Source organism: Bacteroides caecimuris (genome assembly GCF_001688725.2).
Taxonomy (GTDB): Bacteria; Bacteroidota; Bacteroidia; order Bacteroidales; family Bacteroidaceae; genus Bacteroides; species Bacteroides caecimuris.
In genome coordinates, this window is record NZ_CP015401.2 from 1,614,799 (window position 1) to 1,730,141 (window position 115,343).

At 43.4% G+C, this 115,343-nt stretch carries 85 protein-coding genes, 3 tRNA genes and 3 pseudogenes (1 of these 91 running past the window's edge); 45 read left to right on the forward strand and 46 right to left on the reverse strand.

Going from position 1 to position 115,343, the window contains the following annotated elements:
- The first annotated feature begins 385 nt into the window (after nt 1–385).
- The 17 genes from A4V03_RS06780 to A4V03_RS06860 all read left to right on the forward strand — a co-directional run bounded on the left by A4V03_RS06780 (nt 386) and on the right by A4V03_RS06860 (nt 17,817).
- The gene (locus A4V03_RS06780) at nt 386–880 is read left to right on the forward strand and encodes an SPOR domain-containing protein (RefSeq protein ID WP_065538369.1); all 495 of its coding nucleotides are present in this window, start codon (nt 386–388) and stop codon (nt 878–880) included.
- Nucleotides 881–1,130: 250 nt separating this feature from the next.
- Nucleotides 1,131–1,955: a 3'(2'),5'-bisphosphate nucleotidase CysQ gene (gene cysQ / locus A4V03_RS06785; RefSeq protein ID WP_065538370.1), complete on the forward strand. Its 825-nt coding sequence runs from the start codon at nt 1,131–1,133 to the stop codon at nt 1,953–1,955.
- An 11-nt stretch (nt 1,956–1,966) separates the two neighbouring features.
- A complete protein-coding gene (locus A4V03_RS06790) occupies nt 1,967–3,520 on the forward strand; it encodes an SLC13 family permease (protein ID WP_065538371.1) in 1,554 nt (517 codons plus the stop codon).
- 15 nt (nt 3,521–3,535) lie between these two features.
- Complete coding sequence (cysC, locus tag A4V03_RS06795; RefSeq protein WP_065538372.1) at nt 3,536–4,144, forward strand: adenylyl-sulfate kinase; 609 nt, start codon at nt 3,536–3,538, stop codon at nt 4,142–4,144.
- Between the two features lie 76 nt (nt 4,145–4,220).
- Nucleotides 4,221–5,132, forward strand: a complete 912-nt coding sequence (cysD, locus tag A4V03_RS06800; RefSeq protein ID WP_024988247.1) for a sulfate adenylyltransferase subunit CysD — start codon at nt 4,221–4,223, stop codon at nt 5,130–5,132.
- A 12-nt stretch (nt 5,133–5,144) separates the two neighbouring features.
- Complete coding sequence (gene cysN, locus A4V03_RS06805) at nt 5,145–6,605, forward strand: sulfate adenylyltransferase subunit CysN (RefSeq protein WP_024988248.1); 1,461 nt, start codon at nt 5,145–5,147, stop codon at nt 6,603–6,605.
- An 82-nt stretch (nt 6,606–6,687) separates the two neighbouring features.
- Nucleotides 6,688–7,794 carry a sulfotransferase family protein gene (locus tag A4V03_RS06810; RefSeq protein WP_024988249.1) on the forward strand — a complete coding sequence of 369 codons (1,107 nt, stop codon included), beginning with the start codon at nt 6,688–6,690 and terminating at the stop codon, nt 7,792–7,794.
- Nucleotides 7,795–7,819: 25 nt separating this feature from the next.
- The gene (locus A4V03_RS06815; RefSeq protein ID WP_065538374.1) at nt 7,820–8,788 is read left to right on the forward strand and encodes a PCMD domain-containing protein; all 969 of its coding nucleotides are present in this window, start codon (nt 7,820–7,822) and stop codon (nt 8,786–8,788) included.
- Between the two features lie 167 nt (nt 8,789–8,955).
- Entirely contained in the window at nt 8,956–10,080 is a 1,125-nt protein-coding gene (locus A4V03_RS06820; RefSeq protein ID WP_065538375.1) for an OmpA family protein, read from the forward strand.
- Nucleotides 10,081–10,154: 74 nt separating this feature from the next.
- The gene (gene ruvX, locus A4V03_RS06825) at nt 10,155–10,571 is read left to right on the forward strand and encodes a Holliday junction resolvase RuvX (RefSeq protein ID WP_065538376.1); all 417 of its coding nucleotides are present in this window, start codon (nt 10,155–10,157) and stop codon (nt 10,569–10,571) included.
- Between the two features lie 43 nt (nt 10,572–10,614).
- Nucleotides 10,615–11,169, forward strand: coding sequence for a peptide deformylase (def, locus tag A4V03_RS06830; protein WP_065538377.1), 555 nt, complete (start codon nt 10,615–10,617; stop codon nt 11,167–11,169).
- Between the two features lie 76 nt (nt 11,170–11,245).
- Nucleotides 11,246–13,276 (forward strand): tetratricopeptide repeat protein, encoded by a 2,031-nt coding sequence (locus A4V03_RS06835; RefSeq protein WP_065538378.1) that lies wholly within the window; start codon nt 11,246–11,248, stop codon nt 13,274–13,276.
- A gap of 82 nt (nt 13,277–13,358) precedes the next feature.
- Complete coding sequence (gene thrS, locus A4V03_RS06840) at nt 13,359–15,299, forward strand: threonine--tRNA ligase (RefSeq protein ID WP_065538379.1); 1,941 nt, start codon at nt 13,359–13,361, stop codon at nt 15,297–15,299.
- A 72-nt stretch (nt 15,300–15,371) separates the two neighbouring features.
- Nucleotides 15,372–15,983: a translation initiation factor IF-3 gene (gene infC / locus A4V03_RS06845; protein WP_065538380.1), complete on the forward strand. Its 612-nt coding sequence runs from the start codon at nt 15,372–15,374 to the stop codon at nt 15,981–15,983.
- A 68-nt stretch (nt 15,984–16,051) separates the two neighbouring features.
- Entirely contained in the window at nt 16,052–16,249 is a 198-nt protein-coding gene (rpmI, locus tag A4V03_RS06850) for a 50S ribosomal protein L35 (RefSeq protein ID WP_004326827.1), read from the forward strand.
- Nucleotides 16,250–16,347: 98 nt separating this feature from the next.
- On the forward strand, nt 16,348–16,698 hold the full coding sequence (rplT, locus tag A4V03_RS06855) for a 50S ribosomal protein L20 (protein ID WP_004297540.1): 351 nt from the start codon (nt 16,348–16,350) through the stop codon (nt 16,696–16,698).
- 357 nt (nt 16,699–17,055) lie between these two features.
- Complete coding sequence (locus tag A4V03_RS06860; protein WP_065540323.1) at nt 17,056–17,817, forward strand: EFR1 family ferrodoxin; 762 nt, start codon at nt 17,056–17,058, stop codon at nt 17,815–17,817.
- Between the two features lie 17 nt (nt 17,818–17,834).
- Here A4V03_RS06860 and xpt read toward each other — a convergent pair whose 3' ends face one another.
- The 7 genes from xpt to A4V03_RS06895 form a co-directional block, all read right to left on the reverse strand.
- Nucleotides 17,835–18,407, reverse strand: a complete 573-nt coding sequence (gene xpt / locus A4V03_RS06865) for a xanthine phosphoribosyltransferase (RefSeq protein ID WP_065538381.1) — start codon at nt 18,405–18,407, stop codon at nt 17,835–17,837.
- Nucleotides 18,408–18,497: 90 nt separating this feature from the next.
- The gene (locus A4V03_RS06870; RefSeq protein ID WP_065538382.1) at nt 18,498–19,805 is read right to left on the reverse strand and encodes a phenylacetate--CoA ligase; all 1,308 of its coding nucleotides are present in this window, start codon (nt 19,803–19,805) and stop codon (nt 18,498–18,500) included.
- An 11-nt stretch (nt 19,806–19,816) separates the two neighbouring features.
- Entirely contained in the window at nt 19,817–20,401 is a 585-nt protein-coding gene (locus tag A4V03_RS06875) for an indolepyruvate oxidoreductase subunit beta (protein WP_065538383.1), read from the reverse strand.
- A gap of 3 nt (nt 20,402–20,404) precedes the next feature.
- A complete protein-coding gene (locus tag A4V03_RS06880) occupies nt 20,405–21,997 on the reverse strand; it encodes a thiamine pyrophosphate-dependent enzyme (RefSeq protein ID WP_065538384.1) in 1,593 nt (530 codons plus the stop codon).
- Nucleotides 21,998–22,080: 83 nt separating this feature from the next.
- The gene (gene mltG / locus A4V03_RS06885) at nt 22,081–23,118 is read right to left on the reverse strand and encodes an endolytic transglycosylase MltG (RefSeq protein WP_065538385.1); all 1,038 of its coding nucleotides are present in this window, start codon (nt 23,116–23,118) and stop codon (nt 22,081–22,083) included.
- Nucleotides 23,119–23,657: 539 nt separating this feature from the next.
- The gene (locus A4V03_RS06890; RefSeq protein WP_065538386.1) at nt 23,658–24,536 is read right to left on the reverse strand and encodes a DNA/RNA non-specific endonuclease; all 879 of its coding nucleotides are present in this window, start codon (nt 24,534–24,536) and stop codon (nt 23,658–23,660) included.
- 27 nt (nt 24,537–24,563) lie between these two features.
- Nucleotides 24,564–25,145, reverse strand: coding sequence for an epoxyqueuosine reductase QueH (locus A4V03_RS06895; RefSeq protein WP_065538387.1), 582 nt, complete (start codon nt 25,143–25,145; stop codon nt 24,564–24,566).
- Nucleotides 25,146–25,249: 104 nt separating this feature from the next.
- Between A4V03_RS06895 and A4V03_RS06900 the strand changes: the two genes are divergently transcribed.
- Nucleotides 25,250–27,289, forward strand: coding sequence for a DUF3352 domain-containing protein (locus A4V03_RS06900; protein WP_065538388.1), 2,040 nt, complete (start codon nt 25,250–25,252; stop codon nt 27,287–27,289).
- A 108-nt stretch (nt 27,290–27,397) separates the two neighbouring features.
- Nucleotides 27,398–27,470 (forward strand) — tRNA-Thr (locus A4V03_RS06905).
- Nucleotides 27,471–27,691: 221 nt separating this feature from the next.
- Here the strand turns inward: A4V03_RS06905 and A4V03_RS06910 are convergent.
- Nucleotides 27,692–28,900 carry an ROK family transcriptional regulator gene (locus A4V03_RS06910; RefSeq protein WP_065538389.1) on the reverse strand — a complete coding sequence of 403 codons (1,209 nt, stop codon included), beginning with the start codon at nt 28,898–28,900 and terminating at the stop codon, nt 27,692–27,694.
- Between the two features lie 334 nt (nt 28,901–29,234).
- On the opposite strand from A4V03_RS06910, the gene A4V03_RS06915 reads away from it, so the two are divergent.
- The 8 genes from A4V03_RS06915 to A4V03_RS06955 all read left to right on the forward strand — a co-directional run bounded on the left by A4V03_RS06915 (nt 29,235) and on the right by A4V03_RS06955 (nt 42,154).
- Nucleotides 29,235–31,109, forward strand: coding sequence for an FAD-dependent oxidoreductase (locus A4V03_RS06915; protein ID WP_065540324.1), 1,875 nt, complete (start codon nt 29,235–29,237; stop codon nt 31,107–31,109).
- A gap of 44 nt (nt 31,110–31,153) precedes the next feature.
- Complete coding sequence (locus A4V03_RS06920; RefSeq protein ID WP_065538390.1) at nt 31,154–32,251, forward strand: DUF4434 domain-containing protein; 1,098 nt, start codon at nt 31,154–31,156, stop codon at nt 32,249–32,251.
- A gap of 5 nt (nt 32,252–32,256) precedes the next feature.
- The gene (locus tag A4V03_RS06925) at nt 32,257–33,663 is read left to right on the forward strand and encodes a sugar porter family MFS transporter (protein WP_065538391.1); all 1,407 of its coding nucleotides are present in this window, start codon (nt 32,257–32,259) and stop codon (nt 33,661–33,663) included.
- A gap of 132 nt (nt 33,664–33,795) precedes the next feature.
- Nucleotides 33,796–34,971, forward strand: a complete 1,176-nt coding sequence (locus A4V03_RS06930) for a n-acyl-d-glucosamine 2-epimerase (RefSeq protein ID WP_065540325.1) — start codon at nt 33,796–33,798, stop codon at nt 34,969–34,971.
- Between the two features lie 30 nt (nt 34,972–35,001).
- Nucleotides 35,002–38,124: a SusC/RagA family TonB-linked outer membrane protein gene (locus A4V03_RS06935; RefSeq protein ID WP_065538392.1), complete on the forward strand. Its 3,123-nt coding sequence runs from the start codon at nt 35,002–35,004 to the stop codon at nt 38,122–38,124.
- Nucleotides 38,125–38,138: 14 nt separating this feature from the next.
- On the forward strand, nt 38,139–39,779 hold the full coding sequence (locus tag A4V03_RS06940; protein ID WP_065538393.1) for a RagB/SusD family nutrient uptake outer membrane protein: 1,641 nt from the start codon (nt 38,139–38,141) through the stop codon (nt 39,777–39,779).
- A gap of 141 nt (nt 39,780–39,920) precedes the next feature.
- A complete protein-coding gene (locus A4V03_RS06945) occupies nt 39,921–40,178 on the forward strand; it encodes a hypothetical protein (RefSeq protein WP_227236087.1) in 258 nt (85 codons plus the stop codon).
- A gap of 284 nt (nt 40,179–40,462) precedes the next feature.
- Entirely contained in the window at nt 40,463–42,154 is a 1,692-nt protein-coding gene (locus A4V03_RS06955) for a transposase (RefSeq protein ID WP_065537976.1), read from the forward strand.
- Nucleotides 42,155–42,573: 419 nt separating this feature from the next.
- On the opposite strand, the gene A4V03_RS06965 is transcribed toward A4V03_RS06955, so the two are convergent.
- From A4V03_RS06965 to A4V03_RS07025, 13 genes and pseudogenes are all read right to left on the reverse strand, one after another.
- Nucleotides 42,574–43,623 (reverse strand): SGNH/GDSL hydrolase family protein, encoded by a 1,050-nt coding sequence (locus A4V03_RS06965; protein ID WP_089280741.1) that lies wholly within the window; start codon nt 43,621–43,623, stop codon nt 42,574–42,576.
- A 27-nt stretch (nt 43,624–43,650) separates the two neighbouring features.
- The gene (locus tag A4V03_RS06970) at nt 43,651–44,682 is read right to left on the reverse strand and encodes a phosphodiester glycosidase family protein (protein ID WP_065538397.1); all 1,032 of its coding nucleotides are present in this window, start codon (nt 44,680–44,682) and stop codon (nt 43,651–43,653) included.
- Nucleotides 44,683–44,685: 3 nt separating this feature from the next.
- Nucleotides 44,686–46,104 carry a DUF5009 domain-containing protein gene (locus A4V03_RS06975; RefSeq protein WP_065538398.1) on the reverse strand — a complete coding sequence of 473 codons (1,419 nt, stop codon included), beginning with the start codon at nt 46,102–46,104 and terminating at the stop codon, nt 44,686–44,688.
- A 14-nt stretch (nt 46,105–46,118) separates the two neighbouring features.
- The gene (locus A4V03_RS06980) at nt 46,119–47,540 is read right to left on the reverse strand and encodes a sialate O-acetylesterase (RefSeq protein WP_065538399.1); all 1,422 of its coding nucleotides are present in this window, start codon (nt 47,538–47,540) and stop codon (nt 46,119–46,121) included.
- Nucleotides 47,541–47,546: 6 nt separating this feature from the next.
- A complete protein-coding gene (locus A4V03_RS06985) occupies nt 47,547–50,222 on the reverse strand; it encodes a calcineurin-like phosphoesterase C-terminal domain-containing protein (protein ID WP_065538400.1) in 2,676 nt (891 codons plus the stop codon).
- A gap of 17 nt (nt 50,223–50,239) precedes the next feature.
- Entirely contained in the window at nt 50,240–51,562 is a 1,323-nt protein-coding gene (locus tag A4V03_RS06990) for an alpha amylase family protein (protein WP_065540326.1), read from the reverse strand.
- Nucleotides 51,563–51,595: 33 nt separating this feature from the next.
- Nucleotides 51,596–52,972, reverse strand: a complete 1,377-nt coding sequence (locus tag A4V03_RS06995) for an alpha amylase family protein (protein ID WP_235827537.1) — start codon at nt 52,970–52,972, stop codon at nt 51,596–51,598.
- 74 nt (nt 52,973–53,046) lie between these two features.
- A complete protein-coding gene (locus A4V03_RS07000; protein WP_065538401.1) occupies nt 53,047–54,714 on the reverse strand; it encodes a DUF5018 domain-containing protein in 1,668 nt (555 codons plus the stop codon).
- Nucleotides 54,715–54,730: 16 nt separating this feature from the next.
- On the reverse strand, nt 54,731–56,362 hold the full coding sequence (locus A4V03_RS07005) for a RagB/SusD family nutrient uptake outer membrane protein (RefSeq protein ID WP_065538402.1): 1,632 nt from the start codon (nt 56,360–56,362) through the stop codon (nt 54,731–54,733).
- A 13-nt stretch (nt 56,363–56,375) separates the two neighbouring features.
- Nucleotides 56,376–59,522: a SusC/RagA family TonB-linked outer membrane protein gene (locus tag A4V03_RS07010; protein ID WP_065538403.1), complete on the reverse strand. Its 3,147-nt coding sequence runs from the start codon at nt 59,520–59,522 to the stop codon at nt 56,376–56,378.
- A gap of 22 nt (nt 59,523–59,544) precedes the next feature.
- Nucleotides 59,545–60,618, reverse strand: a complete 1,074-nt coding sequence (locus A4V03_RS07015; protein WP_065538404.1) for a DUF4434 domain-containing protein — start codon at nt 60,616–60,618, stop codon at nt 59,545–59,547.
- A 22-nt stretch (nt 60,619–60,640) separates the two neighbouring features.
- Nucleotides 60,641–61,804: a n-acyl-d-glucosamine 2-epimerase gene (locus A4V03_RS07020; RefSeq protein WP_065540328.1), complete on the reverse strand. Its 1,164-nt coding sequence runs from the start codon at nt 61,802–61,804 to the stop codon at nt 60,641–60,643.
- A gap of 132 nt (nt 61,805–61,936) precedes the next feature.
- Nucleotides 61,937–62,443, reverse strand: a pseudogene (locus tag A4V03_RS07025) (MFS transporter); the annotation flags it as partial.
- A 139-nt stretch (nt 62,444–62,582) separates the two neighbouring features.
- Here A4V03_RS07025 and A4V03_RS07030 point away from each other — a divergent pair.
- The 4 genes and pseudogenes from A4V03_RS07030 (at nt 62,583) to A4V03_RS07045 (ending at nt 71,495) form a co-directional block, all read left to right on the forward strand.
- A pseudogene (locus tag A4V03_RS07030) lies at nt 62,583–64,104 on the forward strand (BNR-repeat neuraminidase N-terminal domain-containing protein).
- A gap of 302 nt (nt 64,105–64,406) precedes the next feature.
- Nucleotides 64,407–67,055: a beta-mannosidase gene (locus tag A4V03_RS07035; RefSeq protein WP_065538405.1), complete on the forward strand. Its 2,649-nt coding sequence runs from the start codon at nt 64,407–64,409 to the stop codon at nt 67,053–67,055.
- Nucleotides 67,056–67,095: 40 nt separating this feature from the next.
- Nucleotides 67,096–69,420, forward strand: coding sequence for a glycoside hydrolase family 20 protein (locus tag A4V03_RS07040; protein WP_065538406.1), 2,325 nt, complete (start codon nt 67,096–67,098; stop codon nt 69,418–69,420).
- Complete coding sequence (locus A4V03_RS07045) at nt 69,420–71,495, forward strand: glycoside hydrolase family 20 protein (protein WP_065538407.1); 2,076 nt, start codon at nt 69,420–69,422, stop codon at nt 71,493–71,495. The genes A4V03_RS07040 and A4V03_RS07045 overlap by 1 nt, the downstream gene beginning before the upstream one ends.
- Before the next feature lie 285 nt (nt 71,496–71,780).
- Here A4V03_RS07045 and dnaJ read toward each other — a convergent pair whose 3' ends face one another.
- Complete coding sequence (dnaJ, locus tag A4V03_RS07055) at nt 71,781–72,968, reverse strand: molecular chaperone DnaJ (protein WP_065538409.1); 1,188 nt, start codon at nt 72,966–72,968, stop codon at nt 71,781–71,783.
- Nucleotides 72,969–73,001: 33 nt separating this feature from the next.
- Entirely contained in the window at nt 73,002–73,583 is a 582-nt protein-coding gene (locus A4V03_RS07060; RefSeq protein WP_065538410.1) for a nucleotide exchange factor GrpE, read from the reverse strand.
- A gap of 303 nt (nt 73,584–73,886) precedes the next feature.
- Here A4V03_RS07060 and A4V03_RS07070 point away from each other — a divergent pair, with 303 nt between their 5' ends.
- Nucleotides 73,887–75,509 (forward strand): ABC-F family ATP-binding cassette domain-containing protein, encoded by a 1,623-nt coding sequence (locus A4V03_RS07070; protein WP_065538411.1) that lies wholly within the window; start codon nt 73,887–73,889, stop codon nt 75,507–75,509.
- Between the two features lie 85 nt (nt 75,510–75,594).
- Here the strand turns inward: A4V03_RS07070 and A4V03_RS07075 are convergent, their stop codons facing one another.
- From A4V03_RS07075 to A4V03_RS07090, 4 genes are all read right to left on the reverse strand, one after another.
- Nucleotides 75,595–77,343 carry an ATP-binding protein gene (locus tag A4V03_RS07075; RefSeq protein WP_065540329.1) on the reverse strand — a complete coding sequence of 583 codons (1,749 nt, stop codon included), beginning with the start codon at nt 77,341–77,343 and terminating at the stop codon, nt 75,595–75,597.
- 123 nt (nt 77,344–77,466) lie between these two features.
- On the reverse strand, nt 77,467–79,692 hold the full coding sequence (locus tag A4V03_RS07080; protein ID WP_283106145.1) for a VapE domain-containing protein: 2,226 nt from the start codon (nt 79,690–79,692) through the stop codon (nt 77,467–77,469).
- Nucleotides 79,693–79,786: 94 nt separating this feature from the next.
- Complete coding sequence (locus A4V03_RS20695; protein WP_157447991.1) at nt 79,787–80,005, reverse strand: hypothetical protein; 219 nt, start codon at nt 80,003–80,005, stop codon at nt 79,787–79,789.
- Between the two features lie 529 nt (nt 80,006–80,534).
- Complete coding sequence (locus A4V03_RS07090) at nt 80,535–80,780, reverse strand: DUF4248 domain-containing protein (protein WP_065540331.1); 246 nt, start codon at nt 80,778–80,780, stop codon at nt 80,535–80,537.
- A 414-nt stretch (nt 80,781–81,194) separates the two neighbouring features.
- Here A4V03_RS07090 and A4V03_RS07095 point away from each other — a divergent pair, with 414 nt between their 5' ends.
- From A4V03_RS07095 to A4V03_RS20700, 3 genes are all read left to right on the forward strand, one after another.
- A complete protein-coding gene (locus tag A4V03_RS07095; protein ID WP_065538413.1) occupies nt 81,195–81,710 on the forward strand; it encodes an HU family DNA-binding protein in 516 nt (171 codons plus the stop codon).
- A gap of 90 nt (nt 81,711–81,800) precedes the next feature.
- Complete coding sequence (locus tag A4V03_RS07100; RefSeq protein ID WP_065538414.1) at nt 81,801–82,244, forward strand: N-acetylmuramoyl-L-alanine amidase; 444 nt, start codon at nt 81,801–81,803, stop codon at nt 82,242–82,244.
- 58 nt (nt 82,245–82,302) lie between these two features.
- Entirely contained in the window at nt 82,303–82,404 is a 102-nt protein-coding gene (locus tag A4V03_RS20700; RefSeq protein ID WP_157447992.1) for a smalltalk protein, read from the forward strand.
- A gap of 90 nt (nt 82,405–82,494) precedes the next feature.
- On the opposite strand, the gene A4V03_RS07105 is transcribed toward A4V03_RS20700, so the two are convergent.
- Entirely contained in the window at nt 82,495–83,544 is a 1,050-nt protein-coding gene (locus A4V03_RS07105; RefSeq protein ID WP_065538415.1) for a leucine-rich repeat protein, read from the reverse strand.
- A 102-nt stretch (nt 83,545–83,646) separates the two neighbouring features.
- Between A4V03_RS07105 and A4V03_RS07110 the strand changes: the two genes are divergently transcribed.
- The gene (locus A4V03_RS07110) at nt 83,647–84,567 is read left to right on the forward strand and encodes a CPBP family intramembrane glutamic endopeptidase (protein WP_065538416.1); all 921 of its coding nucleotides are present in this window, start codon (nt 83,647–83,649) and stop codon (nt 84,565–84,567) included.
- Here A4V03_RS07110 and A4V03_RS07115 read toward each other — a convergent pair.
- On the reverse strand, nt 84,539–86,671 hold the full coding sequence (locus tag A4V03_RS07115) for a Tex family protein (protein ID WP_065538417.1): 2,133 nt from the start codon (nt 86,669–86,671) through the stop codon (nt 84,539–84,541). The genes A4V03_RS07110 and A4V03_RS07115 overlap by 29 nt on opposite strands.
- Before the next feature lie 287 nt (nt 86,672–86,958).
- On the opposite strand from A4V03_RS07115, the gene A4V03_RS07120 reads away from it, so the two are divergent.
- Nucleotides 86,959–87,861 carry a helix-turn-helix domain-containing protein gene (locus A4V03_RS07120; protein ID WP_065538418.1) on the forward strand — a complete coding sequence of 301 codons (903 nt, stop codon included), beginning with the start codon at nt 86,959–86,961 and terminating at the stop codon, nt 87,859–87,861.
- Nucleotides 87,862–87,863: 2 nt separating this feature from the next.
- On the opposite strand, the gene A4V03_RS07125 is transcribed toward A4V03_RS07120, so the two are convergent.
- The 5 genes from A4V03_RS07125 to A4V03_RS07150 all read right to left on the reverse strand — a co-directional run bounded on the left by A4V03_RS07125 (nt 87,864) and on the right by A4V03_RS07150 (nt 92,297).
- Nucleotides 87,864–88,448: a Crp/Fnr family transcriptional regulator gene (locus tag A4V03_RS07125; protein WP_065538419.1), complete on the reverse strand. Its 585-nt coding sequence runs from the start codon at nt 88,446–88,448 to the stop codon at nt 87,864–87,866.
- Between the two features lie 238 nt (nt 88,449–88,686).
- A tRNA-Glu gene (locus A4V03_RS07130) sits at nt 88,687–88,761 on the reverse strand.
- A 65-nt stretch (nt 88,762–88,826) separates the two neighbouring features.
- Nucleotides 88,827–88,913 (reverse strand) — tRNA-Ser (locus A4V03_RS07135).
- Between the two features lie 416 nt (nt 88,914–89,329).
- Nucleotides 89,330–90,748: a VWA domain-containing protein gene (locus tag A4V03_RS07145; RefSeq protein ID WP_180323258.1), complete on the reverse strand. Its 1,419-nt coding sequence runs from the start codon at nt 90,746–90,748 to the stop codon at nt 89,330–89,332.
- Nucleotides 90,723–92,297 carry an AAA family ATPase gene (locus A4V03_RS07150; protein ID WP_065538421.1) on the reverse strand — a complete coding sequence of 525 codons (1,575 nt, stop codon included), beginning with the start codon at nt 92,295–92,297 and terminating at the stop codon, nt 90,723–90,725. Before A4V03_RS07150 ends, A4V03_RS07145 begins: the two co-directional genes overlap by 26 nt.
- Nucleotides 92,298–92,511: 214 nt before the next feature.
- Between A4V03_RS07150 and A4V03_RS07155 the strand changes: the two genes are divergently transcribed.
- The 3 genes from A4V03_RS07155 to A4V03_RS07165 all read left to right on the forward strand — a co-directional run bounded on the left by A4V03_RS07155 (nt 92,512) and on the right by A4V03_RS07165 (nt 97,009).
- Complete coding sequence (locus tag A4V03_RS07155; protein WP_065538422.1) at nt 92,512–92,958, forward strand: hypothetical protein; 447 nt, start codon at nt 92,512–92,514, stop codon at nt 92,956–92,958.
- Nucleotides 92,959–93,249: 291 nt separating this feature from the next.
- Complete coding sequence (locus A4V03_RS07160) at nt 93,250–94,914, forward strand: putative transporter (RefSeq protein ID WP_065538423.1); 1,665 nt, start codon at nt 93,250–93,252, stop codon at nt 94,912–94,914.
- A 100-nt stretch (nt 94,915–95,014) separates the two neighbouring features.
- Nucleotides 95,015–97,009: a fructose-bisphosphatase class III gene (locus A4V03_RS07165; protein ID WP_065538424.1), complete on the forward strand. Its 1,995-nt coding sequence runs from the start codon at nt 95,015–95,017 to the stop codon at nt 97,007–97,009.
- Between the two features lie 195 nt (nt 97,010–97,204).
- Here the strand turns inward: A4V03_RS07165 and A4V03_RS07170 are convergent, their stop codons facing one another.
- The 5 genes and pseudogenes from A4V03_RS07170 to A4V03_RS07190 all read right to left on the reverse strand — a co-directional run.
- Nucleotides 97,205–98,353: an LA_2272 family surface repeat-containing protein gene (locus tag A4V03_RS07170; RefSeq protein WP_065538425.1), complete on the reverse strand. Its 1,149-nt coding sequence runs from the start codon at nt 98,351–98,353 to the stop codon at nt 97,205–97,207.
- Between the two features lie 54 nt (nt 98,354–98,407).
- Entirely contained in the window at nt 98,408–100,066 is a 1,659-nt protein-coding gene (locus A4V03_RS07175) for a long-chain fatty acid--CoA ligase (protein WP_065538426.1), read from the reverse strand.
- Between the two features lie 315 nt (nt 100,067–100,381).
- The gene (locus tag A4V03_RS07180) at nt 100,382–101,452 is read right to left on the reverse strand and encodes a GDP-L-fucose synthase family protein (RefSeq protein WP_065538427.1); all 1,071 of its coding nucleotides are present in this window, start codon (nt 101,450–101,452) and stop codon (nt 100,382–100,384) included.
- Nucleotides 101,453–101,552: 100 nt separating this feature from the next.
- Nucleotides 101,553–102,623: a GDP-mannose 4,6-dehydratase gene (gene gmd / locus A4V03_RS07185; RefSeq protein ID WP_065538428.1), complete on the reverse strand. Its 1,071-nt coding sequence runs from the start codon at nt 102,621–102,623 to the stop codon at nt 101,553–101,555.
- A 138-nt stretch (nt 102,624–102,761) separates the two neighbouring features.
- Nucleotides 102,762–103,307, reverse strand: a pseudogene (locus A4V03_RS07190) (cation:dicarboxylate symporter family transporter); the annotation flags it as partial.
- Nucleotides 103,308–103,436: 129 nt separating this feature from the next.
- Between A4V03_RS07190 and gnd the strand changes: the two are divergent.
- From gnd to pgl, 3 genes are all read left to right on the forward strand, one after another.
- A complete protein-coding gene (gene gnd, locus A4V03_RS07195; RefSeq protein WP_065538430.1) occupies nt 103,437–104,912 on the forward strand; it encodes a decarboxylating NADP(+)-dependent phosphogluconate dehydrogenase in 1,476 nt (491 codons plus the stop codon).
- A gap of 312 nt (nt 104,913–105,224) precedes the next feature.
- Nucleotides 105,225–106,721 (forward strand): glucose-6-phosphate dehydrogenase, encoded by a 1,497-nt coding sequence (zwf, locus tag A4V03_RS07200; RefSeq protein ID WP_065538431.1) that lies wholly within the window; start codon nt 105,225–105,227, stop codon nt 106,719–106,721.
- The gene (gene pgl / locus A4V03_RS07205; protein WP_065538432.1) at nt 106,718–107,452 is read left to right on the forward strand and encodes a 6-phosphogluconolactonase; all 735 of its coding nucleotides are present in this window, start codon (nt 106,718–106,720) and stop codon (nt 107,450–107,452) included. The genes zwf and pgl overlap by 4 nt, the downstream gene beginning before the upstream one ends.
- A gap of 59 nt (nt 107,453–107,511) precedes the next feature.
- Here the strand turns inward: pgl and A4V03_RS07210 are convergent, their stop codons facing one another.
- From A4V03_RS07210 to A4V03_RS07240, 7 genes are all read right to left on the reverse strand, one after another.
- Entirely contained in the window at nt 107,512–107,724 is a 213-nt protein-coding gene (locus A4V03_RS07210) for a hypothetical protein (protein WP_065538433.1), read from the reverse strand.
- Nucleotides 107,725–107,988: 264 nt separating this feature from the next.
- Nucleotides 107,989–108,687, reverse strand: a complete 699-nt coding sequence (locus A4V03_RS07215) for a LytR/AlgR family response regulator transcription factor (protein ID WP_065538434.1) — start codon at nt 108,685–108,687, stop codon at nt 107,989–107,991.
- A 68-nt stretch (nt 108,688–108,755) separates the two neighbouring features.
- Nucleotides 108,756–109,817, reverse strand: a complete 1,062-nt coding sequence (locus A4V03_RS07220; protein WP_065538435.1) for a sensor histidine kinase — start codon at nt 109,815–109,817, stop codon at nt 108,756–108,758.
- Nucleotides 109,818–109,855: 38 nt separating this feature from the next.
- Nucleotides 109,856–111,076 (reverse strand): ABC transporter permease, encoded by a 1,221-nt coding sequence (locus A4V03_RS07225; protein WP_065538436.1) that lies wholly within the window; start codon nt 111,074–111,076, stop codon nt 109,856–109,858.
- Between the two features lie 117 nt (nt 111,077–111,193).
- Complete coding sequence (locus tag A4V03_RS07230) at nt 111,194–111,937, reverse strand: ABC transporter ATP-binding protein (RefSeq protein ID WP_065538437.1); 744 nt, start codon at nt 111,935–111,937, stop codon at nt 111,194–111,196.
- Nucleotides 111,938–111,985: 48 nt separating this feature from the next.
- Entirely contained in the window at nt 111,986–113,206 is a 1,221-nt protein-coding gene (locus A4V03_RS07235) for an efflux RND transporter periplasmic adaptor subunit (protein WP_065538438.1), read from the reverse strand.
- A 42-nt stretch (nt 113,207–113,248) separates the two neighbouring features.
- Nucleotides 113,249–114,646 (reverse strand): TolC family protein, encoded by a 1,398-nt coding sequence (locus tag A4V03_RS07240; protein WP_084081125.1) that lies wholly within the window; start codon nt 114,644–114,646, stop codon nt 113,249–113,251.
- 218 nt (nt 114,647–114,864) lie between these two features.
- On the opposite strand from A4V03_RS07240, the gene A4V03_RS07245 reads away from it, so the two are divergent.
- Together A4V03_RS07245 and A4V03_RS07250 are read left to right on the forward strand one after the other, a co-directional pair.
- The gene (locus tag A4V03_RS07245; protein WP_065538439.1) at nt 114,865–115,101 is read left to right on the forward strand and encodes a DUF4492 domain-containing protein; all 237 of its coding nucleotides are present in this window, start codon (nt 114,865–114,867) and stop codon (nt 115,099–115,101) included.
- A gap of 20 nt (nt 115,102–115,121) precedes the next feature.
- Nucleotides 115,122–115,343 carry the beginning of a cytochrome ubiquinol oxidase subunit I gene (locus tag A4V03_RS07250; RefSeq protein WP_065538440.1) on the forward strand. It continues 1,326 nt past the right edge of the window, so only the first 222 of its 1,548 coding nucleotides appear in the window; it begins with the start codon at nt 115,122–115,124; its stop codon lies beyond the right edge, outside the window.

The window sequence follows — 115,343 nt, forward strand, 5'->3', positions numbered from 1 at the left end:
TATGGAAAGGTTGTTCATGCAAACAGGAAAAAAGTGCTTTGTTTTATAATTCTTTTTTTCTTTAGGGGTTTAATCTTATTTAACGGAGCTTTGTAGCTTACCATTGAAGGTTAAGACGTACTTTTGTTTTCAAATATTGTAAATCAAAACATAATGGAAGCTAAGATTGTTTTAATAACAGGTGCCGATAGCGGAATGGGTGAAGACAAACTTTGATGCCTACAAATCAGGTAAAGGGTACTATTTCGTATAAGAAAAAGCCGGAATAGACGTTTTTTTGATGGTTTTCTTTGCCGGATGATAAAATTTCTATTATTTTGTTGCCCGAAATTAAAATAGAATAGACGAAAATATTGAATTATTAATTAAAACAGAGTATAGGATTATGAAAAAATTAGTCGTATTAGGAATGGGGGTATGCTTGGTGCTGGCATTTGCATCTTGTAAATCCAGCGAAAGTGCCTATAAGAAAGCTTACGAAAAAGCTAAACAACAAGAATTGGCAGAACCGCAGGTGGAAGCTCCGGTAGAAGTAACTCCGGTAGTTGCAGCTCCTGTGACAACTACTAAAGTGGCAGATACATCCGGCGTTCGTCAGGAAAAGGTTACAGTGGTTTCTGGCAACGAAGGGTTGAAAGATTATAGCATCGTAGCAGGTAGCTTTGGTGTGAAAGCGAATGCTGAAGGCCTGAAAGATTGGTTGGATGGACAAGGATATCAGTCTACGATTGCATTTAATGCTGACAAGGCAATGTATCGCGTTATCGTAAATTCATTTGCTGATAAGGCCGCTGCTGCTGAAGCTCGCGACGCATTCAAGGCTAAATATCCGAACCGTTCGGATTTCCAAGGTGCTTGGTTGCTGTATCGTGTATATTGATTTCTTTTTGGTAATATATATTGGAAAGAACGAACGTTTTTTCCGAATAAGAAGGCGGTAACTGGGAAGTTACTGCTTTTTTATTGGAAATGAGTGATATCTCCGTTTAGATATTTTTATCTTTCTACTAAAAGAAGTTATAAATGATGGGAAGGAAACTTTTATAGCAAAGAAAGTTTTTACTTTTGTCAATTCTTAATTTAGAGAATGTATTGCCTGAATGTGAATAGGGCATTAATTTAGAGATTGAATGGAACAAAAATATGTAATGGCTGCTATCGAGGCGGCTTTAAAAGCAGGTGAAAAGATTCTTTCTGTTTATAATGATCCGGCATCGGATTTTGAAATAGAAAGGAAAGCTGATAACTCTCCGCTAACTATAGCAGACAGAAAAGCGCATGAAGCGATTGTGGCTATTCTGAATGATACTCCTTTTCCAGTTCTTAGTGAAGAAGGGAAGCATTTAGGGTATGAGACTCGACGTGAGTGGGATAATTTATGGATTGTAGATCCTCTGGATGGAACGAAGGAGTTTATCAAGCGTAATGGAGAATTTACGGTAAATATCGCTTTGGTGCAGGACTCTGTGCCTGTGTTCGGTGTTATTTATGTGCCTGTGAAAAATGAACTTTATTTTGGGGTTGAAGGCGTAGGGGCTTATAAATGTTCCGGTATTGCCAGTTGGGAAGGTGACGGCGTGGCATTGGAAGGACTGGTTGCGAAATCGGAACGGTTACCTTTGAAGGAAGTACACGATCATCTGATTGTGGTTGCTTCACGTTCGCACCTGTCGCCTGAAACAGAATCATATATTGCAGATTTAAGAAAGAAACACGGCAGTGTGGAGTTGATTTCGAGTGGAAGTTCTATTAAAATCTGTCTGGTTTCTGAAGGAAAGGCTGATGTATATCCGCGTTTCGCTCCGACAATGGAGTGGGATACGGCTGCAGGGCATGCGATAGCCCGTGCCGCAGGGATGGAAGTATATCAGGCTGGAAAGGAAGAACCTCTACGATATAACAAGGAGGATTTATTGAATCCTTGGTTTGTTGTTGAGCCAAAAAGAGAACATTAAATAATGTTTATATGACATTTGAAATTGTATTTGTACTATTATCCCTATTGGGAATGGTAGCGGCTTTGGTAGCAGACAAGATGCGTCCGGGCATGATACTTTTTTCGGTAGTGGTTTTGTTTCTGTGTGCCGGCATTCTGACTCCTAAGGAGATGTTGGAAGGGTTTAGTAATAAAGGGATGATTACCGTTGCTCTACTGTTTTTGGTGAGTGAGGGGATCCGCCAGTCGGGTACATTGGGGCAAGTGATTAAGAAGTTGCTCCCGCAAGGAAAGACGACGGTATTCAAAGCACAGCTGCGTATCTTGCCTTCAGTGGCTTTTATTTCTGCCTTTCTGAATAATACGCCTGTCGTGGTTATTTTTGCTCCGATTATCAAGCATTGGGCTAAATCGGTGAATCTTCCGGCTACGAAGTTCTTGATTCCTCTTTCTTATGTGACTATTTTGGGAGGTATCTGTACACTGATCGGTACTTCTACCAATCTGGTGGTGCACGGAATGATATTGGAGGCCGGATTTGAGGGCTTTTCTATGTTCGAACTCGGAAAGGTGGGTATTTTTATCGCTATTGCCGGAATCATTTATATATTTCTTTTCTCCAAACGTCTTTTGCCAGATGCACGTCCGGATACGGCTGTGCCGGATGAAGAAGTAGAGGAAGGAGAGAAGTTGCATCGGGTAGAGGCGGTTTTAGGTGCCCGTTTTCCTGGTATCAATAAAAAACTGAAGGATTTTAATTTCCAACGTCATTACGGTGCGGAGGTAAAAGAGATTAAAACACGTAACGGACAACGTTTTGTGTCGAATCTGGAGGATGTGGTACTTCACGAAGGAGATACGCTGGTGGTGATGGCTGATGATACATTTATCCCGACATGGGGTGAATCTTCTGTGTTTGTCTTGTTGACGAACGGAAATGAACCGGATACTACCGGAAAGAAAAAGCGCTGGTTTGCTTTGTTATTGTTGATTCTGATGATTGTCGGCGCAACGGTAGGTGAACTTCCGGTAACAAAGGAGATGTTTCCCGATATCAAGCTGGATATGTTTTTCTTTGTGTCTATCACTACTATTATTATGGCATGGACAAATCTGTTCCCTGCCCGTAAATACACTAAATATATTTCGTGGGACATATTGATAACGATTGCCTGTGCGTTTGCTATCAGTAAGGCAATGGTGAACTCCGGTGTGGCGGATAGCGTTGCGAAGTTTATTATTGGATTGAGTGATGATTATGGTCCGCACGTGCTGCTCGCAATGTTGTTTATCATTACGAATCTGTTTACGGAACTGATAACGAATAATGCTGCGGCTGCCTTGGCTTTCCCGTTGGCATTGTCGCTTGCTTCGCAATTGGGAGTAAGTCCGACGCCATTCTTTGTAGTGATTTGTATGGCTGCATCTGCCAGTTTCTCAACGCCTATCGGTTATCAGACGAATCTGATTGTACAAGGTATCGGTAACTATAAGTTTACGGATTTTGTACGTATCGGTTTGCCGCTTAATATTATAACTTTTTTAATATCTATTATCCTGATCCCGTTGATCTGGAACTTTTAATAAATAAATCTGTAAATGGAAGAAAAGAACCATATATATCCGATATTTGACCGCATGATGACGCGGCAGGATAAAGAAGAGCTTTTAAGACAACACAGTGTGATGATCTGGTTTACCGGATTGAGCGGTTCCGGAAAGAGCACGATTGCTATTGCGTTGGAACGTGAACTCCACGGGCGCGGATTGCTTTGCCGTATCTTGGATGGGGATAATATCCGTAGTGGAATTAATAATAACCTGGGATTCTCTGAAACGGACCGGGTGGAAAATATTCGTCGTATAGCTGAAGTGTCTAAGCTGTTCCTAGATAGCGGTATCATTACGATTGCCGCATTTATCAGCCCTAATAATGATATTCGCGAAATGGCTGCAAATATCATTGGTAAGGATGACTTTCTGGAAATTTTCGTGAACACTCCATTAGAAGAGTGTGAGAAACGTGATGTGAAAGGGTTATATGCGAAGGCACGGAAGGGAGAGATTCCGAATTTTACAGGAATTTCCGCACCATTTGAGGTGCCGGAACATCCGGCTTTGTCACTGGATACTTCTCAATTGACTTTGGAAGAATCGGTGAACCGTTTGTTGGAACTTGTTTTGCCAAAAGTGAAGAATATAAAATGAAGAATGAGGAATTAGGGATGAAGAATTAGTGTGCGGTTATCAGCAAATTCATAATTCGTAATTCATAATTTTAAAAATAATGGAAGAATATAAATTAAGCCACTTGAAGGAACTTGAAGCAGAGTCTATTCATATCATCCGCGAGGTGGCGGCGGAATTTGAGAATCCGGTGATGCTTTACAGTATCGGTAAGGATTCTTCGGTGATGGTACGTTTGGCTGAAAAAGCGTTTGCTCCGGGTAAGGTGCCATTCCCGTTGATGCACATCGATTCGAAATGGAAATTCAAGGAGATGATTCAGTTCCGTGATGAATATGCGAAGAAGTACGGATGGAATCTGATTGTGGAAAGTAATATGGAGGCTTTTCAGGCAGGGGTAGGACCTTTCACGCATGGAAGTAAGGTGCATACGGACCTGATGAAGACGCAGGCGTTGCTTCAAGCGCTGGATAAATATAAGTTTGACGCTGCATTCGGTGGAGCCCGCCGTGATGAGGAAAAGTCACGCGCGAAGGAACGTATTTTCTCTTTCCGAGATAAATTCCATCAATGGGATCCGAAAAATCAACGTCCTGAATTGTGGGATATTTATAATGCCCGTGTGCACAAGGGGGAGAGTATCCGTGTATTTCCGATTAGTAACTGGACAGAGTTGGACATCTGGCAGTATATTCGTTTAGAGAATATTCCGATTGTTCCGCTTTATTATGCTAAGGAACGTCCGGTGATTAATTTGGATGGTAATATCATTATGGCGGATGATGAGCGTCTGCCCGAAAAGTACCGGGATCAGATTGAAATGAAGATGGTTCGTTTCCGTACGTTGGGCTGCTGGCCGCTGACCGGTGCGGTGGAAAGTGGGGCGGCTACCATCGAAGAGATTGTGGAAGAAATGATGACTACCACCAAGAGTGAACGTACTACTCGTGTGATAGACTTTGACCAGGAAGGTAGTATGGAACAAAAGAAACGTGAAGGATACTTTTAATTGTAACTAGTAATGGCAGATAATAAATTAGATATAAAAGCTTTTCTGGATAAGGATGAACAGAAAGATTTATTGAGACTGTTGACGGCAGGTTCGGTAGATGACGGAAAATCAACATTGATCGGACGCTTGTTATTTGACAGCAAGAAATTGTATGAGGACCAGTTGGATGCACTGGAACGCGATAGTAAGCGTGTAGGAAATGCAGGTGAGCATATCGACTATGCGTTATTGCTGGATGGTTTGAAAGCAGAACGTGAACAAGGAATTACGATTGATGTGGCTTATCGCTATTTTTCTACGAATGGACGTAAGTTTATCATTGCGGATACTCCGGGACACGAACAGTACACCCGTAACATGATTACCGGCGGATCTACGGCGAACCTAGCTATCATTTTGGTGGATGCCCGCACGGGAGTGATTACCCAGACTCGTCGTCACACTTTCCTGGTGTCTTTGCTGGGGATTAAACATGTGGTGTTGGCTGTCAATAAAATGGACTTAGTGGATTTCTCGGAAGAGCGTTTTAATGAAATTGTAGCTGACTATAAGAAGTTTGTTACTCCATTGGGGATTCCGGACGTAAACTGCATTCCGCTTTCTGCATTGGATGGGGATAACGTGGTGGATAAGTCAGAACGTACTCCGTGGTATAAGGGAATCTCTTTACTTGATTTCCTTGAAACGGTTCATATTGACAATGACCATAACTTTGCAGATTTCCGTTTCCCGGTTCAGTATGTGCTTCGTCCGAATCTGGATTTCAGAGGATTTTGCGGTAAAGTGGCATCGGGGATTGTTCGCAAAGGCGATACAGTGATGGCACTTCCTTCCGGAAAAACATCTAAGGTGAAGAGCATTGTGACTTACGACGGGGAGTTGGATTATGCCTTCCCACCGCAGTCTGTGACTTTGACGCTGGAAGATGAAATCGATGTGTCACGTGGTGAAATGTTGGTGCATCCTGACAATCTGCCGACTGTGGATCGTAACTTCGAAGCTATGATGGTTTGGATGGATGAAGAACCGATGGATATTAATAAATCGTTCTTTATTAAGCAGACTACCAATTTGAGCCGTACGCGCATCGATACGATAAAGTATAAGGTGGATGTGAATACAATGGAACATCTGTCTTTGGAGAATGGTCAGTTGACCAAAGAGACTTTGCCTTTGCAATTGAATCAGATTGCCCGCGTGGTATTGACTACGGCTAAAGAGCTGTTCTTTGATCCTTATAAGAAAAATAAATCGTGCGGTTCTTTTATCTTGATTGATCCGATCACCAATAATACTTCAGCGGTAGGTATGATTATCGACCGGGTGGAAATGAAAGATATGAGTGATACGGAAGATGTTCCGGTATTGGATATGACGAAGCTGGGAATTGCTCCGGAGCATTATGAAGCGGTAGAAAAAGCTGTGAAGGAGTTGGAACGTCAGGGCTTTGCCGTACGACTAATAAAATAGATTGTTAAACAATAATTTGGAAGTTGGAAATGATGGTTTTACTGTCATTTCTAATTTTCAGTTTTAAATTTTAATTCATAAAGTGGGATTACTCGAATTTAATAAACTTCCGATTAATACATTGGTAGGTGCCGACTGGAAGACATTTAAGGCTATTACTGCCGGTCGTGAAATTGATGCAGCTTACAAGGGGAAATATCGATTGACCAAGGCTGTGTGCCGCTTGCTTTCTCCATTGGCGTCATTACAAGACAAACGTTACGAGAAACTGCTCGCTAATCAGCCGTTGGAGCATGATCCGGTATTCATTCTGGGACACTGGCGAAGCGGAACTACGTTTGTACATAATGTGTTCTCTTGTGACAAGCATTTTGGGTATAACACTACTTATCAGACTGTATTTCCTCATCTGATGATGTGGGGACAACCATTCTTCAAAAAGAATATGAGTTGGCTGATGCCGGATAAGCGTCCGACGGATAATATGGAACTGGCAGTGGATCTTCCTCAGGAAGAGGAGTTTGCTTTGTCGAACATGATGCCTTATACCTATTACAATTTCTGGTTTCTGCCGAAGTATCAGCAGGAGTACGCTGATAAATATCTTTTGTTTGATGATATAACGGATGCCGAATTGAAGGTGTTTGAAGAGGTGTTCACTAAATTGATTAAGATTTCTTTGTGGAATACTCACGGTACTCAATTTCTTAGTAAGAATCCTCCGCATACCGGAAGGGTGAAGGAATTGGTGAAAATGTTCCCGAATGCTAAGTTTATCTACCTGGTGCGTAACCCGTATACCGTATTCGAATCTACACGCAGTTTCTTTACAAATACGATTCAACCGTTGAAGTTGCAGGATGTCAGCAATGAACAATTGGAGGAAAATATCCTTTCTATCTATGCAAAGCTTTATCATAAGTATGAATCGGATAAGAAATTTATTCCGGAAGGTAACCTGATAGAAGTGAAATTTGAAGATTTCGAAGCGGATGCGATGGGCATGACGGAAGCTATTTATAAGTCTCTTTCTATCCCGGGATTTGCCGAAGCACGTAGTGATATAGAAAAATATGTGGGCGGAAAGAAAGGATATAAGAAGAATAAATATAAGTATGATGACCGTACGATTCAATTGGTAGAAAAGAACTGGGATTTTGCTTTGAAACAATGGGATTATAAATTATAAGAAGAAAAAGAAAGGAAAAGTATTGATGATTCAGAAAAGTATTCATCGCCTGTTGATGACAGGTTTCGTTGCATTTATTTCTTCCTTGTCTATGATGGCGCAACATAAAGTTGAAATGGTTCCTTTTGGGGACATGGATCAATGGATAGACCGTCAGATAAAGGAGTCGAGCATTATTGGCGGAAATACTAAGAATGTATATGAGATAGGACCGACATCGGTGATTAAGGGAGATCAGGTTTATAAGAATATGGGCGGATCGCCTTGGGCTACTTCAAATGTGATGGCGAAAGTGGCCGGTATCACGAAAACCAATACTTCGGTTTTTCCGGAAAAGCGGGGAGATGGCTACTGTGCACGTTTGGATACGCGCATGGAAAGTGTGAAAGTGCTGGGATTGGTTAATATTACAGTGCTGGCGGCAGGCTCTATCTTTACCGGTTCGGTACATGAACCGATTAAAGGTACTAAAAATCCGCAGAAAATGTTGCAGACGGGTATTCCGTTTACAAAAAAACCGGTTGCTCTTCAGTTTGATTACAAGGTGAAGATGTCTGACCGGAAGAATCGTATTCGTGCTACCGGTTTCAGTAAGATTACGGATGTACCCGGAAAAGATTATCCGGCAGCTATCTTGTTTCTGCAAAAACGTTGGGAAGACGCTAATGGAAATGTGTACGCGAAACGGATAGGGACAATGGTGACTTATTATTATCACTCTACGGACTGGAAAAATAATGCGACCTACGAGATTATGTATGGTGACATAACGAGTCGTCCGGAATATAAGTCGCACATGATGCGTCTGCAAGTGACGGAAAGTTATACGGTGAACAGCAAGGGTGAAAGTGTACCTATTCATGAAGTGGCTTGGGGAGATGAAAATGATGTTCCTACTCATATTTGTCTTCAGTTCACATCCAGTCATGGGGGAGCTTACATCGGCTCGCCGGGAAACACATTGTGGATTGACAACGTAAAATTAGTGTATTAATGAATGAAAATTTACGTGTTTTTTTGTTTGTATTATATTAAATATCTATATTTGCACTGATTTTTGAAAAAGGAGAATCAATGTTGTCCCCTTAAGCAGGTGAGAGACAGGTAGTTTCTTGAGTTTACGAAGACAATTGAAATTATTATTTACTAAAATAAATTGAGATGAAAAAAGGTTTATTAGTTGTTCTGTTGGCAGCAACTTCAGTTGGTCTGTCTGCACAAGAAAATGCAGCAAAGAATTTTAAGGTAGAAACTAATCGCTTTGGTGCTAATTGGTTTATTAGTGGTGGCGTTGGCGCACAAGTGTATGTTGGTGACCATGATGGGAAAGCTGACTTTGGAAAGCGTATTGCTCCGGCACTCGACATCGCTGTAGGTAAATGGTTTACTCCGGGTATCGGATTGCGCGTTGCTTACAATGGTCTTCAAGCTAAAGGTGCTACTCCTTTTGCTAATGGTCCGCTTGTAGACGGTGGTCAATTCTCTAACGGTTACTACAAAGAAAAATGGAATGTAATGAACTTCCACGGAGATGTAATGTTGAATCTTACTGACATGATCTGTGGTTATAAAGAAGATCGTTTGTATTCTTTCATCCCTTATGCCGGTGCTGGAGTTGTACGCGGTGCTGATTTTAACGAGCTGGGCTTGAATGCAGGTTTGATTAACCGTTTCCGTCTGTCTTCAGCTTTGGATTTGAACGTTGAATTGCGCGGACTGCTGATGAAGGGCGCATTTGGCAACTCAGGTCCTGAAGGAATGGCCGGTGTGACTGTAGGTGTTACTTACAAGTTCAAGAAACGTGGCTGGAATGCAGTTCCTACTGTACCGATGGTTCCGGAAAGCCAATTGAACGAAATGAGAGACAGAGTAAACGCTCTGAAGGGTGAAAACGAAGCTTTGAAACGTGATTTGGTTGAAGCACGTAACAAAAAACCGGAAGTGATCGTTAAGAAAGAAGCTGGTTTCATTCCACGTTATGTTGTTGTATTTAATATCGGAAAGAGCAACATCAGCAAGAGAGAGTACATGAATATCGAATCTATGGCTAAGGCTATCAAAGCAACTGATAAAACATTTACTGTAACAGGTTATGCTGATAAAGGTACTGGTTCTGCTGAATATAACATGAAATTGAGTAAGAAGAGAGCTGAAGCAGTTCGCGACCTGATGGTTAATGAATTCGGTGTTCCTGCTTCTCAGTTGAAAGTTGATTACAAGGGTGGCGTAGGCAACATGTTCTATGATGATGCTAAGTTAAGCCGTGTAGCTATTGTTGAAGAATAATATACATTTTAAATAATAGAATAAAAGAGACGTTTCCTTTCACGGGAAGCGTCTTTTTTGTATTTTTGTGCCCCATGAGCAGAATAGTAGCAATAGATTATGGAAGAAAGCGTACGGGGATAGCTGTGAGCGATACTATGCAGTTGATCGCAAACGGACTGACAACGGTGCCTACGCATGAACTTCTGAACTTTATCGGTGAATATATGACTAAAGAACCGGTTGAGAGGATTATTATTGGATTGCCAAAGCAAATGAATAATGAGGTTTCGGAGAATATGAAAAATATAGAACCTTTTGTTCGTTCGCTGAAGAAGCGTTATCCGGATCTTCCGGTCGAGTATGTGGACGAACGGTTCACTTCCGTTCTTGCGCATCGTACTATGTTGGAGGCCGGTCTGAAGAAAAAGGACCGCCAAAACAAAGCATTGGTGGATGAGATAAGTGCTACTATTATTTTGCAAACATATTTAGAGAGTAAACGTTTTTAATAGAAGATATTGAATCACTTAATTTTTAGTAGAGTATAAAAATATGATTTTACCTATTTATGTATATGGTCAGCCTGTATTGAGAAAGGTTGCAGAGGACATAACACCGGATTATCCGAACCTGAAAGAGTTGATTGAAAACATGTTTGAAACAATGGTACATGCCGATGGCGTAGGACTGGCTGCTCCGCAGATTGGTTTGCCTATTCGTGTGGTTACTATTACGTTGGATCCGCTTTCGGAGGAGTATCCTGAATTTAAAGATTTCAATAAGGCTTATATCAATCCCCACATTCTGGAAGTCGGAGGCGAAGAAGTGAATATGGAAGAGGGCTGTCTCAGTCTTCCCGGTATTCATGAAACAGTGAAAAGAGGTAATAAAATTCGCGTGAAATATGTGGACGAGAATTTCGTGGAGCATGAAGAAGAGGTAGAGGGTTATCTGGCTCGGGTGATGCAGCATGAGTTCGATCATTTGGATGGTAAGATGTTTATTGACCATCTCTCGCCGCTTCGTAAGCAGATGATTAAAGGAAAACTGAATACGATGTTGAAGGGAAAAGCACGCAGTTCTTATAAAATGAAACAGGTGAAATAAAGATAAAAAACGTTTATATCCCTGTTAAGTAAGCGAAAAACATTATTTTTGCTTCGTTTACAAGCATAAAATATCAATGGTAAAAAGAATCTTAACAGTTTTATTACTGTTTCCAACGCTGGTGTGTGCTCAGATAAATACAGATCGAGTGATGACTATTGCCCGAAACGCTCTTTATTTTGAGGACTATGTGCTTTCTATTCAGTACTTTAACCAGGTTATTAATGCTAAGCCTTATTTGTATGAGCCCTATTTCTTCAGGGCATTGGCAAAACTAAATCTGGAGGATTTTCAGGGTGCTGAAACAGACTGTGATGCAGCTATCCAACGCAATCCGTTTGTGGTGGGTGCTTATCAGATTCGTGGTTTGGCAAGGATCCGTCAGAGTAAATTTGATGGAGCGATTGAGGATTACAAGAAAGCATTGCATTATGATCCGGAGAATATTACCTTATGGCATAACTTGACATTATCCCATATCCAGAAGAAAGATTATGATGCTGCGAAAGAGGATTTGGAAAGTTTGCTGAAAGTATCTCCGCGTTATACCCGCGCTTATTTGATGAGGGGGGAAGTATCCTTGCAACAGAAAGATACGATTGCTGCTTTGAATGATTTCAATAAGGCTCTTGAGCTGGATAAATATGATCCGGACGCATGGTCAGCAAGAGCGATCGTTAAATTGCAACAGGCTAAGTATGCGGAAGCTGAAGCGGATTTCAACCGTGCTATTCCTTTGAGCGCTAAGAATGCCGGAAATTATATAAACCGTGCATTGGCGCGCTTTCACCAAAATAATTTGAGAGGCGCTATGAGCGATTATGATTTGGCGTTGGATATTGATCCGAATAATTTTATCGGTCATTATAACCGTGGTTTGTTGCGTGCTCGGGTAGGGGATGATAACCGGGCTATTGAAGATTTTGACTTTGTCATCAAGATGGAACCGGATAATATGATGGCTGTCTTTAACCGTGGATTGCTACGTGCTCAAACGGGGGATTATCGTGGGGCAATACAAGATTACACGACCGTTATCAATCAGTATCCGAACTTCCTTGCCGGATATTACCAGCGCTCGGAAGCTCGCAGAAAGATTGGCGACAAGAAAGGAGCGGAGCAGGACGAGTTTAAAGTCATGAAAGCTCAAATAGATAAGCAGAACGGCGTGACGAATAAAGATGTAGCACAGAATAAGGATGAGGAAGACGAAGGTGAAGGCGGAAAGAAGACCCGTAAGAAATCAGATAAGAATATGAATAACTATCGTAAGATAGTGATTGCAGATGATTCTGAGGCTGAACAGCGTTATACAAGTGATTATCGTGGTCGCGTGCAGGATAAGAACGTAAATATAAAACTGGAACCGATGTTCGCTTTGACTTATTATGAGAAGATGAGTGACGTGAAGCGTTCGGTGAACTTCCACAAATATATTGAGGATTTAAACCGTGCGGATGTACTTCCGAAACGTCTTCGCATCACGAATATGGAAGCCCCGTTGACGGAAGAACAGGTGAAAGTGCATTTTGCTTTGATCGATACACATACGTCGGCTATTGTGGAAGATGAGAAAAATGCCTCGAAACGTTTTGCCCGTGCAATTGATTTTTATTTGGTGCAGGACTTCTCGAGTGCGGTTTCTGATTTGACTCAGACTATCTTGTTGGATGGTGATTTCTTCCCGGCATATTTTATGCGTGCATTGATTCGTTGTAAACAGTTGGAATATCAGAAGGCTGAGCAAGCTGTCGAAACAGATGTCGTTTCTGGTGATAATAAGCGTAAAGAGATTACTGCGGTAGATTATGAGGTGGTGAGAAAAGATTTGGATAAGGTGATTGATTTAGCTCCGGATTTTGTATATGCATATTATAATCGTGCCAATGTTTCTGCCATGTTGAAAGATTATCGGGCTGCAATTGTCGACTATGATAAGGCAATTGAATTAAATCCTGATTTTGCAGACGCTTACTTCAACCGTGGATTGACTCATATTTTCTTAGGAAATAATAAACTGGGTATTTCAGATTTGAGTAAAGCCGGTGAGTTGGGGATTGTTTCTGCTTATAATGTTATCAAACGTTTTACGGATCAATCGGAATAACATTTTTTTGATAAAAAATAGAAAACTCAAAAGATTTAGTTACTTTTGCGTTCAAATTATGAAAATATAACATCATCATATTATGATAAAGATAACATTTCCCGATGGCTCCGTTCGTGAGTATAACGAAGGAGTGAACGGTTTACAGATTGCTGAAAGTATCAGTTCGCGTCTGGCACAGGAAGTGCTGGCATGTGGAGTGAACGGCGAGACTTATGATTTAGGACGTCCTATTAGTGAAGATGCTAATTTTGTTCTTTATAAATGGGATGATGAAGAAGGTAAACATGCGTTTTGGCATACAAGTGCACACTTGCTGGCGGAAGCTTTGCAGGAACTTTATCCGGGTATCCAGTTTGGTATCGGGCCGGCTATCGAGAACGGATTCTACTATGATGTGGATCCGGGTGACGCTGTGATTAAAGAAAGCGACCTTCCTGCCATTGAAGCTAAAATGTTGGAACTGGCTGCAAAGAAAGAAAACGTAGTCAGAAAAAGCATTGCAAAGACAGATGCTTTGAAGATGTTTGGCGATCGTGGCGAAACATATAAATGTGAGTTGATCTCTGAGTTGGAAGACGGACATATTACGACTTATACCCAGGGTGCATTTACAGACCTTTGTCGTGGACCTCACTTGATGACGACTGCTCCGATCAAGGCTATAAAGTTGACTTCAGTGGCTGGTGCTTACTGGCGTGGTCATGAAGATCGTAAGATGCTGACCCGTATTTATGGTATCACGTTCCCGAAGAAGAAAATGCTGGATGAATATCTGGTGTTGCTGGAAGAAGCGAAGAAGCGTGACCACCGTAAGATCGGTAAGGAGATGCAGTTGTTTATGTTCTCTGAAACTGTAGGCAAAGGACTGCCTATGTGGTTGCCGAAAGGTACTGCATTGCGTCTGCGTCTGCAAGAGTTCTTGCGTCGTATTCAGACACGTTACGATTATCAGGAAGTAATCACTCCGCCAATCGGTAATAAATTTCTGTATGTCACTTCAGGTCACTATGCAAAATACGGTAAGGATGCATTCCAGCCTATTCATACTCCGGAAGAGGGTGAAGAGTATTTCTTGAAACCGATGAACTGTCCTCACCACTGTGAGATTTACAAGAACTTCCCACGCTCGTATAAGGATCTTCCATTGCGTATTGCAGAATTTGGTACGGTTTGTCGTTATGAACAAAGTGGTGAGTTACACGGCTTAACTCGTGTTCGTAGCTTTACACAGGATGATGCGCATATCTTCTGCCGTCCGGAACAAGTGAAAGATGAATTCCTTCGTGTGATGGATATCATATCTATCGTGTTCAGTTCTATGGATTTCCAGAATTTTGAGGCACAGATATCCTTGCGTGATAAAGTGAACCGTGAAAAGTATATCGGTAGCGATGATAATTGGGAAAAGGCTGAACAGGCTATTATCGAGGCATGTGCGGAAAAAGGTTTGCCTGCTAAGATTGAGTATGGAGAAGCTGCTTTCTATGGTCCTAAACTTGACTTTATGGTGAAAGACGCTATCGGTCGTCGTTGGCAGCTGGGTACAATTCAGGTTGACTACAACTTGCCGGAACGTTTTGAACTTGAATATATGGGTTCTGATAATCAGAAGCATCGTCCGGTAATGATTCACCGTGCTCCGTTTGGATCAATGGAACGTTTTGTTGCCGTACTGATTGAACACACTGCCGGTAAGTTCCCGTTGTGGCTGACACCGGAACAGGTAGTTATTCTGCCAATCAGTGAGAAGTTCAATGAATATGCAGAGCAGGTGAAGACGTATCTGAAGATACACGAAATCCGTGCGATTGTAGATGATCGTAACGAGAAGATTGGCCGTAAGATTCGTGATAATGAGATGAAACGTATTCCTTATATGCTGATTGTCGGTGAAAAAGAAGCTGAAAATGGAGAAGTTTCTGTTCGTAGACAAGGCGAAGGGGATAAAGGAACCATGAAATTTGAAGAATTTGCTAAAATTTTGAACGAAGAAGTTCAGAATATGATAAATAAATGGTAACTTTGCAGCCGTTTCAGAATAAAATATTTAGTATAACAATAAAAAGATCAAACTAGGAAGTAAACGTTTTTAATGAAGAATGACACTCTAAAAGGGCAATACAGAATCAATGAACAGATTCGTGCCAAGGAAGTTCGCATAGTGAGCGATGATATTGAACCGAAAGTATATCCAATCTTTCAGGCTCTGAAAATGGCTGAAGAGAGAGATTTGGATTTAGTGGAAATTTCTCCTAATGCTCAACCCCCTGTTTGTCGTATTATTGATTATTCTAAATTTCTTTATCAATTAAAGAAACGCCAGAAGGAACAGAAAGCGAAGCAGGTGAAGGTTAATGTGAAGGAAATCCGTTTCGGACCCCAGACAGACGACCATGATTACAACTTTAAGTTGAAGCATGCTAAGGGATTTTTGGAAGACGGCGATAAAGTGAAGGCTTATGTATTCTTTAAAGGTCGCTCCATCCTTTTCAAGGAGCAAGGTGAGGTGCTTTTGCTTCGTTTTGCAAATGATCTGGAAGACTACGCTAAAGTAGATCAAATGCCGATACTGGAAGGAAAGCGCATGACTATTCAGCTTTCTCCGAAAAAGAAAGATGCTCCTAAAAAGTCGGCAACAGCTGGAGCACCGAAACCTGCTGCCCCTGCACCAAAAGCAGAGAAGCCGGAAAAGGGCGAAGAATAAGAAAAGATGCGTAACGCGCAGGTATAGTGCGTTGCCATTATATATTTAATAATTTAAAAACAAGTAAGATGCCAAAGATGAAGACTAACTCCGGTTCTAAAAAAAGGTTTACCCTTACCGGAACAGGTAAAATCAAAAGAAAGCACGCTTTTCACAGTCACATTTTGACTAAGAAAACTAAGAAGAGAAAAAGAAATCTGTGTTACTCTACAACTGTTGATACAACAAATGTAAGCCAGGTTAAGGAACTCTTAGCAATGAAGTAATCAAAAGCGTAAAAGTATTATTAAAGTATTAACCGAATGCATTAGCCTGAAGTTCGCTGCGTGAAGTAGCGGCGCTAACATTCAAAAAAAGTAAAACTATGCCAAGATCAGTAAATCATGTTGCTTCAAAAGCAAGAAGAAAGAAAATTTTGAAATTAACCAGAGGTTACTTTGGTGCAAGAAAGAATGTATGGACCGTAGCTAAAAACACTTGGGAAAAGGGTTTGACTTACGCGTTCCGTGACCGTAGAAATAAGAAAAGAAACTTCCGCGCTCTTTGGATACAACGTATCAACGCTGCTGCACGTCTTGAAGGAATGTCTTATTCTAAATTGATGGGCGGTCTGCACAAAGCCGGTATTGAAATAAACCGTAAGGTTCTGGCTGATTTAGCTATGAATCACCCGGAAGCTTTCAAAGCTGTAGTTGCAAAAGCAAAAGCTGCTTAAGCATCAATAGTTTACGAGTTACAAAGTGTCAGTTACTAAGCTAGTAACTGGCATTTTTCTTTTGTTAGGCAGATGAAAGGGAATAAAAAAATGTTAGTTGGCAAACAAATTCCTTTTTTTCTTGTTAGTTTCATGTATTCTTATTACATTTGTGGTACAAAAATATTAGCCGTATCGACTAGATCGGGAAACTCTTCAAATTAATCTGATGCACCGAGAAAGCTTCGTTCTTCAATGGCGGGCCACATCCTTCGGGACAGCTTTAAGCCGGTGGATTACAACGAGGGCGAGCGCTCAAATCTTGTTCTATCAGAGTTTCATCACATCGTCGATGCGGCTTTTTTTATATACTTTTCTATGATATTCTATTTCTCCGGTACAGGTAATTCTAAATGGATTGCAAATCAGCTTTCCAAAGAGCAAAAAGAAGAATTGGTTTTTATTCCCGATGCGTTAAAGGACAGAGCGTTCGAGTTTTGTTTGCGGGAAGATGAAAAGATCGGTTTTGTATTTCCAGTCTATTCATGGGCTCCTCCTGCAATTGTACTTCATTTTATTCGGCAACTCTCTTTAAAGGGGTATAAAAGACAATATTTGTTTTTTGTTAGTTCCTGTGGGGATGATACCGGGCTTACGCAGCAGGTGTTGGAGAAGGCTTTGAGTCATAAAGGCTGGAAGTGTCATGCCGGCTTTTCTGTGGCTATGCCCAATAATTATGTGCTGCTTCCCGGTTTTGACGTAGATAAGAAAGAGCTGGAGGAGAAAAAGCTGGCAGATGCTATTCCGGCTGTCAATCGAATAAATGCTTCGATAAGTAGGAGAGAGGAGTTGTTTCTTTGTCATGAAGGGAGTATTCCTTTTATTAAGACGAGGATTATCAATCCTTTATTTAATCGCTTTCAGATGTCTCCCGGGAATTTTTATACTACGGATGCTTGTATTGGATGTAAGCGTTGTGAGAAGAGTTGTCCGGTAGGGAATATTATGATGATGGACAGAAAGCCTGTTTGGGGGATGGATTGCACCTCATGCCTGGCATGTTATCATGTTTGTCCGCAGCATGCGGTGCAATATGGGAAAAGAACGAAAGATAAAGGGCAGTATTTCAATCCTAATTAATCTACTCGCCAATTAATCTACTCGTCTTTGATTTTAATACAGCAATTGGATAAATCTTCAATGATAGCCAGACTTTCTACTCTGACGCCTTGTGCCTCAAGTTTTTTGCGTCCATTTTGGAAGGCTTTTTCAATAATGAATCCCATTCCCACCAAGTTTGCTCCGGATTGTTTGATGAGGTCGATAATTCCTAATGCGGCATTGCCATACGCGAGGAAGTCATCCACGAAAAGGATGTTGTCGTTTGGAGTGAGGAAATCGGTACTGATAACTACTTCATAATCACGATCTTTGGTAAATGAATGCACAGTGGTGCTTAGTGCATTCTGAATGGTTTTAGGAGACTTCTTCTTTGCAAATACAACTGGTAAATCCATCAGGTAGCCTGTCATGATAGCCGGGGCGATGCCACAGGCTTCGATTGTCATGATCTTATTTACGTTTGTGGCTGCAAAACGACGGACAAACTCGACTCCGATTGATTTCATCAGGACAGGATCCATTTGATGATTAATAAAACTGTCTACTTTCAGGATACCTCCTTCGTAGCATTTTCCGTCTTGCAGAATTCTTTTTTTAAGTAATTGCATGCTGTATGATATTAATAAATAATGTGCTAATATTCCATTTCCGCATGGTGAAAACAGCGGTTGGTATATTAGCACATGGATATTTGAATCTTACTTGTTGTCTCTTAAGTCTTCCACCCGTACGGCTTTTCCTTCGCTTTGCGGGAGAGAGCCTTTCTTTACCAGTTTAACTTTAGGAGTTACTAATATTTCATCCTTCAATTGGCGGGTAATATCCTTTCGGATCTTCTCCAGTTCGATATAATTGTCGGTAGAAAGGTCGCTTAATTCTACTTCGACGATCATTTCGTCTTGGTTGTTGACAGCTTCTAGTGTAATCAGGTAGTTGCTGCCTAATTCGGAGAATTGTACCAGAATCTTTTCTACCTGCATCGGGAAGATGTTTACTCCCTTGATAATGAACATATCATCACTGCGGCCTTTGATACGGTCGATGCGGATATGAGTGCGGCCACATGGGCATTTCCCGGGAAGAATACGGGTTAAATCGCGGGTACGATAGCGAATTAACGGCATCATTTCACGATCAAGAGTCGTAAGTACTAGTTCTCCGATTTCTCCTTCCGGAACAGGTTCGCCTGTTTCCGGATCGATAATTTCTACCAGGTAACAGTCTTCCCAGAAGTGCATTCCATTCTGTTCCTTGCATTCGAAGGCAACACCGGGACCGTTCATTTCTGTCATGCCGAAGCTGTTGTAGGCTTTTACACCCAGCATCTTTTCTATTTTCCGGCGTTGTTCGTCGGTGTGGGGTTCGGCACCGATAACCAAGGTTTTCAGTGTGGTTCCTTTGGGATCGAGACCTTCTTCCTGAAAGACTTCTGCAAGGCGGATGGCATAGCTGGGGATAGCATGTAAAGCGGTGGTCTTAAAGTCGTTGATGAATTTAATCTGTCGTTTACTGTTTCCTGCAGCGGCAGGGACTGTGAGGCAGCCCAAGCGTTCTGCACCGTATTGGAAGCCTAAACCTCCTGTAAACATACCGTATCCGGAGCTGTTTTGGAAAACGTCAGTCTTGCGTATTCCTACTGCGTACAGACAGCGGGCTACCAAGTTGGCCCAAGAGTCGAGGTCGTGCTGTGAATGAACAATAACAGTAGGGTTTCCGGTAGTACCACTGGAAGAGTGAATACGTACACCATCATTGTTCATATCACCAGCCACCAGTCCGAACGGGTAGTGGGCGCGCATGTCAGATTTGGTAGTGAAAGGTATTTTGCGGATATCATCCAATGACTGTATGCTATCTGCTGTGATGCCATGTTTGCTGAAAACTTCTTTGTAATATGGAGCGTTCGCAGCTATATTGATTGTTTTTTTAAGCCGTTGAAGTTGCAATTCCTGCAACTTCTCCCGGCTCATGGTTTCTAATTCTTCTTCCCAGTATTGTGTACTCATGGTAATGCCTTTTATTGCATTAGCTTTTCCGCAATCTCTTTGCCGGCTGCCAATGCTTTAAGATTCATTTCTACAATTGCTTCTCCCTTACGCAGGAAGATTTCGCGGATGCTGTCTTGCACTTTCTCGTAATCAATGCCCAGGAATGGGATTGTTGCTCCCAGTAAGACAATGTTGGCAACGCGGGCGGAGCCTACTTCTTTTGCCACTTTGTCTACGTTCAATACTATCTTATGAGGCAGTTTGTTGATTTCTGCCATCACTTTGTCTGTTTCCGGATAATTGGGGATGTTGACAAACGGAGTTTCGTTAGTTACTAACCAGCCGTTAGGGCTAAGGTAGGGGAGGTAACGCAATCCTTCCATCGGTTCCAGTGAGATGATGAGATCACATTTGCCTGACGGGATCAGGTCTGAAGCAATCGGCTGGTCGCTGATACGGAGATTGGATTGAACATCTCCTCCGCGTTGGCTCATTCCGTGCACTTCCGCTTGTTTCATGTATAATCCTTCTTTCAAGGCAGCTTTGCCGATTACTGTGGCAATGGACAGAATTCCCTGTCCGCCGACTCCTGATAATATAATGTCTTTTTTCATGGCTTACTTACTTCTTTTTTTGCGTGCTAATGTCTGGATACACTCTCTGCGTGGGATGATGACAGATACACCACGATATTCGATTTCTTCGCGAATGATTTGCTTCATCTCCTCATAGTTCTTCTTCAATGGAGTAACTATACGGATATGTGCCGGATCTACTCCGATGCCTGCACAGATCGCTTCGATGCGTCCGGTTCCGGCGGAATCCTGTCCACCTGTCATGGCGGTAGTTTCATTGTCGGAGATGACGATGGTTACATTGGCGTTCTCGTTCACGCAATCTAACAGTCCGGTCATTCCGGAATGGGTGAATGTTGAGTCGCCGATGACAGCTACGGCCGGGAAAAGACCTCCGTCAGCAGCACCTTTTGCCATCGTAATGGAAGCACCCATGTCCACACATGAGTTAATTGCATTGAAAGGAGCATTTGCACCTAATGTGTAACAGCCGATGTCGCTGAATACTTTATGAGATGGATATTCTTCTTTCAGAACTTCGGTCAGCGTGATATACATATCGCGGTGTCCGCATCCTTCGCAAAGTGCAGGCGGGCGCATTTCTACAACAGAAGGAATGCCGAATTCCGATTTATTCTCTTTACCTACGGCACGGGCTACAGAGTCCGGATTTAACTCTCCGTCCTGTGACAGAGTACTGTCAAGGCGTCCTTTTACTTTAACGCCAATACCTAGATAGCCTTTCAATTGTTTTTCTACAAAGGGTTGTCCGTCTTCCAGAACTAAGATCTCATCACAAGACTCGATCAATTGATGCAATTGTTTTTTAGGCAATGGATATTGACCAATCTTAAGTACCGGATATTCGCAACCTTCCGGATAGTTTTCCATCAGATAATTGTAACCGATACCACAAGCTACGATTCCCAGCTTTTTGTTAGGACCGTCTGTGTATTTATTATAAGGTGATTCTTCTGAAGCTTTGATAAATTCGTCTTGGCGGGCAAGCAATACTTTGTAGCGTTTGCGGGCGTTTCCCGGCAACAAGATGAACTGACGCGGATCTTCGCTGAAAGAGATGTTGTTCTGCGGCTTCTGCTCTTTGCGTTCTACTCCTGAACGGGAGTGTGCCAGGCGGGTTACCATACGCATCAGGATCGGTTCGCCTACTTTTTCAGAGAATTCGAAGCCGCTGTATACCATATCATACGCTTCTTGCTGATTGCTTGGTTCGTACATTGGTATCAGTGAGAAGTCTCCGTAGAAACGGCTATCTTGTTCGTTCTGCGAGGAGTGCATACTGGGATCGTCTGCGGCTATCACAATCAATCCGCCTTTCACGCCTGTGACGGCAGAGTTGACGAAACAGTCAGCAGCTACGTTCATACCTACATGCTTCATACAAACTAATGCCCGTTTACCTACGAAAGACATACCCAACGCAGCTTCCATCGCTGTTTTTTCATTGGCACACCAACGGTTGTGTATATTCTGTTCGGTCGTTATAGGAGCCATTTGAATATATTCTGTAATTTCAGTAGAAGGAGTACCCGGATAGGCATAAACACCCGAAAGTCCGGCATCCAGTGCAGCTTGTGCAATGGCTTCATCGCCAAGTAAGAGTTGCTTGCTCATATCTATTTCTTTTATTTAGTGTTGATCACAGTTTGTTAATCTATCGGGCAAAGATAGGCTTTTCCGTTCGTTTTATCACAAATTTACTTGAAAATCTTTCTTTCATTCAGTGCTTTCCAGTATTTTCTTGCATTTGCCATGTGGTCGGCGTAATTGGAGGCAAAGTTGTGAGTACCGGAAAAATCTTCTTTGGCACACATGTAGATGTAGTTATGTTTGGTATAGTTCAACACGCTGTCTATTCCCTTTTTAGAGGGGATACGGATAGGTCCCGGAGGCAATCCGGTATTTATATAGGTATTGTAGGGAGAGTTGACTTTTAAATGTTCGTTGGTAATTCGGCGCAGACCAAAGTCTTGCAGGGAAAATTTGATGGTGGGATCTGCTTGTAAGGGCATATCTTGATGTAACCGGTTGATATACAATCCGGCTACCATTGGCTTTTCTTCGTTGTTGTTGGTTTCTTCTTCAACGATGGAAGCAAGAGTACTGACTTCTTCCGGTGTCATGCCGATGGCGGTAGCTTGTGCCAGGCGATCTTTATTCCAGAATCGTTCGTGTTCGTCCTTCATTCGTTTGAAGAATTCGTCTACGCTCATGTCCCAATATACCTGATAGGTTTCCGGTATGAAAAGGCTGGGGAGTGTTATGTTGGTATATCCCATTTGAGCAAGGAAAGTAGAGTCGAACAGTTGGCTCGCGATTTCGGCAGAGTCTATCATGAGCTGCTTGCCGATGCTTCGCGCCAATCGGTCTAATGTCCGGACGCTTCCGATGGTAAGGTTCATAGGTTCCTGATAACCTCTGGAAAAACGGCTATATACATGATAGACGTTGTCGTTGGGGCGAATGGCATATCGACCGGTATGGATATTCTGATTGAAATCCTTGTATTTTGCCATCCACTGGAATCCGGCGAACTTATTGACATGCCCGAATTCTTTTATTTTATGGTAAATAGAATCGGCAGTATCATCCCGGTCTACATAAATATATACGGTTTTGGATGGGTGAAATTGGGGGGCAAACAGATAATAATAAAAGGTGCCCCCGGCAACTGCACAAAGGAGGAATGCTCCGATTAGAATGGATAGTAGAATATTTCTCTTTTTTTTCTTCATCTTTTGAGGTGTATTTAAAAAGTTCGTCAAAGATAAAAAGAATTTGGATAGGAGTGCTCTCTTTTTAGGATGAATCATAAGAAGACTATGTCAAAAGTATGTTTTCTTTCGATGCGGTGTATGAATCCATTCTTTCACGTTACGTCTGCCTTGCTTGATTTATTCAGTTGCTTATTGTACTGCTTGGCATTCATTGCAATTATCTTTTTGTTTCCAGCGTAGTTCCATTATTCCCATATATTGTGGGACTATTTTCCCGCAATATGTGGGAATATTTTCTCATAAAATAAGGGAATACTTTCCCACAATATGTGGGACTAAGACAATCTCTTGACGTCATAATGTGAAACCTTGAGAGTTATGCAACAACTCCCTTTTTATTGAAGTGAGAGTCTGCTTGTAACTAGAATGCCATTGGCACAGGGAAATGAATTCATTTCAGCGAAACGAGTTTTGCTATTTAATAAACGTCAGTCCGATATGACTTCGTCTGCATGGTTTCCTGAAGGAGGAGAGTGCAAGCTTATATCGAATTGACGTTAATTAGGCCACAGGGAGTAATTAATATCTGCTTCTATTTTGTTTTCTATCTCATCGGGCAGAGGTGCGAAGAAATCCATGTTAGTCAGGCTCTCGATGCTATCTATTGTTACCGCATAGGATGATAGAGGTTCTACTGCCTGCTCATTATTAAATAAGAAACCGATAGCTCGCATCGGCTTGACAAAAGGAGAAAGGACTACTTTAAAAAACTTTTGAGGTACTACGACTTTATTCTTTCCGATTGTTTGGGGATATTTTTCAATAATAGGTCCACATATAATAATGATGGCACTGTCTGCTATAGCCCAATCCCGGATCTTTTCTTCCAGATTTTTCCATCCTCTTCTGTTTAGTTGTGGATGTTGCGGACACATATTGCTGAAATAGAATGATTCTTTCATGGCTTCAGGACTCCATTTCATATCTGCGGCGGGAGCCATGTGACCTTTGTCATATCCTGAACGGGTATAGTCGGCATTCGTTGCAATCGGTCCTGTCACTAGTGGATCGGCAATAAAGCGATTACCTCTTTTTTCTTTTCCTTTGGTTTCTTCCCTGGTTAATTCGTAAGAAACCCAGTTGGGAATTTTTAAATCTTTGTTATATGACACTGTATATCCGCTATGGTGGATGATTTGTTCTTGCCGGGGAACTAGTGATATGGGTGTCTCCAAATCTTTGCCAAGTGGGATTTGAAAGGAAGCATCAGTTTGCGGTTCGTTATTTTTCTGGATATTAATCTGCTGGCAATACAAATAAACACCAAAAAGAATAGGAATGAGCACGATAATGGCGATGATACATCCTAATTTGTTATCAGAATGTGATTTCTTTTTGAATAGTTTTCTGTTTTTACCTTTTTTATTTCGATTCATAGATTGGCTGGTGATGACAGTTTTGTTTTATTCTTCTTTTCTCATGCTGAATTCGCAACCGCAATATTGTTGGTTGTAAAAGTTGTATTCTTTAATGATGGCAATACGTCGTTCGCTCAGTCCCCCTTTCCGCCAATTCTGTTCCCAGTACGTAACATCCGGGTAAGAGGCGGTAGCATATTGTCCGGCTTCATTGATCTGCTCCAGGCTTTTCCAGCGACTGGAGGCAAGTGTCGTGGTAATTACAGAGAAACCATGTTCGTGTGCGTAACGGGCTGTCTCCAATAAACGCAGTTTAAAACAACGCAGGCAACGTCCTCCTCTTTCAGGTTCCTGCTCCATTCCTGCTATGTGACATCGCCAGTTTTCATGATCGTAATCCGCATCTATGATTTCCAATCCCAATGATTGGGCATAGCGCGTACATTCTTCTTTTCTTATCATATACTCTTCCTGCGGATAAATATTAGGATTGCAATAATAAATGACGGGGGTGATATGATGTTGCATCATGCATTCAATAATGGCTGATGAACAAGGAGCACAACAAGTATGAAGCAAGACTTTATCGACTCCTCCCGGAACTTCGAGTTGGAATTTCTTTTTCATGCTGTAAAGTTAGTACATATTTACGATACGAGTCAATGGTTTATGTTTTATTCAGAATAGTTTTTTTGTTATCTTTGTCCATTCAAGTTTATAACAGATCAATAATGAATGAATTAAATTGCGGGCAGGAAGAGCAATATGCAAGCCCGGAGAAGAAAAAGAGTACCTCGAAAATTGTAAAGAGAACTTTAGTTGTGGCTGCATTAGCTTTGGCGGTATATGTTGTATATTCCGTAGTTTATTTATTTGTTTCGCCCGATCGTAATATTCAGCAAATCTATCTGGTTCCCGAAGATGCTGCGTTTATCATTCAATCATCGGCCCCGATTGAAGATTGGGAAAAGTTTAGTGGAAGTGAAACATGGCAATGTCTGAAGAAAGCGAAATCTTTCGAGGAAGTAACGGAGAGTGTAGAGAAGCTCGATTCGGTAGTAAAAAGCAATAAAGTGTTGTTGTCGCTTGTTGGTGAACGGGATATGCTTATTTCGCTTCACAAGACTCGTGCCACAAAGTGGGATTTTCTGCTGATCCTGGATATGCAGAAAACATCGAAAATGGATTTATTAAAAGATCAGGTGGAAACCGTATTGGTCATGAGTGGCTTTACTGTCACCAACCGGATGCATAACGGCATTAATATCCTTGAAATGCGTGATCCCGAAACAAGGGATATTTTCTATCTTGCTTTTGTGGATAATCATTTGGTGGGGTCTTATACGTCCGGGCTTGTCGAGTCGGCTATTGATTCGCGTAATAAACCCAAAATCGGACTCAACCAGTCTTTTATTGAAACGGAGAAGTTGGTTTCTGGCAAGGGGCTTGTCAGAGTCTTTATTAATTATGCGCGCGTACCTCAATTCATGTCTATTTATTTGGGTGCAAGAAACGAATACATTGATTTGTTTAGCAATTCTATGAATTTTGCCGGACTTTACCTAAATACGGATAAGGAGCGGATGGAAGTGAAAGGGTATACGTTGAGAAAAGATTCTGCCGATCCTTATGTCACTGCTTTATTGAGTTCGGGAAAACATAAAATGAAAGCGCATGAGATTCTGTCCGGGCGGACGGCTCTTTATACGAATATAGGCTTCAATAACCCGGTAACTTTTGTAAAAGAGCTGGAGAATGCGATGTCGGTTCATAATAAACAATTGTATGATTCTTATCAAAGTTCCCGGAAAAAGATTGAAGGGCTATTCGGGATATCTTTGGAAGAAAACTTTTTGAGTTGGATGTCGGGAGAATTTGCTATTACGCAATCCGAACCGGGGTTGTTAGGGCATGATCCTGAACTTATTTTGGCTATCAGAGCTAAAAGTATAAAAGATGCCCGTAAGAACATGGAATTAATAGAAAAGAAGATTAAGCGACGCAGCCCGGTTAAGATTAAAACAGTCAATTATAAAGATTTTGAGATTAATTACATCGAAATGAAAGGCTTTTTCCGCCTGTTCTTTGGAAAACTATTTGATAAATTTGAAAAGCCATATTATACTTATGTCGATGATTATGTAGTTTTTAGTAATAAGGCTGCATCTTTACTCTCTTTTGTGGAAGATTACGAGCAGAAGAATTTATTGAAGAATAATCCGGGATTTGAAAATGCGCTTTCCTATTTAAAGTCGAGTTCTACCATTTTCTTATATACGGATGTGCGCAAGTTTTATTCCCAGCTGAAACCTATGATGAATCCTGCCACATGGAATGAAATACAATCCAATAAAGATATTCTGTATTCGTTTCCTTACTGGACTATGCAGGTTATAGGAGATGGCCGGTCAGCTTCTTTGCAATATGTGATGGATTACAGTCCATATCAACCGGAGGAGGATGTTGCCATTGCTACCGATGAAGATGATGAGGAAATGAACGAAGATGCTGAAACTGAAAAAGAACAGATGAGCGAATTGAAGCGTTTCTATGTCGAGAAGTTTGAAGGAAACGTTTTGAGGGAGTTTTATCCGGAGGGAGCGTTGAAGAGTGAAGCAGAAGTAAAGGAAGGAAAACGTCACGGTCGTTACCGTGAATATTATGAAGATGGGACATTGAAGCTTCGTGGAAAGTATGCAAATAATAAACCGAAGGGGACATGGAAGTACTATACCGAGGACGGAAAATTTGAGCGCAAAGAAAAGTTCTAGATTGCGTCAACAAAAGTTGATTTAAAAATTATGCTCAAAAAATAATCGGATTCTTTTTGTTTTCTCAAATAAAGCTGTAATTTTGCACGCCGTAAACGAGAGACAAACGCCGCTATAGCTCAGTTGGTAGAGCAACGCATTCGTAACGCGTAGGTCGCCAGTTCAAGTCTGGCTAGCGGCTCTCAAATTAGAACGCTGATTATTAATTAATAATCAGCGTTCTAGTTTTTACAGGATTCCCTATTCTTATTTTAAAATGGGAATCCTGCGTATGTAATAGATGTGAAATATAAAAATGTAATCTATGTTGAGTCGTATTATTGTTTTAGTGGTCGCCGGGGTAGCCGTAGTCTATATCGTTCGCTTTATAGATAACTTTTTCTATCGGCATAGAAGATAAAACTAGCTTTCAAACATTCTGCTGCGTGCCAGCATACAGGCGCCAACGATGCCGGCTTTGTCTTTCAGTTTAGATGTGATGATGGCTGAATCTTTATTAACTAGATTTAGAGAGTACTTGCGTACGGCTGTTTTTATGGGCTGGGTGATATAATCACCGGTTAAAGATAAAGTTCCACCTATAATGACCAGTTCCGGGTTGAAGATATTGATTAGCCCGGCGATCTGTTTGCCCAGTTTCTGCCCGATTTCTTCTACAATTTCAATGCAAAGCAGGTCTTCTTTATTCACAGCGGCAATGATCTCATCAAGAGTGATCGGGTTTTCCTCTGTGGCGATTCGTGTAGATAGAATGGAACTTTCCCCATTTTGAATACGCTCTAATAAGATACGATGAAGTGCCGATCCGGAAGCTTCCGTCTCCAAGCAACCTTTTTTCCCGCAATGGCAGATTATCTCATTATCATAAGCACTTATGTGTCCAAATTCACCGGAGAATCCGGATTTCCCGGTATAAATCTTACCATCAATAATAATTCCGATACCTACTCCCCAGCTTACATTCACAAAAATGATATCTTTTTCTCCTTTCACGCAGCCTTGCATGTATTCGCCATAAGTCATGGCGCGTGTGTCATTATCAATGGTTACTTTATATCCCAATTTTTCGGATAATACATCCGCCAACGGCTTTTCCTCAAAATTGAATTGACTGAAGCTATACCCTGATTCAGGATTTACACGTCCCGACACATTTACATTAATATTTAAGATCTTCTCTTTATTAATAGTGAGCTTCTTTATAAAATGGAGAATATGCTTGCATAACTCATTCATCCCTTCGATTGAGTTCTCAAACTTATAAGGTATATTCATCTTCAATTCTACTATATCGCCTTTGAAATTTATCAGTCCGATGTTGACGGCGAATCTTTTGATGTCTACACCCAAAAAGTAACCGGATTCCGGATTGAGCCCATAGAGGTTGGGGTGGCGTCCGCCACTAGTCTCCAATTTGCCATAATCATTAATATATCCGTCTTCACACATTTCACCAATAAATTTAGTGACAGTCGGTACACTTAAATCCAGCTCTTTTGAAAGATCGGGAATTGTAGAACTTCCATTATATATATAATGTGTAATAATCCTCTTTTTGACGAGAGCGCTTTTAGAGCCCTTTTCTATTTCTTTCAAGAATTGTTGGTTCATAACTATGCATATTTGTTAATCCACACAAAGATAATTAATTTTTTTATTAATAAATGGTTTTGGGACTTTGAAAATTAGAATATCTTGAATGTTATATTCCCTATATACTATATAATGGATTTATATATAGGATAATGTAGCTATGGATGATCGTAGATATAATAAATGAAATAAGATGAATGGTGAGATAATTCCTCCTTTTATTAATTAATAATGCGGTAAATAATGATTTTATTAATAAAATATTTTATTATCTATTGTTTATTTAATAAATATAACTATATTTGTGCCATGATATTATTAATAAAAATCTATGTCCTTAAATGATTTTAGTATGAGAAACTATTTTTTAGGTCTGTGTTTATTATTTGCTTTGTGTTTTACAGCATGCTCTCATTCGGATGATTCTGTTGATGTGCTAATTATTGGTGGAGGTGCCAGTGGAGTGACTGCTGGTATTCAGTCTGCTCGAATGGGGGCTGCGACATTGATAGTAGAAGAAACAGAATGGCTGGGTGGAATGCTCACTTCTGCAGGCGTTAGTGCTGTTGATGGGAACTATGATTTACCGGCAGGCTTGTTTGGTGAATTTCGCGAACATTTGGCAGATTATTATGGCGGACTTGATTCTCTAAAAACCGGTTGGGTGAGTTCAGTGTTATTTGAGCCTTCAGTTGGAAATAAAATTTTCCATGAAATGGTTGATGTAGAGAAAAATCTAAAAGTATGGCATAATGCTACCTTGGTAAAGTTGGAAAGAGAGAATAATGCTTGGATTGCTCAAATTCAGATGAAAGATAATACAATCAAAAAAATACATGCTAAAATATTGATTGATGGTACTGAATTGGGTGATATAGCTAAGATGTGTGGTGTGAAATATGATGTCGGCATGGAAAGCCGTCATGATACTAAAGAAGATATCGCTCCGGAAGAGAAAAATAATATAGTTCAGGATATTACATACGTAGCAATCTTGAAAGATTATGGTAAAGATGTGACTATTTCTTGTCCTGAAGGATATAATAAGGATGAATTTGCTTGTGCTTGTGCCAGTCACGTTTGTATCACGCCTAAAGAACCGGATCGAGTATGGTCTAAAGACATGATGATAACTTATGGAAAGCTTCCTAATAATAAATACATGATTAATTGGCCGATAGAAGGCAATGATTATTATGTAAACTTGATTGAAATGACCCGTGAGGAACGTGAAGAAGCCTTGAAATATGCAAAACATTATACGCTGTGTTTCGTTTATTTTCTGCAACATGAATTAGGCTTTAATACATTGGGCTTAGCTGATGATGAATATCCTACAGCCGACAAATTGCCATTTATTCCTTACCATAGAGAGTCTAGGAGAATTCATGGGCTAGTACGTTTTGATTTAAATCATGCTTGTGAACCGTTCAGGCAGTCTCAACCTCTTTATCGTACTTGTATTGCTGTGGGGAATTATCCTGTGGACCATCATCATACACGTTATCATGGATATGAAGAGTTGCCTAATCTTTATTTTCATCCGATACCGTCATACGGTTTACCTGTAGGAACTTTGATTCCGAAAGATGTTGAAGGATTGATTGTTGCTGAAAAATCAATATCTGTTTCTAATATAATTAATGGTACCACTCGTTTGCAGCCGATGGTTATGCAGATCGGGCAGGCAGCGGGAGCATTAGCAGCTCTTGCGGTGAAAGAAAATAAAAATATAAGAGAAGTATCTGTTCGGGAAGTACAAAATGCAATTTTGGATGGAAAAGGATATTTGTTGCCTTATTTAGATGTTGAGTTAGATCACCCAATGTTTAAGTCACTACAACGTATCGGCTCTACAGGTATATTAAAAGGTATAGGTAAAAGTGTTGACTGGTCAAATCAGATGTGGTTCAGAGCGGATACATTATTATTGGCAAATGAGTTGAAAGGATTGGGTGATGTTTATCCTTTTGTCAATAAACAAATATTTGAAGGTAATAATACCATATCAATTCAGAAAGCTACAGAGTTAATAAGAGAGATTGCAGAAAAAGAAGGGTTTGAGATGAAAGAGGGTAGGGTAGAAGAGATATGGAATGAATTTGAATTGAAAGACTTTGATATGAATCGAAATATTTTGAGAAGTGAAATGGCAATTTTGATTGATCAGATATTAGATCCTTTCAATAATAAAAAAGTAGATATTACAGGACAATATATTCAATAGGTAATAATAATATAAGTGTTAACTGCTGTTTTAATTAAACTAATATGAAAACATTAGATCGAAGAGATTTTCTAAAAAAAGCCACATTGGCTAGCGCATCGGCTTTGACTGTACCAACTTTGTTTGAATCTTGTACTTCAAAAGTTAGTGCTAGTACGGTAATGGCAACTGATGATTTAGAAAGTAAACTTATTGTTCCTAAAAACAATGGTTTGAAAATTACCGGAACTTTTTTGGATGAAATATCACATGATATTCCACATCAGAACTGGGGTGAGAAAGAATGGGACTTGGATTTTCAGCACATGAAAAATATAGGAATTGATACGGTAATAATGATCCGTTCTGGTTATCGTAAGTTTGTCACTTTTCCTTCTCCTTATTTATTGAAGAAAGGTTGTTATATGCCTTCCGTTGACTTGGTGGATATGTTTTTACGTTTAGCTGAAAAGTATGGAATGAAATTCTATTTTGGACTATACGATTCGGGTAAATACTGGGACACAGGGGATATGACCTGGGAAGTGGAAGATAACAAATATGTAATTGATGAAGTTTGGGAAAATTATGGTTCCAAGTATAAAAGTTTTGGAGGATGGTATATCAGTGGTGAAATAAGCCGGGCAACGAAAGGGGCGATTGGTGCTTTCCATGCATTAGGAAAACAATGTAAGGATATATCTAATGGATTGCCTACTTTCATATCTCCTTGGATTGATGGAAAAAAAGCAATCATGGGAACGACAAAAATGACTAAAGAAGATGCCGTTTCTGTACAACAACACGAAAAAGAATGGGATGAAATTTTTGATGGAATTCATGATGTGGTAGATGCATGTGCATTTCAAGATGGGCATATTGATTATGACGAATTGGATGCGTTCTTTTCTGTCAATAAAAAATTAGCAGATAAGTATGGTATGCAATGTTGGACAAATGCCGAATCTTTTGACCGTGATATGCCTATTCGTTTTCTACCCATTAAGTTTGATAAACTTCGGATGAAGTTGGAAGCAGCTAAACGTGCCGGATATGATAAGGCTATTACTTTTGAATTTTCTCATTTTATGAGTCCGCAATCAGCCTATCTGCAAGCAGGTCATTTATATGACAGATATAAAGAATATTTTGAAATAAAATAAATGTGATGAAGTCTACAATCAATATTGGTTATCTTATATTCCTTTCTGTTGTGGCAGCATTGGGAGGCTTTTTGTTCGGATATGATACCGCAGTTATATCGGGAACAATTGCCCAAGTGACTCAACTTTTTCAATTAGATGCACTACAACAGGGATGGTATGTAGGATGTGCTTTAGTGGGTTCTATTGTAGGTGTTCTTTTTGCTGGAATCTTAAGTGATAAGTTAGGAAGAAAACTTACGATGGTTATATCAGCTGTGTTGTTCTCCACATCAGCTCTAGGATGTGCTCTATCAGCCGATTTTGCCCAATTGGTAGTTTATCGGATTATAGGTGGAGTAGGAATAGGGGTTGTGTCCATTGTTTCTCCTCTTTATATATCAGAACTAGCTGTAGCGCAGTATAGAGGACGTTTGGTGTCATTGTATCAGTTGGCTGTAACAGTTGGTTTTTTGGGAGCTTATTTAGTTAACTATCAATTATTGGCATGGGCGGAGAGTGGTACGCAATTAAGTGTGGATTGGTTGAATAAAATATTTATAACTGAAGTATGGAGAGGCATGTTGGGTATGGAAACATTGCCGGCAATCTTATTCTTCATTATCATATTTTTTATTCCGGAAAGTCCCCGCTGGTTAATCGTGCGTGGAAAGGAATTGAAAGCTGTAAATATATTAGAGAAAATATATAATTCGATTACAGAAGCGAAAAGTCAATTAAATGAAACGAAATCTGTGCTGACCTCTGAAACAAAATCGGAATGGTCTTTATTGATGAAGCCTGGAATCTTCAAAGCTGTTATTATCGGTGTGTGTATTGCGATTTTAGGACAGTTTATGGGTGTGAACGCAGTACTTTATTATGGCCCTTCTATCTTTGAAAACGCAGGACTTTCAGGAGGAGATTCTCTTTTTTACCAAGTTCTGGTAGGACTAGTCAATACTTTGACCACCGTTCTGGCTCTTGTCATCATCGATAAAGTAGGCCGCAAGAAGCTGGTATATTACGGAGTTTCGGGCATGGTTGTTTCTCTGATTCTCATCGGCCTGTACTTCCTCTTCGGAGATTCCCTGGGAGTATCCAGCCTCTTCCTGCTCGTTTTCTTCCTGTTCTATGTATTCTGCTGTGCTGTTTCTATCTGTGCCGTGGTGTTCGTACTCCTCTCGGAGATGTATCCCACCAAGGTTCGCGGACTGGCCATGTCGATAGCAGGATTCTCCCTGTGGATCGGAACGTACCTGATCGGACAGTTAACCCCCTGGATGCTCCAGAACCTTACCCCCGCCGGAACATTCTTCCTGTTCGCCGTTATGTGCGTGCCGTATATGCTGATTGTCTGGAAACTCGTGCCGGAAACCACCGGAAAGTCGCTGGAGGAGATTGAAAGATACTGGACCCGTTCGGAACAGTAAAACAAACAGACCTTAATAACAATAAACTAACAACAGGACAGTAGAAATAGTTAGAGATGTTTTTTTGTATGGCCATTCAATAAACGTTATCATCTATATACCTATCCATGCTGTCTTATAATAGATAATATGATGGATTTTAAGAAATTAGCAAATCAATACAAGGATGAACTTTTGGACAATGTCCTTCCTTTCTGGCTTGAACATTCGCAGGACCATGAGCTTGGTGGTTACTTCACCTGCCTGGACCGTGAAGGAAAAGTTTTCGATACGGATAAATTCGTTTGGTTGCAAGGTAGAGAAGTATGGATGTTCTCCATGCTTTACAACAAAGTGGAGAAACGTAAGGAATGGCTGGATTGTGCCGTTCAGGGTGGCGAATTCCTAAAAAAATATGGACATGACGGCAATTATAACTGGTATTTTTCCCTTGACCGTTCGGGTAGACCATTGGTAGAACCCTACAATATCTTTTCGTATACATTCGCCACCATGGCTTTCGGTCAGTTAGGTCTTGCCACCGGCAATCAGGAATATGCAGACATTGCCAGGAAAACCTTCGATATCATCCTGTCTAAAGCGGATAATCCGAAAGGAAAGTGGAACAAGCTTCATCCCGATACACGCAATCTGAAGAATTTTGCCCTTCCGATGATCCTCTGCAACCTGGCTATGGAAATAGAGCATATTTTAGGGAAAGACTATCTGGAAAAAGCGATGAATACTTGTATCCATGAAGTAATGGACGTTTTTTACCGTCCCGAACTTGGTGGGATCATAGTTGAGAACGTAGACATCGACGGTAATCTGGTGGATTGTTTTGAAGGTCGTCAGGTCACTCCGGGACATGCCATTGAAGCCATGTGGTTTATCATGGACCTAGGCAAACGCCTGAACCGTCCGGAATTGATAGAGAAAGCCAAAGACACCACCCTTACCATGCTCAATTATGGTTGGGATAAAGAGTACGGCGGCATTTATTACTTTATGGATCGCAATGGTTGCCCACCTCAACAATTGGAGTGGGATCAGAAACTTTGGTGGGTGCATATTGAAACACTCATCTCTCTCCTGAAGAGCTATCAACTAACCGGAGACAAACAATGCCTGGAGTGGTTTGAGAAAGTACATGACTATACGTGGGAGCATTTCAAGGATAAAGAACACCCCGAATGGTATGGATACTTGAATCGAAGAGGTGAAGTATTGCTGCCACTCAAAGGAGGGAAATGGAAAGGGTGCTTCCATGTGCCAAGAGGACTGTTTCAGTGCTGGAAAACATTAGAAGACTTGATGAATTATAAATAACCCCTCGTTTTATTAACATTAATATTTAATATGGAGAAACAAATCACATGGAGTATAAGGTTTATAGCCTTATTCATCTGTTCGCTTTCTTTCTTAAACGCTCATGCTCAAAAAAACACGAACGTGAAAGGGACAGTGTATGACTCAAACAATGAACCGCTTGTCGGTGCTACTGTTAGTGTAAAAGGGAATTTGTCCAATGGTACTATTACCAATATTGACGGACAGTTTAACTTAAATGTACAAGACTTAAAATCAACTTTAGTCATTTCATTTGTTGGATATCAGACTCAAGAAGTTGCTTTGCAAGGACGTTCAGAGATTACTATCAGATTACAAGAAGATGCAAAAGCATTGGATGAAGTTGTGGTAGTTGGATATGGAACCCAAAAAAAGAAGTTCTTAATAGGTTCCGTTTCTCAAGTAGGCTCTAAAGAGTTGACGATGGCTCCTCAAGCCAACCTATCCAATATGATGACAGGTAAATTACCAGGAGTAACAAGTGTTCAACGTTCCGGTCTTCCCGGAAACGACCAAACATCTATCAACATTCGCGGTTTAGGCACTTTTTTAGATTCAAGTCCCCTCATATTAGTGGATGGTGTCGAACGTATGTTGAATACAGTAAATCCGAATGATGTAGAAAACATATCTATTCTAAAAGATGCCGCCACAGCATCTGTTTATGGTTTGGCAGCAGCAAATGGAGTTATCTTGGTAACAACCAAGAAGGGTACTGAAGGTAAAGTTACGCTTTCATATGACGGTTCTGTAACTTTCCAAAAAAACACAGCCATGCCTGAAATGTTAAATGGTCCTGACTATATCTATTGGTATAATAAAGCTAGTGAACTTGATGGTAATGGTCCGTATTACGGAGCTGATATTCAGACAAAAGTTGCTAATAACTATGATCCGGAAGGTAAATATGGAAATACAAACTGGACGAAAGAAGTTTTCAAGAATCATGGTTTTACACATCAACATAATATTTCGGCTTCCGGTGGTAACAAAAACATCCGCTTCTTTACTAGTATAGGTATGTTAGATCAATCTGGTATCATCGAAAATGTGAATTATGATCGTTATAATGTCCGTTCTAATGTAGAAGGTAATATAACCAAGGATTTAACGTTCGAACTTAATATCTCCGGTTTCTATGAAGAAAAAAACTGGCCTGGAATTAGTACAAGCGCACAAGCCGAACAAAATCCAATTCAGCAGGCTGTTTATGCGGCTCCTATTATTCCCATTTATTATCAAGGAGAATACACAGCTTGGATTGGTCCTGGTAGTTCCACCACACAAAGCCCACTTGCAACATTGAGAAACAGCGGATTCCAGAAAAATCAAAGACATGAGTTTGATGGTACAATGAAAGTTAGTTATGCTTTTCCTTGGGTAAAAGGATTGAAAGCCTCCCTCGGTTTAGTTTATGATACTAGCTATTCGGAAGATAATGGTTTTCTGGTAGGATATAATGTTAATGCTTATAGCGCAGACTCAAAATCATACAATTTAATGCGTGCTTCTTCTACAAGTGAGAAAGGTAATTATACAAAGTCGGCCTCTTCTTTCAGAAGATTTATGGTCCGCCCGACTGTTGAATATGCAAATACCTTTGGCAAGCATGCAGTTTCTGCTTTATTCTTATATGAACAGACACAACTGAAAGGTTCTACAATGACAGGGAAGATGAGTGGTTATAACTTCCATGATCCGGTTGACCTTTCATTAGGTACTGAATTTGTATCCAATCCTACAGGCAGTCACAGTGATAAAGCTACCATTGGTTATGTAGGACGTTTCAATTATATTTTCGATAAAAGATACCTTGCAGAATTTGCTTTCCGTGTAGATGGATCCTATAAATTCGCTAAAGATAAAAGATGGGGCTTCTTCCCTTCTGTATCTCTTGGATGGGTAATCTCTGAAGAAAACTTTATGAAAAATAACATCTCTTCTATCAATTTACTAAAGCTTCGCGCTTCTGTTGGTGAATTAGGTAGTGATAATACAGATGCTTTTTTACATAGAAGTATTTTTAAGGTAGAGAAGAATGCGTATATATTCGGAGGAATTCCTTATGCGGGATTAGGTGCATCCAACTCTATTACTTCCAGCTTAACCTGGTCTACCACTCGCAGTTACAACATTGGTGCTGACCTGACAATGTGGAATGGATTACTAGGAGTAGAATTCGATTTATTTTATAAGTTAACAAAAGACATACAAGAAAGCCGGAGCGGCGGTTTTCCTCCTTCACTAGGTGGAAATTATGCCCAAAAAGGAAATACTGGCAAGATCGATAATCGCGGTTTTGAGTTGGTATTGAAGCATCAGAACCATGTTAATGACTTCTATTATAACATAACTGGTAGTGTGGCATGGGCTAGAAATAAAGTTTTATCGCGAATAGAGAGTGAAAGTACTCCTTGGTACCGGACAAATATAGGTGAACCTTTAGGACAAATTTATGGCTATAAAGCTATAGGATTATATCAAACACAAGAACAATTGGACAACCGTCCTTTCGTTGGCAATGGAGTTCAACGTTTTGGTGATATCATGTATGAAGATATTAATGGAGACGGTAAAATCACACAGGATGGAGACAAAGTTAAAATAGGCCACAGTACCTTACCAGAGTTAAACTACTCTCTATCTATGGATTTCAACTGGAAAGGATTCAATTTTAGTGCATTATGGCAAGGAGCCGCTATTGTAAGTTATACCCTGAATGGTACTTATAACCATGGTTCAATGGATAATACGGTCTATACACGACCATTCTACTCTGGAGGTAATGCTCCTTACTATCTGGTAGAAGATTCATGGACACCAGAGAATATTAATGCCCGTTATCCCAGATTAAGTGCCATTCATAATGGTAATAATGCGTATACCTCTTCCTGGTGGTTGGTAAATGGTAATTTCCTACGTTTGAAGAATTTGCAGTTGGGGTACACAATTCCTAAAAAAATACTTGCTAAAGCCAATATCGGACTATCCAATGTTCGTGTATACGTAGCAGGTACCAATCTGTTAACTTTTACAGATTTCAAATACTGCGATCCTGAAATGGCTATTATAAATAATGGTTATTATCCCCAACAAAAGAATTATAGTGTTGGACTAAATATCACATTCTAATTAAATCAATAATTATGAAAATAAAAAGATTATATCTATTAGGGATAGGGCTGATGTTTACGTCACAGTTTCTAACCTCATGCCATGATTTGTTGGAGAAAGATCCCACAGACTCATACTCAGAAACAGTAGCCTGGAGTTCGGAATCTTCTTTGGATATGTATGTGACTTACTTATATAAGCCTCTTAATGGCTTATCCAACTTTTCTTCTTTATCCTTAACCGATGGATATACCGATTTAGTAAAATATGGAAATGGAGTTCCACAGACATGGAGTGCTCATAATAAGATTCTGTTACAGCAAAATACAATAACATCAGATAATAACCCGATGTCATCATGGGGACTTTATACTGACATATTTAGAGAAAATGTATTCCTACGTAATGCCGGTATTTATGGCAGTAAGTTTAGTGAAGATTTTCTCAATATCCGTATTGCTGAGATTCGTTTTATTCGGGCTGTGAATTATGCACGAATGATTAGAATTTTCGGAGGTGTTATACTTCGTGATGAAACCAATGGAGTCGATTCAGAAGGGCAAAAAGATAAAGCGAGGGCAACTGAAGCTGAATCATGGGATTTTGTTCTGAAAGATTTGGAATTTGCTGCAAGACATCTTCCGAAAGAATGGGATAGTAAATGGGATGGGCGCCTAACTAAAGGAGCTGCGTATGCTTATATGTGTCGTACAGCACTTTTTGCAAAACGTTGGGATGTTGCTATTACCGCTGCTGATGAGATTAAAAAACTCAATAAGTATGACTTAATGGAGAATTATGAAGATGTATTCAAAGTGGCAGGTAATAAAGAAATTATTTTCGCTATAGCATACAAAATCCCAGATATGCCTCATTATTTTGATCGTTACTTTGCTCCTGACGGTAAACAGGGAATAAGAAGAGCTGTCCCAACAAGTGAACTAGTTGATTCTTACGATATGGCCGACGGAACTCCTTTCTCATGGAGTGGATCTATGGCTAATGATCCTTATGTTGGTCGCGAACCTCGTTTCTATGCATCCATTATATACAATGGAGCGACTTGGAAAGAAAAGAAAATCTATACTTATGTAGATGCTGAAAATGGTTTCGCTGCTTATAGAGATAACATGAATCCGGGCGAAAAACAAACAGTTACCGGATACTTTATCAGAAAATATCTACAAGAAAACAATGCTGATTTTGATGACAAAGGAAGCGATCAATTTTGGATTGAAATGCGCTATGCGGAGGTTTTGTTAAATTTGGCCGAAGCCTTGGCGGAACAGGATTATAGCAAAAATCAGGATGATGCTTTAAAAGCACTCAACGAAGTCAGAGAACGTGTTAATTTACCCAAACGCACTACAGAGGAAGCTCCGGATAAAGATTCATTTATGAAACTATTACGTAAAGAACGTATCTGCGAATTAGCGTTTGAAGGATTCCGTTATTGGGATTTACGCAGATGGCGTTTGGCAGGAGAAGTCATTGATGGTAAGCAGGCACATGGAACAAAAATCACCAAAAAAGACGACAATACTTATACCTACGAACAAGTGTCATGTGATGACAATATAAACCGCTTCTTCCCAGAACGCTATTATTTACTGCCAATTCCTGTAGATGAAATACAGAATAATCCGTTATGTGAGAATAATGCTCCTTGGTAATATTAAAAGATTATTATAGTTATGAAAAATTTCAAAGTAATTACATACATCCTATTAATGATAACATTTAGCTTTTCCTTTCCTTCTTGTGAAAAGCACGATGATATCCATTATCACTCTGATTGTAATATTATATCTATTATGGTTCGTGCTAATTCCCCGGAAGATGGTACTACTTACGATGGAGTCATATCAGAGAATGGAAATATAACTTTCGAACTCCCGGCAAAAGTAAAATTGAGTGAATTGTATGTAACGGCAAATTTGCCTGTAGCAGCGTTTGCTTATCCTTCATTGACGGGTGCTAAAGATTTATCTACTCCATTTAAACTAACTATTGTAGCAGGTGATGGAACGCAAAAAGAATATACTCTGGTTGCCAAACACCCGAATAACTAAAAAAGTAGATGTCATGAAAATAAAATATCATAATTGGTTTCAAGTTGCTATAATGGCAACAATGGTTGCATTTTCCTCATGCTCGGACGACCCTACATTATACTCTGATACTGATATAACCGGATTCAAAGTAAGATTGGGGGAGACTGTCCGAGAACTCCTCTTTAAACAGAGGTTTGTCGTTGTCCCTCCGCAATAGCCCCTGTTTGTAGCATGGTTTAACATTAGATATTCATGCTTCTCATTCATTTTTCTTATCTTTACCTAAGCTAAGAAACAGAGTTATGGCATATAAGAAAGGTGAAGAACGACAACAGAAAGTACTTTTCCCCGATTGCATAGACGACTATGTTGAGGAGGATGCTCCGGTTCGTTTGTTTGATGCATTCGTTGATAGTTTGGATATGGGCAAGTTAGAGTTTATACGGAACATTCCCAAAGCCACGGGAAGTCCCGGGTACGACCCTCGTGACCTGTTAAAACTGTATATTTATGGTTACTTTTACCAAGTGCGTTCATCGCGCAAGTTGGCCCGTGAGTGCAAATGCAACGTGGAGGTGATGTGGCTACTGGGCAAATTATATCCTGATTTTCGCACCATTTCCGATTTTCGCAAGGATAATAAGGATAGCATAACTAAAGTATTCAAGGAGTTCAATAAGTTCTGCATGGGGTTGAAGCTCTTCTCCAAGTCATACATATCTATTGACGGAAGCAAGTTCAAGGCTGTAAATGCCAAGGATAACAATTTTACGCTCAACAAACTTGACGACCGTATCAAACGTTTGGATGAACATATCACTTTATACATGGAAGAGCTTGACTCATGCGATCGGGAAGAAGGTCGCAAACTTTCCAGAGAAGAACTTGAGCACAAACTGAATGTCTGTAAAGAACGCAAAGCCCGTTACGAAGCATACCGCACTACATTAGAGGAGTCTAATGAAAAACAGATATCGCTTACTGACCCGGATGCAAGACTGATGAAAGCGAATGAAGGTTTCTGCGTAGGCTATAACATGCAGACGGCTGTTGACGCGGACAGCCACATGATTGCCGGCTTCCGGGTCACTAACAGTCCTACTGACCATGGCCAAATAACAAACGTAGCTACAGATGTGAAAAAAGACTATGGGATTGACATCCTTGAGACTACAGCAGACAAGGGCTATGAATGCCCCGAAGACCATACCGACGCACTTGCATCGGGCATTGTACCCAATGTCATCCGGCGTGACGGTGGCTGCACCGAGCAGGTTGAGTTTGAGTACATTGGAAACACCATAACCGATGAACAGAAAGTTAGTACCAACCCCGAGGACTTGAAGGCATGTCTTCAAGCCGGAGTAATTCCCGATGTCTACAACGGAATCTTAACTGATATGGAAATTGTTGAGGTAAAAAAGCGTACATTGCCGACATCCGATTCAGCAGTGCTGGACATGACTTCCGAACAAATGCGTGCCAAAGCTCTTGAAGGCTTCTTCGTTAGGGATGCCGAACGTAACCTTGTCTATTGTCCGCAAGGTGAGATTCTTAGACAGAAATCCATTAAACGAAACGGCAATATACGTTACTGCAACAAGTTGGCCTGCAAGAAATGCAAATGCAAGTGTACCATATCCAAGTTCAAGGAAGCGGACTTTAGTAAGGATGATCTAATAAAGGTTGCTGATACCCGAAGGAAACAAGATGCAGCAAATGACGGCAATGCGAATCTGAAACCAACAAGAATAACCGTTATGAAAAAGGTGGTACGCTATGTGCTACATCTTGACCAAAAGAAAATGGATAATCGCAAATGTTTGTCGGAACATCCGTTCGGGACAATTAAAAGAACGCTCGGATACTACTATTTTTTACTAAAAGGTTTTGCAAAAGTAGGTGCAGAGATGGGATTGCTCTGTCTATCCTATAACCTACGTCGTGCTATAAGTCTCAAAGGTGTACCCGCACTGCTTGCCGCACTCCGATAAAAGACTTGCCGAGGTGCACATCCTTACGAATATAGGTAATAACCACATTTTAAAGTGCATTTTAAGCTTCTAAAACCGATTATCATGAGAGAATTTATTCTTTCAATTGAAAAACAAATTCCACCAGATAGTCTCTACGACCTCAAATCCGCTGCAAGAATGCCATCCTACAGCGAAAATCAGAGTTCTCGGACGGTCTGGGGGGGGGAAGATAAACTAGTTCCGATTGTCCCATATATTGTGGGAAAGTATTCCCTTATATTATGGGAATTTGTTCCCACAATATGAGGGAATCTTTTCCCAGTTAGTAGGGAATGCTTTCCCACAATATATGGGACAAAAAGAATCTGTACTTCCTTGGTAATGGTTGACTAGTTGTTTCTTTATTCTTGTTATAGGTTGACTGGAAAGACACTATTTCATTTGATTGCTTTCTTAATGATTGGACAAACTAAATCAGCATATCTCATCATACCTAAATCTGTGAAATGAATACCGTCTATAGTAGCTTCCCCATCTTCTCCCAGCATCTTTTTGGAAGAGATAAAAAAGATATTCTTTTCATTTTCCTTCTTTAGCCGGTTTAATATCTCCTTTAATGTATCATTCTTTCTTTGCACTTCTTTAGCTATTCTTTCATCATAAAACGTATGAGTGAAAATAGGATCTTCTATAAAAACGACTGGCGTATCCGGATGTTTACTACGAATGATACGATAAAAAGTTTCCATCCGCTCTTTCATCTGTTCTACAGAAGCATTAGGCACAAAGTCTAAAACGAAAACACTAGCATCCACTTCCGCCATGACTCTTGCAACTTCAAGGTCAAGTTGTCCGTTACCGCTAAAACCAAGATTAATGCATTCTCGGTTCAACCTTCTTGATATAATATTGGTATGTGCCATTCCGGGACGTGAAGCACAGCCTCCTTGCAGGATGCTGGTTCCATAGAATACTATTGGTTTCTCACAAACCGGATAATTAATCTGAGGCTGATCAATGGAAGATAAAGAATCGACTCCTATAGACAGTGACACAAGTCCGTCATAAAGAGGAAGATATAGCATATATTCCCTTTCTTTGGGCTGCATATTGGCGATAACGGTAACTTGATTTGTTTTTCCTGTTGGTCGGGCACTGTTGACAAATCTCCATTGACCGTTCCCTTCCCAACAATATAAGTCAAGGCCTTTTATTCCCACATCAGTCATGTGATTCATGTGGTTATTAAAAAGATTCTCCCATTTCAATGCTATTCGGGTAGAGTTACTGCGAAATCGTATCGCCATTCCGGCAGAATTACGACTCAAGTTCCATAGAGGAGGGCGAGAAATGTTTTTGAGAGAATCCGGTAGCCTCTCATATCTTGCCCCTGTGTCTTGTGTTGCTTTTCCTAAAAGAGGAAAGCATGACGCATCATAGTACGTCAGTTGTTGTGCCTGCAACTGAATGCCGAACAGGCACAACATTGTGAAAAAAAAGAATTGTTTCATCATCTATTTAATTCCGACAGCGGTCAGCACTTTTCTTTGTTTGCCGTCACTGCCCTTAATGGTTTCTTTGCCATTGACCAGCATGCATGATGAACCGCCTCCATCCAGATTCAGCGCCTCTGTACATCCCAGGTCTTTCATTACTTTAGCTACGTTGGCAGTGGTCAGCCCCGCTACTCCTTCTGTCATGTTTCTGCCTTCGCACACAAAGATAATCATTTTTTTGTCAGTTGTTATACCAATTGCGGTGCGAGGTTGATTGGAAGCAGCAGAAATATCCAACATTTCTTCTACATACGTGTTTTTAATTTCTCCGGCACGCAGTAAAACTGTGACACCTCCGATACCGGTGGTAGCTTCCAGTGCTTTTGCACCGTTGGGAAAAGTAGATGACGGAGCTTGCAACGGATCCTTATTTATATCGTTATCAGCAGGGGCGGGATAGCAATAATTGATTCCATCGGATGCCTGATAAGTCCATGTCGTTTGAAATGTTCCGTCCTTCATCTGGCAGAAGGCTCCTAAAGTCGGATACCACATAGTTACCCAGTCTTTCGAATAATAGTTCTGATTAGGTGCCAGTATCTGCCCTTCACGGATCACTAGATTTTGCGAATAATAGAATCCGGCACTATAAAAAAACAATCCTCCGTTGATGACTACCGGTGCTTTGGAAGATTCATAAAACTCCGAAGGGGTGTATATTGATTTGCTTCCATATCCATTGGCTTCCTGTGAGAAAGCGATGTTGCCCAGAACTTCAAATTTAGCTTTGCTCATATCTGCAACAGCTATGTAGGCAATCGCCTTCTTTCCCGCCAGATTTTCCGGTGATTTATAGATATGAATATAGTCCGGAAGATTGCCGAAATTATCGGCTACCGTCCATCCTTGTGATACTATATCAGGATTCGATTCTTCCTCTTCAGTTTCCTGATCCCATTCCCACGGATGATCGGGATAGCTTTCTCCACATGAACATATAGAGAAGGCAAGCAGTGCTGTTGCTATAAAATACAGACGTTTGATTAACATGATTCAAGTCCTCCAAAAACATTTTAATTTAGTAAATAATATGGTTATTAATAAAGCCAGAGAAGTTACGATGACTCCCCGTAAAAAGCCCAGCCAGGCATTTTGATCCAGATAGGAAAGATAGGTTCCCAATCCTGCCAGATTCAATACAGGTAATACTACCAGCTGGGTGGATACGTATGCAATCATCGGATTCTGCCCTGCATATTCCAATGGACGGGTCAATCGGGACCAAGAATAAATGTCGCACATAATAGAAAATGCAATCATCGCCATAAAGGCAAGTCCCGATGCAAGGAAGTAATAACTGTACGTAGAAGGATCTTTCCGGATTCCCCCTTCGTATGCTTCAAAAGCCAGCCCTAATAATATCAGATAAGTTCCTGCTCTGAAGAGTTTATACCAATAACCGGTGTTTTTTCCTTCCACCTGCAAGAGAATGTAGAGAATGCATAGTATAGCGATTGTACCCACTAAATTGAGAACAAGAAAACGCATATAAAGTCCATATAAATTAAATACGATCAGTCCGATAGTCAATAAGAGTATCCATGGCATTCTTTTGCGTTCGTCTTTATTGTCGTTAACGGGTATCGTGCTTTTGCAGTGTAACCACTCGTGCAGATATTCTCCGGCAATGCTACCGGGAATTACGATAAACAGATACTTCAGATAGGAGAACTTATACATCCACGGCAAGGGCGAGAACGCCATCAGGCTATGATTCCATGATTCTGTGTTTTCATTTCCCAGGAACACTGCCATGATAAAAGGCAATATCGCTATACGAATCCATGGCTTATTGATTGTTAGTGTATAAATCAGTGAACCGAAAATGGCCATATTAGCCAATACCAAAATGATAATATTACTATAGCTCAGACTGAATGTCCGTCCATCGGCATAGTTGATATTCAGCAGCATGAACACTCCCGTTGCATAAGCTAGTATCTGAATCAGCATCCTTACGTATTCCGGCATTTTGAACGGAATCCTCATGAACATGGGAAACATCAAGGCAAAACCTCCCAATGCAATGAGCCATGAGCGGACATCCTGAGGAGAAGATACTACCCACGGATATATATGCTGAATAAAAATAGCGAAGAAAGTCAGCCGGAAACCTCTTAAAATGCTGTCGTATATCATTCTCCGGCGGGAGCTGCCCTTTCTGTATTTGTTACCTATTGAAAAAGGGAAGGCAGCTCCCATTGCAAACAGGAAGAAAGGAAACACCAGGTCAACCCAAGTGATCCCATATATAGAACCATCAAAAACAAAGTTGGAACGGGGACCTACCTGGGCATGATACATCCATCCGGGAAGCACTCCCCAGGCAATGCTGCCGGAGAGAACCATTGTCAGAATGGCATACCCACGCAGGGCATCCAGAGAAGAAGCTCGTGTACTGTTGTTATTCATAATTTTCGTTTTAATTAATGTATTACGACCCGAAATGGAGAAGCAGGTATTTCTGCATTATTGAAAAGATCACCTTCCATATAATTGCGGAAACAATAACGCACTTCTACAGGATGAGGCACCGAATCATTCCATACTTTCACACGGGCAGAACCATTGATTATTTCCGCTTCTGCCGGTACGATATTTCCCTTTTCGTCTACAAGTTCAAATCCCCTCAACTTTTGATTTTCAGGGATCAGTCCATCACTGCCATGTTCAAAAGTGATTTCTACTACATTCTCTTTCAATTGATGGCTTTTATACAAAGGACCTGCATACAGAAAACCTTCTTTGCCATAAGTCTTGGCAAGAGCCCAGTAAGCAAGGCGCTGACCGACTTTGATTTTGTAGGGAGGATGAATGAATTTTTCACTTCCTGCATCCGTTGTTGTGACCATACCAACATTAGGAACTTCCTGCATTAATTCCAGTTGGCATTGACGGAACCATGCACGATCAAGCCTATCTTTACCTTCTGCCTGCCATGGAGTGATCTGGACATAGTATACAGGCATTGCAGGGCTATGAAAGAATTCTCTCCACTGGGCGACCATTGCGGGAAAGAGTTTTTTATAAAGAGCGGGATCGGCAGAATTGGATTCGCCCTGATACCAGATGACTCCTTTAACCGGAAATCCTTTCCACGGATTTACCATTGCATTCCATAATAAAGTAGGTGTGCCCGCAGGCCAGTCGAACTTGGTTTGTCCAATATCCGGTAATTGAACTTCCGAAAATTGGGACAGTGTCTCTTTATCCATCCAAGTCTCTATCTTGGAAGCACTCCACGAGCAATGAATCAGTCCGACAGGAATATCCAATGAACGTTGCAGCAAGTCTCCAAAGAAATAAGCGGCAGCACTAAAGTCGCCGACTTCTTTCGGAGAAAGTTCCGACCAATGTCCCGTAATACCTTCTTCCTTAGGAGTCGTGCTCCAATCTCTTTTGACTGTAAACAAGCGTAATTCCCGTTTGGAGTCGGCAGTTACGATATAGGGTTGTGAACCATAAACCGGCTGTCCCCGAAAACCTCTGACTGGCATTTCCATATTCGATTGTCCGGAACAGAACCACACTTCTCCCAGTAAGATGTTCTTTAATGTAAGTGCTTCTCCGTCAGAGAATGTAATAGTATAGGGACCTCCTGCTTCCGGAGTAGGAAGTTGAATATTCCAATTTCCATGCTGGTCACTTCGGGTCGTTAGCTTCCGGTGATTCCATGACGCTTCAATCGTAATTTTACTATTGGCGGAAGCTTTACCGTGGAAGGTCACTTCCGATTGTTGTTGCAACACCATGTTATCACCCCAGATGGAAGTTAACCTGACTTTTGCCTGCATTCCCAATGGGAATAGCAGGCTGATAATCCATAGGCGGTATATGATATACTTCATGAATCTTTATTTAGAAACGTTTTGCTGATACACTTTACCGAAACGGTCTGTTACTCTGATCTCTATTTTAGCTTTCGGATTACGGGGAGTGGCGCGGAACATGTGTTCTGTACTTGCTGCTGATATCCAGCTCTGCATGGTGCTTTTCTTGTCTGTACATACTTGATGCGCATACGGGTCGACTCCGGTATATTGAGTCATGGTACCCATCACTTTTCCGTTTTCCAGCCATTCTACTTTCCACAGTTTATCCCAGTTCCAGACATTGGCAATAATATCTTTGGGGAATTCCTTAGATGTTCCTGCTGCATAGCTTCGAAACTGGTAGTCTTTCGGATGACCGGCACTTTTATAGTACCATTTCACCTGGTTGCCGTCTACTTCGTAGACTCCGTATCCCTGCGGGGTGCCATCAATGCAGACGTCCGCATGCCACCAGATACCACATACAGCAGCCGTATTGTGCTCCATTTGGTGATCGTTAAATACAATGTTCGAGTTAGAATGAAGATGGCCCGTCAGGAAGTGTGTTTCATAGCCATCCAATAATTGATGAACCGCCTCTGCATTGATCGTTTCTCCTGCCAACATGATATAGTCGTAATTAAAAGGTCTTTTCTGTTCCGTTATTCTCGTAGGGATATGCATTATGAAAAAGACTAATGTACCTTTAGGGACATAAGACAGATCTTCTTCCAACCATTTGAAAGTAGTTTCATCTACATAGCCGATATAGAAGTATTCACGTCCTACATAAAAGTTGTTGTTGATAACAATATAGTGGGCATTGCCTTTATTGAATGAGTAGTGGGTAGGGCCGAAATATCCTTCGAAAGTCCGGTACGACGTTTCATGAGTAGCTCCATTATAATTCATATCATGATTACCGATTGCACGATATATGGGGATATCCAATTTCTTTGCCTTATCGATATAAGGTGGAAAAAAAGTAGCTGGTGTGTCCCAAAAGAGGTCTCCACAATTCAGACCGAATACATCACGATCCGAATATTGATTGATCAACTGTTTGTAGTCATCAATGATGGGAGCGTACAGATCCCAATGCTCTTTCAGACCGGCTTGCACATCCGCCTCCAGCACAAACAAGTGTTTATTGTCGTTTTTAGGATTCTTCTTCAGACGGAAATTATACTCATTCGTCTTGTTCAGATCAATTTCCTGATAGAATCGGGGAATCGTTTGTTCACAATCCGTCAAGTATCCGGCAGGAGTCGTGATATATACAAAGCGTGTGTTTCCGAGATTGGGCAGATGGTAAATACCGTTCTTGTCTGTAGTGACACAACGCTGTCCGTCTGTCACTACCACATTGGCTATACCTTTGCCATCGCAAGTAACGGTTCCTTTGATCATTCGCGCTTCATCCAGCTTAGTTTCGTCCAGTGCTTCTTTTAGTTCGTCCCACCATCCGTTGCGGATAATGTGTACAATGTCGAAAATCATCACACCGTCCGATTCTTTCAAGTTCATACGGACTGCTTTCTGGAATTGGTTTACATCCCGTTTGTAGTCTTCCACATACAGACCGCCGCATACAGGCACCGCATCTTTCAGCAAGTATTTGGAATATTTGCAACCGCCTTCTACACATAAATATTCTCCGGTAGAAAACTCGCTGTCTGTTTCATTCTTAAATTTACCGGAAGATTTATAATAATCATCCAGCGTTACATTCCAGTAGTAATTGCCATTTGTATAGAAATCCAGTAACTCTGCAAAGCCATAATTCTTATAGTCAGGAGTAGCCCAATTGAAGTCCTTGCTGACATCATAATTGCGGCTTGCCCAGTTGACACCTACCTCAAAGTAAGTGGGATACCATGCACCTGTATAAGCAGCCAACATACATTCCGGCTTTATCTTTTTGATGGAAGTACGTACGTCTTTTATAAAGTTATATATAACAGAAGCTCTCCACGTCAACCATTGATGATAGTATGGACCACCCACGCGGTCTATGCCTCCTTCAGCATTAGGGCGCCACTCAAAAATATCCTCCGGAAACTTCTCTACTTTCTTTCCGATGAATTTCTCAAACATCTTCTTTGACTCAGGAGAAAAGTCCGAATCAATACAATCATATCGTGCACGATCAAGCATAATGCCGTCAAATGCATAATTCCGGACAACTTCTTTGATCACATCAATCTCATACTTCTGCACCTCTTTCAGTGCCGGATTCAGGAACATGGTAGGCTTTCCTTCTATTTCCGTTACAGGAAGCAGTCCTTTGCGCGGTACATAATTGATAGCCTGCCACTTTTTGTGTTTATCGAAGATGTCGCCACGTTTCACGATATTCTGTCCGTCAGCAAATATATTCATTCCGGCAAAGATGACCATATTGCGGGCATGGGCAGCTTCGATAAAGGTACCGATAAAGTCAAAATCCGGACGGTCGAAGTTTTTCCAGTTCTTTTTCTGTGCGGCATATTTGCTGGGATATAATACTTCACCCGTATTGTCTTTTATATCCAATACCAGATGCGTGATACCTGCTTCATGGCATTTGTCTACATAGTAGCGAATTGAATCGGGGTAGCTGAAGCGTTGGAAATTGGCCGAACAGTCTAACCACATTACTTTTGGCTTTCCTGAGGCAAATGCTAGAATGCCTATCCATAATAAAAGGGAGATAATTGAGAATCTTTTCATATTCATAGTGTATTCTTTCGATTTTACTTCAGAGCTCCTCCGGCTCTCATTCCGTTTTCAACTTCTTTCCATAATCCTTTGTTGATGATATGTACAATGTCGAATACCATCAGTCCGTCGGAATCTTTCAGGTTCATTTCTATGGTTGCGGATAATTTGGCGGGATTGTCATAGAATTGATCCACCAGAATACCACCTATAAATTTATTATCTTTCATGATATTGCGTAGTTTCTGACAAGAACCTTCAACGGAATACCACGTACCGCTTTGTGCCTGTGAATCTGTTTCGTTCCATACGCTCTTTTTGTTTTTCAGGGATTCTTCGATGGTGATATCGGTATAATAATTGCCGGTAGTATATAAGTCCATCAGTTCGGCATAACCGTAATTCTTATATTCGGAAGTAGCCCAGTCAAAATCTTCGCTCGGATCGTACTTCTTGCTCGCAAAGTTTACGCCTACTTCATAATAAGAAGGATACCATGCTCCGGTGTATGTACCGAAAGAAATATCCGGATTCACTTTCTTTACTTCATTTCGGGCACGCGCCATGAAGTCGTAGATGTTCTTGGTGCGCCATTCAATCCATTTTAAGAAATGTTTTCCGCGTTCGGGATAGTATTTATCATCCTCGTCCTTTTTCCATTCGAAGATGTCTTCCGGAAACTTTTCTACTTTCTGTCCGATATACGCTTCGAACTTCTGACGGGAGAGGTCTGAAAAGTCTGCCGTTATACCATCATAGCGTACACGGTCCAGCACCAATCCGTCCAAATCGGGATAACGTTTCACTAAATCCTTGAGAACATTCAATATATGTGTCTGAAACTCCTCATTGACAGGATTAACCATTGCCGAATATTTCTTCTTTTCGTTGGTGATGGAGGTGATTCCTTCCGGAGTGTATACTGTCGATGCCCATTCAGGATGCGTGGAATAGACTAATCCACGGTCGAAATAATTGTGTCCTGCGACAAAGACGTTGAGGGAAGCATGTACCTCTATTCCCAGTTCATGGGCTTTTTGGATGAAATGCCCTAAGTAATTGAAGTCTTTGCGTTCATATCCATGCCATTCACGCATTTTAGGAGCAAACTCCGTATCGAACAGCACTTCTCCGGTGATGGGACGTACATCGACGATAGCATGGGTGAAACCTAATGATTTTATTTTTGTCAGATAGTAATCAATGGAGTCAGGATTGCTAAAACGTTCAAAGTTTGCTTCCGCATCAAACCACATCAAAGCGGGCTTGCTATTTTCCACTTGGGTAGCCGAATTTTTGCATGCTCCAAATGTAATGATTAACAGACTTGATAAAAGTGCTATTGTTATTTTTCTCATACGATCATATTCTAATGTGTTGGTCATTCTTTTTTATTCAATTGCGAGTTTGATGCCTTCTTTGGCATATTGCCATTGATCGGCTTTTTTCAGATGAATCATGTCGAACAGAAAATATCCGTCGCAAACATTCATACAGGCCTTTACGGATTGTATGATTGCCTGATTTTCTTGTTCCTGAGTAGCCTGATTATTAGTATCCCAGTTTCCTACATCCGGACCTCCGGCTACAATGGGGCATTCTCCTTTTATTTTATCTTTAGCCAACGAACAGAACCCTTCCATAGTCCATTCCGTCGTGCCGTGCACCTTTAGCGGTGAAGCATAGGCACCGATCAGTATTTGATCCATACAGGCAGCGTAGCCGTAATTTTTATATTTGCTTGTCGCCCAGTTGTAATAACGTGAGGTATCATAAGTGGAAGCTGCCCAGTTGACACCTACATCATAATAGGTAGAATACCAACCACCTACATAAACTCCGAATTTGATGCCGGGTTTCACTCCTTTTACAGCAGTACGTGCTTTCTGCATAAAGTCATAAATCACTTTTGCACGGAATTCCAACCACTTAGTCAGATATTTAGGATAGGTGGCAGGAAGACTGGAAGCACCTGGTGCCAGAATGTCGTCCGGGTAGTTGGGGATTTTTATACCTCCCATGTAATTCTCGAATTGCTTACGGGATTCGTCAGAAAAATCGGCTTGCAAATTGAGGAAACGCCCACGGTCTAAGAATATACCGTCCAGATCATAACTTGCAAGATCCTTCAGCAAGTCACAAAGGAATGTTTGTACTTCCGGATGGGCAGGATTGAAAAACTTGGTACTTTCACTGGTATTCATTACGCTTGTAATCCCTACCTGCATGTTCATCTGTGTTGCCCACTCTGCCTTAGACTGGTCTCTATACAACAGTCCTGTGCCTCCGTCGATTTGATTTCCACCGACAAAAGTATTGATGGCAGCATGAATACGAAGATCCTGTTTGCGGGCTTCGTCAACGAAGGCCTGCAAATAGTCCCATGTTGCCGTTCTTTCTACTTTGGTATAATTGCTTCCGATCCAAGCATACATGAATTTGACTTGATCTACCAGATTCGTTTTAAATAGAACGTCTCCGGTAGTGGGACGTACGTCTACTACAATATCTGTGAAACCCGCATCTTTGGCTAAAGCCAGATCACGAGCTATATTTTCTTTGCTGTTAGCAAAATCGGGAAAGTTGGCAGCCGCGTCAATCCAGATATAACGGGGTTTGGAAGCGTTAGGATTCTCTGTCGGTTCTTCGTCTTCTCCTCCGCTGGTGTCTCCCCAATAATCTTTTGAGTCGTTGCCGCCACATGCCATGCACAAGCAGGCAGCTATTCCCCCCATAAATGCTTTTATTATATTTCTCTTAATATTCATTTTATACGACTTAATAGTTGAAGTAAGAAGCCTGTACCTGAAAGAGGTACAGGCTTCTTGCATAAAGATGGTATTTACATGTCGATACAGTCGCACTGTACACAACCTACATATCCATTGCAGAACATGAAGTAGATGTACATATAATAACCGTCATCTGAAACTTTCAATACTACATCACCACAATAATTACCGTTTGTGTTTCCAAGAATCTTAGACCCATAGTTTCCATTGATTCCCAGACCGGTACTTCCGAAGTCAATAGCCTGAGTTCCTAATGAACCTGATGAAAGATCGAACACGTATATGTTGTCAGCAGTTCCCCAACTCCATGGATTTACCAGATTTGAAGCTACATATTCCACCTTATTAAATACAGCATGATCAACTGCATTTGGTACGTAGTTTCCATCAAGTGCCACTCCCTTGTTCTTGATTGAATTGGTTTTTCCATCCATCCAGCATAGGTTGCGTGGTTCGGCATAGAATGTAGTAAAATAATCACTGGTCGGATCTGTCGGATCAGAGTAAATGACATCGGCATTTGTTCCCCAGCCACCTATTCCTTGTGCTGTAATAATATCCGGCGTCTGTGATTTAAGTACACCATTTTCTACCTGCCAACGGGCAAACTGTCCTGAAGTAGCATAGATAGGAGCGGTTATAATAGCATTATTGTTCAGACTGCCAGATACTGACAGTTTTCTACCCATAGCCAGTGAAGTAGTAAATTCTATGTATTTTTCCGGTGCTTGGTCTACTCCCGAGGCTTTCCATACGGTAAAGGCTGGTCCAGCATTTGGAGTCAGATTCGTGAACAGGATATTACCGTCCTTGTCTGATGTTGTATAGAAGTTTGTCAGACTACCTGCAAAACTAATATTCATTGTCCCTGCTTTTTCTCCATTCTTGGCGTTCAGGTATATAGGATTTTTGGCGCGTTCATTAATAACTACATAATCATTTGTTACAGCAATACCAGTTGTCATATCAGAACTTGAAATACCTATGTCTGTAAGTTTCTTAGCCCAAAGCAGTTTAGCACTGTTGGCACGGATCCCTGCTGCAATCTTTTCCGGGATTTCTTTCTTGACTGTATACGTAGACTTAGTTGTGCCGTTTTGTGCGGTCACGGTAATTTTCTGGTCTTGGTCGTAATTCAATGCGACTGTTCTTGGATCAGGCGAGATCGTTGCTCCGTGAGAGATCGATACATCTGCTAATACTTCACCTATACTTTCCAGGCTAATCAGAGAAATCGTTTTGGCATTTTCGTTGATTATACCTGATAATCCCAAACTTGTAAGATTGAACTTCGTGATTGTACACTCATTACTTTTACGGATTTCTGCCACAACTTTATATTCGGTACTTGTGCCGGTCTGGTCTTTCACTGTTATAAAGTTATCCTTCGTCATATCCATAAATAATAATGTAGGATATACATATACATTATTGTCCAGATCAGCAATCACACGCATTTTTTTCAGATCAGACAGTTGCAGGACATTGTCCGAAAGTTGGGGATAGTTATATGGAAATACAACGGTAATCACATGATTGGTATAATCTATCTCACTGGTGAAACTATTGTCATCACTGTCATCATCGGGGAAGGATGCAGTTAAATTATTGATGATGTTCCTTTCAACAGTCGGATTGAATTCTTCAGGGCTATGGCATGCGCTTATACCCATCAGAAACGCAATGACTGAAATAATTGATAATATTTTATTTTTCATTGTATTAAGCTTTTAGTTATTTCCATTCATCATATTGCTCAATTAACGCATTATTCTTTATTTCAGAAGTCGGCACCGGTAAAACGTATAACTTCTGTGGGAACTTACGATCTTGTCCGTCGCAATCAATGTATTCGTACGTACCGTTCGTAATCTTAAGACCATGGCAGCGATAGTTGTTATATTCAATGTGTGCCAGTCTCCAACGGCGCATATCCCAGAACAGATGTCCTTCGTATGCAAGCTCAATCTTACGTTCGTTGCGATAATCATTGAACCATGCTTCACCACTGGAAGATTTGCCCGGCAGATTTACTCCCTGACGTCCGCGGACGCGATTCATTAAGGACTGTGCTTCAGTGGTTTTGTTAAGTCTGTATGCTGCCTCAGCCTTATTCAACAGAACTTCGGCAAATCGGATTTCTACCCATGCCTGAGAACTTTTGGTTCCTTTGACGTCAATCAGTTTCTCATCCAACAGTTTACGCAGGAAGTAACCGGTTGTTGTTTTACCATAGGAGTATGACTGTTCACGATAAGCCATGAAAGCACCGTTTGTTCCACCTACGCTACAATCCATCACTCTGCCTTTCCACGTACAGCCACGATAAATAATAGTAGCCGCAAAACGAGGTTCCAACTGATCATAAGGAGGTTCTTTGGTGGTAGTGCCGTGCCATTCGGACCAGTCTACTTTATTTCCGTTTTTATCTTCATAAGATTCTACCATTTCCTGTGTCGGAGTACCTAGTGCACCAAAGTCGTAGCCGTCACATTGAGGGACGTAATACTGGTCGAAGGTATGATTCGGACCACTGTCTTTATTGTAGTCAAATTCCAGAATTGCTTCTTTATTGTTGCCTTTCCAAGCATCTGCATAGTTGTCCATCAAATCATACAACTGTAACTTTTCTACTTCATCAGCTGCATCATAAGCATCCTGCCAACGCTCAGCATATAGCATAGCACGTGATTTCAATGCGTAAGCCGCACCTTTTGTCACCCGTCCTTTGTTTGCTGCATCCCATTCTTTAGGAAGATTGGTTGCCGCAAAATCCAGGTCATCTGCAATGAATTGCCATGTTTCCGCTGCCGTGCTGCGTGCTTTGTCGTTAGAGGTAGGGAGATCGTCATACAAAATGACTCCGCCATGCCGTTTGGCTAACTGAAAATAAACATAAGCACGGAAGAAGCGTACCTGAGCTTCCCATTTCAGATTCTTGTCATCTGAGAATGTAGAGTATTTCTTCTGCATAACCAGAAACTGATTCATCTGGCGGATATTGCCATAAGCCAAATCCTTATCCCAAATGTTGTAACGGCATCCGTCCGGACTGATAACATCCGGATTAGTTACGTAGTTGTTCGGATGTCCGGCTCTGTCTCCTAAAGCTACTGAACCGTATTTGAATGTCTCGGTCAAACTTTCCGTTAAACTTCCCGAGAACTGGGCTTCACCAAATTGTCCGTATTTGTTTAGATATGTGTAGAATGCATTGACGTATTTATCCACGTATGCTTCATCTTGCCAAACAATTTCATCACTAACGGTCGAAGTTTGCTTCACACCGTCCAGCCAGTCATTGCACGAACTTATACTAAAGCCTAGTGCCAGTGCTAATGATACATTTAATAATATTTTTTTCATGTGCTTCCGTTTTTTAGAATGTTAGTTTTACACCTAGCGTATATGTTCTCTGTTGCGGATAATAACCATTGTTCACTGCCGGTGATTCCGGGTCGATGTTGTATTTGGTAAGTCCGCTGAAGGTCAACAGGTTATATCCTTCCACATAAAGTCTTAGTCCTTCTATGCCTGCCGGATTCAACCACTTTTTCGGGAAGTTGTAACCTATCTGTGCAGTCTTCAAGCGCATATAGTTACCATTCCTGTACCAGAAAGTTGAAGAGTATCCATTGTTGTTGCTCGGACCTGTGATTTCCAGACGTGGAAATTCCGCGTTAGTATGTTCAGGTGTCCATGAGTTCTCTACCAGGAAAGTCGGTGAGTTTCCACCATGATAGAAAGGCTTCGTAAATGAAGTATTATCTTGTGTACCTTCAGAACCGACAGATGTATACTGGCCTGTCAGTGCAACTACATTGCCCAATCCCCAAGAGAATAATAAGTCAAAGTCAAATCCTTTCCAATTACCGAATAAATTCAAAGAACCGGTATGTTTCGGAGTAGCACTTTTGCCTACATAACCTTGGTCTTGTGCCGCTGTAATAATACCATCACCATTTCTGTCTACATACTTAATGTATCCCGGCAATGCCTTATAACCTTTAACTGTTGCTGAATTTGCAATCTCTTCTTCGCTCTGGAACAGACCATTTGCGATAAAACCATATTTAGAACCGATTTGCTTTCCTGTCAAACGCTGATATTCAGGAGCATTGTCGGAGTCGCCTACATACTTCAGCCAACGGCCGTATGCATACGACCAGATCAACTTGGCACCATAATTAAACTTGTTGATATGGTTATAATGAGTCAAAGTAACGTCGAAACCTTTATAATCAGTCTTGTTCACATTGCCGGAACTGAAATAATATCCACCTCTTGAAGGCGCGTATGCTCCGGTCACAGTGGCAAGTTTATCATATTCATATTTATAGAATACGTCAAATTCGACTCCTAACAAACCATTCCACATCGTTGCATCGACACCGACATTATAGTTCAGGCACTGTGCCCACGACAAGTTGGGATTACCTAATACGGAAGCATACATCATGGTCTGACTGCTGCCGCCAATGACAACTGCATTTTTGATAATTCCCATTGTATTTCTCCATTGGAAGGCACTTACGCCGCTGGTAGCTGTTTTACCAATACCGGCTCTCAGTTTCAGATTATTGACCCAGGGAGCATTGAACCAACTTTCATTGTTGAGTCTCCAACCTGCAGAAACACCGGGCAATGTTACCCAACGTTTATTCATACCTCCAAACAGATAACTACCATCGTGACGAAGAGAAGCCTCCAAATAATACTTATCATCATAATTATAGTTCACACGACCTACGAAACCTGCCACTCTGGTATGTCCGCTATATCCTCCGATAGAGGGGAATTTTTCGGCTCCGTTTCCTGTCTTATTCGTGATCTGATTGAGTTCATCCAATTGGATAAAGTCCAGCCCATAACCGGTAGCACTTAACGCATTACTCTTGTTTTCACGGGTTTCTGCCAGGAACATAGCTCCTACAGCATGTTTCCCGAACTTATTGTCATACGTCACACTTGACTGTGTGGTGAATGTATATCCGCGCGAAGCAGATTCACTCAGGCTGATTGAATTGCCCGATGCATCAGTGCCTTTATAATAAGTTAATGAAGTGCTTTCAATAGTTGGAAGATTCATGATCATTACTTCATAAGGATTGCTGAAAATCTTGCTGAAGTTATATGTCAGGTCATAAGCCCCTTGAAATTTGAAACTTAATCCTTTCAGCCAAGGTGCGTCATATTTCAGACTGAAATTGGACTGGATATAGGAATAGTTGGATTTGCTGTATCCGGATTCATTGATAGATGCCACCGGAGCTATCGGAGAGGAAGCCGTCGGAGTGGATACATTGTATGTTTTTCCTTCATACTCGTACGTATCAGGTACGTAAGGCAGGGCACGAATGATTTGTTGCGGAACATTATGCCAAGCATTCGGATCGGCAGAATAGCGCGGCGAATCTCTTTTCTCAATACGGCCGGATACTCCTAAAGTGAAGGTGAGGCTTTTGGTTAACTTTGCATCGATATTGGAACGAAGATTCAAGCGGTTGTAGCCATAGTTGTCTATGTTACCATTCTCATTCAGATAGCCGATGGATGCAAAGAAACGCACTCTGTCGCTACCTCCGGTTGCTGAAATGTTATGGTGTGTACGAGTACCGGTGCCATATAGCTTATCATACCAGTTTGTGTTTCCCCAACCGTCAACTCCGTCTTTCATCTTCTGCACCATCTCTGCTGTAAATACCTGAGAGTCTCCTTGCAGTTCGCGTGCTTTATTATACCAATAAGCATAACTGGGTCCATCCAGCCATTCCTGTTGTTCCGCATTCTGGCTGAAACCGACAGAACCTGTATAAGTGATAGACATCTTTTCTGCCTTACCCTGTTTCGTAGTAACGATGAAAACACCATTGGCGTCCAAACCGTAAACGGCTACCGCCGAAGCGTCTTTCAGGATAGATACCGATTCTATTTCGTTAGGGTCCAGTCCGTTAAAGTCGGCTGATGTACGGCGGATTCCATCAATTACGTATACAATGCCCGTTTGTCCGCGCATGGTCAATGTTGCGTTGTCAGATCCCGGCTGACCACTGGATTGTACAGCTGCCACACCGGCAATACGTGAGCCAACTACGTTACTGATACTCATTGTCGGAGCTTTCAGCAATTCTTTGTCCGATACGGTAGAAACTGCTGCGGTGATGCTTCCACGTTTTTGAGTACCGTATCCCACAACAACTACTTCATCCAGCGAAGCAACATCATCTTTCATAGTTACTGAAATGAAACGCTGGTTGTTTACTTTGATGTCCTGTGTATTCATGCCAACATAAGAGAATATCAATACATCATTATTTCGGGCATTGATACTGAACTTTCCATCCAAGTCTGTGATAGTACCGCTGGTTGTACCTTTTACAGTTACAGATACTCCAGGTAATGGTTCGCCACTACCATCATTGACTGATCCTTTTATTACGTTTTGTGCCATACAATTGAGTGTGCACATGAACGCAATAAATAATGAGGTGATAAACCTCGGATTCCATTTGATTCTTTTTTTCATTGCATTACAATATTAGATAGGTTTATAGAATAAAGTGTTCACAATATCGTTCGTATAAGTGACCGGCTTGCAGATAAGCCGAATTAGGGCTCATGAAATGAGAAAACTCAAACGTGATTGCATTTTCCATTCCCGCTCTTCGCGCAGCGTCCAGTTTCAACAATAGCTTTTCCCATTTAATGGGCAGGAAACGAATGGGCATGTCCCGGTCAAAAGATTCGATATTGGTCCAGCATTTCATATTATATTTATCAGCCAGTTTTTTGTTAATAACCAGATAATCATATAATTCATGATAGTCTACCTGACCATCCTGAAATGCCATGATATCGACTGCTCCCTTTACATTATCCAATATTTCGTCCCATTCTTCTTCGTGTTCTTTCACTGACAAAGCTTTGTCGCCCGCCATAACCTGGTCTGTCTTCACTCCATGTATGTATGGAGAAACTAAAGTTGTCAGATTGCCGGAGACACTCTTGGCGTGCTTTCCGACTTCCGCATAAATCTTAGACATGTTTTTCGTCCGGCGGCTGATTTCCTGAGATAAATACCATCCCTGGAAAGATTTATGATGACCATATTTCTTCCATACTTCATCAATCAGAGCCATGTTCAAGTCTATTTCTTTCTGAAATAATCCTTCCTGCCAGTACTTCCCGGAATCGTACATACCAAAATAGAAAGCCATGTCGTATTTATCGGCCAGTGTCAGAAACATTTCGACCAGGTCTACAGGAGGATAATACACATCTTCTTTTCCCAGCAGGCATTGAAAAGGAGAAGCAATCCATTTACCAAGACCGGCACGAATCAACACTACGGTATTGATTCCCATCTTTTTCATGGCTTTAAAATCCTTATCCCATTCTTTTGTACCCCAATTCTGATGCGGAATATCCCAACTGATTTCGTCTAGAAAAGTTGCTTTTATGGGCATCCCTTTCAAGGCATTGGGAGTGACAAATGTCTCAAATATTTCTTCTTTGCCGGATGCTGTCCTTTTGGTGGGAGTGCATGCCGTCAGAAGTTTGCTGCCTGCTAGCAATGAACATGTGGCAAATGCGGTTTTTAGAAAATTACGTCGTCCTTCCATATCGTTTTATTTAAATAAGGAGTTACAAATTTTCCAAAACTTTCCAGCACTGATACAATCCTCTTGGCACATGGAAACATCCTTTCCATTTTCCTCCTTTAAGTGGCAGCAAGACTTCTCCTCTTCGATTCAGATATCCATACCATTCAGAGTATTCTTTATCCTTGAAATGTCCCCACGTGTAGTCATGTACTTTCTCAAACCACTCCAGGCATTGTTTGTCTCCCGTTAACTGATAACCTTTCAATAGAGAAATAAGCGTCTCAATATGCACCCACCAGAGTTTCTGATCCCACTCCAATTGTTGGGGCGGACAACCATTGCGGTCCATAAAGTAATAAATGCCGCCGTACTCTTTATCCCAACCATAATTGAGCATGGTAAGGGTGGTGTCTTTAGCTTTCTCTATCAATTCCGGACGGTTCAGGCGTTTGCCTAGGTCCATGATAAACCACATGGCTTCAATGGCATGCCCCGGAGTTACCTGACGACCTTCAAAACAATCCACCAGATTACCGTCGATATCTACGTTCTCAACTATGATCCCACCAAGTTCGGGACGGTAAAAAACGTCCATTACTTCATGGATACAAGTATTCATCGCTTTTTCCAGATAGTCTTTCCCTAAAATATGCTCTATTTCCATAGCCAGGTTGCAGAGGATCATCGGAAGGGCAAAATTCTTCAGATTGCGTGTATCGGGATGAAGCTTGTTCCACTTTCCTTTCGGATTATCCACTTTAGACAGGATGATATCGAAGGTTTTCCTGGCAATGTCTGCATATTCCTGATTGCCGGTGGCAAGACTTAACTGACCGAAAGCCATGGTAGCAAATGTATATGAAAAGATATTGTACGGTTCTACCAATGGTCTACCCGAACGGTCAAGGGAAAAATACCAGTTATAATTGCCGTCATGTCCATATTTTTTTAGGAATTCGCCACCCTGAACGGCACAATCCAGCCATTCCTTACGTTTCTCCACTTTGTTGTAAAGCATGGAGAACATCCATACTTCTCTACCTTGCAACCAAACGAATTTATCCGTATCGAAAACTTTTCCTTCACGGTCCAGGCAGGTGAAGTAACCACCAAGCTCATGGTCCTGCGAATGTTCAAGCCAGAAAGGAAGGACATTGTCCAAAAGTTCATCCTTGTATTGATTTGCTAATTTCTTAAAATCCATCATATTATCTATTATAAGACAGCATGGATAGGTATATAGATGATAACGTTTATTGAATGGCCATACAAAAAAACATCTCTAACTATTTCTACTGTCCTGTTGTTAGTTTATTGTTATTAAGGTCTGTTTGTTTTACTGTTCCGAACGGGTCCAGTATCTTTCAATCTCCTCCAGCGACTTCCCGGTGGTTTCCGGCACGAGTTTCCAGACAATCAGCATATACGGCACGCACATAACGGCGAACAGGAAGAATGTTCCGGCGGGGGTAAGGTTCTGGAGCATCCAGGGGGTTAACTGTCCGATCAGGTACGTTCCGATCCACAGGGAGAATCCTGCTATCGACATGGCCAGTCCGCGAACCTTGGTGGGATACATCTCCGAGAGGAGTACGAACACCACGGCACAGATAGAAACAGCACAGCAGAATACATAGAACAGGAAGAAAACGAGCAGGAAGAGGCTGGATACTCCCAGGGAATCTCCGAAGAGGAAGTACAGGCCGATGAGAATCAGAGAAACAACCATGCCCGAAACTCCGTAATATACCAGCTTCTTGCGGCCTACTTTATCGATGATGACAAGAGCCAGAACGGTGGTCAAAGTATTGACTAGTCCTACCAGAACTTGGTAAAATAGCGTGAATTCTTAGAATTTACATTAAAATAGAGAAGCACTGCCGGAAAATCCGGCATTGGCAAATGAAAGTTTGCTGACTACATAATAATATATAGTAGAAAAGTTTTATCTTTACCGCGTTAAACTAACTAATACCCCCATTATGAGAAGAATTTATTATTTACTTTTCCTTATCTTCTTAGGATATTCTTTTGACGTAAAAGCTTCAGACACAGTGTTTATCCATGAAACACAAATCCCGGTTTTGATAGAGCGGCAAGACAATGTTCTGTTCTATCTTCGGTTGGATGCAAAGGAAAGCAAGAAGCTCGATGAAATCATTTTAGATTTTAGTAAAAGTACGAATCTGTCTGATATTCGGGCAATCAAACTCTATTATGGAGGCACAGAGGCGTTGCAGGACAAAGACAAAAACCGCTTTGCTCCAGTAGAGTACATATCCGGCTACCGTCCGGGCGGGACACTGGCTGCTAATCCTTCCTATTCGATCAAATGTGCGGAGGTGGGAGCTTCAGAAAAAGTAGTATTAAAAGGTAATTACAATTTATTTCCGGGCGTAAACTTTTTTTGGATCAGTTTGCAGATGAAGAAAGATGCCTCCTTGCATACTAAGGTACTCTCTGATTTGCGTGCCGTTAAGGTAGATGGAAAAGAGCTATGTTGTAAATCTGTTTCTCCAAAGAATATCGTTCACCGGATGGCAGTCGGAGTTCGTCATGCCGGAGATGACGGTTCTGCTTCCTTCCGTATTCCCGGGTTGGCGACTACCAATAAAGGAACCTTGTTGGGCGTGTATGACGTTCGATACAACAATAGTGCCGATTTGCAGGAATATGTCGACGTGGGTTTGAGCCGTAGCACCGATGGAGGAAAGAGTTGGGAGAAGATGCGTCTTCCGCTTTCGTTTGGCGAGTATGCTGGTTTGCCCAAAGCACAGAATGGGGTAGGGGATCCCTCTATTTTAGTAGATGCAAAAACGAATACCGTCTGGGTGGTTGCCGCATGGACGCATGGCATGGGTAATCAGCGCGCCTGGTGGAGTTCCCATCCGGGAATGGACCTGAATCATACGGCACAGCTGGTATTGGCAAAAAGCACAGACGATGGTAAATCCAACGCAATTTATAGACTCTACCCGTGTTCCGAATGCAGGAATCATGTATAGCAAAGACCGGGGGAAAACATGGAAAATGCACAATATGGCACGAACCAACACAACGGAAGCGCAAGTGGCGGAAATAGAACCGGGAGTGCTGATGCTGAATATGCGTGACAATAGAGGAGGAAGCCGTGCTGTTTCCATAACGAAAGATTTGGGAGAAACATGGACAGAACACCCCTCTTCACGCAAAGCACTTCAAGAGTCGATATGCATGGCTAGTCTGATTCATGTAGATGCCAAAGACAACATATTAAATAAAGATATCCTGCTGTTCTCGAACCCGAATACAACCAAAGGACGTAATCATATAACAATAAAAGCAAGTCTGGACAAAGGACTTACTTGGTTGCCGGAACATCAATTAATGCTCGACGAGGGAGAAGGATGGGGATATAGTTGCCTGACAATGATTGACAAGGAGACAATTGGTATTCTGTATGAAAGCAGTGTCGCACACATGACCTTCCAATCGATAAAATTGACAGATATAATAAAGGAATAAAGAGACTGTCCGGAAAGCTCGAAGATTTAAATCTATGCTTACGGTTTATAGGTAGCAAGATTTAGCTATAATGAAAAGGATTTTAGCTATAACGAAAAAAGATTTAGCTATAATGAAAAAAAAATTAGCTATAATGAAAAAAATCTAGCTTACATTTGAGAGACCGAGTACTACTTTATTTAACCCATTTGATTGGAACTTTCCGGACAGCCCATGCAAAAACAACATATTTTGTTAAATTATCAGTGAAATTTGCTGAAAAAGTAATATCTTTGAAACCGTTAATATCTAATACCCCCACTATGATGATTAATTTAATCGGAAAAAAGACTCAAATAGCATGTGGACTACTATGCTGTTGCAGCATGGCCTATGCGCAGAGCAATGACAATTCCGAAGGTGCGGTTTTAAATGCAGGTTGGGAATTTTCCCAGGCAGGCACGGGGCTATGGCGACCGGCACAGGTTCCCGGCACCGTTCATCAGGACCTGATCTATCATAAACAAATTCCCGATCCTTTTTACGGTATCAACGAACAAAAGACTCAGTGGGTGGAAAACGAAGACTGGGAGTACCGTACAACTTTTATAGTCACCCCCGAGCAACTGAAAAGGGACGACGCCCAACTCACCTTTGAAGGTCTTGACACATACGCTGATGTATACCTCAACGGAGCACTGTTGCTGAAAGCCGATAACATGTTCGTCGGCTATACGATCCCCGTCAAGTCGCAACTCCGTCTCGGAGAAAACCTTCTTCACATCTATTTTCATTCACCCATCCGGCAGACAATGCCTCAATATAACTCTAACGGATTCAACTATCCGGCAGACAACGACCATCACGAAAAACATCTAAGCGTATTCTCCCGTAAAGCCCCCTACAGTTACGGCTGGGATTGGGGAATCCGCATGGTGACCAGTGGCATCTGGCGTCCGGTAACCATCCGTTATTACGATGCAGCCTCCATCAGCGACTACCACGTAAAGCAACTCTCGCTGACCGACCAACGGGCAAAACTATCCAACGAATTGGAAATAAACAATATACTCCCTCAAGCACTTCAAGCAGAGGTGAGAATCAATACCTCCTTCGAGGGAAACACAGAAAAAAGCGTTAGCCGGACAATCACCCTACAGCCCGGAATCAACCATATATCTATTCCTTCCGAAGTACTGTCGCCCGTACGTTGGATGCCGCATGGTTGGGGAAAGCCCGCCCTGTATGACTTCTCCGCTCAGATAATCGTAGAAGATAAAGTCGTAGCCCAACAATCCCACCGGATAGGACTGCGCACCGTTCGCCTCGTCAACGAAAAAGATCAGGACGGAGAATCCTTCTATTTCGAAGTAAACGGCGTTCCGATGTTTGCCAAAGGAGCCAACTACATCCCCCAGGATGCCCTATTGACCAACGTCACCACCGAACGCTACCAAACCTTATTCCGGGACATCAAAGAAGCCAACATGAATGTCATTCGTGTGTGGGGAGGCGGAACCTACGAAGACGACCGTTTCTACGACCTGGCAGATGAAAACGGAATACTGATATGGCAGGACTTTATGTTTGCCTGCACTCCCTATCCGTCCGACCCCACCTTTCTGAAAAGAGTAGAAGCGGAAGCCTGCTACAACATCCGCCGCCTTCGCAATCATGCCTCCCTGGCGATGTGGTGTGGTAATAATGAAATACTGGAAGCCTTGAAATATTGGGGATTCGACAAGAAATTCACACCGGAAATCTATCAGGAAATGTTCCGGGGCTACGACAAACTGTTCCGCCAACTCCTTCCCGCCAAGGTGAAAGAGCTGGATGCCGACCGTTTTTATATACACACCTCCCCATATTTAGCCAACTGGGGACGCCCCGAATCATGGGGGATAGGAGACAGCCACAACTGGGGAGTATGGTATGGCAAGAAAACTTTCGAATCACTGGATACAGACCTCCCTCGTTTCATGAGCGAATTTGGTTTCCAGTCCTTCCCGGAAATGAAGACCATTGCCACCTTTGCCGCTCCGGAAGATTATCAGATAGAATCGGAGGTGATGAATGCTCATCAGAAAAGCAGCATCGGCAATGCCCTGATTCGCACCTACATGGAACGTGACTACATCGTCCCCGAAAAATTTGAAGACTTTGTCTACGTCGGACTAGTATTGCAGGGGCAGGGCATACGTCACGGTCTGGAAGCGCACCGCCGCAACCGTCCCTATTGCATGGGTACATTATACTGGCAATTGAACGACAGTTGGCCGGTAGTATCATGGTCAAGTATTGATTACTACGGTAACTGGAAAGCCTTGCATTATCACGCAAAGCGTGCATTTGCCCCCGTTCATATCAACCCTATCCGGCAGAATGACAGCCTGTGCGTCTATCTTCTCTCAGACCGTCTTGATACGATGGAGAAGATGACATTGGAAATGAAGATAACAGACTTTGAAGGGAAAAAGGCGGGAAAAACGATACAACTGAAATCTTTGTCGATTCCGGCAAATACTTCCCAATGTGTGTACAAGGCGAAGCCCGACGATTTGCTCTCTTTACTAGAGCGTAAATCCTCGGAAACGTCTCAATCTTCTGCGGAAAAATGGCTTTCGGAAGCACTCCGTCGTTGCTTCATGCAACTGACCTTGAAAGACAAGTCCGGTCATACGGTAGCCCAAACAGTCTACTTCTTCGAGAAGACCAAAGACCTGCTCCTGCCCGAAACGACCATCAACTGCAAGATGAAGCTGACAGAAGGCAAATGTGAACTGACCCTGCTTTCTCCCTGTCTTGCCAAAGACGTCTTTATCGAAGTCCCCATTCAGGGAGCCCGTTTCAGCGACAATTTCTTCGACCTCCTTCCCGGAGAGCGTAAGACAGTTGTCATCACCTCTCCCCAAATAAAGAAAGGAGAGGAGTTGCCTTTGACCATGAAGCATATTCGTGAGACCTATAATTAATTTAATTTATTAACAACTTAACACTTAATTTTTTTAGTTTATGAAACAACTCTTAAAGTTAACTGGATGTCTGGCACTGGCAGGACTTTTTGCCTCTTGCCAATCGGCGCAACAGGAAGCCAACTACCAGATCATCCCTATGCCACAAGAAATGGTAACAGCTCAAGGAACTCCTTTCATCCTGAAGAGCGGTGTGAAAATCCTCTATCCGGAAGGAAACGAGAAGATGCAACGCAACGCGCAATTCCTGGCAGACTATCTGAAAACCGCTACCGGAAAAGACTTTGCTATCGAAGCCGGAACGGAAGGTAAGAATGCAATCGTACTGACATTGGACGCAGCAAACGAAAATCCGGAATCCTATCAGTTGAAAGTTGCCGGTGACGGAATCACGATTGCCGGTCCTACAGAGGCTGGCGTATTCTATGGCATCCAATCCCTGCGCAAATCATTGCCTGTGGCTGTCGGTGCAGACATTTCCATGCCTGCCGTAGAAATCAATGATGCTCCCCGTTTTGGTTATCGCGGCGCACACTTTGATACCAGCCGTCATTTCTTCACAGTAGATGAAGTGAAAACTTATATTGATATGATGGCTTTACACAATATGAATCGTTTCCACTGGCATATTACCGAAGACCAAGGCTGGCGTCTGGAAATCAAGAAATATCCGAAACTGACAGAAATAGGCTCCAAGAGGACCGAAACAGTCATCGGACGTAACTCCGGCGAATACGATGGCAAACCTTACGGTGGCTTCTATACCCAGGAGCAGGCGAAAGAAATCGTAGCTTATGCTGCCGAACGTTATATCACCGTTATTCCCGAAATCGACCTTCCGGGACACATGCAAGCCGCTCTGGCCGCTTACCCCGAATTGGGATGTACCGGTGGCCCGTACGAAGTATGGAGACAATGGGGAGTATCTGAAGATGTGCTTTGTGCCGGAAACGATCAAGTCTTGAAATTCCTCGAAGATGTGTTTACCGAATTGATTGAAATCTTCCCTTCAGAATATATCCATGTCGGTGGTGACGAATGCCCGAAAGTAAGATGGGAAAAATGCCCGAAATGCCAGGCACGTATCAAGGCGCTGGGCTTGAAATCGGACGACAAGCATAGCAAAGAAGAACGTTTGCAGAGCTTCGTTATCAACCATATCGAGAAATTCTTGAACGACCACGGACGTCAGATCATCGGTTGGGACGAAATCCTTGAAGGCGGACTTGCTCCGAACGCAACTGTGATGTCATGGCGTGGTGAAAAAGGCGGTATCGAAGCTGCAAAACAGAAACACGATGTCATCATGACACCGAACACATACCTGTATTTCGACTATTACCAGACTAAAGACGTAGATAACGAACCGCTCGCTATCGGTGGTTATCTGCCGTTGGAAAGAGTGTACAGCTACGAACCGATGCCGGTTTCTCTCACCCCGGAAGAACAGACATATATCAAGGGTGTGCAAGCCAACCTTTGGACAGAATACATCCCTACCTTCCCTCATGTGCAGTACATGGTATTGCCTCGTTGGGCTGCATTGTGTGAAGTTCAGTGGTCCAGCCCCGAAAAGAAAAACTATGCCGACTTCCTGTCTCGTCTTCCTCAGCTGATTAGATGGTATGATGCCGAAGGATACAACTACGCTAAGCACGCATTTGATGTACAAGCCGAGTTTGACCCGAATCCGGCAGAAGGAACGATGGACGTTACTTTGTCTACTATCGACAATGCCCCTGTCCACTACACTTTGGACGGTACAGAACCCACTGCTGCTTCTCCCGTTTGCGAAGGAGTGTTGAAAATTAAAGAAAATGCCACTCTGTCTGCCAAAGCCATTCGTCCTACCGGCGAGAGTAAGGTACTGACAGAAAAGATCGACTTCTGCAAATCCACTATGAAGCCCATTGTAGCCAATCAACCTATCAATGAACAATACCTCTTCAAAGGAGCTTCCACGTTGAATGATGGTTTGAGAGGAAATAGCAGCTACCGGTCGGGGCGTTGGATTGCCTTCAACGGAAACGACATGGACCTGACGATCGACCTTCAGCAACCCACTGAAATTTCAAGTGTGGCTATCTCTGTCAATGTAGCGAAGGGCGACTGGGTGTTTGACGCCAGAAACCTGTCCGTAGAAGTTTCAGACGATGGAAAGACCTTCAAAAAGATTGCTTCCGAAGAATATCCGGCAATGAAAGAGACGGACAAAGACGGAATTGTTGACCATCAACTTACATTTGCCCCTGTGACTACCCAATACGTGAGAGTCGTTGCTTCACCGGAGAAAACGCTTCCGGAATGGCATGGTGGAAAAGGCAAAAACGCATTTCTGTTTGTAGACGAAATCAAGATTGATTAATGAATATAAGAAATAGATACGCTAAAGTTTGTCTTTTCTTATGGATATTGGGAATGTGCTTAACCGCACATTCCCTCAAAGCACAGTCCGTCATACCTGTCCCATTAAAAATGGAGAAGGGGACGGGCTTTTTTTTATTGTCAGAGAAGACAAGGCTTTATACAAACCTACAAGGTGGGGAAGCGAAGCTCTGGGAAAATTACCTGAAGACACTCCCCGTTCAATTAAAGAAGGGGAAAAAGAAAGACACACAACAGGTGCTTTCCTTATTGATAACCTCCAAGAACCCCCAATTACCATCACCGGAAAGCTATACCCTTTCCGTCACTCCGCAACAAATCCTGATACGCGCCACTTCGGGAGCCGGATTATTCTATGGTATGCAAACCCTGTTGCAGTTGGCACAACCTTCGGGAGCAGGCAGCTATTCCATAGCCTCTGTCGAGATAGAAGACACTCCCCGTTTTGCTTACCGCGGACTGATGCTGGACGTGTCCCGCCACTTTTCTACCAAAGAGTTTATAAAGAAACAGATAGACGCATTGGCGTATTACAAAATCAACCGTCTGCACCTGCATCTGACCGATGCGGCAGGCTGGCGGTTGGAAATCAAGAAATACCCTTTGCTGACCGAATTTGCCGCCTGGCGTACAGATCCCACCTGGAAGCAATGGTGGAACGGCGGACGCAAATACCTCCGTTTCGATGCTTCCGGAGCTCATGGCGGTTATTACACCCAAGATGATATTCGTGAAATCTTGCAATATGCCCGTCAGCATTATATCACGGTGATTCCCGAGATTGAGATGCCCTCCCATTCGGAAGAAGTGCTGGCAGCCTACCCGCAGCTATCCTGTTCGGGCGAACCTTACAAGAACTCCGATTTCTGTATCGGCAATGAAGAAACCTTCACGTTTTTGGAAAATGTGCTGACGGAAGTCATGGCTCTTTTCCCTTCCGAATACATTCATATCGGTGGCGATGAGGCCGGAAAGTCGGCTTGGAAAACCTGCCCGAAATGTCAGAAGAGAATGAAAGACGAGCATCTTGCCAATGTAGACGAGTTGCAAAGCTACCTGATACACCGCATTGAGAAGTTCCTGAACGCTCATGGACGTCACCTACTGGGATGGGACGAGATTCTGCAAGGAGGCATTGCCCCCAACGCAACCGTCATGTCATGGCGTGGAGAGGAGGGGGGCATCGCTGCCGTAACCTCCGGCCATCGTGCCATCATGACGCCGGGTGCCTACTGCTATCTGGACAGTTATCAGGATGCCCCATATTCGCAGCCGGAAGCCATCGGGGGATACCTGCCGTTGAAGAAAGTATATGCCTACAATCCCGTTCCCGCTTCCTTAACTGCGGAACAGGCGAAGTTGGTCTACGGTGTGCAGGGCAACCTATGGGTGGAATACATTCCCACTCCCGAACACGTGGAGTACATGATTTATCCCCGGATCCTGGCATTGGCGGAAACAGCCTGGTCGGCTCCGGAACGTAAGTCATGGCAGGATTTCCATACCCGCGCATTGTCGGCAGTGGCCGATTTGCAGGCAAAAGGATACCATCCTTTCGATTTGAAAAAAGAAATCGGCAGTCGTCCCGAGTCGCTTCAGCCGGTCAGCCATTTGGCATTGGGTAAAAAGGTGATTTATAATTCGCCTTATAGTTCCCACTATCCGGCGCAGGGCAACACTGCTCTGACGGATGGCATACGTGGCGATTGGACGTATGGTGACGGTTCGTGGCAAGGATTCATCTCGGACAACTGCCTCGATGTGACGATTGATATGGAGAAAGAAACCTCCATCCGTTCCGTCACTGCCGCTTTTATGCAGGTGGTAGGCGCGGAAGTATTCTTGCCGGAGACTGTGGTGATTTCCATTTCCGATGATGGAGTCCATTTCACCGAGTTGCGGAAACAACACTTTAAAGTGAGCAAAGAAACACCCATCCGCTTTGCGGATATTTCATGGCAGGGCGAAGCCAAAGGAAGATACGTACGCTATCAGGCACAGGCGGGAAGTGAATTCGGGGGGTGGATATTTACGGATGAGATTATTGTGAAATAAAGAGACTGTCCAAAAAGTCGTCAGTAACTTTAATTCCCCTCCCTTCGGGAAGGAGGAGAATTTGGATAGAGCCGACTTTTTGGATAGTTCCTTGTTGTTGCTTACAGTTGAAAAAGTAAGGAGCTGATTTTTCGGACATCCTCTTTTTTCTGAAAGACGTTTCCGAAGCCACACAGTACGGTTCGCAAGGTGCATCCGGTGCTGAATACGAATCTGAAGCAGCATTCGGATTTAGATTGCAGCCCACTTATACCTTATATTATATACTAATATAGCACAAAAAGACTAATCGAAGAAACTCTTGAATTTCTTGAAAATCTTCTCTTTTACCGACGTGTTAGGTTTGAAATTGTCCGAAGCTTCCATCTTTTCGAGCGTGCTCTTTTCCTCCTTGTTGAGAGCTTCCGGCACATAGATACTGATATTGACCAGCAAATCTCCCGTGCCATACCCGTTTACATTCGGCAATCCCTTGCCACGCAAGCGAAGCACTTTACCCGGTTGAGTACCCGAATCAATCTTCACTTTCACTTTGCCGTCGATTGTCGGAATTTCCACAGCACCGCCCAGTGCAGCTGTCGGGAAACTAAGCAACAGGTTATAAATCAAATCATTCTCGTCGCGGATCAAGTCCTGATGCGTTTCTTCCTCAACGAGGATCAATAAGTCGCCTGCCACACCGTTGTGTTTGCCGGCATTCCCTTTGCCGCCCATAGAGAGCTGCATACCCTCTGCCACTCCGGCAGGGATTTTCACGGTTACCACTTCCTCACCGTAAACGATTCCGTCGCCACCACACTTCTTACATTTATTCTTGATAATCTTTCCCTCGCCGCCACACGTAGAACAAGTGACGCGAGTCTGCATTGTGCCCAAAATGGTCTGCTGGTTACGGATCACCGAGCCGCTGCCCTTACAAGTAGGACAAGTCTCTGATCCGCCGTCACCCTCGGCACCCGTGCCATGACACTGGTCGCACGGCACATATTTTTTGAGTTTAAATTTCTTTTCTACTCCGGTAGAGATTTCCTTCAACGTCAGCTTCACTTTCACACGGAGGTCACTGCCGCGATACCGGCGTTGCTGCGAGCCGCCACCGCCGCCAAATCCGCTGAATCCTCCGAAGCCTCCCCCGAAACCGCCTCCGCGGCCACCGAAGATGTCACCAAACATAGAGAAGATGTCATCCATTGACATTCCCTCGCCCCCGAAACCGCCGAACGGACCGCCATTGCCTGCCGCACCGCTCACTCCCGCATGACCGAACTGATCGTAACGCGAGCGTTTCTCCGGATTACTCAGTACGTCGTATGCCTCGGCTGCCTCTTTAAATTTCTCTTCAGCCTCCTTGTCACCCGGATTCTTGTCGGGGTGATACTGAATTGCTTTCTTACGGTATGCTTTCTTTATTTCATCTGCGGTGGCTGTCTTCGTCACCTCCAATATTTCGTAATAGTCTCTTTTTTCTGCCATGCCCTTTTATTGATTTATCATTCATAAATCTCTTTATTCTCCTACTACCACTTTAGCGTGGCGGAGCACTTTGTCGTTCAGTGTATATCCCGTTTGCACACAGTCCAGTATCTTACCTTTCTGTTCTTCCGACGGTGCGGGGATTACCGCGATGGCTTCGTGGTAATCAGTGTCCAGCGGTTGGTCTTTTGTTTCGATGACTTTCACACCGTTTTGTACCAAGACAGCCATAAATTTATTGTAAATCAGTTCTACTCCTTCTTTTACGGCATTGACATCTGTTGCCGTTTCCATCGTTTTGATGGCACGTTCGAAGTCGTCCACCACCGGAAGAATACTGCTAAGGCTCTTTTCTCCACCGTTCAGAATCAGTTCTGCCTTTTCCTTCAAGGTGCGTTTCCGATAGTTGTCAAATTCGGCAGACAAGCGCAGGTATTTATCCTTTTGTTCTTCCATCTCCTCTTGAGCCTTTTCCAGTTCTTTTTCCAGCTCTTCCTCATGAGTCAGGGGAGTGGTGTCCTCCGCTTGTTCGTTTTGCGGTTGTTCTTCCGCATGGTTTTGAGTTTCCTCAACGTTCAGTTCTTCTTCCTTCACTTTTTTTTCTTTCGGATCCATCTTGGTATTTACTATTTTACTAGTTACTATTTACTATTTAACACACATGTACGATATCTATTGGGTAAGATAGCGTTCATAAAAACATGCCGGGCTGACCGGATGTCATTGATTTTGTCTGCAAAAACTTTGCCAATTGTCTGCAAATGCTTTGCCAAGTTGGCTGTTTTGCCAAAAAACGCAGCAAAGGTAACACTTTTATGCCAGATTGGCACATATCAGATAGTTCATAATTCATTTTAAATGTCTAACTTTGCACGCTAAAATAGTAAATAGTAACTAGTAAAATAGTAAATAAAGAAGATGATTACAGTTTCGAACGTTTCGGTACAGTTTGGTAAGAGAGTGTTGTTTAATGACGTAAATCTGAAGTTTACGAGTGGTAATTGTTATGGTATTATTGGTGCTAACGGTGCGGGAAAATCTACCTTCCTTCGTACGATTTACGGAGATTTGGACCCGACAACGGGTACCATTGCGCTCGGACCGGGCGAACGTCTTTCGGTGTTGAGCCAGGACCACTTTAAGTGGGACTCTTATACCGTTATGGATACTGTGATGATGGGGCATACTGTGTTGTGGGACATTATGAAGCAGCGCGAAGAGTTGTATGCAAAAGAAGATTTCACAGATGAAGACGGGCTGAAAGTATCCGAGTTGGAGGAGAAATTTGCCGAGTTGGACGGATGGAATGCGGAAAGCGACGCAGCCATGCTGTTGAGCGGATTGGGCGTGAAGGAAGATAAGCATTACGTGTTGATGGGTGAGCTGAGCGGTAAGGAAAAAGTGCGTGTCATGTTGGCGCAGGCATTGTACGGAAATCCGGACAACCTCTTGCTCGATGAGCCTACCAACGACTTGGATATGGAGACAGTGACCTGGTTGGAAGAGTATCTCTCCAACTTCGAGCATACCGTATTGGTGGTGAGCCACGACCGTCACTTCCTCGATTCTGTATGTACGCACACCGTGGACATCGACTACGGAAAAATCAATATGTTTGCCGGCAACTATAGTTTCTGGTACGAATCCAGCCAGTTGGCTCTCCGTCAGCAGCAGAACCAGAAGGCGAAGGCTGAAGAGAAGAAAAAAGAGTTGGAAGAATTTATCCGCCGTTTCAGCGCCAACGTAGCGAAGAGCAAGCAGACCACGAGCCGTAAGAAGATGTTGGAGAAGCTGAACGTAGAAGAAATCAAACCTTCTTCACGTAAGTATCCGGGCATCATCTTCACTCCCGAACGCGAGCCGGGCAACCAGATTCTGGAAGTTTCCGGATTGAGCAAGAAGACGGAAGAAGGCGTAGTGCTTTTCAACGACGTCAACTTCAACGTAGAGAAAGGTGACAAAGTGGTATTCCTGTCGCGCAACCCGCGTGCGATGACTGCATTCTTCGAAATCATCAACGGAAACATGAAGCCGGATGCCGGTACCTTCAACTGGGGGGTAACCATCACCACTGCTTACCTGCCGCTGGATAATACCAATTTCTTCAATACCGACCTCAACCTGGTAGACTGGTTGAGCCAGTTTGGCGAAGGAAACGAAGTATATATGAAAGGCTTCCTCGGCCGTATGCTTTTCTCCGGCGAAGAGGTGTTGAAGAAAGTAAGCGTACTCTCCGGAGGTGAGAAGATGCGTTGTATGATTGCCCGTATGCAGCTCCGCAATGCGAACTGTCTGATTTTGGACACTCCGACCAACCACTTGGATTTGGAATCTATCCAGGCATTCAACAACAACCTGAAGACGTACAAAGGAAACATCCTTTTCTCTTCTCACGACCACGAGTTTATCCAAACGGTTGCTAACCGCATCATCGAACTGACACCGAACGGAATCATCGACAAGATGATGGAGTATGACGAATATATCACGTCCGATCACATCAAGGAACTGAGAGCGAAGATGTACGGTGACAAATTATAATTTTTTCACCACAGAGGACACGGAGGACACAGAGGTTATTATTCAGAGATAGTTAGAACCTCTGCGTCCTCTGTGTCCTCTGTGGTTATACCTCTTCCATCAGCACCAATTCCCAGCTGCGCCATACGATTGTTGCCAGCTTCAATCCCCCTTTCTCGCGAGCTTCTGCCACGCATTCATCCTTGCTATAGCGAATCAACTGTTCACGCGCATCATCGGCAAGCGCGCGTATTTCTTTTTCCGACGCTCCTGCTTTCGCATACTTCACCTCCAATAGATACGTGTACGGTGGAGATACGGGTGCCACCGGACTGGGTTTAAAGAAGAAATCGGCAAAGCCCTTATTCATTTCATATTCCGGATATAGTTGATAATAGCGGAACATGCTCAGGTAGGCGAGGAGGAATCCTTTGATATGAGCTTCCCCTTCGATGTACTCCCTTATCCGGCTTTGCTCCCGGATGGCATCTGCCAGAAATTCGAACAACGGTTTCCAGTCTCCCTTGAAGGACATATTTTCAAACAGAGTGCTCAAGCGGTTTACGTTGAGCTTGAAGATGTCATGGCGGGCATATCCCTGAATCAGGAAATTGAACAACTGTTCGCGAACCACCAGGTTGGGGATGTGCAGGATGGGACGCCCCATCATATCCACCCCTTTGATAGAAAGCAATCCGAAATAGAACAGCAGCGATTTGAAGTTGTCTACGTCCGTCATTTCCAGTGCGGAGAAATGCGTGGCTATCTCAGTCACTATCTCGCCTTGTTCCGCAATCTCTTTGATGACGGAGAAGTTTTCGCCCAGCCCGTGGTCGAGACGGACAAGGTAGGCAAGCTTGTTAAAGTCCGTACGGATATTGGGGTCTACCACATTGTCCGGTTTCACTCCGTGCAATATCAATGACTTCATGCAGTAGAGCACCATGTCCGAGTTGAACATACAATCTGCTAATTTATTTTTACTGAAGCAATAATTGTTATAGTTAGGCTTCATCATTGTCACCGCATCGTCTACCGACATGGGGAGAGCGCCTTGTTCCTTATAATACGTCAGCATCTCGCGCAGTTCCTTCTCGCTGAACCCTACGAGGTCGTTAAACCACGGGTCGGTGGTGATATTCGTTCCGATGTTGAATCCGCTTGTCACGTCGTCCATCGTCACCGGGCTTACTCCCGTGATGAACAAACGGTTGACGGCAGAACCCATTCCCGTTGTGGCGGCTTTGATTACGTTGAAAAACCGGCGGATATACCCTTCGCCATGCGTCGCTTTCCGGTATAAGTCCGTGCCGTAAGTAGAAAGAATGGTATTCGTGAAATTATCGTATTCATCAATCAGGAGGTAGATTTTGATGTCTCCCTTGAGGGTGGCATACGAATTGATGGCGGATAGCAGTGCTCCCGGTTCTTCGAGCGTTTCGGCGTTCAGCACGTTCCAGATTTCCTTTCCCAATATATGTTCGTACTTTTGCAGAAAATGTTTTAGTTTCCCGCAACAATGCAACCGGAAAGATTCTTCCACTTCATTGATATTCGAGCTCACCTCCGAGAAATTGAATCTCATGATGAGAAACTGGTTATGTATCGGCGTAGGATGCTGCCCGATATACAGATTGCCGAACAATTCGTCGAACTGGTCGGCATACCGAACGTCGTAGTAGGCTTCCAGCATTGCCAACGTCAGACTTTTCCCGAAGCGCCGGGGACGGATCAGGAACAGATAAGACGGTTGCATTTCTATCTTTTCGATAAACATCGTCTTATCCACATAATAATAGTTTTCTTTTTGGATACGACCGAAATCCGTCAATCCGTATGGTATTTGTTTCATCATATTGAGATTCCTTTCTTTGTTCATTTTGAAGCAAATATACGGAAAACGGATGAATGTGGCACGTTTAATGCCACTTATTTATCCGTTTGCGGGAAAACTGCCATTTCGCAAAGGGGAGGGGACCTAGAACTCCAACCCCTTCTGCACCGGAAGCAGTGGAAGTTTTGCATTTGCGTTGCGCTCTTCCGCCGAGTATTCCACCACACAATATTCCGTGATGTTGTTGGCGTTTTTCCGTGATTCGAAATGGTTGTTTTCCAGCACCGTGACCAGCATTTGTTTCATCTGTGCGTTTGCCTGTGTGCGCCCGTTCATGCTCAATATTGCCAGCAGCTGTGAGGCAGGATACCATTTTGCCTGTATATCGTTTTTTCTGGCGGGGCGGAAATAGAAGAAAAGGTTCTCTTCCAACGGGTCTTTTTGGCGGAACGCCTCGTTGCGGTTGTTGAGAAACGTGATCTCCTGGTTTTCGTACCAATATTGGAATCCCTGCCGGTAGAGGGCGTATGCTTGTGCATATATCCCTTGGTGGTTGACGGGCGTGTGATAGTCTATTTCGAGCAGCGTATTGAACAGGATACGCCTGTTCTCGCCGATGTCCGGCAGACAGTGGGGGTTGTTGGTGCTGGCGATAAAGGATGCGCGGCGGATGAACGTATAATTCTGGATGTCGTAGACCTTCCGTTCGTTTATTACATCTTGCGTGATGAGACTTTTCAGTTCCTGCATGCGTGCGCTAGAGAGCGTGTCAAACTCATCCAGATTGATGATCAGGCAGGACGACATTTGCAGGAGATGGTCCTTGTTGTCGGGGTTGATCATGCCGTTGCGGTAATACTCCTTCAGTTCCGGCGGGAGGAGATGGCGGATAAACGTGCTCTTTCCTTTTCCCTGTGCGCCGTGGAACAGCATCAGCTGGTGGTTTTGCGCTGCGTCGTCGATGGCACATGCCACCATTCCCACCAGCCAGCGGCGGAAGCTGTCTTCAAAAAAAGCCTGGTCGGCGGCTTTCACTGTTTTTGTCAGTTGGCCGATGTAGTCCGTCTTCCCGTCCCATGGCTTGAGAGAGGTGAAATAATGGACAAACGGGTTGAACGGCTTTGCGTAGTCCGAGTCTACCAGTGCTTTCAGATTGGCTTGCGAACTGTATATCTTCTGCATCTGTGCGTTGATATAGAATGTGTTGATATCCTTTGTGCGCAGTGTGCTGAAAGGCGGCTGTTGTGCTTTAGGCAGATCGGGTGTTTTCTTCCGGAATTCGATTTGCTCTTTCACCACGTTTCTCCTGATTTCGTAGTTTTCATCCATAAATTTGATGACCTGGTAGATTCTCGGTTGCTGCTTTTCTTCTTCTGCCTGGTCGGTTTTTGAGGTATATTGGTAGGCATTGTGCAGGGGGAGTTCGAGGTTGAAATCGGGGAAGTTACCGAAATAGCTGTGTGCCAGGCTGATGGCTTCCTCTTCCGTGATATGTCGGTGGTAACACTGGTTGCCGAGGCAATAGAAGAAATTGTCGCGGTTGCCTACTTCGAGACGTTCTTTGCGTTTGGTGTACTCCAGCGCCTTGCGGAAGTCGAGTTGCACTTGCAGGTCGATGGGCGACGCATTTTCCTGCACGGGGAGGAGCGGGGAGCGCCGGACCGGATTCTTGCGTTTCCTTTTTTTACATTCCTCTTCGGTGGGCAGAGTCACTTTTACGGTCAGCGGCTTCACGTTTTCCAGCCGTTCGGCAGAGAGGAACGCGTCCGGATCGTGCGACACGAAGAAACCGCGTCCCGGGTCGCTTCCGCTGGTGTCCACTTTCGTCTGTAGCAGTTTTTCGTATTGGCTGCTTGCCAGCGTGTACATGCGGTGGTGGTAGCGTTCGAGGGTGGTGAAGTCTACGGTTCCCAATGCGTTCAGTTCGGCGCGCAGGGCTTCCGCTTCCTTGCCGGTGAGGTAGACGAAGATTTTCAGCCCGTGCATCCGGGGGCTGACGAAGCTGCCCAGCGTGTCGGGGCAATCGTTCGCCAGTTGTCGGAATTCCGGTAGCTTTTCTGCCGGCATGTCGTCACAGTCGAGCGTGATGATGTCCTGATACTTGTCCAGGCTGTAGGCCAGCCTTTCCTTGGCGTAGGTGGCGGTGATGGTGTGGTAGGGCAGTTGCTTCTTCATGCGGTCTGCCTTCACCGTGTCTCCTTCGTCCATTGCTTCCCGGAGTCTCCGGATTCTGTCCCGGTAGACATTCCCCCGGATAAATTCGAACATTTGCCCGATGCTGATGCTTCCCGATACGAGTGATAACCCTCTGTATGTGGTTATTAGGATGTTGTTCATTATAATTATTGATGTGAATTTAAGTTGTGCCAATATTAACACGTCGCAAAGGACGGCTTTTTTTGTGGATAAAAAAAACTGCTTTTTGCACTCAAAAAGCAGTTTTTTAACGGTTGCTTCTTAAATGTTAATCATCAAGGAGTGTTCTTTTTAGCCTTTGTATCTCATAATCAATCTCTTCCACGGTTAATGATTCGTCCGAATCGTTCGATTTCTTGAAATCAACTGCCATATACAACAACTCTGCAAAGAATTTGGGACCTTTAATCTTAAAAGGAGAGTCGTGGTCATAGCAAAGGTGGACGAAGGGAAGGAGAAACTTCTTGCGGTCGGCTGGAAGTACCACTATTCTGTTGTTGTACAGGTTGTTGACCGTGCCAAGTATGCGCGTGATAAAACGGGATACTTGGGGGAATTCTCCTTTTTCGAGCGTTATAGCCTGCTTGTTCTGGTAAACGAAGCCTTCGGAAAAAATGTCTTTTTTCTCATGATTTTAAGTGTTATTTGGTTACTGTTAAATAATATTTTTTTTTAAAAAGGTGTAAAGGTACATTTTATTTTGTTCCCATCGTTTACTTATGCTATTTATTCTTTATTCTCTTCATAGATTTTATTTGATGGAAAAAAACGTGTAATTGAGGGGGAACCCCTCTACCTCAATTACACGCTTTTTCTATATAAAAAGAATATTCTCTCGCGCCTGCGCGCGGGTACATTATTGTAATGTCAGTTCGATATAATAACGTCAGTTCGGTTTCATTATAGCTAATCTTGATTTCATTATAGCTAATCTTTTTTTCATTATAGCTAATCCCGATTTCATTATAGCTAATTTTATTTTCATTATAGCTAATCAGCGCTTGTTCTAAAAAAAATCATGGTTCGTCGAGATACTTCACGATGAGCCGTACTTGCCTTGCACTATAAGCGTGGTCGTTTTTTCCTTCGCCTCCGCTATACATTGCATCATACAATTCCTTGTTATTTCTGATCCACTCCCTCATTTTCCGCATGGCATACACCAACGGTACATAAGGATTGTACAAATGTGCCAGCTCCGATTTCAAATACGGACGTATGGCAAACGGCTCCTCCGCCATCTCTTCTTTTACAGCTTTCATCTCTTCTTTTTCTGCTTTCATCTCTTTTGGAAAATTAATTTTATCGTATTCCAAATATACGGAAAATCTCCCGCTTTTCCAAGTATGCAAGTAAAATAAAATCACTCTGAATAAAAGTAAATACATTCTGAATGAAAGTAAGACAAACTAGGTCAAAGTAAGACAAAGTACGTCATCTCATCCCCTTGTAATACACTACCTTTGAGGCATCGAAAGAAAAAGAAACAGAGCTCGTTCCTTTCCTTCCGATGCCGGTTGAATCAACCGCAATTTGTAACATTTATTTTTTAATTATTAAAGCTTGTCTTATTAATTATAAAACCTTGCTTTTTTTAATATAAAGCTTGCTTTTCTAATTATTAATGTTCGTTTTTTTCAAATTTTAAATTATTAATTTTCAAATTTCAATTTATCATGGCAATACCATTTAAAAGAATGGGTCGTAAAGACCCGAGAAAGGCTGACGGGGTGGTGAAGTATCATCCGCAACTTGTGACGCAGGGACAGAGTGTAGACCTGTATAAACTCGCTCACACGATGAAAGAGAAAAGTTCCTTGTCGCTGGGCGACATTCAGAGCGTACTGACCAATTTTGTAGAAGCGATGCGTGCGGCGCTGTTCGACGGTAAATCCGTCAATATCCATAATTTTGGTGTATTCAGCCTTTCCGCTACCACGCGGGGAGTGGACACGAAAGATGAGTGTACGATGAAGAACATCAAAGCGGTGCATATCAATTTCCGTCCTTCGAGCAGTGTCCGTCCTAATCTGACATCGACTCTTGCCGGTGAGAAAATCGAGTTTCTGGACCTCGACGCGCCCAAGAAGAAGAAAGACGAGGGCGAAGATCCCGGTGATGAAGGCAACGGAGAAGATATCGGTGGAGGCAATGGAGGCGGTAGCGGTGAGGCTCCGGATCCGGCAGCTTAGTTCATAGCGTGCAGATGATGTTTACAACTGACGAGAAAAGTAGTGGCACTATGATGATGTTTTACAACTGATAAGAAAAATAATAACACTATGATAAGAAAGATTGATTTGATCGTGATCCACTGTTCCGCCACTCGTGCCGACCGTTCTCTCACGCCGGATGACTTGGAAACGCAACACCGTCGGCGTGGGTTTAACGGAACAGGTTATCACCACTACATCCGCAAAGACGGAACCGTGCACCTCACCCGACCGATTGAACGTATCGGCGCGCATGCGAAAGGATTCAACGCTCACTCGGTAGGCGTCTGCTATGAAGGCGGTTTGGATGTCCACGGCTCTCCGGCAGACACGCGGACACCGGAACAGCGGGCGTCACTCAAGCTGCTGGTTCATCAATTGCTCAAGGCTTTTCCCGGTAGCCGGGTGTGCGGTCACCGCGATTTAAGTCCCGACCGCAATGGAAACGGGGAGATTGAGCCGGAAGAGTGGATCAAGGCGTGCCCGTGCTTCGAGGTGAAGGCGGAGTTTTGAAAGTAATGAATAAGCTTGTACTATTAAAAAAGAGTATGGAAAGGAGGTGTGTAAAGTTATGGCAGTCAAGAAATCCCTTTGGGATATGATTTTGAAAGTAGTCATCGCAGTGGCGTCGGCAGTAGCAGGCGTATTGGGCGGTAATGCGATGAATCTGTAAAGATACTTTTTAAAGAATCGCTAATGTTTTTACCCTGATATAAGTTGACTGATCATCAATTTATATCAGGGTATTTTCTAGAGCCTTACTTTATTTCTTATAAACCAACTTGCTCGGAACTCCCTCCCCGAACAAATGATCGCCCAGCGTCGTAATCTTGTTTCCGGTAGCCGACACACAGCGAAGACGTTCGCATCCCATAAAAGCACCGAACTCGATAGCCGTCACACTGGCGGGCAGCTCCAACGTGCCGCAGAGGCGGCCGCAGCTGCTAAACACCCGCTGTCCGATAGATTTCAGATTATGAGGCAATTTTATATTCAGCAGATACTTCTTTTGTGCGAAAGTGAAGTCGGGGATAGCCGTTGCGTTCGTTTTGGAAATATCGACGGAGACGAGGTTCGGCATATAATTGCGGATCAGTTGGAAGTCGGCGTTGTCCAGCTTGCCCTCAACGGTCAGGAAGTTGATGTCTCCGGGTTGCAGTCCCGCTTTCAGAATCTCTTCTTCCAGTTTGCCCATGGCGCCCACTTGCAGGGTAGTTTCTACCGGTTCCCCCTCGATAAACGCAAAGTTCTGCCATCTGTCCTTGTTGCGGTAAGCGTCGCTGCTGCCCAGGGGGACGAAGATAGCGGTAACGCTGTCTGCCAACGCTTCCGGCAACAGGTTGGGAGCTGTCTTCTTGCGGACTTGGCAGATTTTCAGGTTCTCGCAACCTTTGAAGGCGGCATCTTCGATATTCTTTGTTTTCTCCGAAAGAATCACTTTCTCCAGCGTGGCTTTGCCTTTTGCAGCTCCGTCCACCACGTTCGAGAAAGCGTATGCAGGAATGAAATTCGGCATATAAATATAGAATTTCCCGTTGGGATACGTGCCTGCTTTTCCGCTGTACATCTTGATTTCGGCGTTCGAAATATCCAATACTTTCAGATTCTCAAATTCGTCGCGGAGATGGCGGAAGTCCTCCGCGTTCAGTTTGCCGGTCAGCGTGAGATGGGTGATGCTGTTGGCTTCCTCTTCCGTCATCATGGAAATCAGCGTGCCGGGTTTGCTCACATAATACGTTTTACTCACTTGGGCGGCTGCTCCTAACGCATTAGCCGCCAATAAGAAACTTATCAATAGGATTTTAATTTTCATAATTTTGTTGATTTGGTGGGCAAATATAGGAAAAATAGAAAATACATGATGTTTTTTTATGTTTTATAGCTAATTTTGTAACCGGATTAACAAATGGTAAAAATGGAGGCAGACAACATGGCTGGGGGCAAAGAACCCCGAAGACTTCCTGTGTGGGCTTGTATCCCGCTGTTTATTGTGATACTTTTCATCCTTCTCGGATTGTATGGTGCGCTGGCGCGCGGATGTTTGTCGTTGATTCCGGGAGGTGTGGAAGCCTGTCAGCCAGATGTGGAAGCCCGTCAGCCGGGAGTGGTGGGATACATTATCCTCGAAGCCAGTATGCTGCTTGCCGTTCTCACCGCCGCCCTTCCCATGCTCCGCCTCGAACGCCGCCCGTTTTCTGATTTGGGACTCTCCTTAAGAGGACACGTCAAGGGGGTGTGGTATGGCTTCCTGATGGCAATCCTGCTCTATCTGTCCGGCTTCGGAATCTCGCTCATTCTGGGAGAAATAGAAGTCACCGGTTTCCAGTTCGAGCCGTTAGAGCTGCTGGGCTCGTGGGTGTTTTTCCTGCTGGTCGCCTTGTTCGAAGAAATACTGATGCGCGGCTATATCCTCGGACGCCTGCTGCACACTACCATGAATAAATTCGCGGCACTTTTCGTCTCGGCAGCGTTGTTCGCCTTTATGCACATCTTCAATCCCGAAATCGCTTTCCTGCCCATGCTCAACCTGTTGCTGGCAGGCGTGCTGCTGGGAGCTTCCTATCTCTATACGCGCAACCTGTGTTTCCCTGTCTCGCTCCATCTTTTCTGGAATTGGATTCAAGGCCCCATCCTCGGTTATCAGGTAAGTGGAAACAACTTCATCACCAGTGTGCTGACTTTGCGCATGCCCGAAGAAAACGTGCTGAATGGCGGAGCCTTCGGTTTTGAAGGCTCGCTCATCTGCACCGTACTTATGATTGTATGTACGATTCTGATCGTGTGGTGGGGAGAGAAACAAGAAGCAATCAGTCTTGCGGCACCCCGATCATGCTAAGCTGAATCCGTTTGCGGGCATCATCTACACTCATCACCCTCACCATGACGTGCTGGTGGATGGACACCACTTCTGTCGGGTCGGAAATGAACCGTTCCGCCAATTGAGAAAGGTGTACAAGGCCGTTCTCCTTAATTCCGATATCGACAAACGCCCCGAAATTGGTGATATTGCCTACAATGCCCGGAAGAATCATCCCTTCGCGCAAATCGGCTATGGTGCGTACGTTCTTGTCGAACTCGAAGACTTTGATAGCCTTGCGCGGGTCACGTCCCGGCTTGTCGAGCTCTTGCAGGATGTCCTGTAGGGTAGGTAGTCCGACGGTGGGAGTGATGTAGTCGGAAATACGGATCTTCCGGCGGAGTTCCTTGTCGGCTATCAACTCGTCGATGGTGCATTTCAGGTCTTTTGCCATTTGCTCTACGATGTGGTAGCTTTCCGGATGCACGGCGGTGCGGTCCAACGGATTTTTAGCTCCGGGGATGCGAAGAAATCCGGCACATTGCTCGAAGGCTTTGGCGCCCATGCGCGGCACTTTCATCAGTTCTTTCCGCGAACTGAAAGCTCCGTTCTCTGCCCGGTAATTGACAATGTTCTGTGCCAGTTGCGGACCCAAACCGGAAATATAAGTAAGCAGATGACTGCTTGCCGTATTCAGATTTACCCCGACCAGGTTCACACAGTTTTCTACCGTCTGGTCGAGTGCTTTCTTCAGCTTCGCCTGGTCTACATCGTGCTGGTACTGACCCACGCCGATAGACTTGGGATCTATCTTCACCAACTCTGCCAACGGGTCCATCAGGCGGCGCCCGATGGAGACTGCCCCACGCACCGTTACGTCGTAATCCGGAAACTCGTCGCGGGCAATTTTGGAGGCCGAATAAATGGAAGCACCCTGCTCGCTGACTACAAACACGGGGATCTGGCGGTCGAAACTCTGACTGTTGATGAAATCTTCCGTCTCCCGGCTTGCCGTTCCGTTGCCGATGGAGATGGCTTCTATCTGGTACGCCTCAATCATCTTGCGAAGTTTCGAAGCAGCCTCGCCGGTCTTGCCGACAGGAGGGTGCGGATAGATATTCTCATTGTGCAACAGATTGCTTTGCGCATCGAGGCAAACCACCTTACATCCGGTACGGAATCCGGGGTCGATGGCGAGCACCCGTTTTTGTCCCAACGGCGCAGCGAGAAGGAGCTGGCGGAGGTTTTCGGTAAATACGCGAATCGCTTCGTCGTCGGCTTTCTCTTTGGATTGGGCGGCAAATTCTGTTTCGATGGAAGGCTTGAGCAGACGTTTGTAAGCATCCGTTGTGGCTTCGCCCACTTGACGGCTACATTCGTTGTTGCCACGTACGAATTGGCGTTCCAAACGTTCGATGCATGCCTCGTCGTCGGGTTGGATAGACACTTTCAGCAACCCTTCCGACTCTGCCCGGCGGATGGCGAGCAGACGGTGAGACGTGCAACGTTTCAGTGGCTCGGAGAAATCGAAATAATCGCGGTATTTTGCTGCTTCTTCCTCTTTTCCTTTGACTAGTTTTGCCGTAATCTCTGCCCGTCGCCCGAACTGGTTACGTACGGCGTTACGGGCACGCTCGTCTTCGTTCACCTGCTCCGCGATAATGTCGCGCGCACCTTTCAGCGCATCTTCCATGTCTTTCACTTCGCCTTTCACAAAGGAAGCGGCTTTGGCGCTAAGGTTGTTTTCCCGTTGCAACAGCAGGATGGTGGCAAGCGGCTCCAGTCCTTTCTGGCGGGCCACTTCGGCACGTGTCTTCCGCTTGGGTTTGTAAGGGAGGTATATATCTTCCAGCTCCGTAGGGCTCCAGGTGTCGTTGATGCGCTTCTCCAGTTCGGCAGTCAGTTTGCCCTGTTCGGTGATGGTGGTGAGAATCGTTTCTTTCCGTTTGACGATGTCGCACAACTTATCGTGTTGCTCTTTGATCTGCTCTATCTGCACCTCATCCAGCCCGCCAGTGGCTTCCTTGCGGTATCGGCTGATGAAAGGAATCGTAGCACCTTCGCCCAAAAGATGGAGCGTGCTGCTTATTTGTCTTTCCGGTATGCCCAAAAATCCGGAAATCATCTTGTGAAATAATTCCATAAATTGTATTTTTTGACAGTAAATGAGCGGCAAAAATACATATAAATCTGCTAAACCCGACAAGTTTTACTGTATTTACAACTCAATTAATGAATGACACATGCGTATTAACATAACATGCCCACAAGACTTTCGAACTGATCCGGATGATCTTATCAGGTCAGCAAGCAGGGCGTCTCGGTTTGTTCGATAAGTGCCTAAAAGTGTTCTTTATGTCCGGTAATGCTGTCGGTCGGCTTGTATATCTGATTGAATGCTGGTATATTTGTCGGTAAAAAAGAGAGAGTATGGATATTCAAAGTGTTCCGAAAGTAGGTATTTCTTCGGTAGTTCATTCTAAACATATAGATGCCGGCAACATTGATGTTGTTGATAACGATATAGCGTTTTTCGATACGGAGAGCGTTATATCGTTGTATAACGGACCTACCAAACTGGAAGTGTTGACAGTGGGGCTTTGCCTGGAGGGTACCGGTACCTTTAAGATCAGCCTGCGCGAATTTCAATTGTGTCCCGGACGGATGGTAATAGCACTGCCTAATCAGATTGTTGAGCAGCGGCATTTCAGTCACGATTTTAAAGCCATTTTCTTTGCTGTGTCGAAGAACTTGCTGGAGGCGTTGCCTAAGCTCGGAAATGTGCTTTCTTTGTTTTTCTATCTGAAAGATTATCCGTGTTTCGATCTCACTCCGCACGAGCAGGAGGTGGTGAAGGAGTATCACGCGTTTATCAGGAAACGGTTGAGGAATAAGGAAGCTTTATACCGTAGGGAAGTGGTAACGGGACTGATGCAGGGGTTCTTTTTCGAGCTTTGCACTGTTTTTGCTAATCATGCGCCCGCAAACGCTGCTACGATCAAGAATAAAAGCCGGAAAGAGTATATCTTCGAACGCTTTTATGAGTCTCTGGTGGAGTCTTACCAGTCTGAGCGCAGCGTAAAATACTATGCCGACCAACTGTGTCTGACGCCGAAACATCTTTCGGGAGTAGTGAAAGAGGTCAGCGGGAAAACGGTGGGAGAGTGGATTGACGAGCTGGTGGTTCTGGAAGCGAAAGCCCTCCTGAATTCTTCAAGTATGAATATACAAGAGATTGCCGACCGGCTGAATTTTGCAAACCAGTCTTTCTTCGGGAAATACTTCAAGCATTACACCGGTATGTCTCCTAAAGAATACCGGAAAAGCCGCTAAAATCATAGAACGCCGGAGCGTACACGGCTTAGTGTCTCCGGTGTCATCAGAAGATAGGAAGCGATGTGTGCCAAAGGCGCACGTTTGACGATTTCCGGATGTGTTTCGAGCAAGAGGTTATAACGTTCGCGAGCGGATTCGAAACGCCAGGAGTCTGCTTTAATCTGTGATACGATTAAAGAGTACTCCAATATCTTTTGATAGAACATGTTGATTTCCCAGTTCTCCCTCGCTAATTTTTGTATCATGTCGCGGGGGAATAAGTAGATAATGGAAGGTTCAAGAGTTTCCACCATTAGCCGGGTGGGTACTTGCTTCAGAAAACTTTCAATGCACATCACGATACATCCTTCGTATGAGAAATGCTCGGTCACGTCTTTCCCGTTTTTGTAATAGTATTGCCTAAGCATACCTTTTCCTACAAAAACAATTTCGTTGGCTACTTCTCCTTCGTTGAGTGCTATGGCTCCTTTGGGAAACTCTTCACGAATCAGTATGCTTTCTATCTGCCGTCTTCCTTCTATACTCATCTCCGGAAAGCGGGAATTGACAACAGCATTTACAGTTTCTCTTAATAGTGTATCCATGTTTTTTCTGTCTTTATGTGTGCAAAAATACTAAAAACGGTTGACATAATTCAAGGGTGGTATATAAAAGATGTATCTTTGTCCGTAAAATCAAGAAGGAAGATGATTATGAATAAGATAATAGTGGCGGTGTTACTGCTCTGTTTGAGTGGTTGCGTGAGGGAAAAAATGATACTTTGATTAGATATAGGGGCAATGAAAAAGCCCCTTACTTGTTAGCAAGAGGCTCGTAATCAGATGGTAGTGGGTACGAGAATCGAACTCGTATTACATGCGTGAGAGGCATGTGTCCTAACCGTTAGACGAACCCACCGGAGTTTGATAGATTAAAAAGAGCCAAGTCTTTAAAACTTAGCTCTTTTTTATTTTGAGATTTTGCGGAAGCTGGGGGATTCGAACCCCCGGTACCCTTGCGAGTACGTCAGTTTAGCAAACTGGTGGTTTCAGCCACTCACCCAAACTTCCTTGAACCCGCATTCTCTCTCAAATGCGGTGCAAAGATAGAGGGAACTTTTGGACTATGCAAATCTTTTAGCAAGATTTTTTTTACCTGTTTTTTGTAAAATGAGATAACATGCTATGTTTCAAATGTTAAACGGGAGAATTTTTTTCGAAAGCTTTTGATTTTTGTTGATGGAATGGGAACTTGAAGCATATTGACGTTATCTTCATGAGATAGGATAAACATCCGGATGGGATAGTGACGGTATATTTGACGTGAGAAAAAGACATAAAAAAAAGGCTATCTATCCCAGACAGCCAATCTTTTTGTTAACCTTAAATCTAATACTATGAAAAACACACTACAAATATACGGACTTCTGTCAACTTAGCAAATAAAACAAGAAAAAAGAGATATTTTATAACATTGATTAAATGTTTCATTCCTCCATTCTATTTTTATTAAGACTTTCGGCGTTTTGAATGGTATATTCCCAATATTTATCACATAATTTCAGATAGCTGGTCTCGGCACTCTTGCCGCCTAAAGAAATAGCGTACATCTTTGTCTGTTTTGCTTTTGCGTGTTCGACGGTCCGCGATAGTAGTTGATCGACAGGACGCATCTCAAAGTCCGATACGGTGATAATGTCCGCTTCCGAATATCCTTCTTCGCTGATCTTCCGCAAAGCATGCGTGATGACAGGTTCTATATCAGTTCCGCCATGAAAGGATTGGCATAAGAAATCGACCAGGCGATCGAAACTGCTGCCTAAATCTGTGATTTCAATGCACTCGATGTCATCGGAAAACAAGATGACGTAACATTTTCGGTGTTGCACTTCCGTCAGTTCGGCAATGGCTAGTAGGGCGGATTTTGCGATTCTTTCTCGTTCGCCTGCCATGGAACCGGAAGTGTCCAGACAAACAATGAAAGGACCTTCGGCTTCCTCGGAAACTTCGTTCCCTATCGTTTTCTTGTCGTTGATGGTTTGCTTTTCGTGTGATTGATAGTCGATGACTTGCAATCTCTTCTCAATGAAACGCTCAAAGAAAATAGGTTGCAGGCTATTTTCAGCCAGATAGCAATATTCCAAGGGAAGAAGGCTGTTTAAGTCGTTTCCTTCGCAAATGCCTGCAATATCGCTTCGGGTGGCATGAGATATAATTTGTTCCCGATGAATACCGGCAGTCATTTTGAAACGTTTCCGGCTGCTTTGGTGTTTCTTTCCTAAGATTTCTACCAGTTCACGGATAACGGGATTCCGTTTGATTGTTTCTTCGTATTCTAAAATCTGTTCTGCGATCTGTTTATGATTGCGGAGTAACCAGACGAGGCGTGAGCCGCCACGTACCGGAAGATTTTTGGCAAGTGATAGCTGAAGACGGTAGAAATCATCACAAAGCCGCTCGATATGTTCCATCTGATAATTGAACTCGTTGTTCGAGAGCAATGTGTGCCATTTGTCGAAGAAGAGAGTCCGCAACGCTTTCCATTCTTTAGAGCGCGGGCTGATTGCGTCAAAACGCTGGAGGTAGTATTTTACGTTGAGGTCTACCAGGTGATATCTCATTGAGAACGGGTAGGCGCTGTTTTTCAGGAATTGGAGAAACTTGGCGTCGGATGCTTCATCCATTTCATGAAAGTATTCCCATTGCGATGCGTAGTGGGAGTAGAAATCTTGCAGGGAGGGTTGCGTGTGACGAAAATACCGGTGAATATCCGCATCCAGTTCTTCGGGACGGATAATCCGGTTGTGCAGTTGTTCGTCGTACACGTCGTAGGCTATTCTCTGCAATTTCTCATAATAAATCTCTTGCAGATGTTTGAGCCTAATACTCTCTGTTCTCTTGTTCATGGGCATGAGCGATGATGCGGAGTTCGTTCCGGTAATTCTCTATGATATGTGCAGTCTCTCCTAAGATTCGCTTGATCTTGCTTTTTTGCGATGAGCTTAAGAAGAGATGGTCTTTTATATATGCTGTTTCCCGTTCGGAGATTGTTTTATATTCCACCTCCATTTGATGCAGCAAATCGATCACTTCCTGCAATGTAAATTCGAACGGAGTGCTGCCATCCTGTTGTGCGGGCAAAGGGTCGCAATTGTCATAACATAGTAACGGATATTCCTGATTGTTGACGAAAACAGACCGTCTTCCTTTTCGGAGGGAATAGATATTCTTTTGCGCGATATTTCTGTTCTTTACAAAATCGTAGGCTTTCAGGATTTTGTTGACCGGACGGAATTTATCTTGTTGGATATAAAACAACCGGTTGCTGTCTTTCTTCAAAGACTGGTAATCGGAAGCAAAAATGAGTAGATTCCCGGCAATGTGATAACCTTCTATGCGATGGTAGAAGGTGTCTACGACCTGGATTCCCGGATCGCTAAGTTCTCGCAGGCTGTGTTCGGACTTCATGTTCTCTTTCAGTGTGTCCAATTTTTGTTCCAGCCGTTTTTCTCCTAACAGATAGGTGTTGATGCCTCGCGCTATCGACTGTTCTACAATCTCTTCGATGATGGGGAGCTGCGGAATTGCATCCCACAGGCAGGCGCTCATCAACAGGCAGTCGGAGAAATGAATTCCCGGAGATTCATTCAGATAGGCGGATGTGCGGAGCAGACCTACTATTTTCTTCCAGCGGCGGTCGGATACATAGATAGGAGGGGTGTTTTCGTCTCGTCCTGTGTTGTATTGTTCAATTTCTCGTTTGATATTGTGAATCAGCTCGAAGATGGTATAGTGTATGCCCACTTTTTCGCTTTCAGCTTGTATCTGGTTGTATAATTCATCGTCTACTTGGAGCTTTTCCGGGATTTCAGGTTCTATCTCCCGCGTAGAAGAAATCATCTGATCGAACGCATATTCTTGCTCAATACATCCGACAAACTGACGGATCAGGAAGCGGTCGTATAAAGCTTCCAGTCCTTCACCTTTTGCCGGCAACTCGTTGGAAGCGGCAATCAATGCTTTCAGGGGTACACGCACTGTAAATTGTCCGTTGCGGTATATCTTTTCATTGATTACCGTCAAAAGGGAATTTTGGATAGCAGGACCGGCTTTCCATATTTCATCCAGAAAGACGATTGATGCTGTCGGCAGGTATCCTTTTGTGATGCGTTCGTACGTATCTTCATCCTTCAATTTTGAAATGGAGACGGGACCGAATATTTCGTCCGGTGTACTGAAGCGGGACATCAGATATTCAAAAGCATCTGCACCTTTAAATGCCAGTTTGAGCCTGCGTGCTACCAAACTCTTGGCTACTCCCGGAGGGCCCAACAGAAAGATACTTTCCCCTGCCATGGCGGATAGTAGAGACAGTGCGATGGTGTGTTCTTTTTCGAATACTCCCTCGTTGAGGGACTTCAACAATTGGGTGATATGTGATTTGATAGACTTCATGCGACGGATAATTTCATGTGTTGTTAGTGGGAGGCAAAGATACAAGAATTCTTTGAAATAGACTTCACCGGAGGAATTTACCCCTGGATTTAGGCAATTTCCTCCCGATAAGTAGGAGTTTTCAGTTTCATGGGGAAAATTCATTCTCTACTTTTGCTCTATCGAAAGAGAAATGATATATAATAGTTTAGTGAACCATTAAAAATAAAGGAATATGAAAACGAGCACATTTAAATACTTCGGTTTGGCATTGATGGCTATATTGATGGTAAGTTTTACCTCTTGCGAAGTGGAAATAGACAGTTTCTATGATGATGATAATAATGGTGTAGGGTACTATAACCGTTCAGCTGATTTATGTAGCCGTACTTGGGTCAGTTTCTACCGCGACATGGACGGTAACTATTGCCGTCAGGAACTGGACTTCTTTTTAGACCATACCGGAATCGACCGTATACGGGTGGAATATCCTAATGGAGTAGTAAATCATTATGAATATAATTTCCGTTGGAGTTGGGAAAATTATGCACAGACTTCCATTCGTATGTCATACGGACCGAATGATGTTTCATATCTGGATGATGTATATATCGGTGGAAACAGATTAAGCGGTTATCTGGATGGACGAAATAATTTTGTGGAGTTTCAAGGGAAAAGATAAAGAAATAGGTAAGTGTAAAGGACGAAACAAGTAAAAAGCATTGTTGGAAGGATAACAAGATGCGGGTAAAAAGAGTAATCAATAAGATTTCAGGATATACGAATCAGGGTATAATTAACGTCAGTTCGATTAAGCTTATACTATTTCGATTCTCCTCCTTCAGGAAGGATGGGAAACCATGCGGACGAAATTATATCGAACTTACGTTAATTGGGGCGCGAAATGAAAGCTTAAAAGTTTTGAACCGGACTAAATAGTTTTTATCTTTGCGCCCTATTAGTTTTTATATACATGGAGTGGTTATATAGTCTATTCATCGAACATTCTGCCTTACAGGCTGTTGTGGTACTTTCATTGATTTCTGCCATTGGTTTGGGCTTGGGAAGAGTGCATTTCTGGGGAGTTTCCTTGGGAGTCACTTTTGTTTTTTTTGCGGGTATCCTAGCCGGTCATCTCGGGCTTTCGGTCGATCCGCAGATGTTAAACTATGCAGAAAGTTTCGGACTGGTCATTTTCGTTTATTCCCTCGGGCTACAAGTCGGTCCCGGTTTTTTTAGCTCTTTCCGTAAAGGCGGGGTAACGCTGAATATGTTGGCATTGGGAGTAGTTCTGCTGGGAACGTTGTTGACGGTGGTGACTAGTTATGCAACGGGTGTCTCTCTTCCTGATATGGTGGGCATCTTTTGTGGAGCAACGACAAACACCCCGGCATTGGGAGCTGCGCAACAAACTCTGAAACAGATGGGAATGGACAGCAGTACGCCTGCTTTAGGATGTGCGGTGGCCTATCCGATGGGAGTAGTCGGCGTAATACTTGCTGTTTTATTAATCCGCAAAGTATTGGTCCGCAAAGAAGACTTGGAGATAAAAGAGAAAGACGATGCGAACAAAACTTATATTGCAGCGTTTCAAGTACACAATCCTGCTATTTTCAATAAAAGCATCAAGGATATAGCTCACATGAGTTACCCGAAGTTTGTCATATCCCGTTTGTGGCGTGACGGACATGTCAGTATTCCGACTTCAGACAAGATTCTGAAAGAGGGCGACCGCCTGCTGGTGATAACTGCGGAAAAAGACGCTTTAGCCTTGACGGTACTTTTTGGTGAACAGGAAAATACGGATTGGAATAAAGAGGACATTGACTGGAATGCGATTGACAGCGAATTGATCTCACAGCGTATCGTTGTCACCCGTCCCGAACTGAATGGTAAGAAACTCGGTGCACTCCGGTTGAGAAACCATTACGGTATTAACATCAGCCGTGTTTACCGGTCGGGGGTGCAACTGCTTGCTACTCCGGAATTGGTACTTCAGTTGGGCGACCGCCTGACAGTGGTGGGCGAGGCTGCTGCTATCCAGAATGTGGAGAAAGTATTGGGAAATGCCGTGAAAAGCCTGAAAGAACCCAATCTGGTTGTTATATTTATCGGTATCGTGCTTGGTTTGGCACTGGGGGCTATTCCTTTCTCTTTTCCGGGTGTCAGCACTCCTGTGAAGTTGGGATTAGCGGGCGGACCGATCGTTGTCGGTATCCTTCTGGGGACTTTTGGACCACGGATACACATGATTACTTATACCACCCGTAGCGCGAACCTGATGTTGCGTGCCTTGGGACTTTCCATGTACCTTGCTTGTCTGGGACTGGATGCCGGAGCTCACTTTTTCGATACCGTATTCCGTCCGGAAGGCTTATTATGGATTGGCTTGGGAGCCGGATTGACTATCATTCCAACCGTGTTGGTCGGAGTCGTGGCATTCAAGATGATGAAGATCGATTTCGGTTCTGTATCCGGTATGTTGTGCGGAAGTATGGCAAATCCGATGGCATTGAACTATGTAAACGATACAATCCCCGGCGACAACCCGTCCGTAGCCTATGCGACTGTTTATCCGCTATGTATGTTCCTGCGGGTAATTATCGCCCAAGTGTTGCTGATGTTCTTGTTAAATTGAGAATAGTATATTGCTGAATCGTAATCAGTAACTAGCAAATTGAGAATAGTAACTGGTAACTAGTAATTAGTAAATTGTAAATAGTAAAATAGTAAATAAAATGACTGCTCAAAGTAATATAACTCCTGAAAGCATTGTGAGCGATCTCCGTTACCTGCAACTGCTTTCCCGAAGCTTTCCTACGATTGCCGATGCTAGTACGGAAATAATCAATCTGGAGGCTATCTTAAATCTACCTAAAGGGACAGAGCATTTCCTGACTGACATTCATGGAGAATACGAGGCTTTTCAGCACGTACTGAAAAACGCTTCAGGTGCGGTAAAACGTAAAGTAAATGAAATATTCGGCAACACTCTCCGCGAGGCTGAAAAGAAAGAAATCTGCACGTTGATTTACTATCCCGAAGAGAAACTTCAATTAGTGAAAGCCCGTGAAAAGGACCTGGATGATTGGTATCTGATTACCCTGAACCAACTGGTGAAGGTCTGCCAGAATGTATCTTCCAAATATACCCGTTCGAAGGTTCGTAAATCGTTGCCTGCCGAGTTTTCTTATATTATTCAGGAATTATTGCACGAATCGTCCATCGAGCCGAACAAGCATGCCTATATCAATGTAATTATCAGCACGATTATCACTACCAAGCGTGCCGACGATTTCATTATCGCGATGTGCAATCTGATTCAGCGTCTGACCATTGATTCTCTTCATATCGTAGGCGATATTTACGACCGTGGTCCTGGCGCGCATATCATCATGGACACGTTGTGCAATTACCATAACTTCGATATTCAATGGGGAAATCATGATATTCTCTGGATGGGTGCAGCTTCCGGTAACGATAGTTGTATTGCCAACGTGATACGTATGTCCATGCGCTACGGCAACCTGGGCACGCTTGAAGACGGATATGGAATCAATCTGCTTCCATTGGCTACTTTTGCAATGGATACGTATGCCGATGATCCTTGCACCATCTTCATGCCGAAGATGAACTTTGCCGACGCTCATTATAATGAAAAGACTCTGCGCCTGATCACTCAAATGCATAAAGCCATTACCATTATCCAGTTTAAACTGGAAGCCGAAATCATCGACCGTCGTCCGGAGTTCGGGATGACCAACCGCAAACTGCTGGAAAAGATTGATTTTGAGCGTGGTGTCTTTGTATACGAAGGAAAAGAATACGCTTTGCGCGATACCAACTTCCCGACTGTAGATCCTGCCGATCCTTACCGATTGACGGAAGAAGAACGCGAATTGGTAGAAAAGATTCATTATTCGTTTATGAATAGTGAGAAGCTGAAGAAACACATGCGTTGCCTGTTTACATACGGCGGAATGTATCTGGTGGCAAATTCGAATCTTCTTTATCACGCTTCTGTCCCTCTGAATGAGGATGGCAGCTTTAAGCATGTCAAAATACGTGGTAAGGAATATTGGGGGCGTAAATTGCTGGATAAAGCCGATCAACTGATTCGTACTGCGTACTTCGATGAAGAAGGAGAGGAGGATAAGGAATTTGCTATGGATTACATTTGGTATATGTGGTGTGGACCGGATGCTCCCTTGTTCGATAAGGATAAGATGGCGACTTTTGAGCGTTATTTCCTAGAAGAAAAAGAATTGCATAAAGAGAAGAAAGGTTATTATTATACATTGCGTAACCGGGAAGATGTCTGCGATCAGATTTTGGCAGAGTTTGGAGCTTTCGGACCTCATTCGCATATCATCAACGGTCATGTGCCTGTGAAAACAATTCAGGGAGAACAGCCAATGAAAGCCAATGGCAAGCTTTTCGTTATTGATGGCGGATTCTCAAAAGCTTATCAGCCGGAAACGGGAATTGCGGGATATACGCTTGTTTATCACTCTCATGGGATGCAGCTTGTGCAGCATGAGCCGTTCCAGTCTCGCCAGAAAGCTATTGAAGAGGGACTTGATATCAAATCTACCAACTTTGTCCTGGAATTCAATTCGCAACGGATGATGGTGAAAGATACCGATAAAGGAAAAGAACTGGTGACTCAAATACAGGATTTGAAGAAATTACTCGTTGCTTATCGTACTGGTTTGATTAAAGAAAAGGTATAATTAGTAATCAGTATGCTCAAAGTTGCACGTTTCTGAATTTATTCACCACAGAGGACGCAGAGGACACAGAGCTTTTTTCTGCAAGTAAAGCAGAGCGATAAATACGATTCTAAATGCATGAGACTCTGTGTTACTCTATAGTGAATAAAAAATAGTAAACCTCTGTGTCCTCCGTGTCCTCTGTGGTGAATAAGTTTAGAAAAGAACAATACCCGCTTCGACAATAGCTCCCTTATCGTAATTGCTCGATTTATTATAGAATCTGGTTACCCCATATCCACCTGTTGCAAAGATGCCGAACTTCTTGGTAAATTGATATTCCAGATTGGCACGTGCCTGCAGTGCGTACAGGCGTTTCGGGATGACCTCATCTTTGTTGTCAAAAGCCTCGATATGTTGGTATCCGAGGTCTCCGCTGATGGACAACCCCTTGTAAAGGGGGAAAGACAGACCGGCACGATAGGATGCACTCGCCGAAAACTTATCATTCAATCCCTGATACATAGAACCCACTCCCAATATGGTATAAAACAGCTGGTTCTTGAACCGTACCCCGATATTGGCAGGCGTTGCGTTTCCACCGTATACCATCATTTGCACTTTGGTATCAGGATTGGCATTCACCAAGCCAAGTTGGAAACCTTTCATATCTTCTGTGTAGTAATTGACAAGACCAATTTGAAGTCCGCGCGCTTTCGTTGCGTAGTTGCATAATGCTACTTGTACTCCATTCAGCTTGGATGCGGTTATATTGGCAATTCCTGCTATCTGCAAACCGTTCATGTGTTCGCCTGCTATATTTAAAAGTCCCGAAGCCATCAGACCACCGAAGCTCTGTCCAGTGATATTGGCTATTCCGGAGAAGTGTAAGCCCGAAGCCATGTTGCCCGTCACATTCATGAAACCACTAATCATTACCCCCGAGTTGTTGTCTCCTCCGATGCTCGTCAGCCCGGATATGACTACTCCTTTTGATTTGTCGCCGGTGATATTTACCAATCCGGCAGCAGAAAGCCCTACGGTGTTATCGCCGCTGATATTACTGATACCAGCCAGCTGAACGCCCCTCATAGTACCCCCAGCCAAGTTGGCTAATCCGGTGATTTGCAGTCCGTTCATGTCGCCATGAACTACGCTTCCCAACGCATTGATACCCACACCGTTCAGACGGTTCATGGTAGACAGTAGGCCGATGTTTACGTAGGTCGTCTGTGTACTGTCATGCGGTTGCGTGCATATATCTTTCCAGATGGATATATTGATCCCTGCACTCTTGTTCTGTGCCGGTAAAGAAACGGCAGCCATGAGTATAGCTGCCGTAAGTATTGTTTTCTTTATCTTCATTCCTTTCTCTTTTTCGGTTTAAGTCGTATCTTTCTCTATGCGGCTGGCAATTTATCAGCCTTTTGCTTCCTGATACAAGTAACGCTTGATGCTCTTCTTCGGTGTCTTTTCAAATTCTTCCGGATAGATTTTCATCTTGGATATCTGGCTGTATGCTGGTAGCATGGTGTTCAGCGTCACGCGGTTTTCTTCCATTACTTGTTCGATGTCTTCAGCCTTCAGTCCGTGGGCGAAGGCATCGTCAAAGTCGGGATAAACAAGTCCGACAAGCTTCTCGTTTTGCTGAACGATAATGCTTTCTGCCACGTATGGCAGGTTGTTCAGCTTATCTTCAATTTCTTCCGGATAGATATTTTGTCCGCTGGAGCTCAATAACAGGTTTTTGCTGCGTCCTTTGATCGTTACATTGCCTTCTTCATCCATCAAAGCCAAGTCGCCGGTATGCAACCATCCGTCCTTGTCGATGACTTCCTGCGTGGCTTCTTCGTTTTTGTAATAGCCCAGCATCATATTCGGGCCCTTACATACGATTTCGCCAACGATATTTTGGGGGTCAGACGACAATACCCGTACATCCATGCGTGGCGCAGCCTTTCCGCAAGAACCTAGTTTGAACTTACTCCAATCTTCGTAACAGATAATCGGACCACATTCTGTCATTCCATATCCAACCGTATAAGGGAAATCAATCATTTTCAAGAACTGTTCTACTTCCTGATTGAAAGCGGCACCCCCTACGATGACTTCCCGGAAGTTTCCTCCGAACGCTTTAATCATTTCTTCGCGCACCGTTGCCTTAATCTTGTCGTTGATAATAGGCACTTTCAGCAATATCTTCATCGCCGGAGTTTCCAGCTTCGGAAGCACGCTTTTCTTGATGATCTTTTCGATGATGAGTGGTACGGCAACAATCAGGCGGGGTTTCACTTCTTCAAAAGCCTGGAAGATGATCTTAGGGCTTGGCATACGGGTGAGGAAGTAGATGTGGCAACCTACGGAGAACTCGTAAAGGAATTCGAAAGCCAATCCGTACATGTGTGCCATGGGAAGCATGGAAACTATTTTATCGCCGGCTTCCAGTTCCAACACTTCGAAAGCAAATTTGGTATTCGACCACAGGCTGCGGTAGGGGAGCATGACTCCTTTGGAATAACTCGTTGTTCCTGAAGTATAATTGATGACTGCCAGTTCTTCCGGTTCGTCTTTGTGGTAAGCGACATGCTCTTTGCGGAAATTCTTCGGATATTTTTTGCCGAACATTTCGTTCAGATGTTCGCGTGCATACGTGAGTCGTTCGCTGCGTGACACTAGCAGGGAGAAGTCGTTCATCATCAGGATACCTTCCAGTAGCGGCATTGCCGATTCGTTGAGGTTTTCCCATACCATATCTCCTACAAAGAGTAGTTTGGCTTCGGAGTGGTTGACGATATTATGCACGTTATCTGCTTTAAATTCATGGAGAATGGGTACAATAACGGCTCCATACGTCAGTGTGGCAAGGAAAGTAACTCCCCAGTGGGAGCTGTTTCTTCCACAAACGGCAATTTTGTCTCCTTTGCGGATTCCGCTTTCTTCAAAGATGATATGGAGTTTCTCGATTTTGCGAGCTACGTCTTTATACTGTAAAGTTGCACCTTTATAATCGGTCAGGGCATCCAGATCCCAATTATTCTTGATGCTATTCTCAATATAGGCTATAAAACTTTGTTCCATTGTTTTGCACATTTGGTATTAATTTGGGCAAATATAGCAATTATATTGAGAATGAAGAATTAAGAGTGAAGATTTTTTGGAAATGGGGGAGAGAGTAGTGGGAGGACTGGTAACAAGGATTTGCTTATAGTTATATCGAACTTACGTTAGATTATGCTATGAGCTAAATGGGATATCATTATAGCTAAACAGATTTTCATTATAGCAAAACTGTTTTTCATTATAGCTAATTTAATTATCATTATAGCTAAAAAAAATATGCTATTAGCAAAAAACATTCAGCTAATAGCATATCATTTATAGTTATTTCATTTCTTATTTCAAGTACCATTCGTACATTCTTTGTACGCCTTCTTCGATTTCAATTTTGTGGTGCCAGCCCAGTGCATGCAGTTTTGAAGGATCGGTAAGCTTGCGCATTGTGCCGTCCGGTTTGCTGCTGTCGAAGGTCAGTTTGCCTTGATAGCCTACTGTTTCAACGATCCGTTCGGCCAGTTGGCGGATGGTGATTTCCTTACCGGTTCCGATGTTTATATGGCAGTTGCGGATATCTTTGCTACCTTCTTTATACGTATCTTTAAAGTCCACATGCTCCATCACGAAGACACTGGCATCCGCCATTTCTTCGCTCCATAGGAATTCGCGGAGAGGAGTACCCGTACCCCAGAGAGTGACCTCTGTTTCGCTGATTCCGTATTTTTTCAGCATAGCCAGAATATCCTCTTTCGAGCTGTCGCCGTTGACACCTTCCACCGGACGCTGGTTCATATCCTTGCGTACAGCTTCCCAGTTTCCTTCTTTCAGGCAGTGTGCCAAATGAATCTTGCGGATCATGGCAGGCAATACATGGCTGCGTTCCAGGTCGAAGTTATCATTCGGTCCGTACAGGTTTGTCGGCATTACGGCGATGTAGTTCGTGCCATATTGCAGGTTGAAGCTCTCGCACATTTTCAGTCCGGCAATTTTGGCGATTGCGTACGGCTCGTTGGTATATTCCAACGGTGAAGTAAGCAATACATCTTCCTTCATCGGCTGTTCGGCATCGCGTGGATAAATACACGTGCTGCCGAGGAAGAGCAACTTTTTCACGTTGTGGCGGAAACTCTCTCCGATAACGTTCTGTTGAATTTGCAGATTTTTGTATATAAAGTCGGCACGGTAGATGCTGTTCGCCATGATACCGCCCACAAAGGCAGCGGCAAGGAATACATATTCCGGCTGTTCTTCATCGAAGAATTTGCGGACAGCCATTCCATCCAGCAAGTCGAGCTCTTTGTGCGTGCGGCCTATCAGATTGGTGTATCCTTTATCCTGCAAATTCTTCCAGATAGCAGATCCCACAAGTCCGCGGTGTCCTGCTACATATATCTTTGCATTCTTTTCCATTCTATCTTTTATTAGTTCACCACAGAGGACACGGAGGGCACAGAGGAAAAAATAAAATCCTCCGTGTCTTCTGTGTCCTCTGTGGTGAAATGAAATTCATTTAATGTTTGGTAGCAATCATCCGCTTCACCTTTTCCATATCGTGGCGCACCATGATACGTACCAGTTCTTCGAATGATGTTTTGCGTGGATTCCATCCCAACAAAGTTTTTGCTTTAGTCGGGTCTCCCAGCAGTTGTTCCACTTCTGCCGGACGGAAATATTTAGGATCAACCTCTACCAAAGACTTTCCGGTAGCTACGTCGATACCTTTCTCGTTCACGCCTTCACCTTCCCAACGAAGTTCGATGCCTACTTCTTTGAATGCCAGCGTTGCAAATTCGCGCACAGTGTGCATTTCTCCGGTAGCGATTACGAAATCTTCGGGGACGTCATGTTGCAGGATCAGCCACATACATTCGATGTAATCCTTGGCATATCCCCAGTCGCGGCGTGCATCCAGGTTACCCAGATACAGTTTGTCCTGTTCGCCCTGTGCGATACGTGCGGCGGCAAGCGAAATTTTACGGGTAACGAATGTTTCGCCACGGCGTTCGCTCTCGTGATTGAACAAGATACCGTTTACGGCAAACATACCATAGCTTTCGCGGTAGTTTTTAGTAATCCAGAAACCATATTGTTTGGCTACCCCATACGGAGAACGGGGATAGAATGGAGTTGTCTCTTTTTGTGGAACTTCCTGCACCTTACCGAACAATTCGGAAGTAGAAGCCTGATAGATGCGGGTTTTCTTTTCCAGTCCCAGGATGCGTACTGCTTCGAGCATACGCAACGTACCGATAGCATCGGCTTCGGCCGTGTATTCCGGAACGTCGAATGAAACCTTCACGTGGCTTTGAGCAGCGAGATTGTAGATTTCATCCGGTTGCACCTGTTGAATAATACGAATTAACGAACTAGAATCTGTCATATCCCCATAATGCAGATTGATCGTACGTTTTTGTTTCATGTCGCGCACCCACTCGTCAAAATACAAATGTTCAATACGTCCGGTATTGAACGAAGAAGAACGGCGGAGTATACCGTGTACTTCGTAACCTTTTTGCAATAGAAATTCGGCAAGGTAAGAACCATCTTGTCCGGTGATGCCTGAAATTAGGGCTTTTTTCATACGCTATTATTTAATATAATTGAAAATGTGGGTGCAAATGTCGGTATTTTTTGTGAGCCAGCCAAGTTACTATCCAATTATTTTTCAGCACAGTCATTCAGCATGGTTTTTCTTTGTTATTTTGTCGATAATCAAAGCGATAGCTCCGCCCGGAACTCCCGGGGCGGCTACCATGGTGATGCCCAGCATAAAGATAAATCCGGCAAACAAGGGGAAGTCGAACGGTATTCCTTGCATCATCATCAATGCCAGTGCGCAGGCTACGATTTTCAGTGTGCTGCCCGACAGATGGATGGTGGCGCAGAGCGGAATCACGAAACCTGCCACTTCGGCAGATACCCCGTTCTTTCTGCTCTGTTCCAGCGTTACGGGGATGGTGGCTGCCGAAGACTGTGTGCCCAATGCCGTGAAGTAAGCCGACAGCATTTTATGAAGTAGTTTAAACGGGTTTTTATGTACAAACAGTGCCGCGATGGAATACTGAAAAACTAACAGGAAGATGTGAAGGGCAAAGATGACTCCGATAATTTTAATAAACACCATCAGGATGGAATATACTTGTCCCGAATGTGTCATGTTGAGGAATATGCCAAAGATATAAAGGAATATCCGCACTAGCGGAGCCGGGAAAAAAGTGTCGATGGCAATACCCAAAATGATGGCGATTACGATGCGTGCCAACAAACCGATTTTGATCTTCTTCATCCTTGATTTTATTTGTAAAGCACAAAAATAATACTTAAATCCAAAATATAGCGAACAAATGTGCATTTCAACTGTTACTAAATAAAGAATATTCGAAATATATCAGTTATGACAAATCAGAATAAAACAGAAATCGGACTTATCGGCTTGGCTGTGATGGGCGAGAATCTTGCTTTAAACATGGAGAATAAGGGGTGGCACGTATCGGTCTATAACCGTACGGTTCCCGGAGTAGAGGAAGGAGTGGTAGACCGCTTTATGAATGGTCGTGCGAAAGGTAAAAACATCGAAGGGTTCACAGATATAAAGGCATTTGTAGATTCGATAGCTACTCCCCGTAAGATAATGATGATGGTTCGTGCCGGAAGTCCGGTTGACGAACTGATGGACCAGCTGTTCCCGTTGCTTTCACCGGGCGACATTCTTATTGATGGCGGCAACTCCCATTACGAAGATACCAACCGCCGCGTCAAACTGGCGGAGTCGAAAGGATTTCTCTTCGTCGGCAGCGGAGTGTCCGGCGGCGAAGAAGGAGCCTTGAATGGGGCTTCTATCATGCCCGGCGGTTCGGAGAAAGCATGGCAGGAAGTGAAGTCGATCCTTCAAAGCATTGCGGCAAAAGCACCGGACGGCACTCCTTGTTGTCAGTGGGTAGGTTCTGGCGGATCGGGCCATTTTGTGAAGATGATTCACAACGGTATCGAATATGGTGATATGCAGCTGATTGCCGAAGCCTATTGGGTGATGAAAAAGTTGCTGGATCTGAACAATGAGGAAATGGCTGATGTCTTTGCCCGTTGGAACGAAGGCAAACTGCGCAGCTACCTGATCGAAATCACCGCCAACATCCTGCAACATAAAGACAAATCGGGAGGCTATCTGATTGATAAAATTCTGGATGCGGCAGGACAGAAAGGAACCGGCAAATGGTCGGTCATCAACGCTATGGAACTCGGTATGCCGTTGGGATTGATTGCCACGGCGGTATTCGAACGAAGCCTTTCGGCACAGAAAGACTTGCGTCATCAGGCTTCCAGGCAATATCAGTGTCAACATACACAACCTATATATAATAAGGTGGAACTCGTAAAGAATCTGTTTTCTGCTCTTTATGCTTCCAAACTTGTCTCTTATGCCCAGGGATTCGCCGTGCTGCAACGTGCTTCCGACGCTTTCGACTGGCATCTCGACCTGGCTTCCATTGCCCGTATGTGGCGTGGGGGATGCATTATCCGCAGTATATTCCTGAACGACATTGCTGCCGCTTTCGATGCCGCCGACAAGCCTAAACACTTGTTGCTGGCTCCTTATTTTAAAGAAGAAATGAAAACGTTGCTTCCCGGATGGAAGAACCTGGTGGCGGAAGCCATGAAAGAAGAGCTTCCCGTTCCTGCTTTCTCTTCTGCACTGAATTATTTCTTTTCGCTCACATCTGCCGATCTGCCCGCCAACCTTGTGCAGGCACAACGCGATTATTTCGGCGCGCACACTTTCGAGCGCAAAGATGAGTTGCGCGGACAGTTCTTTCACGAGAACTGGACAGGGCACGGAGGAGATACGAAATCGGGTACGTATAACGTTTAAATAGAAAACAGCTTTGAAATGATAAATGGGGATTTCTATTTCACCACAGAGGACACGGAGGTTTACTATTTTTTATTTACTATAGAGTAACACAGAGTCTTACGTATTTAGAATCGTATTTGACGTCAGTTCGATATAAGCTTGTGCTATTCCTGAAGGAGGGGAAACCATGCGGACGAAGTTATATCGAACTTACGTTATTTATCGCTTTGTTTTACTTACGGAAAGAGAGAGAAGAACTCTGTGTCCTCCGTGTCCTCTGTGGTGAAATATAAATCGTCTCAAAACAGAAACTAAAACCACTCTTGAAAAATGGATAAATTTGCAATGATTATTTTCGGTGCGTCGGGTGACCTGACCAAGCGCAAGCTGATGCCCGCCCTTTACTCCCTCTACCGTGAGAAGCGGTTGACCGGAGAATACTCTATATTGGGTATCGGGCGTACGGTCTACTCTGACGATAACTACCGTTCTTATATATTAGAAGAACTGCAACAGTTCGTAAAGTCCGAAGAACAGGACACAGCTCTGATGGCTTCGTTTGTCTCCCATCTCTACTATCTACCGATGGACCCGGCAAAAGAAGAAGGCTACCCGCAACTCCGCCAACGCCTGTCCGACTTGACCGGTGAGGCACCCCCGGACAACCTGCTGTTCTACCTCGCCACTCCACCGTCACTGTACGGAGTAGTGCCCTTGCACCTCAAAGCTGCCGGACTCAACACCCCCCATTCACGTATCATCGTCGAGAAACCTTTCGGTTATGATCTCGAATCGGCACGTGAACTGAATAAAACGTATGCCTCTGTTTTCAATGAGCATCAAATTTACCGTATCGACCATTTTCTCGGTAAGGAAACCGCCCAAAATGTACTGGCTTTCCGTTTTGCCAACGGCATCTTCGAACCTCTCTGGAACCGTAACTATATCGACTACGTAGAAATCACAGCCGTAGAAAATCTGGGTATCGAGCAACGCGGCGGATTCTATGAAACGGCAGGCGCGCTGCGCGATATGGTACAGAATCACCTGATACAGCTCGTAGCCCTTACGGCTATGGAACCGCCCGCTGTTTTCAATACCGACAATTTCCGTAACGAAGTGGTGAAGGTCTACGAATCTCTCACCCCGTTGAATGAAGTGGATTTGAACGAACATATCGTTCGTGGACAATATACCGCCTCCGGCAATAAAAAAGGCTACCGTGAAGAAAAAGGAGTGGCTCCCGATTCGCGCACGGATACTTATATTGCCATGAAACTGGGCATTAGCAACTGGCGCTGGAGTGGCGTTCCGTTCTACATTCGTACAGGTAAACAAATGCCGACGAAGGTAACGGAAATCGTCGTTCATTTCCGTGAGACACCTCATCAGATGTTTCATTGTGCCGGTGGCAACTGTCCGCGGGCTAATAAATTGATTCTTCGTTTGCAACCGAATGAAGGGATAGTGCTTAAAATCGGAATGAAAGTGCCCGGCGCAGGCTTTGAAGTGCGGCAGGTGACGATGGATTTCAGTTACGCGCAGCTGGGCGGCGTACCCAGTGGCGACGCTTATGCCCGTCTGATAGACGACTGCATCCAGGGCGATCCGACTTTATTTACTCGAAGTGACGCAGTAGAAGCCTCATGGAAATTTTTCGATCCGGTGCTTCGCTATTGGAAAGACAACCCCGACGCACCCCTCTACGGTTATCCCGCAGGTACGTGGGGACCCCTGGAAAGCGAAGCAATGATGCATGAACATGGGGCCGAATGGACGAATCCTTGTAAGAATTTGACGAATACAGATCAATATTGTGAATTATGAAATTATCAGTTTTTCCTTCATCTATTGAAACTTCACGAGCATTAATACTACGCTTGGTGGAAATTATGAATGAAGAGCCGGACAGAGTGTTCAATATCGCAGTCAGCGGTGGCAACACCCCTGCTCTGATGTTCGATTTATGGGCAAATGAATATGTAAAAAGTACCCCGTGGGACCGTATGCGGATTTACTGGGTAGATGAACGCTGTGTGCCTCCCGATGATTCGGATAGTAATTACGGAATGATGCGCAAACTTCTTTTGGGTTTGACGCCCATTCCGTATGAAAACGTATTCCGTATTCGTGGAGAGGCGAAGCCTGCGAAAGAAGCGGTCCGCTATTCGGAGTTGGTCCGTCAGCAAGTGCCGCTGAAGCGTGGCTGGCCCGAATTTGATATTGTACTGTTGGGAGCCGGAGATGACGGACACACGTCTTCCATCTTTCCCGGACAAGAAGACTTGCTGATTTCAAACTCTATTTATGTAGTCAGTGCCCATCCCCGTAACGGGCAGAAGCGCATCGCAATGACGGGATATCCCATTCAGAATGCCCGCTATGTCATTTTCCTGATTACCGGGAAAAATAAAGCCGATATAGTGGATGAAATCTGCCATTCGGGAGACACCGGTCCCGCAGCCTATATAGCTCATCACGCGCAGAATGTAGAGCTGTTTGCGGATAAAGCGGCTGCCGCATATATTGACGATAGTAATAGATGTGGTAATAAATAAGCTGGAACTGTTTGGTAGACGAACCTGACAAAGACTAAGAATAAAAGATTGGAGGAGGATTACACTTGGGTAATCTCCTCCACTATATATTTATCTTGTACTCTTTTACAAGTACAGACAAAGTATTCCGGATGCTTCAGGGCACCTTCTAGAGTATCAGGAAGAACCATCTCTTTGGTACGTCGATCCATTGCCACTGTTGCATATAGAATACCTTCTTTTTTGCATCTTTCAATTAATGCACTTTTTAGTTCTTCTATGCTATATTCCATTTGTGTGAGACTTTAATGGCTGCAAAGTTATGAAAAATATGTATGTTTTCTGCAATAATATTCCTGTAATATATAAAAATGGCTTCCTTGTTCGTCCGCCGACGAGGAAGCCATTAACACAAAAACTAAACTAGACTTAACTAAACTATTCTATTCTTGGAATTTCACAATCCCTTTCTGTTTTCTGCAAAGGTAGATATAAAACGGATTCTAGCAAATTATAATCGACAAAAATTACTTTTTTACCGATAAAATAATGAATAATCAGCTCCTTTCATCAAGAAAAGTCTGAAAAACTTGCTTGTAACTATCGCTGATAGGAATATATGTCTTGTCAAACACGATACGTCCGCGGTCAATCACACGTATTTTATCTTTCTGTACGATGAATGAGCGGTGCACACGCATGAAACGAGTGGATGGCAGGAGTTCTTCCATGGCTTTCATACTCATCAGTGACAGGATAGGTTTGGGAGCGTCTTCCGTATATATTTTAATGTAATCTTTCAGCCCTTCGATATACATGATTTTCTTCAAGTCCACTTGCACTAGTTTGTAGTCGCTTTTCACAAAGATACTGTCTATCTCTTCTGGCTTCTGCACGAGTTCGAACCATTGGAGAGCTTTGTTGGAAGCTTGCAGGAAATCGACGTATGAGATCGGTTTTAGCAAGTAATCGAGTGCGTTGACACGATAACCGTCGATGGCATACTGTCCGAAAGCGGTGGTAAACACAATGCGGGTATGCGGATCTACCATCTTCGAGAACTCCAGACCGTTAAGCTCCGGCATCTGAATGTCCAAAAACAGGAGATCGACCTTTTCGCCCGGCAATTCTTTCATTGCCTGAACCGCACTGGAATACTTTCCTGCAAGTTGCAGGAACGGAGTCTTGTTCACATAACTCTCTAACAGGCTAAGTGCTAAAGGCTCATCGTCAACGATTGCACAACGTAACATCATACTATTTATATTTAAAGTTTGATATCCAAAATCTGGTACTTGGCGTTTTATACTAAACGTTTTCCTTTCTACTCTCCAATCTTGATACTCAATCTCGATTCATACACCTTTTCGTCTTCTGAGGTACCTTTCAACCAAGTGTAAGCTGCCGGATAAAGTATCTCCAACCGACGGCTGACTTGTTCCAATCCCACGCCTGATCCACTCTTATCCCCCGCAGTTTTAGGATGATTGCTATTGCGGATTTCGCACACCACTTCGTTGTCATTCTCCGAAATATGAATACTGATGAAACTTGATTCGGTAGGAGAGATGCCATGCTTGAAAGCGTTCTCTATCAAAGAGATAAAGATAAGCGGGGCGATGAGTGTCTGACTGTCGGGCTGGATATCGAATTTGGTAATCATCTGCACATTGGCAGACAGGCGGATGCGCATCAGTTCGATGTAATTGCGGATAAAATCGACCTCCTTACAGAGAGGAACGTACGTCTGCTGGTTATCATACAACACATGGCGAAGTAGTTTGCTCAACTCCTGAACTGCCTGTTGCGCCTTGTCCGAGTCAAATGCAATCAGTGCATAGATGTTATTCAGCGTATTCAGCAGAAAGTGAGGGTTCAGTTGGTTCCGCAGGTTCTTCAGTTCCGCTTCCACACGGTTCCGTTCCGCCTCTTTGCGGGCAGCTTCGTTCTGTGTCCATCGGGCACTCATGCGGATAGCGGAACTTAGTCCGATGGTGAATACGAGACTCAACATATCTCTAAGAAAAAACAACCATCCCGGAGGCATCCCAGGCCTTTTGGGTCTGGAGGCCAATGACGGATCGAACGTCAGACTTTGCCAGAGATGAAGCAACACGCCGATGACACATAAAAAGATAATGTTGTAGACCACATATCTTTTGGACTGACTTTGGAAAAGATAGCGCGGCACAAGAATGAAATAATTCACGTAGAACACAATCATGAAAGAGAGTGGTACGGCAAGATGGCGTATATAAGCCATCCAGTTGATGTTCCCGTTCCCACGTTCGACGAAGAAGAACGGGAAACCGAACATAATCCCCCAGCTGATAATATGTATCAGCACTTCCAGGGGACGACGTGCGGATGTAAAGGTTTGTTTCATAAAGACAAAGATAATTCTTTTATTGGAAATTATCCGTATTATTCGTATCGGATGGCTTCTATCGGATCTAAATCTGCTGCTTTCTTAGCCGGATACCATCCGAAGAAGACTCCTGTGACAGTACATACTGCGAAGGAGAGGAATACACTCCACGGCTGGATGTAGATAGGCCAATGGGCTACGCTCTTGACAATCCAGCTGGCTCCGCAGCCGATCATCACTCCGATGATACCTCCTGTGATACTGATCATGATGGCTTCGATGAGGAATTGACTAAGAATGTCGACTCCGCGTGCACCGACAGACATACGCAGACCAATTTCACGGGTACGCTCCGTAACGGATACATACATGATGTTCATAATCCCGATACCACCTACTATGAGCGAAATGCCTGCGATGCAAGCAAGCAGTGTGGTCATCAGGTCGGTGGTCGAGTTGAGCATTGTGCTCAGTTCTTGTTGGGTGCGGATGGTGAAATCGTCGTTGTCCGAAGCCTTCAGTTTATGGTTGCGGCGGAGGATTGTACTGATTTCGTCAGTTGCATAGTCCGTCATATCCTCGGTGAGGGCAGAGGCAAACACTCCCTGCAAGTACGTAACGGCAAGCAGGCGTTTCATCACGGTGGTGTATGGTGCAAGCACTACGGCATCCTGGTCTTGTCCCATGGAGTTGTATCCTTTGGCTTTGAGCACTCCTACCACACGGAAAGGTATTTTGTTGAAACGGATAATCTTACCCACTGGATCGCTTCCGTCCGGAAACAGATTGTCTACTATGGTCTTTCCGATCACGCAGACTTTTGCTGAGCTTTGTATGTCGGCTTCTGTAAACATATCTCCGTTTTCAACAGTCAGTTGGCGAATATTGAGATATTCTGTTCCGACACCGTTCACCGAAGCCGGATAGTTGTTGTTACCGGCTATGAGCTGCCCCGATGACGAGACATTGGGACTGATGGCAGACAGGAAACTGGTCTCATCGCGCAAGGCTTCGTAGTCGGCTAGTTTCAAGGTCTGCATCGCAGACGGGTCCTGACGGACACCTCCACGCATATCGGCTCCCGGATGAATCATGATCATGTTCGATCCCATCTCGGAAATCTGCTGCTGGATGCTTTTCTTCGAACCTTGTCCGATAGCCAGCATTGTGATGACGGAAGCAACACCGATAATGATACCGAGCATGGTGAGAAAAGCACGCAACTTATTGTTCGCCAATGCCCGGAGAGCTATCTTTAATAAATTAGTTCCATTCATGTTTATAAAGTTATGGAGTTATTAATGGAGTTCTGATTACTCCTTGTCACATTAGTTAACGTCAGTTGGATATAAGCCTGTATTTTCCTACCACCCCGTCCTTCGAACTTACATTCATTAATCCTCGTCATTCTTCGGCAATGCAGCTAGCGCTTCGGCGGCAGACAGAATGTTGGGATTGGTCGTATCTTCTATCACCTGACCGTCGCGCAGACGGATATTCCGGCTGCTATATAGCGCAAGTTCGGGATTGTGTGTCACAAAGATAATCGTACGTCCCTCTGTATGAAGTTTCTGAAACAATACAAGTATCTCGAAGGAGGTACGGGTATCAAGGTTTCCGGTCGCTTCGTCGGCAAGAATGACTGCCGGATTGTTGACCAAGGCACGTGCGATGGCCACCCGTTGCATCTGCCCGCCGGACATCTGGTTGGATTTATGTTCCAGGCGGTCGCCCAATCCTACAGCCTGTAAGGATTCGATGGCACGTCGGCGACGTTCGGAAGCACTGACGGCGGAGTTATACATCAGCGGTAGTTCCACATTTTCCACTGCCGTTGTTTTGGGCAACAGGTTGTAGCTTTGGAACACGAACCCGATCTTCCGGTTTCTTAGTACCGCACGTTGAGGTTTGCTCATCGTACGTACGGGAATATCGTCGAGCAGATACTCTCCGCTGGTAGGAGTGTCCAGGCAGCCTAATATATTGAGCAGTGTAGACTTCCCCGAACCGGAAGTACCCATGATGGTGACAAACTCCCCTTCATTGATATTGAACGAAACGCCTCGCAATGCGTGAACGGTTTCGTCGCCTACCTGAAAGTTACGTTTGATATTTTGTATTTCAATTACTTTTTTCATTGACAATAATGTGCTGATGCGCCCATTCGTTATTGGCACATCGAATAATTATTTTCTCTTCTTACTTCCCGGAGGGCCTGGCATGAACGGGCTTCTTTCTCCGCCGTTTTCCATCTTTCCTTCAGGTCCCATACTCTCACCGGGCATAACACCTACGGTAGCTTCGGTCACCACCTTTGTCCCTTCGGCAATGCCACTGATAATTTCGGTGGATATACCGTTGCTGATTCCCACTTCTACCGGATGGGCGGTGAATGTAGTTCCTTCGCGCGTCCAAAGTTTATGTTTGCCTTCGCAATCTTTCACGATGTCATTTTTACCGATCAGCGGTGCTTCCGGTGTAAATCGTAAGGCTTTGTTCGGAACGGACAACACGTTTTTCTTGTCAAGGATATAGATCGTGACATTAGCTGTCAGGCGGGGTTTCAGTTTCAAGTCGGGGTTGGGGGCGGAGATGACTACTTCGTAAGTGACTACTGTTGAAGTGCTGTTCGTGCTGCTCGTACTGCTTGCGTCGCCCAAACGAATCTGGGTAACGGTTCCTTCGAATACATCATTCGGATAAGCATCTACCGTGAAGCTGGCACGCTGGCCTTCTATGATACCGCCTATATCAGCTTCATCTACATCGGCCACTACTTGCATCTGTGTCAGGTCGGCAGCAATGGTGAACAGTGTCGGGGTCTCGAATCCGGAAGCAACGGTTTGTCCTGCTTCTACATCACGGCTGATGACTACTCCGTCAATCGGTGAAGTAATGGTAGCGTAAGACAGGTTGCGTTCTGCTTTCGCGAGCGATGCCTTGCTGCTGTCATAGCTGCTTTTCGCTTTCTGATAATTGTAGAGAACCTGCTCGAAGTCCGTATCACTAATCAGCGACTTTTCGTGCAAGCCTTTGTTGCGTTCGTAATTCTTTTTCTGATATTCATATTCAGCTTTCGCACCATCGTAAGTTGCCCGCTGTGATGCCAGTTCGCTTTGCAATGTGACGCGGTCCATTTCAGCAATCAACTGTCCTTTGGTTACTTCCGAGTTGTAGTCTACGTAAATTTTGTCGATGATACCGGACACTTGTGTACCAACTTCTACTTCCGTTACCGGTTCGATCGTTCCGGTAGCAGTCACCGAATTTGAAATATCGCCTTTACTGACAGTAGCGGTGGCGTACGTCACCTTATGTTTGGCGGGTGAACCGGCAAAGAACCACATTCCTGCTCCTGCCACCACAACGACTGCCACGGCGATTAGAATAATCTTTTTCGTTTTCATTCGTTTATTATGCTTTTATTTATAATGCTGATTGTATACTCTTTATAAAGCTAATTGATCTCCCTGATAGAATTTCAGCAACTGCGTGTTCAGTATAGCCATATATTTAGCCTGAAGCTGTTCCTGCTGTGCTTGTAGCAGATTATTCTTTTCAGTAAGGAGTTCTACGGTATTCTTCATTCCCAAATTAAACTGTTCGCTCGTCAACTCATAGCTGATTTTTGTACTTTTCAGCTTTTCGTTAGCGGCGGCATAACGCTGTTGCGCACTGTTGGCATCCAGCCAAAGGGTCTCAATGGTTTTGTACAGTGCCTTTTGTTCGTCCAATAGGGAAAGCATGCTCGTTTCGTACTGCAATTTAGCTTTTTGTACGGCACTTTTCGTTTGACGGTTATTGAAAATAGGCACACTGACAGACAGTCCGATAGAGTTGTTCCATCCGTTCTTCACTTGTTCTCCGAAGGTGAAGTCGCTGCCACTGGTATGGTTGGTTCCAATTCCTGCGCTAAGGCTGATGGTAGGGAAATAGCTCGATTTGGCGATATTGATACCCAGTTCGGAAGCCTCTACATTCAGTTTGCTCGCTTCTATTTCCGGACGAAGGCCCAAAGCACTGATGTACACATCTCTTTTGGCAGGCAGCGGAGCCAGTACATTTTCGTCGGACAGGGCAGGGAGGAAGATGTTCATTTCATTCTCCCCATCCAGTTCGAGCAGTTGTTTCAGTTGCAATTTGTAATCTTCAAGCGTGGCTTGCGCGGTGACAAGTTGGTAACGGTCGGTGCTCACCTGTGCTTCCAGTTGCGCGAGGTCGCTTTTGGCAATACTTCCGGCATTCAGAAGTTCCTGTCCGCGGTCGCGCTGTGCAATGGAGACTTGCAGGGTGTTTTCGTTTACTCTCACAGATTCGGCTGCATAAAGAATCTGGATATACACTTGGGCGATAGACTCCTGAATATTATTTTCGGAAGTTGCCACATCCAGCTCGGCGATCTGATTGTTCAACTTTTCCTGTTGGATAGTTTTCAACCGTTTATTACCATTATATAGAGTCCACGAAGCATTCAGTCCATAATTACCGTTGTAGCTCGTTTTGCTGTTGCTACTGATAATCTCACTACCGCTCACCCGGCTACTTGTCTCCTGATACGGACGATTCACCACCTGATGGCCGGTAGAAAACGAAAGACTGGGGAACAAGGCAGCTTTAGCTGTCTTCACATCAATCTGCGTGCCCGCTGCAGTGATCCGGTTCTTGCGAATGGTAATGTTCTGCTCCTTTGCATAGTCGATGCATGACTGCAAATCCCATTGGGTCGGAATCCTCATTTCTTGCAGCGTATCGGCTTGCAGCAGAGAACCTTGGGCAGATATGCCGGGCAGCATACCTGCTCCAAGAAATGTCATCACTGTCAATCTTCTTACATTTATCATATTCATACTTCTATTGATTTACTGCCAGCGAAAGTACGTACATATTATATATGCCGCAAAAATGATAGACGGATGAGGTTATTTCGCCGTTAAATGATTTTTTTCTGTCGATAGGCAGGTTCTTGAAGAAAAACACGACAAATCTTACAACTTTTTTGACTACTTGTTTGTTTTAATTATAAAAAATGTATATTTGTACTCATTACAAATTCTAATGTAAACAAATGAAGAATACACTGCTTACGATCTGGAACTTCTATTTGGAGGGCTTCCGTAGTATGACCTTAGGGCGTACGCTATGGGTTATTATTTTGCTGAAATTATTCGTCATGTTCTTCATCCTCAAGATGTTCTTTTTCCCGGATTTCCTTGGCGACCACCCGACGGATGCCGACAAAGGTACATACGTGGGAAATGAACTGATAGAGCGTGCTATTCCCGATAAACCGATTGATTTTTAACTCTTAAACTACATAGGATTATGATTGAAAGTATTGACACTTCACTGATCGATTGGTCGAGAGCCCAATTTGCGATGACAGCCATGTACCACTGGATTTTTGTTCCCCTCACACTCGGACTGGCAGTGGTGATGGGAATCATGGAGACGCTGTATTATAAAACAGGCAACGAATTTTGGAAAAAGACTGCCCAGTTTTGGATGAAACTTTTCGGTATCAACTTTGCCATCGGTGTGGCAACG

Bases quoted from the DNA above. Each gene is read 5' to 3' on its own strand.
- A4V03_RS06780 (WP_065538369.1), top strand. From the start codon at position 386: ATGAAAAAATTAGTCGTATTAGGAATGGGGGTATGCTTGGTGCTGGCA.
- cysQ (WP_065538370.1), top strand. From the start codon at position 1,131: ATGGAACAAAAATATGTAATGGCTGCTATCGAGGCGGCTTTAAAAGCA.
- A4V03_RS06790 (WP_065538371.1), top strand. From the start codon at position 1,967: ATGACATTTGAAATTGTATTTGTACTATTATCCCTATTGGGAATGGTA.
- cysC (WP_065538372.1), top strand. From the start codon at position 3,536: ATGGAAGAAAAGAACCATATATATCCGATATTTGACCGCATGATGACG.
- cysN (WP_024988248.1), top strand. From the start codon at position 5,145: ATGGCAGATAATAAATTAGATATAAAAGCTTTTCTGGATAAGGATGAA.
- A4V03_RS06815 (WP_065538374.1), top strand. From the start codon at position 7,820: ATGATTCAGAAAAGTATTCATCGCCTGTTGATGACAGGTTTCGTTGCA.
- A4V03_RS06820 (WP_065538375.1), top strand. From the start codon at position 8,956: ATGAAAAAAGGTTTATTAGTTGTTCTGTTGGCAGCAACTTCAGTTGGT.
- ruvX (WP_065538376.1), top strand. From the start codon at position 10,155: ATGAGCAGAATAGTAGCAATAGATTATGGAAGAAAGCGTACGGGGATA.
- def (WP_065538377.1), top strand. From the start codon at position 10,615: ATGATTTTACCTATTTATGTATATGGTCAGCCTGTATTGAGAAAGGTT.
- A4V03_RS06835 (WP_065538378.1), top strand. From the start codon at position 11,246: ATGGTAAAAAGAATCTTAACAGTTTTATTACTGTTTCCAACGCTGGTG.
- thrS (WP_065538379.1), top strand. From the start codon at position 13,359: ATGATAAAGATAACATTTCCCGATGGCTCCGTTCGTGAGTATAACGAA.
- infC (WP_065538380.1), top strand. From the start codon at position 15,372: ATGAAGAATGACACTCTAAAAGGGCAATACAGAATCAATGAACAGATT.
- rpmI (WP_004326827.1), top strand. From the start codon at position 16,052: ATGCCAAAGATGAAGACTAACTCCGGTTCTAAAAAAAGGTTTACCCTT.
- rplT (WP_004297540.1), top strand. From the start codon at position 16,348: ATGCCAAGATCAGTAAATCATGTTGCTTCAAAAGCAAGAAGAAAGAAA.
- A4V03_RS06860 (WP_065540323.1), top strand. From the start codon at position 17,056: ATGATATTCTATTTCTCCGGTACAGGTAATTCTAAATGGATTGCAAAT.
- xpt (WP_065538381.1), bottom strand. From the start codon at position 18,407: ATGCAATTACTTAAAAAAAGAATTCTGCAAGACGGAAAATGCTACGAA.
- A4V03_RS06870 (WP_065538382.1), bottom strand. From the start codon at position 19,805: ATGAGTACACAATACTGGGAAGAAGAATTAGAAACCATGAGCCGGGAG.
- A4V03_RS06875 (WP_065538383.1), bottom strand. From the start codon at position 20,401: ATGAAAAAAGACATTATATTATCAGGAGTCGGCGGACAGGGAATTCTG.
- A4V03_RS06880 (WP_065538384.1), bottom strand. From the start codon at position 21,997: ATGAGCAAGCAACTCTTACTTGGCGATGAAGCCATTGCACAAGCTGCA.
- mltG (WP_065538385.1), bottom strand. From the start codon at position 23,118: ATGAAGAAAAAAAAGAGAAATATTCTACTATCCATTCTAATCGGAGCA.
- A4V03_RS06890 (WP_065538386.1), bottom strand. From the start codon at position 24,536: ATGAATCGAAATAAAAAAGGTAAAAACAGAAAACTATTCAAAAAGAAA.
- A4V03_RS06895 (WP_065538387.1), bottom strand. From the start codon at position 25,145: ATGAAAAAGAAATTCCAACTCGAAGTTCCGGGAGGAGTCGATAAAGTC.
- A4V03_RS06900 (WP_065538388.1), top strand. From the start codon at position 25,250: ATGAATGAATTAAATTGCGGGCAGGAAGAGCAATATGCAAGCCCGGAG.
- A4V03_RS06910 (WP_065538389.1), bottom strand. From the start codon at position 28,900: ATGAACCAACAATTCTTGAAAGAAATAGAAAAGGGCTCTAAAAGCGCT.
- A4V03_RS06915 (WP_065540324.1), top strand. From the start codon at position 29,235: ATGAGAAACTATTTTTTAGGTCTGTGTTTATTATTTGCTTTGTGTTTT.
- A4V03_RS06920 (WP_065538390.1), top strand. From the start codon at position 31,154: ATGAAAACATTAGATCGAAGAGATTTTCTAAAAAAAGCCACATTGGCT.
- A4V03_RS06925 (WP_065538391.1), top strand. From the start codon at position 32,257: ATGAAGTCTACAATCAATATTGGTTATCTTATATTCCTTTCTGTTGTG.
- A4V03_RS06930 (WP_065540325.1), top strand. From the start codon at position 33,796: ATGGATTTTAAGAAATTAGCAAATCAATACAAGGATGAACTTTTGGAC.
- A4V03_RS06935 (WP_065538392.1), top strand. From the start codon at position 35,002: ATGGAGAAACAAATCACATGGAGTATAAGGTTTATAGCCTTATTCATC.
- A4V03_RS06940 (WP_065538393.1), top strand. From the start codon at position 38,139: ATGAAAATAAAAAGATTATATCTATTAGGGATAGGGCTGATGTTTACG.
- A4V03_RS06945 (WP_227236087.1), top strand. From the start codon at position 39,921: ATGGTTCGTGCTAATTCCCCGGAAGATGGTACTACTTACGATGGAGTC.
- A4V03_RS06955 (WP_065537976.1), top strand. From the start codon at position 40,463: ATGGCATATAAGAAAGGTGAAGAACGACAACAGAAAGTACTTTTCCCC.
- A4V03_RS06965 (WP_089280741.1), bottom strand. From the start codon at position 43,623: ATGTTGTGCCTGTTCGGCATTCAGTTGCAGGCACAACAACTGACGTAC.
- A4V03_RS06970 (WP_065538397.1), bottom strand. From the start codon at position 44,682: ATGTTAATCAAACGTCTGTATTTTATAGCAACAGCACTGCTTGCCTTC.
- A4V03_RS06975 (WP_065538398.1), bottom strand. From the start codon at position 46,104: ATGAATAACAACAGTACACGAGCTTCTTCTCTGGATGCCCTGCGTGGG.
- A4V03_RS06980 (WP_065538399.1), bottom strand. From the start codon at position 47,540: ATGAAGTATATCATATACCGCCTATGGATTATCAGCCTGCTATTCCCA.
- A4V03_RS06985 (WP_065538400.1), bottom strand. From the start codon at position 50,222: ATGAATATGAAAAGATTCTCAATTATCTCCCTTTTATTATGGATAGGC.
- A4V03_RS06990 (WP_065540326.1), bottom strand. From the start codon at position 51,562: ATGAGAAAAATAACAATAGCACTTTTATCAAGTCTGTTAATCATTACA.
- A4V03_RS06995 (WP_235827537.1), bottom strand. From the start codon at position 52,972: ATGAATATTAAGAGAAATATAATAAAAGCATTTATGGGGGGAATAGCT.
- A4V03_RS07000 (WP_065538401.1), bottom strand. From the start codon at position 54,714: ATGAAAAATAAAATATTATCAATTATTTCAGTCATTGCGTTTCTGATG.
- A4V03_RS07005 (WP_065538402.1), bottom strand. From the start codon at position 56,362: ATGAAAAAAATATTATTAAATGTATCATTAGCACTGGCACTAGGCTTT.
- A4V03_RS07010 (WP_065538403.1), bottom strand. From the start codon at position 59,522: ATGAAAAAAAGAATCAAATGGAATCCGAGGTTTATCACCTCATTATTT.
- A4V03_RS07015 (WP_065538404.1), bottom strand. From the start codon at position 60,618: ATGGAAGGACGACGTAATTTTCTAAAAACCGCATTTGCCACATGTTCA.
- A4V03_RS07020 (WP_065540328.1), bottom strand. From the start codon at position 61,804: ATGGATTTTAAGAAATTAGCAAATCAATACAAGGATGAACTTTTGGAC.
- A4V03_RS07035 (WP_065538405.1), top strand. From the start codon at position 64,407: ATGATGATTAATTTAATCGGAAAAAAGACTCAAATAGCATGTGGACTA.
- A4V03_RS07040 (WP_065538406.1), top strand. From the start codon at position 67,096: ATGAAACAACTCTTAAAGTTAACTGGATGTCTGGCACTGGCAGGACTT.
- A4V03_RS07045 (WP_065538407.1), top strand. From the start codon at position 69,420: ATGAATATAAGAAATAGATACGCTAAAGTTTGTCTTTTCTTATGGATA.
- dnaJ (WP_065538409.1), bottom strand. From the start codon at position 72,968: ATGGCAGAAAAAAGAGACTATTACGAAATATTGGAGGTGACGAAGACA.
- A4V03_RS07060 (WP_065538410.1), bottom strand. From the start codon at position 73,583: ATGGATCCGAAAGAAAAAAAAGTGAAGGAAGAAGAACTGAACGTTGAG.
- A4V03_RS07070 (WP_065538411.1), top strand. From the start codon at position 73,887: ATGATTACAGTTTCGAACGTTTCGGTACAGTTTGGTAAGAGAGTGTTG.
- A4V03_RS07075 (WP_065540329.1), bottom strand. From the start codon at position 77,343: ATGATGAAACAAATACCATACGGATTGACGGATTTCGGTCGTATCCAA.
- A4V03_RS07090 (WP_065540331.1), bottom strand. From the start codon at position 80,780: ATGAAAGCTGTAAAAGAAGAGATGGCGGAGGAGCCGTTTGCCATACGT.
- A4V03_RS07095 (WP_065538413.1), top strand. From the start codon at position 81,195: ATGGCAATACCATTTAAAAGAATGGGTCGTAAAGACCCGAGAAAGGCT.
- A4V03_RS07100 (WP_065538414.1), top strand. From the start codon at position 81,801: ATGATAAGAAAGATTGATTTGATCGTGATCCACTGTTCCGCCACTCGT.
- A4V03_RS20700 (WP_157447992.1), top strand. From the start codon at position 82,303: ATGGCAGTCAAGAAATCCCTTTGGGATATGATTTTGAAAGTAGTCATC.
- A4V03_RS07105 (WP_065538415.1), bottom strand. From the start codon at position 83,544: ATGAAAATTAAAATCCTATTGATAAGTTTCTTATTGGCGGCTAATGCG.
- A4V03_RS07110 (WP_065538416.1), top strand. From the start codon at position 83,647: ATGGAGGCAGACAACATGGCTGGGGGCAAAGAACCCCGAAGACTTCCT.
- A4V03_RS07115 (WP_065538417.1), bottom strand. From the start codon at position 86,671: ATGGAATTATTTCACAAGATGATTTCCGGATTTTTGGGCATACCGGAA.
- A4V03_RS07120 (WP_065538418.1), top strand. From the start codon at position 86,959: ATGGATATTCAAAGTGTTCCGAAAGTAGGTATTTCTTCGGTAGTTCAT.
- A4V03_RS07125 (WP_065538419.1), bottom strand. From the start codon at position 88,448: ATGGATACACTATTAAGAGAAACTGTAAATGCTGTTGTCAATTCCCGC.
- A4V03_RS07145 (WP_180323258.1), bottom strand. From the start codon at position 90,748: ATGAACAAGAGAACAGAGAGTATTAGGCTCAAACATCTGCAAGAGATT.
- A4V03_RS07150 (WP_065538421.1), bottom strand. From the start codon at position 92,297: ATGAAGTCTATCAAATCACATATCACCCAATTGTTGAAGTCCCTCAAC.
- A4V03_RS07155 (WP_065538422.1), top strand. From the start codon at position 92,512: ATGAAAACGAGCACATTTAAATACTTCGGTTTGGCATTGATGGCTATA.
- A4V03_RS07160 (WP_065538423.1), top strand. From the start codon at position 93,250: ATGGAGTGGTTATATAGTCTATTCATCGAACATTCTGCCTTACAGGCT.
- A4V03_RS07165 (WP_065538424.1), top strand. From the start codon at position 95,015: ATGACTGCTCAAAGTAATATAACTCCTGAAAGCATTGTGAGCGATCTC.
- A4V03_RS07170 (WP_065538425.1), bottom strand. From the start codon at position 98,353: ATGAAGATAAAGAAAACAATACTTACGGCAGCTATACTCATGGCTGCC.
- A4V03_RS07175 (WP_065538426.1), bottom strand. From the start codon at position 100,066: ATGGAACAAAGTTTTATAGCCTATATTGAGAATAGCATCAAGAATAAT.
- A4V03_RS07180 (WP_065538427.1), bottom strand. From the start codon at position 101,452: ATGGAAAAGAATGCAAAGATATATGTAGCAGGACACCGCGGACTTGTG.
- gmd (WP_065538428.1), bottom strand. From the start codon at position 102,623: ATGAAAAAAGCCCTAATTTCAGGCATCACCGGACAAGATGGTTCTTAC.
- gnd (WP_065538430.1), top strand. From the start codon at position 103,437: ATGACAAATCAGAATAAAACAGAAATCGGACTTATCGGCTTGGCTGTG.
- zwf (WP_065538431.1), top strand. From the start codon at position 105,225: ATGGATAAATTTGCAATGATTATTTTCGGTGCGTCGGGTGACCTGACC.
- pgl (WP_065538432.1), top strand. From the start codon at position 106,718: ATGAAATTATCAGTTTTTCCTTCATCTATTGAAACTTCACGAGCATTA.
- A4V03_RS07210 (WP_065538433.1), bottom strand. From the start codon at position 107,724: ATGGAATATAGCATAGAAGAACTAAAAAGTGCATTAATTGAAAGATGC.
- A4V03_RS07215 (WP_065538434.1), bottom strand. From the start codon at position 108,687: ATGATGTTACGTTGTGCAATCGTTGACGATGAGCCTTTAGCACTTAGC.
- A4V03_RS07220 (WP_065538435.1), bottom strand. From the start codon at position 109,817: ATGAAACAAACCTTTACATCCGCACGTCGTCCCCTGGAAGTGCTGATA.
- A4V03_RS07225 (WP_065538436.1), bottom strand. From the start codon at position 111,076: ATGAATGGAACTAATTTATTAAAGATAGCTCTCCGGGCATTGGCGAAC.
- A4V03_RS07230 (WP_065538437.1), bottom strand. From the start codon at position 111,937: ATGAAAAAAGTAATTGAAATACAAAATATCAAACGTAACTTTCAGGTA.
- A4V03_RS07235 (WP_065538438.1), bottom strand. From the start codon at position 113,206: ATGAAAACGAAAAAGATTATTCTAATCGCCGTGGCAGTCGTTGTGGTG.
- A4V03_RS07240 (WP_084081125.1), bottom strand. From the start codon at position 114,646: ATGAATATGATAAATGTAAGAAGATTGACAGTGATGACATTTCTTGGA.
- A4V03_RS07245 (WP_065538439.1), top strand. From the start codon at position 114,865: ATGAAGAATACACTGCTTACGATCTGGAACTTCTATTTGGAGGGCTTC.